The sequence below is a fragment of the Streptomyces sp. G45 genome, from assembly GCF_049542095.1.
In the GTDB taxonomy this organism is placed as follows: Bacteria; Actinomycetota; Actinomycetes; order Streptomycetales; family Streptomycetaceae; genus Streptomyces.
This window is the reverse complement of record NZ_JBMUZU010000001.1, coordinates 1660267-1774748: the sequence shown is the minus strand read 5'-3', so window position 1 is coordinate 1774748 and position 114482 is coordinate 1660267. Positions and strand designations below refer to the sequence as shown.

Sequence of the window (114482 nt, the reverse complement as noted above, 5' to 3'; positions counted from 1 at the left end):
GGGCAGGTCGGTGAGGGTGAGCCTGCGCAGCAGCGGCAGCCGGGCCAGCGGCGCGGTGTCGCTGACGGCCCGGCAGCCGTGCAGGCCGAGCACTTCGAGCCCGGCGAACGCGGCGAGGAAGCCGAGGCCGGTCAGCCGCATGTTGCCGCGGAGGCGCAGCTCCCGCAGGCCCTCGGGGTTCAGCGCCCCGAGGACGTCCATCTCCGTGAAGTCGCCCTGGAGCACGACGCGTTCGTACCCCGACATGCCGCTCAGCGCCTTCAGCTCGGCCGGGGAGCGGACCGTGACGGCCTCGCTCGCGCCGGACGCGAGCAGCGGCTTGATGATCTCCTCGGCGTACTCCTCGGTGTCGAACCGGTCCCAGTGGGCGAGCAGCTGGGCCCGCACCGCGGACTGCCGGGTGGTGCGGAAGTCCCGCAGCCGGGCGAGGGCCGCGTCGCCGCCGATGCGGCAGATGGCGTGCACCGTCGTCACCTCGCCGTCGCCGGTGAGGCTGTCCGCGTCGGGCAGCAGGCCGAGCAGCAGCGTCCCGGCCTCCGCGAGGGTGCGGGCCTCGCGCATGGTGCGCGGCGGCAGGAGTTGCGCGGCGCGCTCCTCGACGGTGGCGCGCACGTCCGGGTCGAGGCGGGTGGCCTGGTCGAGCGAGGCGAGGGCGAGCAGCCTGAGGCGGGTGCGCACGGATTCGTCCCCCTCGCGGTCGGCCCGGACGGTCAGCCGGGTCAGCAGGTCGGCGCGCTCGTCGGGGCGCGCCTGGGCGACGGCCATCTGGACGACGTCCTCCCACCCGTCGAGGTGGGCGTGCGCGACGAGCGCCCCGATGTCGTGGTCCTCCAGGGCGGCCTTCGCGCCGAGGAAGTCCTGGAAGGTGCGGTGGATGAAATCGACGGCGCCCTCGGCGGGCTCGCGCAGGATGCCCGAGCGGTCCAGGAGCAGCCGCAGCACGTCCTCCGCGGACCCGGCCCGCGCCAGCTGCGGCACGGACGGGCGCAGCCGCTCCACCAGGTCGACGGCGTGGCGCCGTTCAAGGCGGGTGCGCTCGTTGCGGATCAGCCAGTACGCGAGCCGCTTCAGGGGCTCCGTCGCGGACTTCTGGTCGAGCTTCGGCGGGCGCCTGCCGTACAGGTCGCGCTCCCGGTCGCGGCGCTCCAGGAGCATGGACAGGGCCGCCTCGTACAGCGCCACCCGGCCCTGCGGCAGGAAGCCGCGGCGCTCGCGGTGCAGCGCGCAGATCAGCGAGCACAGCAGCGGGTTGGTGGCGAGGCGGCTCAGCTCGGGGCTGGCCCGCAGCGACCGCAGCAGCGTGTCGGCGAGGTCGCCGCCCGCGCCCGCCGCCTGGTGCCAGCGCTGGATGAAGCGGCGCACGTCGACGGGGCGCAGCGGGGTGAGCGTGAACTCGCGGAAGCCCTCACGGGCCAGCCAGCCCCGCGGCAGCGCGGACGGGCGGGTGGTCACCAGCCACAGGTTGCCGGGGAAGGCGGCCCGCAGCTTGGCGAGCCAGGCCCGGGTCCGGGGGCGCTCGGCCTCCGGGATCTCGTCGACGCCGTCGATCAGGAGCACCCCGCGCCCGGCCTGGAGCAGCCGCACCGCCCACCCCTTGGGCTCGGAGCCCGCGAGGGGGCAGCCGATCCACTCCAGGAAGCCGTCGGGCAGCGGCAGTTCGGTGTCGTCGCGGGCGAGGGTGCGCAGCGGCAGCACGAACGGGACCCGGCCGAGGAGCTGCGGCAGGTGGCCCGGCACCCTCTCCTGCCGGGCGCAGGTGAGCGCGAGCCACTGCACCAGCGTGGTCTTGCCGGTCCCGGCGACGCCGCGCAGCAGCACCCGGTCGTGCCCGGCGAGGGCGGCCTCGACGGGGCCCGCGGCGCGCTCCGACTCGGGGTCCGGGTCGACGCCGCGCCCGTCGGGGTCCGCGTCGCCGTTGCCGGGCACGGGCAGCGGCTCGGCGGGGTCGCGCGCGGGCACCGCCTCCAGGCTCAGATAGGCGGTCTCCAGGGGCCAGGCCTGGCTCTGCGCGTCATGCAGGTCGACGCCGTAGATGGTCAGGGTGCTGTGCTGGCCCACGACGTAGTCGGCGTACCGCCGCTCGAACTCGGTGTCCTCGGCGAGCGTCGTCGGCAGCCGCTCAAGGAGCAGCCGCAGCTGTTCCTTCTGTGCGCTCAGGCCCCGGCGCAGCTCGACCTGGCTGCGCGCCTCGAAGCCGGGGCGCTTGCTGAACTGGTGGACCAGGTGCAGGCAGGCGGTGACGAGGAGGCGGTCGTGCAGCCGGGCGGCCTCGGCGCTGAGCAGGTCACGGGTCTCGGGGGCGCTGGCCCGCACCAGGGCCTCGGCGAGCTTCTCCGGGCCCAGGTCGTAGGCCTGTACGTCGTCCATGTCGAGGTCGCCGAGGGCGCGCAGGGTGTGGCCGAGGGCGTACCCGACGGCGTTCTGCTCGTCCCGCGCGACGGGCGGGTCGTGCGGGCCCGCGGCGCGCACCGCGCGGCGCACCAGCTCCCGGGCGAGCTGGTAGAGGTCGGCCTCGCTGAGGGTGCGCTGGTCGCCGGTGAACGACAGCAACCGCCGCAGCCGCACCGGCCGTTCGCCGAACTCCGCGCCCGGCCCGCTCGGCGGTGGCAGCAGCAGCTTCTTGACGAGCGGCACCATCACCGACGACGCGATCCGCAGCCCCACCGTTCCGGCGTCCACCCAAGCCCCCATCCGCGAACGGAACGCACTGTGGAACCTTAGACGCTGGGACGGCGGGACGCAGGGGGTCGCGGACGGCGGGGCGCGGTGCGTCCGGGGGCGGGGGAGCGTGCGCCGGGCGGGCGGGGGCGCGGCCCCGGGGTGATCAACTCCCTACCGCGATCCCGCCGGAGGCACTACGGGGATCCAGGCCCCTCGGGTTAGCCTCGCAGGGTGACGACATCTGCTGCACAGCGCCGGGCGCCGAGGCTGTACGCCATCAGTGACCTGCATGTGGCGTACGCCGAGAACAGGAAGTTCGTCGACGAGCTATGGCCGGAACACGAGGGCGACTGGCTGATAGTCGCCGGTGACGCGGCCGAGATGATGGCCGACATCGAGTGGTCCCTGCGCACGCTCGCCGAGCGGTTCCACACGGTGGTCTGGGTGCCCGGCAACCACGAGCTGTGGACGCCCCGCGACGACCCGAACCAGTCGCGCGGCGAGGCCCGCTACCGCCAGCTCGTCGACCTCTGCCGCGAGTTGGGCGTGCACACGCCCGAGGACCCGTTCCCCGTGTGGCGGGGCGAGGGCGGCCCCGTGACCCTCGCGCCGCTGTTCCTGCTGTACGACTACACCTTCCGGCCCCCGGGCACCCACGGCAAGCGCGACGCCCTCGAAGTCGCCTACGAGACCGGCGTGGTCTGCACCGACGAGGTGCTGCTCCACCCCGACCCGTACACTACGCGCGACGACTGGTGCCGCGCCCGCGTCGCGCTCACCAAGGAGCGGCTCGACGCGCTCGACCCCGATACGCGCACCGTCCTCATCAACCACTGGCCGATCGTCCGCGAGCCCACCCGCATCCTGCGCTACCCCGAGTTCGCCCTGTGGTGCGGCACGGAGGCCACCGCCGACTGGCCGGTGCGCTACCGCGCGGAGGCCGTCGTCTACGGCCATCTGCACATCCCCCGCACCACGTGGCACGACGGCGTCCGGCACGAGGAGGTCTCCGTCGGCTACCCGCGCGAGTGGAAGCGCGAGCGGCACCCCAACCCGCGCCTGCGGCAGATCCTGCCCGCGCCGGGGACGGCGGACTGACCCCGCGCGGCGTACGGCGGGCTGAGCCCCGCGCCGTGTACAGCGGGCCGCCCGCGCCCTCCGCCGTGGGCTGACGCGTGTCGTCAGCGGCGTGTCAGCCACCCCCGTGAAGCTGGGTCGCACGAAGCGCACAGACGTCACGGGAGCCACAGGAGGGCACCATGCGGCTGACGGTACGGGGGCACGCGCGCGGACTCGGCGCGTCGACCGAGGCGACTGAGGTGGCCGAGGGGACTGAGGCGACTGACGTGGCCGACGTGACCGCGGCGATCGCGGTGACTGAGGTGACTGAGACGACCGAGGGGCTGGTCCGGCGATGACCAGCCAGCAGATCCAGCTTCTGTTCGTGGACCTGGCCCTGATCCTCGCGCTGGCCCGGGGCCTCGGCGCGCTGGCCGCCCGCCTCGGCCAGCCGCCCGTCGTCGGCGAGATCCTCGGCGGCATCCTGCTCGGCCCGACGCTGTTCGGCACGCTCCTGTCCGACCACCTGTTCCCCGGCGACGTACGCCCCCTGCTCACGGCGCTCGCGGACATCGGCGTCGGGCTCTTCATGTTCATGGTGGGCCTGGAGCTGGAGCACCGGGTGCTGCGCGGCCGCACCCGGGTCAGCGCGGGGGCCGCGCTCGGCTCGACCCTGGTGCCGTTCGTGCTCGGCGTCGGCCTCGGCTGCTACCTGCTGCGCGACCACGCCACCGAGCAGCGCACCGCGTTCGTCGTCTTCATGGGCCTCGCGGTGTCCGTGACCGCCTTCCCCGTGCTCGCCCGCATCCTCGCCGACCGGGGCCTGTCCCGCACGGAGATCGGCGGGATCGCGCTCGCCACGGCCGCGCTCGTCGACATCGTCGCCTGGTCGGCGCTCGCCGGGGTGCAGGCCGTCGTCGGCGGCGCCGACGACTACTGGCGCGTGGCCCTGCTGCTGCCGTTCGCCGCGCTCCTGGTGGCGCTGCGCCCGCTGCTGCGCCGGATCGTCACCGCCCCGGCGGGGCCCGACGGCGGGGTCGCGCCGCTCAGCGCGAACCGGCTGGGCGTGATCCACGTCGGCGCGCTCCTGTCGGCCGCCGCCACCGAGGCCATGGGCATGCACTACATCTTCGGCGCGTTCCTGTTCGGCGCGGTGCTGCCGCGCGACGCCGCCGGGGCGCTGCGCGACGACGTGTGCGAGCGCACCGGGCAGGTCACCTCGCTGCTGCTGCCGGTGTACTTCGTGGTGGCGGGCCTGAAGGTGGATCTGCGCGGCCTCGGCCCGAGCGGCGCAGTGGACCTCGCGGTCATCCTCCTGGTGGCCGTGGTGGGCAAGTTCTGCGGCACCTACGCGGGCGCCCGCTCGCAGGGCCTCGCGCCCTACGGGGCGAGCCGACTGGCCGCGATGATGAACACCCGGGGCCTGACCGAGCTGGTGATCCTGGGCGTCGGCCTGCACCTCGGCCTGCTCGACCGGCCGCTGTACTCGCTGCTGGTCGTCATGGCCCTGGTCACCACGGCCATGACCGGCCCGGTCCTCACCCTGATCGAACGGCGCGCGGCCCGCGCGGACCGGGCGCCCGGGGCGCGGGACGCCGCGGCTGAGGGCACGGCCCGGGACCGGGCCCGGACGGGCTCCCTGTCGTAGCCGGGGCGGGCGGGGGCAGCCGGGCTCACGCGCAATCACCCCGTGCGCGGGCCCGCGTTCCCTGAAACCATGGCACGGTCCGCCACGGGGAGAGCCGCGGAAGGGGCCGCCACATGACCGACGCCGACCGCACGCCGGACGCGGGACGCCCGCCCGGCCCCGACCGTCCGCCGGGCGCGAGCGCGCGCTTCACCGGCCGGGTGGCCGTCGTCACCGGCGGCGCCTCCGGCATCGGCGCCGCCACCGCCCGGCGCCTCGCCGCCGAGGGCGCGGCCGTCGTCGTCGCCGACGTGGCCGCCGAGCGGGGAGCGGCCGTCGCCGACGGCATCCGGGACGGCGGCGGGCGCGCGGCGTTCGTGGCGGCGGACGTGGCCGACACCGACGACTGGGGGCGCGTGGTCGAGACCGCGCGCCGCTTCGGCCCCGTGGGAGTGCTCGTCAGCAACGCGTACGCCGCCGAGATCGCCCCCGCGCACGAGATGACCGGCGCCTCCTGGGAGCGGCAGCTCGCGGTGAACGTCACCGGCGCGTTCCTCGGCTTCAAGGCCGCCCTGCCCGACCTGCGCGCGCACCGCGGCGCCGTCGTCCTCACCTCGTCGGTCCACGCCCACAAGGGCCTGCCCGGACGTCCCGCGTACGCCGCCAGCAAGGGCGCGCTGCTCTCGCTGTGCTCCCAGCTCGCCGTCGAGTACGGGCCCGAGGTGCGGGTCAACGCGGTGCTGCCGGGGCCGATCCTCACGCCCGCCTGGGACCGCGTCCCCGCCGAGGCGCGGCGGCTGACCGTCGAGGGCACGGCGGCGCGGCGGCTCGGGACGCCGGAGGAGGTCGCCGCGGCCATCGCGTTCCTCGCCGCGGACGAGGCGGCGTACGTCACCGGGGCGAGCCTGGTGGTGGACGGGGGCTGGAGCGTGGTGAAGGCGTCCGCGTGAGACCCACGAGCGCCCCCGGCGGCACGCCACCGGCCATACGGACCGGCCGTAGGCACCAGTGGCTCGCACCGGCCGTACGGACCGGCCGTAGGCACCAGCGGCTCGCACCGGCCGTACGCACCGGTCAGGAGGACCCCTAGCACCGCCCAGGAGGCACCGTGAAGATCACCCGCGTGGAGACCTTCCTCGTTCCGCCGCGCTGGCTGTTCTGCCGCGTGGAGACCGACGACGGTGTCGTCGGCTGGGGCGAGCCCGTCGTCGAGGGCCGCGCCGAGGTGGTGCGGGCCGCCGTGCGGGTGCTCGCCGAACACCTCGTCGGGCAGGACCCGCTGCGCGTCCAGGACCACTGGCAGGTGCTCACCAAGGGCGGCTTCTACCGGGGCGGCCCCGTCCTGTCGAGCGCCGTCGCGGGCCTCGACCAGGCACTGTGGGACATCGCGGGCAAGACGTACGGGGCTCCGGTGCACGCGCTGCTCGGCGGGCCGGTGCGGGAGCGGGCCCGGGTGTACGCCTGGGTGGGCGGCGACGAGCCCGCGGACCTGGCCGAGCAGATCGCCGCCCAGGTCGACGCGGGCTTCACGGCGGTCAAGATGAACGCCGCCGGGGTGACGTCGCCGATCGCCACGCCCGCCGAGACGGCGGCCGTCGTCGACCGGGTCGCCGTGGCCCGCGACGTGCTCGGCCCGCACCGCGACGTCGCCGTCGACTTCCACGGCCGCCTCACGCCCGCCAGCGCCCGCCGCGTCCTGGCCGAACTCGCCCCGCTGCACCCGCTGTTCGCCGAGGAGCCGCTGCTGCCCGAGCAGGGGCACCTCCTCGCGGGCCTGGTCGCGGCGAGCCCCGTGCCGATCGCCACCGGCGAACGCCTCTACGGGCGCGCCGAGTTCCTGCCCGCGCTCACCGCAGGGATCGCCGTCGCCCAGCCCGACCTGTCGCACGCGGGCGGCATCACGGAGGTCGTGCGGATCGCCGCGCTCGCCGAGACGTACGGGGCGCTGCTCGCCCCGCACTGCCCGCTCGGCCCGATCGCGCTCGCCGCCAGCCTCCAAATGGCCTGGCTGACGCCGAACTTCCTCATCCAGGAGCAGAGCCGGGGCATCCACTACCACAAGGCCGCCGACCTGCTGTCGTACGTCGTGGACACCGAGCCGTTCCGCTTCACCGGCGGCCACGCCCACCGGTGCGACCGGCCGGGCCTCGGCGTCGATGTCGACGAGGCGGCCGTGCGGGCCGCGGACCGGCGCGGCCACGCCTGGCGCAACCCGGTGTGGCGGCGGTCGGACGGCTCGTTCGCGGAGTGGTAGCCGCACTAACGCGGCGAGGGCAGCGCCAACTCCCGCAGCCAGGAGGGCCGCACCACCCCCATGCCGAGGCCCGTCGGCACGGGCACCGTCCCGCGGCGCAGGTCCTCCTCGCGGTAGCGGCGGCAGTCCCGGTGCCAGATGTGGATGCCCGCCATCCAGTGCTTGAGCCGCTCGACGTGCCCGTCCAGGGCCGCGCGGGCCGCGTCGCCCAGCGCGAAGTCGTCGTACAGGACGGGCAGTTCGTGCGCGATGACGTGCTGGAACTGGCGCATCCGGGAGCGCATCAGGTCGTCGACGATGCCGACGGCCGTCGGGTAGTCGCAGTCGAAGAAGTGCTGCACGACCAGGACGCCGTTGTGGATCTCGCCCTCGTACTCGATCTCCTTCTGGTACGAGAAGAGGTCGTTCATCAGGCAGGCGTAGTCGGCGGCGGAGTTCTCCAGGCTGCGCATCGGGCCGCTCTCGTAGACCTCGCGCGGCACCGCGTCGCCGCGGCCGAGGCGGCTGAGGAGCATGGTGAGGTCGGAGCCGAAGGTGACGCGGCGCATCTCCAGGTAGTCGACGGGCTCGGGGACGCGGTGCTGCGCCTGGTTGGCCAGCTCCCACAGCCAGCTGTCCGTCATGGTGACGACGGAGCGGCGCAGCGCGGCCCGCTCCTCGTCGTCGAGGGAGGCGGCGGTGCGCCGCCACAGGTCGTCCAGGCCGCGCTCCAGGGCGTTGAGGGGCGGCGGCGCCGGGGTGTCGCCGAGCGGCATGAACAGCGCGAGCCGGTCGGTGCACGCCTTCGCGCCGGGCAGGTCCCGGGTCCTGCCGAACACCGCGGGATAGTAGTCGTCGGCGTACGTCCCCCAGGTCAGCCAGCCCGTGGACAGGTCGAGCCGCGCGGGCGTCGCGTCCGGGTGGATCCCGGCCGCGCACAGCGCCAGGTCGTACCCGGCGAGCTTGTGCGCGTCCCAGATCCCGGAGCCCGGCACGCCGGGCTGCGGTTCGAGCAGGCCCATGCGGGCGGCCCAGTCGATCACCTCGCGGCGGGCCCGCTGGAGGTACGGGCTCAGGGTCGTCCCGTACGGCAGGTCGAAGTCCGGCAGCAGGGACGGGCCGACGTGCTGGTACGGGACGTGCGTGAACCGCCGTGCCCGCTGGGCGCCGGTCGGCGACAGCAGCGCCTTGACGCCGCTCGCGGACGTGCCGAACCCGGTCGGGCCCGCGAGCGGTGAGGCGCCGGTGCCCTCGACGGCGCCCTCGTTCATGTAGCGGCTGGAGCGCAGGTGCCACTCGTGGCCGCCCGACTGCCAGTCCTGGAGCCCCTTCACGTACGCGAGGACGTCCGCGCACTCCCGGGGCGGCAGCGCCCGCTCGGCGAACAGCGGCGGCAGCTCCGTGACGACCGTGTCCTCGAACTGCTGCATGCGCGAGGTGAGCAGGTCGTTGACGGAGTCGGCGGCCTCCTGCGTGGTGCAGCCGAGGAAGGTCTCCAGGACGAGCACGCCGTTGCTCAGCTCGCCCTCCTCCTCGATCTCGCGCTGGTACGAGAACAGGTCGTTGCGCAGGTGCACGGCGTCCGCGAACGTGTCCCTGAGCACCCGCAGCGGCCGCGAGTCCGCCACGCCGGGCGGCACTTCGGCCGCCGCCGCGTACTCGATGAGGCCCGCGGACCACGGGGCGCCGCCGACCTTGCGGCGCATCTCGATGTACTCGACGGGGTTGGCGATCCGGCCCGCGTTGATGTTGGACAGCTCCCACAGCGACTCGTTGAGGAGGCCCCGGGTGCTCTCCGCGAAGCGGGCGCGCCAGTCGTAGGACATGCCGGGCACCGTGCGCCGCCACAGGTCGGCGAGGCCCGCCTCGACGGGGTTCGTCGGCTCCGGCATGGGCGTGGCGAGGTCCATCGGCATGAACGCGGGCAGCCGGTCCAGATAGGCCTTGCCGCCCTCGCGGTCCTGGGTGCGCTTGAACAGTTCGAGGAAGTGGTCGTCGAAGAAGAACACCCACACGTACCAGTCGGTGACCAGGGACAGGGCCTGCTCGCCGCAGTCCGGGTGGGTGTAGGCGCACAGCAGCGCGTAGTCGTGCGCGTCCAGGTCGGCCTGCTCCCACACGCCCGAGCCCTCCAGCATGCCCATCTCCCGCGCCCACGCGCGCGCGTGGGAACGCGCCGCCTCCACATGGGGGTTGAGGCGCGCGGGGTGCGCCATGTAGAAGTCCGGCAGTTCGAAGGGCTGGGACGGCTGGGACATCGCGGCTGTCTCCTCACGCGGGGCGTACGACCAGCCGAGCACTACCCCCGACGCGCCGTCCGATGCGGCGGACCGGCGCCGGTCACACCATCGCGTGATACGCCGAACGGGAGGAAGGGGGTTGTTCAGGATGGTTCAAACGGGTGTACGGGGTGAGGGGTTGGGGGCGGACGGGGAGGGGGCGCCTGGGGGCGCGGGGGTGGCGGTGCCTGGGGCCGCGCCCTCGGCGGAGCCGAGGTCCGCCGCCGTCAGCCCCGTGGTTTCGAGGTCCGCCGTCGTGATCCCCGCGGCTTCGAGGTCCGCCACCGTCAGCCCGGCCGCCGCCAGGTCCGCCGCGGTCAGCTCGCCCGCGATCGACGCGCGGATCGCCGCCACCCGGCCCGCGAGCCGCTGCCGTTGGGCGGTGAGGCGGGCGATCTCCGCGTCGATCTGCTCGATGCGCTGCTCCGCGACCCCCGGTTCCAGCCCGCAGCGCATGCGGGCCGCCTCGCCGGGCCGCGGCAGCCCGTCCGCGCCGAGGCGGTCGATGCCGTCCGCGCACCCCCGGATGTCCTCCACGGTCAGGCCGAGCGCCAGCAGCTGCCGGATGACGCGCACCCGCGCCACGTCCTCCGGCCCGTACACCCGCTGCCCGGTCGCCGTGCGGCGCGGCGGGCGCAGCACCCCGCGCTGCTCGTAGAACCGTAGCGCCCTCGGCGTCGTCCCCGCGGCCGCCGCCGCGTCGCCGATCCGCATCCGTCCCCCTCGCGGGCCGCACCTGCCGGGCCGCCACGCCCCGCCGGGCGCGCGGTCACAGCTCGACGACCACCGTCCCCTTGTGCCGACCCTCGAACACCTCGCCCAACGCGCCCGGAGCGGCGGCCATTCCCGCGACCCGCACCACCGGGAAGGTGAGCGCGCCCGCGCGCAGCCACGCCCCGAACCGCTCAAGCCACTCGGCGGCCTCCTCGGGGTCGGCGGGCGTGCCCGTGCCGCGCAGCGTGACCTGCTTGAGGATCAGCTGGAACGAGTCGAGCGTGACGGGCGCGCTCGCCCCGTCGCGCTCCGGCGCCAACTGCCCGGACAGCGCGCCGACGAGGGCGAACCGCGCGCCCTTGCGGGCCGCGCCGAGCGCCGCGCGCAGCTCGTCGCCGCCCACGTTGTCGAAGACCACGTCGACGCCGTCGGGCGCCGCCTGCGCCAACTGCTCGGCCAGTGGCCCCGCTCCGCGCCGCACCACGGCGTCGTAGCCGAGCGTCCCGGTCATCCACTCCGCCTTGTGCGCGGACCCGGTGGAGCCGATGACGCGGCCCGCGCCGAGCAGCCGCGCGATCTGCCCCGCCAGGGAGCCGACGGAGCCCGCGCCGCCGGTCACGAACACCGTGTCCCCCTCGCGCACGTCCGCGGTGCGGGTCAGCGCGTGGTACGCCGTCAGGCCCTGGGAGAGGTGGGCGACCGGGTCGGGCAGCTCGTCGCCGAGCGGGCGGCACGCGGCGACGGGCACGGCGGCGTACTCGCGCCACCCCTGGAAGTGGTACACGCTCGTGCCGACGCGCGGGCCGCCGTCGCGCGGGCCGCCGTCGCCGGGCGCCGCGACGACCTCGCCGACGGTGGCCCCGATGAGCGGGTCACCGACGCCGATCGGCGGGAACGGCGCGTCGGGCACGCTCCCGGCGATCAGGGTCCGCAGGGCCGCCGAGACGTGGAAGTACCGGTTGCGGACCAGGACCTCGCCGTCCTTGGGGGAGGGGAGCGGGACCTCGACGACCTCGAAGTGCCGCGCCTGCGGCAGGCCCTCGGGGACGGCGGCGAGCCGCACCTCGCGGGAGACGGCGGGGAGAGCGGACGAAGCGGACATGCTGGCTCCTCGATCGAGACGGCCGGACGGGCAGACGGCCCGGCGGGCAGGCGTTCCGGCGGCCGGACGGCCAGGCGGTCCGGGCCGTCAGGCGGGCCGCGAAGCTAACCCCTGACGTGCGGGTCAAGGGCAAGCCCCGGCGTGCCGGGCACCGCGCCGGAGGCGCCTACTGATGCATCAGTCAGAATCGCAATCACCAGTAAAAAAGCGCTTCTGTGCCCTTCATGTTGTGCTGATCTCAACGCATGGGTACCGTGGCGGCCATGGAGCAAGACCCCGATGTGCCCGCCCGGGTCCGCGAGGTGATCGCCGCCGCGGGCGTGACGCAGCGCGAGTTCGCCCGCCGCGTCGTCATGGACCCGTCGAAGCTGTCCCGCTCGCTCGGCGGCACCCGCCGCTTCACGGCGGCGGAGCTGGCCCGCATCGCCGACGAGGGCGGCGTCGACGCGGGCTGGCTGCTCGGCGCGCGCGGCCGGGCGCCCGCGCCCGGCCCGTCGGCCCGGCCCGCGTCCGGCGCCCCGCCCGAGGGCCGCCCCCTCCAGATCGTCCGCGAGACCGTCCGCCTCATCGCCGAGCACGGCTTCCACGCGGTCCGCGTCCAGGACATCGCCCAGGCCTGCGCCACCAGCACCGCCGCCATCCACTACCACTTCCCGGGCCGCGCCGACCTCCTGGAGGCCGCCGTCCGCTGGTGCATGGACGAGGACACCGCCCGCCGCGCCGCCCGCGTGGCCGACGCCGCCGACGCCGCCGAGGAACTGCGGCAGCTCATCGACCTCCAGATCCCGCGCACCCCGCGCCAGCGCGACCAGTGGTCCGTCTGGCTCGACCTGTGGGCGGAGGCCGCCCGCTCCACCGACATCGGCCGCCTGCACGCCGACTACTACCGGCAGTGGCGCGCCACCGTCGCCGACGTCATCCGGCGCGGCGTCGCCCAGGGCGCCTTCCGCCCGGTCGCCCCGGACGCCGCCGCGCTGCACCTGACGGCGCTCATCGACGGCCTCGCCACCCAGGTGCTGGCCTCCACCGGTGCCCCCGAAGCCGAGGGCACCAGCGCCGACGCCATGCACGCCGCCCTGCTCGCCCACGTGGCGGCCACACTGACACCCCCCTCGCCCTGACCGGCGTACCCCCGCACCGCCCCACGCACCCACCCAGGCACCGCGCACCGCCGCGCCCAGCCACCGCCGCACCGACCCACCCAGGCACCCACGCACCTCCGTACCGCCGCCGCACCGACGGCACGCACCCGCCCCCGAGGGAGAGCCCGCCATGCCCGTGAACGAGAACGTCATCATCACCTGCGCCCTCACCGGCGCCGGTGACACCGTCCGCAAGAGCCCCCACGTGCCGGTCACCCCCGAGCAGATAGCCAAGGACGCCGTCGCCGCCGCCGAAGCCGGAGCCGCCGCCGTCCACATCCACGTACGCGACCCGGAGACCGGCGCCCCCTCCCGCGACCCGCGCCTGTACCGCGAGGTCGTCGAACGCGTGAAGGAGACCGGCACCGACGTCGTCATCAACCTCACCGCGGGCATGGGCGGCGACCTCGTCATCGACCCCGACGAGCCGCTCACGCACCTGCCGGGCACCGACCTCGTCAGCGGCCTCGACCGCCTGCCGCACGTCGAGGAGCTGCTCCCCGACATCTGCACCCTGGACTGCGGCTCCCTCAACTTCGGCGACGGCTCCAACCTCTACGTCTCCACCCCCGACATGCTGCGCGCCGGAGCCCGGCGCATCCAGGAGCTGGGAGTGCGGCCGGAGCTGGAGATCTTCGACACCGGGCAGCTGTGGTTCGCCAAGCAGCTGCTCGCCGAGGGGCTGCTCGACCAGCCGACCGTCTTCCAGCTCTGCATGGGCGTCCCGTGGGGCGCGCCCGCCGACCCGGGCGTCCTCCAGTCCATGGTCAACGCGCTCCCCGAAGGCGCCCAGTGGGCGAGCTTCGCGCTCGGCCGCATGCAGATGCCGTGGGTCGCCCAGTCGCTGCTCCTCGGCGGCCACGTGCGGGTCGGCCTGGAGGACAACCTGTACCTCGGCAAGGGCACCAAGGCCACCAACGCCCAACTCGTCGAGCGCGCCGTCCAGATCGTGGAGGCCCTCGGCTCCCGCGTCGCCACCCCCGACGAGGCCCGTGCCCAGCTCGGCCTCAAGCCCCGCGCCTGACCCCGGAGGACCCCTCATGACCACGACCACCCCCGAGGACGTACGCCGCGTCGCCTGCGTCGGCGCCGGTGTCATCGGCGGCGGCTGGGCCGCCCACTTCCTCGCCCGCGGCTACGACGTCACCGCCTGGGACCCCGCCCCCGACGCCGAGGCACGGCTGCGCCGCCTCGTGGACGCCGCCTGGCCCGCGCTCACCCGGCTCGGCCTCGCCGACGGCGCCTCGCGCGACCGCCTCACCGTCACCGCCACCCTCGAAGAGGCCGTCGCCGACGCCCAGTTCGTCCAGGAGAGCGCGCCCGAGAAGCTGGAGCTCAAGCGGGACCTGCTGGCCCGCCTCGACGCGGCCGCGCCCCCGGGCGTCGTCATCGCCTCCTCCACCTCCGGCTTCCCCATGACCGACATGCAGACCCAGGCCGCCGACCCCGGCCGCCTCGTCGTCGGCCACCCCTTCAACCCGCCCTATCTGATCCCGCTCGTGGAGGTCGTCGGCGGCGAGCACACCACCGCCGACGCGGTCGGCTGGGCGGCGCGCTTCTACGAAGCCGCGGGCAAATCCGTCATCACCATGGACCGCGAGGTCCCCGGCTTCATCGCCAACCGCCTCCAGGAGGCCCTGTGGCGCGAGGCGCTGCACATGGTCGCCAACGGCGAGGCCACCGTGCGCGAGATCGACGCCTCCATCACCGAAGGGCCCGGCCTGCGCTGGGCGTTCATGGGCCCCATGCTCACCTTCGCGCTCGCGGGCGGCGAGGGCGGCATGGCGCATATGCTCGACCACTTCGGCCCCTCCCTGAAGTCCCCCTGGACCCGCCTCGAAGCCCCCGAACTCGACAAGGAGCTGTACGACGCCGTCGTCGCCGGATGCGACGAGGCCGCCGCCGGGCGCACCATCGCCGACCTCGTCGCCGAGCGCGACCAGGGCGTCATCGACGTGCTGCGCGCCACCGGACGGCTGCCCGGACAGCGGGAGGGGCGCGCGTGAGCCTGCCCGCGCCGGGCCCCGGCCTGCCCCTGTTCCGGGAGACCGTCCGCCCCGAGTGGATCGACTACAACGGCCACATGAGCGAGGCCTTCTACGTCCTGGTCTTCGGGTACGCCACCGACGCCCTGATGGACGCCACGGGCCTGGACGCCGCCTACCGGACCGCGACCGGCTGCTCCCTGTACACGGTCGAGGCCCACGTCCGCTATCTGAACGACGTGGCCGAGGGCACCGAACTCGCCGTGCGCACCCGCGTCCTCGGCGTCGACGCGAAGAAGGCCCGCTTCACGCACGAGATGTACGCGCTCCCCGCGGCGGACAGCGGCGCGAGCGGCCCGCCGGTGGCCACCACCGAACTGCTCGCGCTCCACGTCGACCAGGGCGCGGGCCGCTCCACGCCCTTCCCCGACGCGGTCCGCGCCCGCCTCGCGGCCCTCACGGAGGCGGCCCCGCGGTGGGCGGGCCGTTCGATCACGGAGGTCAGGTCCACGTAACGTGGGCCGCGCAGAGCGGTTCTCGTAGCGGTCTACAGCGACAAGGTGGTGCACCCGTGCGGCTCGTCATCCTCGGTGGCGGCGGTTTCCGCGTCCCTCTCGTCTACCGGGCGCTGCTCGGCGACCGCGCCGAGGGGCGGGTCACCGAAGTGGTCCTGCACGACGTGGACGCCGGGCGCCTGGACGCGATCGCGCGGGTCCTCGCCGACCAGGCCGCCGGGGTGCCCGACGCCCCGGCGGTGCGGGTCACCACGGACCTCGACGAGGCGCTGCGCGGCGCCGACTTCGTGTTCTCCGCGATCCGCGTCGGCGGGCTCGCCGGGCGCGCCGCGGACGAGCGCGTCGCGCTCGCCGAGGGCGTCCTCGGCCAGGAGACCGTCGGCGCGGGCGGCATCGCGTACGGACTGCGGACCGTGCCCGTGGCCGTCGACATCGCCCGGCGCGTCAAGCGGCTCGCGCCCGACGCGTGGGTCATCAACTTCACCAACCCCGCGGGCCTGGTCACCGAGGCGATGTCCCGGCACATCGGCGACCGCGCCATCGGCATCTGCGACTCCCCGGTCGGCCTCGGCCGCCGCGTCGCGGGGCTGCTCGGCGTGGCGCCCGGCCGGGCCTGGCTCGACTACGTGGGCCTGAACCACCTGGGCTGGCTGCGCGGCCTCGAGGTCGACGGGCGCGACCTGCTGCCCGCGCTGCTCGCCGACCGCGACCTGCTCGGCTCCTTCGAGGAGGGCAAGCTGTTCGGCGCCGACTGGCTCCAGTCGCTCGGCGCCATCCCCAACGAGTACCTGCACTACTACTACTTCAACCGCGAGACCGTCGCCGCCTACCAGCGGGCCGAGCGCACCCGCGGCGCGTTCCTGCACGACCAGCAGGCCCGCTTCTACGACACGCTGCGCGACCACCCCGACGCGCCCGCCTTCCCCGCCTGGGACGCGACCCGCGCGGAGCGCGAGGCCACGTACATGGCGGCGAGCCGCGAGGCCGCGGGCGCCGGGGAGCGCGCCCCGGAGGACCTGGAGTCCGGCGGCTACGAAGGGGTCGCGCTGGCCCTGATGCGGGCCATCGCCCACGACGAGCGGACCACGCTGATCCTCAACGTCCGCAACCGCACCACCCTGTCGGTCCTCGACGCGGACGCGGTCATCGAGGTGCCCTGCCTGGTCGACGCGGGCGGCGCGCGCCCGGTGTCCGTCGCCCCGCTGCCCGCACACGCCACCGGCCTGGTCTGCGCGGTCAAGGCGGTCGAGCGCGAGGTGCTGGCCGCGGCGGAGAGCGGGTCGCGCGCGACGGCCGTGAAGGCGTTCGCGCTGCACCCGCTGGTCGACTCGGTGTCGGTGGCCCGCCGCCTGGTGGACGGCTACCGGGCCGCGCACCCGGGGCTGGCGTACCTGAACTGAGGCCCCCGCCCCGGGCGGCCGGGTGAGCCGGGTGCCGTGGCCCGGGCCCGCGCCCCTCGAAGTGACGCGGGACACCCTGTCGCGACACGGCGGCCGCCTGACATGATCACGGAATGCGTGCCGTGCCGTCCCCGTCGTCTCCGCCGCCGCCCCCGTCGCCCCCGTCGTCGGCTGCCCGCCCCTGCACCCTGGTCGTCTGCCGGGGCTGCTGCTGCGGCGACGCGGTCAAGCACCCCGGCACCGACCACGCCGGGCAGCTGGCGCGGCTGCGGGCCGCGGCGGAGCGGTCCGGCGGGCGGTTCGCGGTCCGCACCAGCGACTGCCTCGGGCCCTGCGGCCAGGCCAACGTCGTGGTCGTGCAGCCGTCCCGGCAGGGCAGGCTGAACGGCGGCCGCCCGGCGTGGGTGGGCTTCACCCTCGACGACGCCTCGGTGGACGAGATCCTCGCGTGGGCCGACGCGGGCGGCCCCGGCCTCGCGGAGCCGCCCGCCGCGCTGACGCTGCAACTCGTCGAACCGCGCCAGGGCTAGCGGCCGGGTACGCCCGGCGACGGCGTCACGCCGCCCCGAGCACCTGGTCCACGAAGCCGTGCAGATTGCGCAGCGTGCGCGCGTGCTGCTCCTCCAGGGTGAGGCTCTCCTCCAGGCGGCGCGTCAGCGTGGGCGTCCTCTTCCCCGCACGTACAGGGAGCAGGCGAGGTCCGCGCACACGTACACCCCCACCGAGTTGCCCTGCCGCCCCGCCTCGCCCGCGCGGGGCGCGACGAGCAGCGCGATGCCGCTGCCCGTCTGGGGCGTCACGCACACCGAGCAGATGCTGGACTTCAGCGCGGCGCGCTTCACGCCCGTGGAGGCGCGCAGCGCGACGCCGACAAGGCCGCCGTCGCGCTCCGCCACGATGTACCCCCGCTCCGGGGCCTTCGGGTCGCGCCAGCCCAGGAAGTCCAGGTCGGCCCAGGGGGTCTTGGCGAACCCGGTGGGCAGCGTGAGCCGACGGGCCTCGCCCTTGGAACAGTTCACGAACGCGTTGCGGATGTCTTTCTCGCCCAAGGGATTCATGGTCCGGAAGCTATCAACGCCCCCTGACCTGCGTCGTCCCATTTACTGGCGGGCCCCGCCCCCTGAGCGCCCGCCGCCCGCGCGGCCCGGAACGGGATTGGGCGGCGCAGCCGGAAGCCGAGCGACTCGTACAGCCGGATCGCGCCGGTGTTGTGCGCCCCCGTGTGCAGGAACGGCGTCTCGCCGCGCTCCCTGATGCCGTACGCGACGGCCAGGACGAGCCGCCGGGCGAGCCCCCGGCCGCGGTGCGCCGGGTCGGTGCAGACCGCGCTGATCTCCGTCCAGCCCGGCGGGTGCAGCCGCTCCCCGGCCATCGCGACGAGGGCGCCCTCGTGCCGCAGGCCCAGATAGGTGCCCAGCTCCACGGTGCGGGCCCGGAACGGGCCGGGCCGGGTGCGCGCGACCAGGTCCAGCATCTCGGGCACGTCGTCCGGGCCGAGCCGCACGGCCTCGGCGTCCGGCGCCGCCGGTATCCCGTCGTCGACGAGCTGCACGCCCGCCACGTCGGCCGTGTACTCCCAGCCGTCGGGCACCGCCGCCGTGACGCCGGGCAGCGGTATCTCCTCGCCGGGCGCGAACAGCGCGCGCAGGTCCGCCCAGTCCCCGGCGTCCGGACGGTCGGGCAGGCCGAGCCACGGCGAGACGTCGGCGGGGTAGCGCACGATCCGCCCGCGCCGCTCGGCGAGGTGGGCGTGCGGGCCGGTCAGGGAGGCGTATCCGGGGTTGTCCAGCGGGTGGGCCGCCGTGGTGACGGCGTCCGGGCCGCCCGCGGGGGCGAACCGTTCGCCCGGCCCGGCGCGCCCGGAGCGCGCTTCCTGAGCGGCCAGCCCATCCTGTGCGAGGTGCCGGTCCCGCGTGGTCCGCCCGTCCTGTGCGACCTGCCCGTCCCGCGTGATCGGCGCGGTCTGCTCGATCACGCCCCGACCTCGATCACGATCTTGCCGAGGGCGTGCCCCTCCTCGACGGCGCGCAGCGCCTCACCGGCCCGCTCCAGCGGGTACGTGGCCGTGATGTGCGGCCGCAGCACGTCGGCGGCGGCGAGCGCGCCCACCGCGTCGAGCACCGCCGCCGTCCGCGCCCGCGCCACGGCGGAGCCGCCGAGCTCGTCCACGATCTGCTTGCCGCCCGCCGTGATGAGCCTGGCGCGGTCGGCGACCAGCTCCGCGACGGTCCGCAGGTGGTCGCCGCCGACGAGGTCGAACACGGCGTCCACGCCGTCCGGCGCCGCCGCGCGCACCCGCTCCACCAGGCCGGGGCCCGACTCCACGTGCGTGACGCCGAGCGAGGTGACGTAGTCCTTCTTGGCGGCGCTCGCCGTGCCGACGACCCGGACGCCCTCGTGCAGGGCGAGCCGGGCCGCGTAGCCGCCCACGCCACCGCCGACACCCGTGATCAGCAGGGTCGATCCGGCGGGCAGCGCGAGCTGGCGGATGCCGTCGTACGCGGTCGCGGCGGCGACGGGCAGCGCGGCGGCCTCCGCGAAGGACAGGCCGTCCGGCTTGTGCGCGGCGATCGCCGCGGGCAGCAGCGTGTGCGTGGCGTACCCGCCGGTGAGCGTCGACCCGAACACCGCGTCGCCGACCGCGAACCCCTCCACGTCGGGGCCGACCCGCTCGACCACGCCCGCGGCCTCGCTGCCGAGGACCTCCGGCAGCTCGGCGGGGGCCTGCCCGGGCCTGCGGTAGCCGCTGCGCAGCTTGTGGTCCACGGGGTTGACGCCCGCCGCCCGCACGGCGATCAGCAGCTGGCCCGGGCCCGGCTCCGGGACGTCCCGGTCAATCAGGGCCTCCACCTCGGGGCCGCCGTGCCGGGTGTAGACGTACGCCTTGGCCATGTGCTCCTCGCTCTCCTCCTGAAGATCCCTCTTCACGGGATCTCAAGGCGTCGCTCCCCGCCCGCATTCCGTCCCGGGCGAAGAGTTCACGAGGCGGCAACGTTCCCTCGCGAGGTGGCGGGCGGGCGCCCCGCGGAACCGCCCGAAAAACGGGTGAACGCCCAGCTCCGTCCCCGCTAGCATGCGGCATGACCCGCACCCACCGCCCCAGCGGCGGCCCTCCGGACAAGCCCACCCTCACCGGGCTGGAAGCCACCTGGTCCCGGCGGTGGGAAGAGAACGGCGTATACGCCTTCGACGAGCCCGCCGCCCGCGGGGGCCCGCGGAACACGGTCTTCTCCATCGACACCCCGCCCCCCACGGTCAGCGGCTCCCTGCACGTCGGCCACGTCTTCTCGTACACGCACACCGACGCGATCGCCCGCTACCAGCGCATGCGCGGCAAGAACGTCTTCTACCCGATGGGCTGGGACGACAACGGCCTGCCGACCGAGCGCCGGGTCCAGAACCACTACGGCGTCCGCTGCGACCCGGCGCTGCCCTACGACCCGGACTTCACGCCGCCGCAGGAGCCCGGCAAGCGGCAGCTGCCGATCTCCCGCCGGAACTTCGTCGAGCTGTGCGAGCGCCTCACCGTCGAGGACGAGCGGGCCTTCGAGGAGCTGTGGCGCACGCTCGGCCTGTCGGTCGACTGGAGCCGTACGTACCAGACGATCGACGCGCGGGCCCGCGCCACGTCGCAGCGCGCCTTCCTCGACGACCTCGCGCGCGGCGACGCCTACCTCGCGGAGGCGCCCACGCTGTGGGACGTCACGTTCCGCACGGCGGTCGCGCAGGCGGAGCTGGAGGACCGCGAGCGCCCGGCCGCGTACCACCGCCTCGGCTTCCACGGCCCCGACGGCCGCACGGTCCTGATCGAGACGACCCGCCCGGAGCTGCTGCCCGCGTGCGTGGCGCTGGTCGCGCACCCCGACGACGAGCGCTACCGGGACCTGTTCGGCACGACGGTCCGCACCCCGCTGTTCGGCGTCGAGGTGCCCGTCGTCGCCCACCGCCTGGCGGCGCCCGACAAGGGCACCGGCATCGCCATGGTCTGCACGTTCGGCGACACCACGGACGTGGTCTGGTGGCGCGAACTGCGGCTCGCCACCCGGCCCGTCATCGGCTGGGGCGGCCGCTTCCTCGCCGAGCCGCCGAGCGGCCTCGACACCGAGGAGGCCCGCGCGGCGTACGCCCGCCTCGTGGGCGCGACGGCCCACACCGCGCGCGAGCGCGTCGTCGACGCGCTGCGCGCCAGCGGCGAACTGCACGGCGAGCCGCGGCCCGTCACGCACGCGGTGAAGTTCTACGAGAAGGGCGACAAGCCCCTGGAGATCGTCACCACCCGCCAGTGGTACCTGCGCAACGGCGGCCGCGACGAGCGCCTGCGCGCCGAACTCCTCGCCCGCGGCGAGGAGCTGCGCTGGCATCCGCCGCACATGCGGGTCCGCTACGACACCTGGGTCGGCGGGCTCAACGCCGACTGGCTGATCAGCCGCCAGCGCTTCTTCGGCGTCCCCATCCCGCTGTGGTACCCCCTGGACGCCGACGGCAGCCCCGACCACTCCCGCCCGATCGTGCCCGACGCGTCCGCGCTGCCGGTCGACCCCAGCTCCGAGGCGCCGCCCGGGTACGCGGAGGACCAGCGGGGCGAGCCGCACGGCTTCACCGGCGACCCCGACGTCATGGACACCTGGGCCACGTCGTCGCTCACCCCGCAGATCGCGGGGCGGCAGCTCACCGACCCGGAGCTGTTCGCGAGCGTCTTCCCGATGGACCTGCGCCCCCAGGCCCACGAGATCATCCGCACCTGGCTGTTCTCGACGACCGTGCGCGCCCACGTCGGACACGGGACGCTGCCGTGGCGGCACGCGGCGATCTCCGGCTGGATCCTCGACCCCGACCGCAAGAAGATGTCCAAGTCCCGGGGCAACGCGGTCACGCCCACGGACCTGCTCGCCCAGTACGGCTCCGACGCGGTGCGCTACTGGGCGGCGAGCGGGCGCCCCGGCACCGACACGGCGTTCGACACCGGCCAGATGCGGATCGGCCGCCGCCTCGCGACGAAGCTGCTGAACGTCGGCACGTTCGTGCTCGGCCTCGGCGGCGCCCCGGGGACGGCCGACGCGGCCACCGAGCCGCTCGACCGCGCGCTGCTCGCCGACCTCGCCGCGACGGTCGAGGAGGCCACGGCCGCGTACGAGGACTTCGACTACGCCCGGGCGCTCGCCCGCACCGAGCGGTTCTTCTGGACCTTCTGCGACGACTACGTGGAGCTGGTCAAGGCCCGCGCCTACGGCGACCACGGCGGCGCGGAGGGCCGCGACTCGGCGCGGGCGGCGCTGGCCACCGCCCTCGACACGGTGGTCCGCCTCTTCGCGCCGGTCCTGCCGTTCGTCACCGAGGAGGTCTGGTCCTGGTACGCGACAGGGTCGGTCCACCGGGCGGCGTGGCCGTCGGCCGACGCCCTGCGGGCTCCCGGCGCGGACGCCGCCGTGCTGGGGGCGGCGGCCGAGGTCATCGCGGCCGTCCGCAAGGCGAAGTCGCTGGCGAAGCTGTCGATGCGGGCGGAGGTGGGGGAGGCCGTGGTCCAGGGCTCCCGCGCGGACCTCGACCGCGTCGCCCTCGCCCGGGCCGACGTCCGCGCCGCGGGCCGAGTGACCACCCTCACCCTCCACGAGGCGCCCGGCCCCCTCAGCACGCGAGTCACCCTCGCGGGGGCGCCCCAGACCCGCCCCTTCCCGAACTAGGGGCGGCTGCCCCTGGCACCCCGCTTCGATCGCCGCTCCGCGGCTCGTCCTCAAACGCCGGACGGGCTTGATCTGTCGCGCTGGCGCGCTCGCCCTCAAACGCCGGGCGGGCTCGGTTTTCCCCGCCCACCCGCCGCCCGGAGGGGGCGGGTGGGCGGGAACATCCGCCGCGAAGCGGCGGATCACGGAGAGCCGATGACGGTGAGAAGGCAAGAACCAGCCTGTCCGGCGCTTGAGGACGAGGCGCGCAGCGCCGAAAGCGGAGAGCCGACGACGGCGAGGGCACAGGACGGCAGCCCGCCCGGCGAGTGAGGGCGGGGCGCGCAGCGCCGAGGGGGCAGTCCAGGGCGCCCCCGCCAGGTAAGGTGCGGCGGGTGACAACCCAATCGAACACCCCTGCGGGCTGGTACCCCGACCCCCAGGGCGCAGCGCAGCTCCTCCGCTGGTGGGACGGTTCCCAGTGGACCGAGCACACCAGCCAGGCCCCGCAGGGCGCGCAGGCTCCGGCGGCGGCAGCCGTCCAGGAGCAGGCACCGCCCGCCGTGCCGCCGCAGGCGGCCCCCGTGGCGGACCCGGCGAAGGTCCAGCGCCAGGTGCAGCAGCAGGCCGGAGTCGCGCCGACCGCGCAGGGCGGCGGCACGCTGTTCACCGAGCCGGTCCTGGTGGTGAACCAGAAGGCCAAGCTCATCGAGCTGACCAACGAGTACAGCGTCATGGACCAGTCGGGCAGCGCGATCGGCTCGGTCGTGCAGGTCGGCCAGAGCACCCTGAAGAAGGTCGCCCGCTTCGTGGCGAGCGTCGACCAGTTCATGACGCACCGCCTGGAGATCCGCGACGCCCACGGTCAGCCGCAGCTCGTCCTGACCCGGCCGCGGAAGTTCATGAAGTCGCGGGTCATCGTGGAGCGCCCGGACGGGCAGCCGGTCGGCGAGATCGTCCAGCAGAACGTCATCGGCAAGATCAACTTCGGCATGATGGTGAACGGCCAGCAGGTCGGCGCGATCAAGGCGGAGAACTGGCGCGCCTGGAACTTCTCGATCGTGGACCACACCGACAACGAGGTGGCCCGGATCACGAAGACCTGGGAGGGCCTGGCCAAGACCCTGTTCACCACGGCGGACAACTACGTCCTCCAGATCCACTACCAGCTCCCGGACCCGCTCCTGAGCCTGGTCGTGGCGACGGCCCTCACGGTCGACACGGCCCTGAAGCAGGACTCCCGCGGCCTCGGCTGAGCACCACGACGCCACGGGACCGGCGTCCGCGTACGGCGACGGCCGCGCCCCTGGCCAGGGGCGCGGCCGTCGCCGTACAACCGCGCGGAGGCACGCGTTCAGCACGACCGGGCGGGCACCGTCCGCTCCGCGGGCGCGGCCCCCGGCTGGCCGGGGATCGAGGCCAGGGTGCCGGAGGCGGAGGGCGCCGCGGCAGCGGGCGCGAGCCGGGAGGAGCGGCTGAGCAGCACCACTCCGTAGGAGGCGACCAGCGCGCCCACGACGGCGGCGCACACCCCACCGGCCCCGCCCCGCAGCCGCTCGCCGAGCAGGGCGACGCCGATGGCCGCCGCGGCGACGGGGTTGGCGAGGGTGACGACGGCGAGGGGCGCGCCGAGGCCGCCCCGGTAGGCCGTCTGGGACAGCAGCAGGCCCCCGACGGCGAACGCCGCGACGAGCAGCGCCACCACCACGACCTGCGCGCTGAGCAGCGGCCCCGAGCGGTCGGTCGCCGCGACCGTCACCGTCTGCGTGAGGGCGGAGGCGACGCCCGAGGCGAAGCCGGACGCGGTCGCGTGCCGCAGCCCGGGGCGGGTGCCGGGCCGGGAGAGGAGGCCGATGACCGCGGCCGTGACCGCGGCGACCGTCACGGCCTCCGGCAGCGACAGGACGTCGTCCGGCGCGGGTCCCGTCGCGGTGAGCAGCAGGGCGCCCAGGCCGATGAGGGTGAGCCCCGTGCCGCGCCACTCCAGGCGCGTGACCCGGCGCCCGGCCAGGCGCGCGCCCAGTGGCACGGCGGCCACCAGGGTGAGCGCGCCGAGCGGCTGCACCAGGGTGAGCGGGCCGTACTTGAGCGCCGCCACGTGCAGCAGCGCCGCCGCCGCGTTGAGCCCGACGGACGCCCACCACGCCCCGCTGGCGAGCAGCCGCAGCATCCGGCGTCCGGTGCCCGCCACCCGGGCCGCGAGGCGCTCCTGGGCGACGGCCGCGGCGGCGTACGCGGCGGCCGAGACGAGCGAGAGCGCCACGGCGAGCAGCGGGGCGCTCACCGCTGGGCCCCGGACGCGACCGGTTCGGGCACGGAAGGCACGGAGGGCGCAGATGGCGCAGATGGCGCAGGGGGTGCGGGTGGCGCGGTGGGCGCCGGTGTCGAGCGGCGCACGACCAGGGAGTGCGCCGGGCGCGCCGGGCGGGGCGGGCGGAGGACCGCGAGCGCGATCCCGAGCAGCGCGGCCGCCACGAGCGCGTCGAGCCAGTAGTGGTTGGCGGTGCCGACGATGACCACGAGCGTGACCAGCGGGTGCAGCAGCCACAGCCAGCGCCACCGGGAGCCGGTCGCCGCGATCAGGCCGATCGCCACCATCAGCGCCCAGCCGAAGTGCAGGGACGGCATGGCCGCGAACTGGTTGGCCATCGAGTCGGTCGCGGGCTTCGCGGCGTACACCGAGGGTCCGTACACCTGCGCCGTGTCCACGAGGTGCGCGGCGGCGAGCAGGCGCGGCGGCGCCAGCGGGAAGCCGAGGTGGAGCAGCAGCGCGACCGCCGTCAGGGCGGCCAGGATCCGCCGGGCCCAGACGTAGTGCCGGGGGCGGCGCGCGTACAGCCACACCAGGAACAGCAGCGTCGCCGGGAAGTGCACGGTCGCGTAGTAGGTGTTCGCGACGTGGACGAGGGTGTCGCTGCTCAGCAGCGCGTCCTGGACGCTGCCCTCGCCGGGCAGGCGCAGGGCGCGCTCGGCGTCCCACACGCGGTGCGCGTTGCGGAACGCCTCGCCCGTGTGCCCGTTGGCGAGCTGGCGGCCGAACTTGTACACGAGGAAGAGCCCGGCGACCAGCAGCAGCTCGCGGACCAGCGGCGGCCGACCGGACCGGGCCCGGCCGCGGGAGGTGTCGGCGCCCGTGCCGGGGGGCGCGTCCGGGTGCGCGGAGGGTGCTCCCGGCGGCCCGGAGGCTATCTCCGGCTCCTGTTCGGCAGGCCCGCTCCGGTCTGCGCGGGCTGCTCGGGATACGCGGGTCTTCATGCCCCCGGCCCCTTTACGTGACGACTGGGTTGGTGCGCCGACGCACGCCTCCTGGCACACCACGCCTCCTGGCACACATCGAAACGCCATTGTACCGATACGGTCGCGTACCGATACGTCAGCGTACCGGTACACTGGCGTATCGGTAGGCGTGGCCGGTCGGGCCGCCGCATCGAGGAGACGAGACATGACGGCGCGGGAACGGACGGACGAGCGGGCGTGCGGCCAGGTGGCGGCGCGCCGCTCCAAGATCACGCCCGAGCGGGAGCAGGAGTTCTACGACGCCGTCCTCGACCAGCTCCGCGCCTGCGGGTACGAGGCCGTGACCATGGAGGGCGTGGCCGCCCGCGCCAAGTGCAGCAAGTCCACGCTCTACCGCCAGTGGAAGACCAAGCCCCAGTTCGTGGCCGCCGCGCTGCGCGCCAACCGGTGCGTGCGCTTCGAGGGCATCGACACCGGCTCGCTCGCCGGTGACCTGCGTGCGGCGGCGTGCTCGGCCGCCGCCTGGAGCGAGCGGGACACCCTGCTCGTGCAGGCGCTCGGGCACGCGGTGCAGCAGGACGCGGACCTCCGGCGGGCGCTGCGCGAGGCCCTGGTGGAGCCCGAGCTGCGGGCGATCGAGGCGATGGTGCGGCGCGGGGTCGAGCGCGGCGAGATCCCCGAGGGGCACCCGGCGGCCGAGTTCATCGCGGCCCAGCTCATCGGCGTGCTGCGGGTCCGCCCGTTCCTGGACGGCGAGAACGCGGACGTGGCGTATCTGACGCGGTTCGTCGAGGCGGTGCTGCTGCCGGTGCTCGGCCTGGCCGACGCGCCCGCGCAGGACGCGCCGTCGGGTGCACCGGCGGCGGGCGCCCCCTAGAACGTGGGCCCGGGTCCGCGGGTTGGATGACCGGACCGGGGCCTGCTCGCGCCGCACCGTGGGGACGGGGTCGGCGCGCAACCCCCCGCCGGGCGGGCCGAGTTCGCTCGGCCCGCCCGGCCTTGTCAGGAGGCGGCGCCGGGCCTCGTCAGGGGCGGCGCCCGGGTCTGCCGCGACGGCGGCGCCCAAGTCTGTCCGGCCCCGCGAGGGCCCGGTGGCGTCACAGCGCGGCGGAGACGTCCCGCCCGGTCCGTGCGTACGGGCCCGCGCCCTGGTCGTTGACCTGCTGGCCGTCGCCGCCCGCGCCGCCGCGGGCCGCCTTGATGCCCTTGGCGATCCGGTCCATGGACGACAGGGGCGGCGCGTCGTCGTGGACGTCGATGCCGAAGCGGACCAGCACCAGGGTCGTGTCATCGGTGGGCGAGGTGAAGGCGAGTGACTGGACGTACCCGTCGGGGCCCTTGCGGGTGACGGCCTTCCAGCGGACCAGATAGCCCTTCTGCCCGGCGACGGTGACCGACCGGGACGCCAGTTCCTTGTGCGACTTCAGTGTGCCGCCGTAGATCGGGCCGCCGTACGATTCCTCGGCGTTCTTCTCGATGTCGGCCTTGGCCACGGCCTCGGGGCTGCTCCCGGTGACCTTCATGGCGCGGGCGGGCGCCGAGAACGCGCCGCCGCGGACGCAGGTCTTCGACGTCTCCCCGGGGCACGGGTACTTCCCGGTCGTCACGCTCGCGCCGACGCCGCCGCGGCCCGACTGGCCCTCCCAGCCGTCCGGCACGGGCACGCTGATCCCGCTCGCCCGGTCGGTCGCGTACCCCTCCTCGGACGGCGGGGCGTCGGACGGGCCGGGGGACGGCGAACCCTCCGGGTTCCCCGGGGACTTGTCGCCGCCGTCCCCGCTGTCGCCGTCGCTGTCGCCGTCGCCGTCGTCCGGGCCGGGCTTCACGGGCGCGGACGACGACGGGGACCCCGCGTCGTCGTCGCCGTCGTCGTCGGCGGTCAGCGCGTAGACCCCGCCGCCGATGCCCGCGAGCACCGCCACCGCCACGCCGACGCCTATCGCCGTCCGTATGCGGCGGCGCCGCGGATCGTGCGGCGGTGGCCCGGGGTACGGCGCGGGGAACGGTCCGGGGGGCGCGGGGGCGGCGCCCGGCGCGCGGACGTGGTCCGTCCACTTCGACCCGTCCCACCACCGCTCGGAGGGCGGGGCGCCGGGAGCCTGCCTGGGGTCGGGATACCAGCCGGGGGGAGTCGCGTGCGTCATGCGCGTCAGCGTATGGGCACCTCCTGAAATCCGGATGAGAGGGGCCGTCAACTCCTGCCCGGCCGCCGACTTCTTCCCGCCCGCGGATTCCTTCCCGACCCCCGACTCCCTTCCGGCCGCGGATTCCTTCCCGACCCTCTCCTTCTCGACCGTCGGCTCCTTCCCGGCCGCCCTCGCCGCGCGCCGCGTTCCGGCCGCCGCGCGGCGCTGCGGCCGGACCGTGCCGTCAGCCCCGGACGTGCCCGTCCACCACGAGCCGCGTGGGCGCCACGAAGTCCCCCGGGGCCTGTGGGCCGTGGGGCGCGAGGCCGGGCAGCCGCAGCCCCGCGCGCCCCGGCGTGATCGACCCGAGGACGCTCGCGTGCCGTGCGCCGGTGCTCGCCGGGACGGTGCCGGGCAGCCCGTGCGCCGTCAGGAAGCCGAGCACCGCGAACGCGTACGCCTCCTTCGCCGCCGACGGGAGCCCGAAGTCGTCGGAGCCCCGCACCGGCACCGCCGAGCCCAACTCGGCCCGCAGCATGGCCATGAGCGTCGGGTTCCGGATCCCGCCGCCGGAGGCGATCACCTCGCTGGCCTTCACCGCGCGCACCGCGTCGGCGACCGTCACCGCCGTCAGCCGGGTGAGCGTCGCCACGACGTCCTCCGCCGCCAGGTCCTCGAAACCGGCGAGGGCACGGCGTAGATACGGCAGGTGGAACAGCTCCTTGCCCGTCGTCTTCGGCGCGGGCAGCGCGTAGTACGGCTCGGCGAGCAGCCGCGCGAGCAGCTCGGGGTGCACGGCGCCGCGCGCCGCGAGCGCCCCGTCCCTGTCGTACGCGAGCGCCCCCTCGCGCCCCAGCGGCGTCAACTCCCGCACCGCCGCGTCGATCAGGGCGTTGGCGGGGCCGGTGTCGAACGCCGTGCCGTCCGGGGCGGTGATGTTGGCGATGCCGCCCAGGTTCAGCGCGACCGGGGCGCCCGGCCTGCCGCGCAGCCACATCTGGTCCACCAGGCTCACCAGGGGCGCGCCCTGACCGCCCGCCGCCACGTCCCGCGGCCGGAAGTCGGACACCACCGGCAGGCCCGTCGCCTCCGCGATCCACGCGGGCTGCCCGATCTGGAGCGTGCCGCGCACCGTGCCGTCCTCCACCCAGTGGAAGACGGTCTGCCCGTGCGAGGCGACCAGCTCCGCGGCGCCGTCGCACAGGTCGCGGTCAGCCTCCACGGCCGCACCGGCGAACGCCCGCCCGATCAGCGTGTCCAGGCGGCACACGTCGGCCAGCGTGGTGCTCGCCGGGGGCAGGGCGGCGGCGAGCGCCGCGCGCAGCGCCTCGTCGTACCCGCGGCTGATCAGGCCGAGCGGGGTCAGGACGAGCCGGTCGCCGTCGAGGGCGAGGTCGACGGCACCGGCGTCGATGGCGTCGTAGGAGGTGCCGGACATGAGGCCGATAACGCGCACGGGGGTCTCCTTCTGGCTGGCGGTGTACCCGGCACCGAGTCTCGGGGGCCGACGGGCCCGACCCCCACTATCCCGCCACGCTCCGGCGGGGCCGCACCGGGGCGGCCCCGCCGGAGCGCGGCTTGCCCTCAGGCGCCGGGCGGGCTTGAAACCCCGGCCCGTTGGAGGCACGGTGGCGCGCTCGGCCCTTCCCGCCCGAGAAGGAGCGGCGTGCCGAGCCCGGTGCGGGGACGCGCGTTACGGGATGACCCTGGCGCGCCAGGTGCCAGGGGTGCCCCACGCGCCGCGCAGGGCACGGGCCTTGCGGATCCACAGGGAGACGTCGGCCTCGGCCGCGTACCCCAGCGCCCCGTGCGACTGGAGCGCGGCCCGCGCGGCGCGGTACCCGGCCTCCCCGGCGGCCAGCTTGGCCGAGGCGAGATCCCCCAGGGGCCGTCCGCCTCCAGGGACACCGCGGCGCCGAACACCAGGGGACGGGCGAACTCAAGGCCCACCAGCACGTCCGCGAGGCGGTGCTTGACCGCCTGGAAGGAGCCGACGGGCACGCCGAACTGGGTCCGCTGCTTCACATACGCCACCGTGCGGTCCAAGAGCGCGTACCCGACGCCCAGGCACTGCGCGGCCGTGGCGAGCGCCGCCCACCGCAGGGCGTGCCGCGCCGCGTCGTCCGCCGCGGGGCCGGTGGCCAGGACCTCGCCGCCGGGCAGCGGGCGCGCGAGGCGCCGCGCGGGGTCGAGGGACGCCCGCGGCGGGCCGTGCCCGGGGGCCAGCCGCACGAGGCCGTCCCCGGCGGCGAGGACGTACGTCGCCGCGTCCGCGTCCAGCGCGTACGGACCCGTCTCGGCGAGCGCCACCGTGGCGCGCGCCTCGCCCGACACGAGCGACGGCAGCAGCCGCTTGGCCGCGTCGGGCTCGCCCCGCTCGGCGAGGCGGGAGAGCAGCGCCGCCGCCACCGCCGTCTCCACCAGCGGCCCCGGCACCGCGTGCCGACCCACCTCTACGAAGGCGACGGCCAGCTCTACGGGGAGCGGCCCCACCCCCTCGTACTCGGCGTCGGCGGCGAGCGCGAACACCCCGGTGGCCGCCAGGCGCCGCCACAGCGCCGCTCCCTGGGCTAGGTCCCCGTCGGCCCAGGCGCGCGCGGCGGCGGGGGCTTCAGCGGCCGTCAGCAGGGCGTCCAGGGACCGGGCGAACGCGCGCTGCTCGTCGTCCAGGAGGAACCTCATCCGCGGCGCCCCCTCGGCAGCCCGAGCAGGCGCTCGGCGATGATGTCGCGCTGGATCTCGTTCGTCCCCGCATAGATCGGACCGGCCAGCGAGAAGACGTACCCCTCCATCCAGTCCGCGCCCCCGGGGCCCGGGCCCGTCAACTCGCCGTCCGCGCCGAGCAGGTCGAGGGCCGTCTCGTGCGCCGCGATGTCGTACTCCGACCAGAACACCTTGGTGAGGCTGGAGTCCGCGCCGGGCGGACCGGGGGGCGCCTCGCCCGCCGCGCGGCGCGAGACGGCCGCCCAGGCGTGGAGCTGGTACGCGCGGGCGCCGGTCACCGCGTCGGCCACGCGGTCCCGCAGGGCCGTGTCCCGCGGGTCGCCGTGCGCGCGCCACAGCCGCACCAGCCTGTCGGCCGTCGCCAGGAAGCGGCCGGGGGAGCGCAGCGTCACACCGCGCTCGTCGCCCGTCGTCGCCATCGCGATCCGCCAGCCCTGGCCCGGCTCGCCGACCACGTCCTCGTCCGGCACGAACACCTCGTCCAGGAACAGCTCCGCGAACGCGGGCTTGCCGTCGAGGCGCCCGATGGGCCGCACGGTGACGCCGTCCGCGTCGAGCGGGAACATCACGTACGTCAGGCCCCGGTGCGGCCGGTCCGCCCCCGGGTCGCTGCGGAACAGGCCGAACGCGCGGTCGGCGAACGCCGCCCGCGACGACCACGTCTTCTGCCCGCTCAGCCGCCAACCGCCGGGCACCCGCCGCGCGGTGGACCGCAGCGCCGCCAGGTCGGACCCGGCCTCCGGCTCCGACCACGCCTGCGCCCAGACGACCTCGCCGCGCGCCATGGGCGGCAGGATGCGCGCCCGCTGCTCCGGGGTGCCGTGGGCGAGCAGCGTGGGCGCGAGCAGGCTGATGCCGTTCTGCGAGACGCGGCCCGGTGCCCCCGCCCGGTGGTACTCCTCCTCGAAGAGGAGCCACTGGACGAGGCCGACGCCCCGGCCCCCGTACTCCTCGGGCCAGGTGACGGCCGACCAGCGGTCCGCGGCGAGCTCGCGCTCCCACTCCCGGTGGGCGGCGAAGCCCGCCGCGGTCTCCAGGGACGGCAGCGGGGCGCGCGGCACGTGCGCGGCCAGCCAGGCGCGCGCCTGGCGCCTGAACTCCTCTTCCGCCGCCGTGAAGTCGAGATCCATGCGGGCGTCACCCCTCGAAGCTCTTCCCTAACAAGTGTTTGGTAGATTACCGTGGGTGAGGTGAGCCGTCGAGGGCGCGAGGGAGGCCCCATGAGCACGCCTGAGTACGTGCGCGGGCACGGCCTGCTCGCCGACCGCGCGGCCGTCGTCACTGCGGCCGCCGGGTCGGGCGTAGGCGGCGCCACCGCCCGCCGCCTCCTGGAGGAGGGCGCCCGCGTGGTCATCGGCGACGCCCACCCGCGGCGCACCAAGGAGGCTGTGGCGTGCCTGGCGGCCGAGTTCGGCCCCGACCGCGTCGACGGCACGGTGTGCGACGTCACGGACGAGCAGCAGGTGCGCGCCCTGTTCGACCTGGCGGAGCGCGCCCACGGCCGTCTGGACATCGTCGTGAACAACGCGGGCCTCGGCGGCACCTGCGAGCTGACGGACATGACCGACGACCAGTGGGCCACCGTCATCGACGTCACACTGACGGGCACGTTCCGCTGCACTCGCGCCGCCCTGCGCCGCCTGCGCGCCACGGGCCGCGGCGGAGTCATCGTGAACAACGCCTCGGTGCTCGGCTGGCGCGCCCAGGCGGGCCAGGGGCACTACGCCGCGGCGAAGGCGGGCGTCATGGCCCTCACGCGCTGCGCCGCCCTCGAAGCGGCACCCCACGGGATCCGGGTCAACGCGGTCGCGCCCAGCCTCGCCCTGCACCCCCACCTGGCCAGGGTCACCCCGCCGGGGCTGCTCGACGAACTGGCCGCGCGCGAGGCGTTCGGACGGCCCGCCGAGCCCTGGGAGATGGCCAACGTCATCGTCTTCCTGGCCAGCGACTACTCCTCGTACCTGACGGGCGAGACGGTCTCGGCCAGCAGCCAGCACCCGTAGCCGACAGCCATGGGCGGAGAATGGCCGTGTGCCGACACAGAGACAACAGCGACAGCAGCAGCCGGACACCGACGAGCGAACGCCCCCGGGCGGCGGCCGTGGGACTGCGAGGTCCGGCCGCGCAAAGCCCCCCGGCGGCGCGGCGGGGAACGCCCCGGGCGGCGCGGCGAAGAAGCCCGCCCGAGGGAGGAAGCAGCCCGTGACCCCGTCGGCGGAGCGCCGCGACGAACTGCTCAGGATCGCCGCGGACGTGTTCGCCGAGCAGGGGTACAACGCCACGACGGTCCGCAAGATCGCCGACGCCGCGGGCATGCTCGCCGGGAGCCTCTACTACCACTTCGACTCCAAGGAGTCGATGCTCGAAGAGATCCTGCGGACGTTCCTGACGGAGCTGTGGGACGGGTACGACGCGGTCCTCGCCGCGCCGCTCGGCCCCCGCGAGACCCTGGAGGCCCTTGTCACGGAGTCCTTCCGCGAGATCGACCGGCACCGGTCCGCCGTCGCGATCTACCAGAAGGAGTCCCGGCACCTGGTCGCCCAGACCCGGTTCGAGTACCTGGTGGAGTCCCAGCAGCGCTTCGAGAAGACCTGGCTCGCCACCCTCGAACGCGGCGTCGCCGAAGGCGTCTTCCGCGCCGACCTGGACATCCGGCTCGCCTACCGCTTCGTACGGGACACGGTCTGGGTCGCCGCGTCCTGGTATCGGCCGGGCGGCGGCCACAGCCCCGAGGAGATCGCCCGCCAGTACCTGTCGATGGTCCTGGACGGCCTCAGCGTCCGCGCCTAGGCGCCGTGCCCGCCGCGCCCGCCGTGCCCGCCGCGCCCGCCGTGCCCGCCGTGCGGCACCGTGAGGTCGCCCGGTCGTGGCACGCCGGTCGCGGCACCCCGGTCGCCGGTGCGCCGTCGGTCGCCGCCGGTAGCGCCCACGCGGCGGAGCCGCCACCGACACGGCCCGCGCCCCCGGGCGCCCCGCACCGCGGTCGTCCACCGCGACCGCCGACAGCCGCGACCCGCGCGCAGGCCGCCCGGCGTCGCCCGACACCCGAGGAGCACGCAGCCATGGCCGAGGCCTACATCGTCGAGGCGGTCCGCACCCCGGTGGGCAAGCGCGGCGGCGGCCTCGCCGCTGTCCACCCCGCCGACCTGGGCGCCCATGTGCTCACGGCGCTGATGGAGCGCAGCGGCGTGGACCCGGCCGCCGTCGACGACGTCGTCTTCGGCTGCCTCGACGCGGTCGGACCGCAGGCGGGCGACATCGCCCGCACGAGCTGGCTCGCCGCCGGACTGCCCGAGGAGGTGCCCGGCGTCACGGTCGACCGGCAGTGCGGATCCTCCCAGCAGGCCCTGCACTTCGCCGCCCAGGCCATCCTCTCCGGCACCCAGGACCTCGTGGTCGCGGGCGGCACGCAGAACATGTCGATGATCCCCATCGCCTTCGCCTCCCGCCGGGCCGCCGAGCCCCTCGGCCTCACCGAAGGGCCGTTCGCGGGCAGCACCGGCTGGCGCGCCCGCTACGGGGACCAGCCGGTCAACCAGTTCCACGGCGCCCAGCTCATCGCCGGGCGCTGGGGCATCTCCCGCGCGGACATGGAGGAGTTCGCGCTCCGCTCCCACCGGCGCGCGGTCCGCGCCGCCGACGAGGGCCGCTTCGACCGCGAACTCGTCGCCTGCGCCGACGTCACCGCGGACGAGGGCCCCCGCCGCGACACCACCCGCGCCAAGATGGCCGCCCTCAGGCCCGTCACGGACGGCGGCACCCTCACCGCCGCCTGCTCCTCCCAGGTCTCCGACGGCGCCGCCGCCCTGCTCATCGCCGGTGAACGGGCCGTGCGCGACCACGGGTTGACGCCCCGAGCCCGCGTCCACCACCTCTCCGCCCGCGGCGAGGACCCCATCCGGATGCTCTCCGCGCCCATACCGGCCACGGCCCGCGCTCTGAAGAAGACCGGCCTCACCCTGGACGACATCGACCTCGTCGAGATCAACGAGGCGTTCGCGCCAGTCGTCCTCGCCTGGCTGAAGGAGACCGGCGCCGACCCGGACAAGGTCAACGTGAACGGCGGCGCGATCGCTCTCGGTCACCCCCTCGGGGCCACCGGCGCCCGCCTGATGACGACCCTGCTGCACGAACTGGAGCGCACCGGAGGCCGGTTCGGCCTCCAGACCATGTGCGAAGGAGGCGGCCAGGCCAACGTCACCATCGTCGAACGCCTCTGACCTCCGCGGGACCCCGCCAACCGGAACCACCGGGCCCCGGTGGCCGCCTCTCGCACCGCCCGCCACCCCCCGCCGCACGGCCCTGGCATATGACAGCCTGTCACCCCTGGCGGGAGTGCCTTGCCGGTCCGCCCACCCTGACCGCTCCGACCCGGCTAGTCTCAAGTTCTGTACGTCGATTGAGCGACCCCGGGAGGTAGCGCGATGACGCAGGGACGGCCCGGAGGCGGCGCCTGGGCCCCGCTGTGGGAGCGCGACGACGAGATCGCCGCGGCCGAGCGCGCGGTGGCAGGTCTGTGCTCGGACATGACGACCGAAGGCGGCCTGCTCGTCTTCAGCGGAGAGGCCGGAATCGGCAAGACCGCGCTGCTGTCCGCAGTGCGCCGCATCGCCGACGGCCGGGCCACCGTGTGGTCCGCCCGCGGCGGCGAGACCGTCACGTCCGTTCCGTACAACGTCGTTCGCCAACTGCTCCAGCCCGCGCTCGTCGCCCTCTCCCCCGAAGAGGTCCGCGAGTACCTGGGCGACTGGCACGAGATCGCGGGCCCCGCGCTCGGGATAACGGAACCGGGCAGCGGCCGCCCCGACCCGCAGGCCGTGTGCGACGGCCTCGTCTCCGTCGTCGCCCGCCTCGCCCACGTGCACTGGCCGCTGGTGCTGCTCGTCGACGACGCGCACTGGGTCGACCAGGAGACGCTGCGCTGGCTCGCCGCGTTCGCCGAGCGCCTCGACGAGGTGCCCGTCCTCGTCGTGGTCGCCCACCGGCCCGGCGAGGCGACCGGCGAAAGCGCCCGCTACCTGGAGCGGATCGGCGCCGCGGCCCACCCCTCGCCCCCGCTGCGCGCCCTCACCCCGGACGCCACCGCGGGACTGACCCGCGCCACCCTCGGCGAGCACGCCGACGCCCCGTTCTGCCGCGAGGTATGGGCGGTCACCGGCGGCAACCCCTACGAATCCGTGGAACTCCTCGCCAAGGTCCAGGACAGCGAGCTGGAACCCGTCGAGTCCTCCGCGGCCGAGCTGCGCGACCTGAACCGCTCGGCGCGCGGCCGCGGCCTCGTCGCCCGCCTGGAGGAACTCGGCACGGACGCCACCCGCTTCGCCTGGGCCGCGGCGATCCTCGGCTCCGAGATCTCCGTCGAACTCGCCGCGTCCCTCGCCGGAATGCCCCGCGACGCGGCCGAGCGGTGCGCGGAGCGGCTGTCCCTGGCCCGCATCCTCACCAGCGGCGACGCGGGCCTCGAGTTCGTGCACCCGCTGATCGCCACCGCCGTCTACACCTCCATCCCGGCCGCCACCCGCACCGCCATGCACGGGCGCGCCGCCTGGGCCGTCACCCGCTCCGGCCGCGGCGCCGCCGCGGCCTCCCGGCACCTGCTGGAGGTCCACCCGGACGACGACCCCGAACTCGTCGGGCAGCTGCGCGAAGCGGCCACTGAGCACCTCGCCGTCGGCGCGCCCGACGCGGCCCGCCGCTGCCTGGAGCGGGCCCTGCGCGAGCCGCCCCGGCCCGGCGTGCACGCCCTGGTCCTCTACGAACTGGGCTGCGCCACACTGCTCACCTCGCCCGCCACCACCATCGGGCACCTGCGCGAGGCCCTGTCCCGCGGCGGCCTCAGCCAGGAGCTGCGCGTCGACGCCGTCTGCCGCCTCTCCCAGGCCCTCGTGCACAACGACCAGCTCGGCGAGGGCCTGCGCGTCATCACCGAGGAGGCCGCCCGGCTCGAACCGGGCCCCGCACGGCTGCGGCTCCAGGCCGTGCACTTCATGTGGGAGGGCATCCACGCGGGCGAGGAGGACTCACCCGGCCGCTCCCGGCGCCTGGCCGCGCTCGCCGACCCGCTGACCGGACGTGACAACGCCGAGCGGGCGATGCTCATCCTGCGCGCCTTCGACGCGATGACCCGGGGCGAGAACGCCGAGGTGGTCGTGGAGCTGTGCGACCGCGCCCTCGTCAACGGCCGCCTCGCGCCCGGCCTCGGCTGGACCGACGCCGAGTGGAGCTTCGAGCTGCGCCTGATGCTCGGCAGCGCCTACGCCTTCGCCGACCGGCTCGACCGCGCCGAGAGCCTGTTCACCGAGGCCGTGCGGGCGTACGAGACCGCGGGCTGGACCGGCGGCCACCTGGCGCTCGCCCACGCCTTCCTCGGCTATGTGTACCGCAGGCGCGGACGCCTCAGGGACGCCGAGAACTCGCTGCGCGAGAGCCTGCGGCTCGCCGACCGCGTGGGCCAGGGCCGACTTCCGATGCACTGGGAGGTGGCCAGCATGCTCATCGACACGCTGCTCGCCCGCGGCCACGCCGAACAGGCCAGGTCCGTCGCCGACCGCTACGGCTTCGCCCCGCCGTCCGCCTCCACGATCTACGTCCCCGACGCCATGTCGGTGCGCGGACGCCTGCTGCTCGCGCTCGGCGACCGCGAGGCGGGCCTCAACGAACTGGAGTCCGCCGCCAAGGTGCTGACGGCCCGCGGCCAGTACAACACGGTGCTCGCGCCCTGGGCGTACGACCTCGCGCGGGCCCTCGCCGACGAGGATCCGCGGCGCGCCGCCGACCTCGTCGCCGACGCCCGCGTGCAGGCCGAGCGGTTCGGCACGGACACCGCGATCGGCGAGGCCCTGCGCTGCGAGGCCGCGCTGGCCTCGGGCCAGCGCGCCACCGTCCTGTACGGCAAGGCCGCGGCCTATCTGGAGGAATCGCCGTGCGCGTACGAACACGCCCTCGCGCGGGTCGAGTACGGGGTCGCCTCGGGCAGCGTGGACGAGCTGGAACGGGGGCTGGCGCTGGCGCGCAGCTGCGGAGCGGATGGGCTGGCCGCCCGGGCTGAGCGGTTCCTGGCCGGGGTCTAGTCCTTGGTGACCCGGGGTCCGGGGCGCCGCCTGCGGGGGCCGAGCCCCGGGCCCCCGTCTTTCGGCGCTCCGCGCCTCGTCCTCAAGCGCCGGACGGGCTGGAATTCCCTCGGCGTGCGCTGTCACGGCGCGGTGCCGTGTCACGGTGCGGCGCTGCGTCACGGTGCGGTGCCGTTCTGGATGCCCCGCAATCCGGCCAGGACTTCCTCCGCCTCCCTCACCATCCGCGTGATGAGTTCCGCGCACGACGGGAGATCATCCAGTACCGCCGCCACCTGGCCCGCGGCCATGACCCCGCGGTCCGGGTCGCCGTCGACCATCGCTGACTTGAGCAGCCGGGGCGTGTTCGCCGCCAGGAGGGTCTGGGGCCAGGTCAGGGACTTGGCGGCCCTCAACGCGCGGCCCTCTCGCAGCAGTTGGGGCCAGGTCAGGCCGGACGCGCGGCGGTGGGCGCGGGCGTGGCGGGCGGCCATGAGCAGGGAGGCGAGGGGGCCCGAGCGCTCCAGGGACGCCACCAGGGGCGTGCGGAGCATGCGGTGGGGGAGGCCGTCCACGCGCGTGGTGAGCGTGATGTCCCGGGCCGTCGCCGCCAGGTAGCGGGCCTTCACCGCGTCCGGGACGGGGGAGTCGGACGTGAGCAGGAAGCGGGTGCCCATGGCGACGCCCGCGGCGCCGTAGGCCAGGGCCGCGACCAGGCCGCGGCCGTCGTGGAAGCCGCCCGCCGCGATCACCGGGATGTCCACGGCGTCCACGACCTGGGGGAGCAGCACGGTCGTGGCGACGTCACCGGTGTGGCCGCCGCCCTCGCCGCCCTGGACGAGGACCGCGTCCGCGCCCCACGCGGCGACCTTCTCCGCGTGCCGCCGCGCGCCCACGGAGGGGATCACCACGACCCCGGCGTCCTTCAACGCGGCCATCAGGGACGGGGAGGGGGCGAGCGCGAAGGACGCCACGCGGACGCCCTCGTCGACGACCAGCCGGACCCGGTCGGGCGCGTCCGCCGCGTCGGCGCGCAGGTTCACGCCGAACGGGGCGTCCGTGCGCGCCCGCACCTCTCTGATCGCGGCGCGGAGCTGGGGCAGCGTCATCGTGGCGGACGCCAGGACGCCGAGCCCGCCCGCGTTCGCCGTCGCCGACACCAGGCGGGGGCCCGCGACCCAGCCCATGCCGGTCTGCACGACCGGGTGGCGCACCCCGAGGAGCCGGGTCAACGGGGTGCTGAGGGACGGCTCCGACGACGCGAGCGACCCTGGTGACCCGGGCGGCCCGGGTGACCCGGGAGACGCGGGCGGCAGGGGCGTCATGGCCGCACCTCCCGCTCGCGCAGGCCCGCGGGATCCAGGACCTCGCGGATCAGGCGCAGCTCCTCGGCGGTGGGCGCGCGCGTGGGCCCGAGCGCGGGGGACACCGCCAGGTCGAAGGCCGTCGCCGCGCGGACCTCGGCCACGCTCACCCCGGGGTGCACCGACACCAGGCGCAGCGTGCGGTCGGGGCCCTCGAAGTCGAAGACGCCGAGCTGCGACACCACGCGGCGCAGCTCGTGGAAGCGGGTCGCCGACGGGCCCGCCGCGGCCGCGCTGTCGTACCCGACACCGCTGATCATGTCGACCTTCTCGACGAACACGCGGGGGCCGTGCCTCGGGATCCAGTAGCTGACCGGGTTGTTCGCCGTGTTCACCGGGGCGCCGCGGGAGCCGAGGAGCTGGCGGGTGGGGCGGTGCCAGTCGCCGACGCACGAGATGTTCTGGTTGCCGAAGCGGTCGAGCTGGCTCGCGCCCATCATCACGTGTCTGCGCCCGCCCATCGCCATCGTCAGATGGCGGCGGTACGGCAGCCAGCCCTCCGTCACCGCCGAGGGCGCCCCGACAGCAGGAACGTCGCCCATCAGGAGGGCCTCGCCGTCCGTGAGCAGCAGGTCCGGCGCGAACGTCAGCTTCGCCAGGCGGGCGGCCACCGTCGGCAGCGTGCCCATCGGCGCGGCCAGGATCTCGCCGTCGCCCCGCCACGCCTCGGCGCAGGCCACGACGCAGTACTCGGCGCGGGTCGCGGCACCGGGCCGTGCCGCGGGCGGTGCCGTGGGCCGGGTGGTCATCGCCGCTCCTCGTGCCAGGCCGTGACGGCCGACCGGTAGTCCTTCTCGTCGCCGGAGAGGAAGCGGTCGTGGAACGCCGCCCAGGCCGAGGGGTCGGCGGCCGCGGTGGCGTACTCCCGTTGGAAGGGCTCGTCGCGGCCGTAGTCCGGCGCGCAGGACGTGAAGTGCGCGCCGTGCGGCGTCTCGGTGACGCCCGCCACCGCGTGGCGGGAGACCAGCAGCGTCTGGGGGGCCGCGTTCCGCGTGAGATCGACGGTGTCCACGATCCGCTCGCACGACACGTACGCCGCGTCGGCGGCCTCGCAGAACAGGTCGTCGACGTACGGATCGGGGCCCAGGTACTGGCCGTTGCCCAGGCGGTCCGCGCGGTTCAGGTGCACCAGGGCCGCGTCCAGGCGCAGTGGTGGGACGGCCACCAGCTCCTCCCCGTCGTCATACGGCGATCTGACCGTGCGCAGGCGGGGGTTGACGCGCAGCACGTCCGAGCCGAGGCCCGCGCGGATCGGCAGGAACGGCAGGCGCTGCGCGGCGGCCGTGAGCCCCTGGAGGAACATCGCCTCGTCCAGCTCGACCAGGTCGAGCGCACCCCGCTCGCGCGCCGACCGGAAGTGCGGCTCCAGGGGGATCGAGTCGAGCGTCACGAACGGCGCGACCAGCGTCCGCACGCGCCCGGCGGCGGCGAGCAGGCCGACATCCGGGCCGCCGCACGAGACCACCGTCAGATCGGTCACCGGCGAGCGCAGCAGCGCCCGCACCAGGGCCATCGGCTTGCGGCGCGCGCCCCAGCCGCCGATGCCGAGCGTCATCCCGCTCTCCAGGCACCCCACGACCTCGTCGGGCGTCATGACCTTGTCGCTCACGCCGCGCCCCCTCCGTCGCGCACGCCCGTGCCGTCCGCCGCGGGGCCGCCCGCTCCGAACCCGGCGCGGACGCGGTCCGCCACGCCGCTCAGGCCCGCCTCGAAGGTGAAGCCCTGCTCGAAGCGGTAGCTGCGGCGGACGTCGACCGGGTCGATGCCGTTGAGCGCGGCCTTCGCCAGGCGCAGCAGCGCCCCGTCCTTGCGGGCTATCTCACGGGCCAGCTCCAGGGCCGCCGCACGCAGCTCGGGGCGCGGGACCACGCGCCACACCGAGCCGTGCGCGTGCAGCTCGGCGGCCGTGGCCGTGCGCGACGTGTAGTACAGCGCGCGCATCAGGTGCTGGGGGACCAGGCGGGACAGGTGCGTGGCCGCGCCCAGGGCGCCGCGGTCCAGCTCCGGGAGGCCGAACGTGGCGTCGGCGCTCGCCACGATCGCGTCCGCGTTGCCCACGAGGCCGATGCCGCCGCCCAGGCAGAAGCCCTGCACGGCGGCGACCACCGGGACCTCGCACTCGTACACCGCGGCGAAGGCGCTGGCGCAGCCGTGGTTGGCGTCGAGCAGCGCCCTGCCGTCCCGGGCGCGCTGGAGCTCCTTGAGGTCCACGCCCGCGTTGAACCCCCGGCCCTCGGCGGCCAGGACCACGCACCGCACGCCCGGGTCGCGCCCGGCCGCGCGCACGGCCTCAGCGAGGTCGAACCAGCCTCGCGCGGGCAGCGCGTTCACCGGGGCGTAGTCCACGGTGACCACGGCCACGCCCCCGTCCGGGGAGGAAGTGGAGACAGGCATCAGCTCATCCGCTACCTTTCAACCCAGCGCCTTCAACCAAACATTTGTTAGTCACTCGGAAGGTAGCAGCCATGACTGACAACCGACAGGTGGTCGTCGTCACCGGCGGCACCCGCGGCGTCGGCGCGGGCATCGCCCGGGGCTTCCTCGCGGCCGGGGCCCACGTCGTCGTCTGCGCCCGCAGGCCGCCCGGCGCGCCCGTCGAAGTGCTTGGCGCCACCGCCGAGTTCCGCGCCGTCGACCTGCGCGACGCGGACGCCGCCCGGGACGTGCTCACCGGCGTCGCCGCGGACCACGGGCGGCTGGACGTCCTGGTGAACAACGCGGGCGGCACCCCCTTCGGCCTGCTCGCCGAGTCGTCCGCGCGCCGCCAGGCCAAGATCGTGGAGCTGAACCTGCTCGCCCCGCTGTACGCCTCCCTCGCCGCCCACGAGGTGATGTGCCGTCAGGCGGACGGCGGCGGCATCGTGATGATCGGCAGCGTCAGCGGCACCCGCCCCTCACCCGGCTCCGGGGCGTACGGCGCGGCCAAGGCGGGCCTGGAGAACCTGGCGCGCACCATGGCCGTCGAGTGGGCCCCGCGCGTGCGCGTGAACACGGTCGTCCTCGGCCTCGTCCGCACCGAGAGCGCCCCTCTGCACTACGGGGACGAGGACGGCGTCCGGGCCGTGGCCCGCACCATCCCGCTCGGCCGCCTCGCCGAGCCCGCGGACGCGGCCGACGCCTGCGTCTTCCTCGCCTCCCCGGCCGCGCGCTACATCAGCGGCGCGTCCCTGCACCTGCACGGCGGCGGTGAGCGCCCCGCGTTCCTGGACGCCGCGACCGTGAACCACTGACGCGCACCACCGAGCGAAGGAGCCGGGTATGCGAAGGAGTCGCGCATGACCGCCGTCGAGTCGCGTAAGGCCGCCGCCGAACGGGGCATCTGCGCGGGCCGCGTCGTGATCGTCACCGGCGCGGGCCGGGGCCTCGGCCGCGCCCACGCCCGCGCGTTCGCCGCCGAGGGGGCCAGGGTCGTCGTCAATGACCTCGGGGTGGCCGCCGACGGTTCGGGCGTCTCCGGCGGGCCCGCGCAGGACGTCGTCGAGGAGATCCGCGCCGCGGGCGGCGACGCGGTCGCCCACCGTGGTGACGTCGCCACCGCCGAGGGTGCCGCCTCCCTCGTCCACGCCGCCCTGGAGACGTACGGACGCCTGGACGCGCTCGTCAACAACGCGGGGTTCCTGCGCGACCGCATGCTCGTCAACCTGGACGAGGACGACTGGGACGCGGTCGTGCGCGTCCACCTCAAGGGGCACTTCCTGCCCCTGAAGCACGCGGCCGCGCACTGGCGGGCCGAGGCCAAGGCGGGCCGCCCGCCGCACGCGTGCGTGGTCAACACCAGCTCCGGAGCGGGGCTCCTCGGCAGCGTCGGCCAGGGCAACTACTGCGCCGCCAAGGCGGGCGTCCTCGGGCTCACCCTGGTGGCCGCCGCCGAACTCGCCTCCTACGGAGTGCGGGTGAACGCCATCGCGCCCGCCGCCCGCACCCGGATGACCGAGACGACGTTCGCCGACGCGATGGCCGCCCCCGAAGAGGGCGGTTTCGACGCCATGGCCCCGGAGAACGTGTCCCCGCTGGTCGTGTGGCTCGGCTCCACCGCGTCGGCCTCCGTGACCGGCCGGGTCTTCGCCGTGGAGGGCGGCCGGGTCACCGTCATGGAGGGGTGGCGGCCGGGCCCCAGCGACGACTGCGGAGCCCGGCGCACCCCCGCGTCCGCGGGGGAGGCGGCCCTGAAGCTGCTGGCGCGGGCGGAGGCGCCGCAGGCGGTGTACGGGGCGCGGTGAGCGGCCCCGGAGCCCCGTACGGAGTGGTCATCCGCCGTACGGGTCGCGCAGGTGCTGGCGCAGGGCCGTGCCCACGGGCTCGGGGCGTTCCGCCGGGGCCAGGTGGGAGGCCCCCGGCACCTCGACCACCGTGACCTCCCCCGCCACCCCTTCGGCGATCTCCCGGCCGTGCTCCGGAGGCGTGGCCGGGTCCTCCAGGCCGGTCACCACCAGCGTGGGCGCCGTGATCGCGGACAGCGACTCCCGGAGGTCGAACGCGGCCAGCGCGTCGCAGCACGCGGCGTACGCGGCCGCGTCGGCGCCGCGGTGGTCCGCCACGAGGCGCGGCACGGTGAAGCCGGGCGTGAACCAGCGCTCGGGCGCGGTCCTCGCCAGCTCGGCGAGGCCCTCACGGCGTACGAGAGCCGCCCGTTGCCGCCAGGGCCCGGCCCCGCCGAAGTGGGCCGATGAGCACACGACGGCGAGCCGCGCGATCCGCTCCGGGTGGTGCGCCGCGAGGTGCAGCCCGATCGCCCCGCCCAAGGAGACCCCCGCGTACCCGAAGCGATCGGCGCCGAGCCGGTCCGCGAGCTCCAGGACGAGCGCGGCGAGGTCGGCGACGGTCGCCCCCGCGGCGATGAGCCCGGGCGACGAGCCGCCGTGCCCGGGGAGGTCGTACCGGATGACCCGGTGCCGCCCGGCCACGTGCGGCACCACCCCGTCCCACAGCGCGGCGGAGGTTCCGAGGGACGGCCCGAGGATCAGCGGGCTGCCCGCGCCGGGCCCGTCCTCGCGGTGATGGAGGCGCGCGGGATGGGGCTCGGGACGGTCGGTCCGTGCGGTCACTGTCGCTCCAGGGAGTTCTGTGTCTCTAGAGGGGCGGGGGCGTCTCGGGAGGGACGGAGGTCCCTTCGGAGAGACAGGGGTGCCTTCGGAGGGGCGGGGTGTCTCCGGAGGGGCGGGGGGTGTCTCCGGGGGACGGGGGTGCCTTCGGAGGGGCGGGGAGGTGTCTCCGGAGGAGAGGACGTCACCGGGCGGCGCGGCGGACGGCGTCGGGCGGCCCGGTCGGCGGTGTCACCTCCGCTCCAGCGCCCGGTCCGTGAGGGCCCCGGCGGAGCCCGTCCAGCGCGCGGGGTCGGCCAGCGCCGCCAGTGCCTGCGGGTCGGCCGGGTCCCCCTCCGGCGCGTGCGGCCACTCCACCGTCCCCAGGAGGTCCCCCAGCTCTCCGTCGCCGTCCCGGACCCGCCGCGTCAACTCCCGTACCACCTCCACCGCTCGCGCCCGCCCCACCCGTGGGGTCAACCGTGCGACGACCGCCTCCGAGGCGACCAGCCCCCCGGTCAGGTGCAGGTGTGCGCGCATCACGTGGGCGTGCACCCGCAGGTCCGCGCTCAGTCCGGCGGTGGCGCGGGCCGCTCCGGCGGTGACGCGGAGCAGGTCGCGGAGGGGTTCCCACTCGGCGTGCCAGGTGCCCGGGGGCCGCTCGTCGGGGGCGGGGAGGGCGGCGAGGAGGGTCGCCGCGAGGGCGGGGGCGCGGTGGGCGGCGGCCGCGATGAGCGTGGCGCGCACGGGGTTCCGCTTGTGCGGCATCGCGGAGGAGCCGCCGCCGGTGCCTTCGGAGACCTCCGCGATCTCCGTACGGGACAGCGTCAGGACGTCGGCGGCGGCCTTGCCGAGCGCCCCGGCCGTGAAGGCGAGCGCGGCGGCCAGGTCCGCCACGGGCGTGCGCAGGCTGTGCCAGGGCAGCACGGGCTCGGCGAGGCCCACCTCGCGCGCGTAGGCGCCGACGAGCCGCAGCCCCACCCCGCCGCTCCCGGCGGCCTCGGTGGCCCGGGCTCCGCCGTCCGCCCCCAGGACCCCGTACGCGTCGAACGCCGCCAGCGTCCCCACCGCCCCGCCCAGCTGCGCGGGCAGCGACGCCCGTACCCGGGTCAGCCGGTCCCGCGCGTCCAGGACCAGGGAACGCCACCCGGCGGCCTTGAGGCCGAACGTGGTGGGGGCCGCGTGCTGGGTGAGGGTGCGGCCCGGCATGGGGGTGTCGCGGTGGGCCGCCGCGAGCCGCGCCCAGGCGCGGTCCGCGTGGCCGAGGTCCGCCAGGATCAGGTCCAGGGTGCGGGCGGCGACCAGCATCATCGCCGTGTCGAGGATGTCCTGGCTGGTCGCGCCCCGGTGCACGTACTGCGCCGCGTGCCCGGGCACGGCCGCCGTCAGGTCCGCGACCAGCGGGATCACCGGATTGCCGCCGTCCCGGGCGCGCAGCGCGAGATCCCGTACGTCGAAGGGGTGCGCGGCGGCGACCGAGGTGACCGCCGCGGCGGCCTCGGGCGGCGCCATGCCCACGGCCGCCTGCGCCCGCGTCAGGGCCGCCTCCGCGTCCAGCAGGGCCCGCAGGAACGCCGGGTCGCCCGTGGCCCGTTCCGCCTCCGTCCCGGCCCGGCCCGGGGCGAGCAGGCCGTGGTCGGACCCGGCCTCCTCCGGGGCGCTCACGGGAACTCCAGGAACACCGTCTCGTCCTCGCCCTGGAGCCGGATGTCGAAGCGGTACGCGCCGTGCGGGCCGGGGCGGGCGAGGAGCGTGCCGCGGCGCTCGACGGGCAGCGCCGCGAGCAGCGGGTCGCCGGGCGCGTCCCGGACGTACGCCCGCGTGCGCACATGGCGCAGCAGGCCGCGCGCGAAGACCGCGATCGCCACGTACGGCACGCCGCCCGGCGGCAGCGTCCGCACCGCCCAGTGTCCGTCGTCGTCCGTCGCGACGCGGCCGAAGCCCGTGAACGCGACGCCGTCCCGCCCGGCGGGCAGGCCCGTCGCCGCGTCGCGCCGCAGCGACCCGGGCGCCCCCGCGCGCGAGCCGTCTGGAGCGGGCTGCCAGGTCTCCACGAGCGCGTCCGGCACGGGGCGCCCCGCGCCGTCGTACACGTACCCGTGCAGGGTGATCGCGTCCGGGTGGCCGACGGGGGCCACGTCGCCGCCGCGCGGCACGGGCAGGGCGTAGCCGTAGAAGGGGCCGATGGTCTGCGAGGGGGTCACCGCGGGGGCCGCGTCCGGGGGACCGGACGGCGCGGACGGCGCGGACGGCGCCGGGACGGAGGCGGTCATCGGGCGGCGCCCCTCCCGGAGCCCGCGGGTTCTTCGGATCCCCCGGGTTCTTCGAAGGGCGTGGCGGACGGCCCGTCCAGGACGATGTCCCAGCGGTAGCCCAGCGCCCACTCGGGCACCGTCAGACCGTGGTCGTACGCGGCGACGAGCCGCTGGCGCGCCGTCGCGTCCGGGATGCCCCCGAGCACCGGGTCGTAGGCGAGCAGCGGGTCTCCGGGGAAGTACATCTGCGTCACCAGGCGCTGCGCGAACGCCGTGCCGAAGACGGAGAAGTGCAGGTGCGCGGGGCGCCAGGCGTTGACGTGGTTGCGCCACGGGTAGGCGCCGGGCCGGATGGTCGTGAACGCGTACCCGCCGTCGTCGTCGGTGAGGCAGCGGCCGAAGCCCGTGAAGTTCGGGTCGAGCGGCGCCTGGTGCCGGTCCAGGCGGTGGGCGTACCGGCCCGCCGCGTTGGCCTGCCACAGCTCCACCAGCTGGCCGCGCACGGGGCGGCCGTCGCGGTCGGTGACCCGGCCGGAGACGGTGATGCGCTCCCCGAGGGGCGCACCCGTGTGATGGCTCGTCAGGTCGCTGTCCATGGGGGCGACGTCCGTGACTCCGAAGACGGGGCCGGTCAGCTCCACCGCCTCCGGGTCGAGGACCGGCACGGCCGGGTGCCGGGGGACGCGGTGCTCGCTGCTGCGGTAGGGCGGGTAGGAGTGGGCCGGGTGCCGTGGTGGCGCGGGTGTCCCGGCGGGGGCCGGGGCGTCGGGTCCGCGCGCCTCGGCGGGCGCGGAACGGGGGCTCATGTCCGGCTGCTCCTTCCGGTCGGGCGCGGCGGGCCGGGCACCCGCACCGGCGCCGCCGTCCTGGCGACGATCTCGGCGGGGTCCACGCCCGGCGCGCACTCGGTCAGTTCCAGGCCGTCCTCGGTGACGTCGAGTACGCCGAGGTCGGTGATGACGCGGTGCACACAGCGCCTGCCGGTGAGCGGCAGCGTGCACTCCGGCACGAGCTTGGGCGTGCCGTCCTTCGCGGTGTGCGTCATGGTCACGATCACCGAACGGGCGCCGTGCACCAGGTCCATCGCGCCGCCGATGCCGGTCACGAGGCGCCCGGGGACCGCCCAGTTGGCGAGGTCGCCGCGCGCGGAGACCTGCATGGCGCCGAGCACCGCGACGTCGATGCGGCCGCCGCGGATCATCCCGAAGGACAGCGCGGAGTCCACGTACGCGGCGCCCGGCAGCGCCGTGACGGTCTCCTTCCCGGCGTTGATCAGGTCCGGGTCCACCGCGTCGGCCGCGGGGTAGGGGCCGACCCCCAGGATCCCGTTCTCGGAGGCGATCACCACCTCGACGTCCGGCGGCAGGTGGTTGGGGATCAGCGTGGGCAGGCCGATGCCCAGGTTCACATAGCCGCCGTCGGGCAGCTCGCGGGCCGCCCTGGCGGCCATCTGCTCGCGGGTCCAGGGCATCAGGCGCTCACCGTCCGCTTCTCGACGCGCTTGTCGGCGGCCTCGGCGGGGCTGAGCGGCACGACACGGCGTACGAAGATCCCGGGCAGGTGCACGGCGTCCGGGTCGATGGCGCCCGGCTCGACCAGCTCCTCCACCTCCGCGACCGTGACCCGGCCCGCCATCGCGGCCAGCGGGTTGAAGTTCCGGCTGGCCTTGGCGAACACCAGGTTGCCGTGCCGGTCGCCGCGCGCGGCGCGCACCAGCGCGAAGTCCGTGCGGATGCCGTGCTCCAGGACGTACGGGACGCCGTCGAACTCCCGCACCTCCTTGGGCGGCGAGGCCACCGCGACGCCGCCCCGCCCGTCGTAGCGCCACGGCAGGCCGCCCTCGGCGACCTGGGTGCCCACCCCGGCGGGCGTGTAGAAGGCGGGGATGCCGCAGCCCCCGGCCCGCAGCCGCTCCGCGAGTGTGCCCTGGGGGATCAGCTCGACCTCCAGATCACCGGCGAGGTACTGGCGTTCGAACTCCTTGTTCGCGCCGATGTACGAGGCCGTGACGCGGGCGACGCGGCGGGCCGCGAGCAGCACGGCGAGGCCCGTGCCGAGCGCCCCGCAGTTGTTCGACACCACGCTCAGGCCCGTGGTGCCGCGCTCGTGCAGGGCGGTGATCAGCGCGTTCGGCACGCCGCTGAGTCCGAAGCCGCCGACGGCGAGCGAGGCGCCGTCCGGCACGTCGGCCACCGCTTCCGCGGCCGTGTCGACCACCTTGTCCATCGGATCGGGCCCCGCCTTCCGCCGGGTCAGGCGCCGCGACCGGCGGTCATCCCGCCGGAATCACCGCGATTAATCAGCGCACTGACTATTTCTGCGCGCGGTCGCCCGCGCGCCTCCTGGGCTGATCCTCACGCTGCCACCGGCCGTTGGGGGCGTCAAGGGCACGGCCACCGGGTATTGTTCAGTGCACCAACGAAAATTGGACACTCATCGACCCGTTCGCTGGCTCATCGATGCGATGAGCCGGACAGCGTGAGGAGCCGCCATGGCCGCGGTGGACCTGACCACTCACCCCGGGCACCTGGCCCGGCGCCTCCAGCAGGCGCACTACCTGCTGTGGAACGCGATGGTCTCCGAGGAGACCACGTCGCCGCAGTTCGCCGTCCTCAACGCCCTGGTGGCCGAACCCGGGCTCGACCAGCGCGGCGTGGGGGAGCGGGTGGGCCTCGACCGCTCCACCATCGCCGAGGTGATCAGCCGCCTCAGCCGCCGCGGGCTCATCGACAAGGTGCGCGACCCGCAGGACGGCCGCCGCTCGCTGCTGCGGCTCACCGCCGAAGGCCACCGGGCACACCGCAAGCTGACGGTGCGCACGGCACGCATGAACCAGGTCTTCCTGGCGCCGCTGACCGGCGAGGAGCGGGCCGTCTTCCTCGACCTGCTCCAGCGGGTCGCGGACGCCGCCGAGCACCTGCGCAACCCCGAGTCGGTGCCCGTCACTCCGGGGTGAACACCACCCACACGGGGCCGCGCGCGAACGGCAGCGGCTCCCTGTCCCGGGTGGTGAACTCCGTGCCGTCCCGCGCGGACGGGCGGTGCCACCGCGCTTCGTAGGCGCGGCCGTCGCGCAGCACCCGCGCGCTGCCGGAGCCGACGGCGTCGGTGAGCGGCGAGCTGTTGCCCGAGCGGTCGTGGAAGCGCGAGTCGCGGATGTCGACCCGCTGGATCACGACCGTGGCGGCGGTCAGCGCCGCCCCCGACGCCGTGCGGGCCGGGGCGCCGTCCATCGCCACGTGCCAGCGGCCCTCGTACTCGACCCAGGTGAACGCGAAGCGCGCCGACGGGAACCGGACCGTGCGCCGGGTCTCGGGCGTCCCGCCCTCGGGGCGCGCGCCGAACCGGAAGCCCGTGCTCTCCAGGCCGCTCGCCTGCGGGCGCGCGCCCAGGTCCCTGGGGCGCAGATAGAGGTTGTGCGGGGCGGGCCGCCCGCCGTCCCGGACGTACGCGCGGGACGGGGCCTTCCCCGGGGGCAGCGCGCGCAGCGGAGCCCGGTCGATCAGCGGCAGCAGCTTCGACTGCGCCCCGGAGAACGCGAGCGTCGGCCGGTCGAACTGGCGCAGCAGCTCCAGATCCGTCTCCCGGGCGCTGCGCACCGGTCCGATCAGCGCCGGAAGCCGCCGCGCGTACACGGCGAGGAAGCGGCTGAGCCCGGCCTCCACCCGCTCCACGTAGACGACGTCCGCGGCCTCCAGGCCGGTCTGCGGGCGCGCCTGCCCCACGTTGTCGACCTTCACCGCGAGGACCCGGCCCCCGTCCCCGGCTCCGGGCCGGTCCCCGTCCGGCCGGTCCTTGAGGGTGCAGCCCGGCACCAAGGCGGCGAGCGCGGCCCCCGCGAGGGCCGCCCGCCACGCCCGTGCACCGCGCCCCGCCCGTCCCGCCCGCCCCGTGGGGATCCGCCGTCGCCGCTCCATGCGGGGGATGTACCCCGAGCGGCCCGCCCTCAGCCGAAGTCGAGGGCGTTGGGAAGCCCCAGCCGGTAGCGGGCCCGGTCGTGGCGCTTGAGGGACTCCAGCTCCGGGGCGCGGTACAGGGGCTTCACCGGGCACCGGGGGGCGTTCGAACCCGCCCGGTCCAGCAGGGCGTTGACTGCCTGGCGGGCGGCGGCGTTGGCGCCCTCCATGGTCGCCAGGTCGATGTCCACGGCCACGTAGTCGCCCGCGAGGAACAGGTTGGGGATCTTCGTCGCGGCCGTCGGGCGGTGGTGCAGCGTGCCCACGGGGTGGATGAGGAGTTCGTCGTCGTTCGTCGGGTTCGGGCCGCCGATGCCGTCGACGCCCGGGTCGAGGATCCACGAGTGCAGGTGCGCGTCGCTGAGGACGGCCTTGCCGGTGTCGTTCAGGGAGGCCTTGAGCTGCGCCCACACCTCGCGGGCCACCTCGTCGCGGGTGCACTTCTTGGCCGTCTTGCCGTACAGGATCCCCGGCTTGTCCCACTCGGAGATGTCCACCGACAGGCAGTCCACCGCGGTCCCGTCCCCGTAGTCGGCGGGGAAGTCGCGGCCCTTCCAGTGCGCCGCCTGCGCGATGCCCGTCAGGGACCAGGGCGAGTCGACGCAGTTGAAGTGCCCGTCGACGACGTCCGGGCGGCGGGTCAGATAGAACTGGATGCCCGTCATCCAGTCCGTCTGGAGCCTGTCGCAGCGACCGAGCTGCGGATCGGCCGCCCGGAGCCTCGCGCCCCACGTCCTGCGCGCGTGCTCCACCGGCATGGCCTGCACGTAGTGGTCGGCCGTGACGTCGTGCCGGGCGCCCTTCGGGTCCTCCACCACCGCCTTGGCGACGCGCCCGTCCCCGTACACCACCTCCCGCACCGTCCAGCCCACCCGGAACTCCACCCCGAGCGACGTCAGATGGGTCACCCACGGGTCGATCCACGCCTCGTTCGTCGGCGCGTTCAGGATCCGGTCGGGCGGGCCGTCCGCGCCCCGGCCGAGCGCGTTGAACACGAAGGCCTCACCGAGGGTGCCGACCGTGCGGGTGCTGGCCACCTCGGCCTTCGTCGCCACGATGTTGCGGGTGACGCCGATCGCGAGGATGCGCTGGTAGTCCTTCGACATCCGCGCCGCGCGCACGAACGTCCACCACGGCGTGGCCTCCCACTGGTCGTCGCGGCGCTCGTCGCAGCTGGTGAGGAACACCAGGGCGCGGTTCACGAAGTACGCGACCTCGTGCGCCGGGATGCTGAACGCGGTGTCCAGGAACGCGGTCAGGGCCCGGCCGATCTCCTCCGGGGTGAGGTCGGCCGGTGCGCCGTCCCGGCCCGGAATGGGCAGCCGGACGTCCTCGCGGCCGTCCGCGCGGGCGAAGCTCATCTCCGGCGGGGCGATCAGGTTGTCCCACACGCCGTTGCGGTTTCCGGGGAAGGGGATGCGGCGCATCGTGTCCGGGAGGTTGTGGTAGATGCCCGGGATGAAGCGGAAGCCGTGCTCGGCGGGCAGCGGCCTCCGGCCGCCCTTCGCGCTGTCCGGCACTCCGAAGCTGCGCGCCTTGCCGCCGAGGGCGCGCCGTTCGTAGACGGTGACGGCGAAGCCGCGCTCGGCGAGTTCGTGGGCGGCGGTCAGGCCCGCCACGCCGCCCCCGAGGACGGCGACCGTCTGCCGTGCCCGCGCCCGTCGCCCGGGGGCCGCGTGGGCGGGGCCCGGCAGCGCGCCCAGGCCCAGCGCGGCGGCGCCGCCGGTCGCCGCCGCCGTGGCGACGAAGGTTCTGCGGGTGCTGCCGGATACCTGCGAATGCCCCATGCGCCGTCCCCTTACCGATGGTAACTCGGGTGTCGGGGGCGGAGCGTATAGGGGCCGGTGGGCAGTCGGAAGGCGGTGGCGCACGTTGGCCGGAAATGATCCGGGGGTGCCGGTGGGGCGGCCCTGGGGGGCGGGGCCGCCGGGAGTGGTGCGACCCGTGGGGCGGGGCGGTCAGGAGGTGACCGGGGGCGAGCCGAGGACCGACGCCAGGTCGTAGCGGGAGGGCTCGTCCAGCTGGGCGTACGTGCAGGACTCCGGCGCGCGATCGGGGCGCCAGGTGCGGAACTGCGCCGTGTGCCGGAACCGGGCGCCGTTCTCCATGTGGTCGTACGCCACCTCGCACACCCGTTCCGGCCGCAGCGGCTCCCACGTGAGGTCCTTCTTGCCCGACCAGCGGTTCACCGCGCCCGGCAGGCGCGCGCTCTCGTGCGCCGCCTCGTCGGCCCAGGCCGCCCAGGGGTGCCCGGCCGCGGACTCCATCCGCAGCGGCGCCAGCTCCGCCATCAGCTCCGCGCGCCGCTTCATCGAGAACGCCGCGCACACCCCGACGTGCTGCAGGGTGCCCCCGTCGTCGTACAGGCCGAGCAGCAGCGAGCCGACCACCGGGCCGCTCTTGTGGTAGCGGAAGCCCGCGACCACGCAGTCCGCCGTCCGCTCGTGCTTGACCTTGAACATCAGGCGCTCGTTCTGCCGGTAGCGCAGGTCGCGCGGCTTGGCGACGATCCCGTCGAGCCCGGCGCCCTCGTAGCGCTCGAACCACTGCCGTGCCTCGTCCTGGTCGAGGGTCATCGGCGCCAGGTGGACCGGCGCGGTGACGCCCTCCAGGGCCTTGGCGAGCAGCATCCGGCGGTCGCTCAGGGGCAGGTCGAGCAGCGCCTCGTCGAACAGGGCGAGCAGGTCGAACGCCACGAACGACGCCGGGGTCCGCTCGGCGAGCAGCCGCACCCGGGAGTCGGCCGGGTGGATGCGCTCGGTCAGGGCGTCGAAGTCGAGCCGCCCGTCACGCGCGATGACGATCTCGCCGTCCACCACGCACCGCCGCGGCAGCCGCTCCGTGAGCGCCGCGACCAGCTCGGGGAAGTAGCGGGTGAGCGGCTTCGCCCCCCGGCTGCCGATCTCGATCTCGTCGCCGTCCCGGAAGACCACCGCCCGGAAGCCGTCCCACTTCGCCTCGTACTGCATGCCGGGCGGGATGCGGGCCACGGACTTGGCGAGCATCGGCTTCACGGGCGGCATCACCGGCAGGTCCATGATCCGACTCTAGGAGCGCCCGGCGCGCTCCGCTCCTTGTGCGCCGCCCGCGCCGCCGTCCCTGGGCCAGGCCTCGGCCAGCGTCGTCATGTCGTCCTTCCGCGGGCCGAGCGTCATCACACCGCACGTGTCGCCTTCGGGGTACGCGATGAGGCGGGCCCCGCCGACGCGTGCCTCGCCGACCGGCCGCCGCGGCGCGGACGCCAGCGTGGCCAGCTCCTCGCGTGCGGCACCGCCCAGGGGGATCGCGCCGACCTGTTTCAGGCGCGCGGGCGGCGGCGCGGGGGCGGCGGCGCCCCGGAGCGCGGTGGAGCGGGGCCGGTCGTCGTCGCTCCCGCCGACCGTGCGGGCCGCGGCGGTCAGTCAGGCGCAGAGGCCGAACGCCAGCGGCCGTAGGGTGCGGAAGATCAGCAGGGAAGCCCATCGATCAAGGCCCGGCGGGTCGATCTGCTCCCCATGGGTGAAATGCTCGTTCTGCGCCATTCACGGCTTACGTCTAGCGTGGTCCCATGGGTCCGGGTAGGGCGGTGGAGCTGACGGCCGGGGAGCGCACGGTGCGGCTCTCCAGCCCCGACCGCGTGCTCTTCCCGGAGCGCGGCTTCACCAAGCGGGACCTGGCCGAGTACTTCATCGCCGTCGGCGACGGCGTCGTCCGGGCGCTGCGGGACCGGCCGACGACCCTGGAGCGGTACCCCGAGGGCGTCGGCGGCGAGTCCTTCTACCAGAAGCGCGCGCCGAAGAACCTGCCCGACTGGATCCCCACCGGCACCATCACCTTCCCCAGCGGCCGCACCGCCGACGAGATCTGCCCCACGGAGGTCGCCGCCGTGGTGTGGGCCGCCCAGTACGGCACCCTCACCTTCCACCCCTGGCCCGTGCGCCGCGCCGACCCCGACCACCCCGACGAACTGCGCCTCGACCTCGACCCGCAGCCCGGCACCGACTACGCCGACGCGGTGCGCGCCGCCCGTGAACTCCGCGCGGTCCTCGACGAGTTCGGGCTGCGCGGCTGGCCCAAGACCTCCGGCGGGCGCGGCCTCCACGTCTTCGTGCCGATCGAGCCCCGCTGGACCTTCGTCGAGGTGCGACGGGCGGCGATCGCCTGCGGCCGGGAGCTGGAGCGGCGCATGCCGGACGCGGTGACGACGGCCTGGTGGAAGGAGGAGCGCGGCGAGCGGATCTTCGTCGACTACAACCAGACCGCCCGGGACCGCACCATCGCCTCCGCCTACTCGGTCCGCGCCCGCCCGCACGCCCCCGTGTCGGCGCCGCTGCGCTGGGACGAACTGGACGACGCGGTGCCGCGCGACTTCGACCTGGGGACGATGCCGAAACGCTTCGCCCAACTCGGGGACGTGCACGCGGACATGGACGAGCACGCCTTCTCGCTGTCCGGCCTCCTGGAGCAGGCCGACCGCGACGAGCGCGACCACGGCCTCGGCGACCTGCCGTACCCGCCGGAGTACCCGAAGATGCCGGGCGAGCCCAAGCGCGTACCGCCGAGCCGGGCCCGCCGCGACGCCACCTGACCCAGCCGCCGCACCCGCCCCGTGGGGGTTCCGATGAGCGACGACGTCCTGTCGGTCGTCCCCGCCGACCCGCGCTGGCAGCCCGGCGCGGACGCCGCCGAGCGCGCCACGGCCGTGGTCGGCTCCCTCGTCGAGGACCCGGGCGCGGAGCCCGGCGCGCGGCCCGTCGCCGAGATCGAGGTCACCTGGCACGACGCCATCGCGATCGTGGACTGCGGGGAGAACCTCCAGCGGATCACCTGCCCGCGCTGCGGCGCCTCGATCGCCACCGAGTGGTGGGCGGACCTCGTGGCGGCGGCCGCGGACGGCCTCCCGGACCTGGACGTCCACCTCCCGTGCTGCGGCGCCCGGACCACGCTCGACACCCTCGGCTTCGACCAGCCGTGCGCCTTCGCCCGCTTCCGGATCGCCGTCTGGAACCCCGGCCGCGACCGGTTCACCCCCGACGAACTCGCGGTCGTCGGCGAGGCGTTGGGGCACCCGGTCCGGCAGGTCCTGGCGCACCGGTGACCCGGAACGCGCGTGGGCCCCTCCGTACGAGAGGGGCCCACGGACGCACCTACGGGTGCCTCACAGCTCCTTGATCCTGATGTCCCGGTACGACACCACGTCCGTGACCCCGTGGACCTGGAGGCCCACATGGCCGGTCGCGTAGCGGCGCCCGTCCGTGCCGGGGTCGTCGCCGCGCGGCGGCTCGAAGACCTGGCCGCCCGTGTTGTCGAACTCGTTGATCAGGGTGCCGTTGCGGTACACCGAGTAGTGCTGGTCGACCACGCGGATCTCGTAGTCGTTCCAGGTCCCCTTGGGCGTCACGCCCGCGCCCGCGAGGCCGACGCGGTCGAAGCCGTACACCGACCCGGTCTTGTACATGTCGCCGTCGGGCCGGTCGAGGACCTGCACCTCGTGGCCGTACTTGATGGCCACCCACTCCGGGCGCGGCTCCTCCGGGTGGTCGTGGACCTGCGGGAAGCGCACGAAGACCCCGGAGTTGGCGTTGCCCGAGCCCGGGGCGTCGTCGCGCCACTGGAGCTTCAGCGAGAAGTCGCCGTACGCGCGCTCGGGGAACCACAGCATGCCGAGGCCGCTCTTCGTGGTGCCCGACGTCATGGAGCCGTCGGCGTTCAGGCCGAAGGAGCCGCCGCCCACGTGCTGCCACCTGTCGAAGGACTTCCGCGTGCCGTCGAAGAGGTGCCGGTAGCCCTCGGTCTGGCCGGGCCTGCCGATGCCGGACTCCTTCGCCGCGCGATTGATCTTGCCGTACTCGCGCTGGTCGATCTCGCCCGCCCTCTTCAGGCGGTCCGTGACCGTCTTGACGTGCTTGAGGAACAGCGCGTGCGACGACCAGTCCTTCTCGTCCTCGATCAACTCGCCGACGCGGCAGCGGTTGTTGGTGACGCGGTTCGGGATGCCCGTGTCGACCGTGCCGACGAACACCGTCGACCGCTCGTCGTACTCCGGGCAGTTGGGCCCCGGCACGCCGCCGCCCTCGTCGACGGTGAACGACACGGACTTCGCGGGCGCGGTGTTGCCCGCCTTGTCACTCGCCCGGTACGCCACCGTGTGCCGCCCGACGCGGTCGACGACGACCGGCGCCGCGTACGCCACGTACGGGCCGCCGTCCAGGGAGTACTCGACCCTGTCGACGCCCGAGCCCGCGTCGGTCGCGGTGACCGTGACCTTCGCCCGGCCGATGTAGGCGCCGTCGGAGTTCTTCTCGCCCTCGACCTTCGCGGAGGTCTCGGGCGGGGTCTGGTCCTCGGCGGGCGGGGCGACCACCGTGAACTCCACCGACTTCTCCGGTGCCGCGTTCCCGGCCTTGTCGGACGCCCGGTAGCGGACCTTGTGGGTGCCCACGGCGTGCACCATCACGGGCGCGGTGTACGCCGTCCACGCGCTGTCACCGAGCGCGTACTCGACCTTGTTCAGGCCCGAGCCCGCGTCGGACGCCGTCACCGTGACCGTCGCCATGCCGACGTACTGGCCCTGCCCGTTCTGCTCGCCGCTGACCGTCGCCGAGGTCTCCGGCGGTGTCCTGTCATCGGTCGGCGGCGCGACGACCCTGAAGTCGACGGCCTTCTCGGCGGCCACGTTGCCCGCCCGGTCGCTCGCGCGATAACGGATCTTGTGCGTGCCGACCGTGTTCACGACCACCGGCGCCGTGTACGGCTGCCAGGCGCCGTCGGCCCCGACCGCGTACTCGACCTTGTCGACGCCCGAGCCCTCGTCGGTCGCCGTCACGGTCACGGTGGCCGAACCCACGTACGCGCCCTCGGAGTTGGCCGCCCCGTCGACGCTCGCCCCGGTCTCCGGGGCCGTGGTGTCCGCGCCGCCGCCGTCGGTGACGGTGAGGACGCCCTGCATCGCGCCGTGGCCGGGGATGGTGCAGTAGTAGCGGTAGCGGCCGGGCTTGAGGGTCACCTCGGCCGTCCACTTGCCGCCCTTCTCGTCGTTCGGGTTGGCGAGCAGGTTCAGCGGGACGTCGTTGTTGAACTCCGGGTCGGAGACGTCGAACGTCAGCGTGTGCGGCATGCCGGTGGTGTTGCCCGTCGCCACGCTGTTCTCGAAGACGATCGTGGCCGGGCCCGCGACCGCCGTCGTCGGCGCCGACTTGTACGCGCTGATGTCGTTGTCCGCGGTCCAGGTCAGGGTCTGCCGGGCCGGGCGCGGCCCGTCCGGGCGGGCCGAGGCCGCCGAGGTCAGGCCGAGCACCAGCGCGAACGCGGCGAGCAGCGCCGCCCACACGCGCACGGGAGCGGATCTCATCGTGCCGCCTTCCTGGCCAGGTCGCCCGCGGCCGGGGTCGCCTCGCCGCCGGTGTAGGTGACGCGCCACAGCGCCGACTTGGCGTCCGAGGTGAAGAAGCCGCGCCCGTAGTCCTGGACGTACAGCGAGCCGTCGGGGGCGAACTTCCAGTCCATGAGGTTCTTGATGTGGTCGTTGCCCACCGGGATGATCTTGCGGAGGGACTCGGCGTGCACCGGCAGGCCGCCCTTGCCGACGGTCCTCGGGTCGGTGAGCACCGCGTGGCGCGGCTGGTCGCCGTCGTAGAAGTCGCCGACGAACCACTTGCCGTCCCAGTACTCGGGCCACTTGACCGTGCTCTCGCTGGCCGGGTCGTAGCGGTAGACCGGGCCGTTCATGGTGGCCTGGCCGCCGCCCTTGAGCCACGGCAGGAGCTGCTTCTGCTCCTCGTTCCGGTAGCTGGGGACGCCGTTCGCGTCGCGCGGGTAGTCGACGCCGCCGCCCTGCGGGGAGTACCAGATGGTGTTGGGCTCGGCGGGCGGGATCTTCACCAGGCCGTCGTTGTTCGGCGACTCGTTGCGCGGGTTCTCGCAGTCGTACCAGCCGAGCGGCTTGCTCGGGTCGGGCAGGTTGCGGTCGCGATAGGGCTGGTTGTTGCCCATGCAGTAGGGCCAGCCGCGGTTGGAGGCGTGGGTGATCGCGGCGAACGTGTCGTACTTCGCCGGGCCCCACGTCGTCGACGGCTGCCCGGCGTCGGGGCCGACCCAGCCCGCGTACAGCGTGTCCGTCTTCTTGTCGATGGAGATCCGCGCCGGGTTGCGCACGCCCATCACATAGATCTCGCCGCGCGTCTTGCCGCCGCCCTCGTCCGTCTCCTTGCCGGTGAACAGGTTCCCTTCGGGAAGGGTGTACGTGCCGTCGGGCTCGGGGTGGATGCGCAGGATCTTGCCGTTGAGGTTGTTGGTGTTGCCCGCGGTGCGGCGGGCGTCGGCGAAGGAGACGCCCTTGAAGTTCGGCTGCGGGTTGTTGCCGGAGTAGCCGTCGCTGAAGCCGGACGAGTTGTTGTCACCGGTCGCGATGTACAGGTTGCCCTGGGAGTCCCAGGCCATCCCGCCGCCCGCGTGGCAGCAACTGTGGATCTGCACGGGCCACTTGAGGAGGACCTTCTCGCTGTCCATGGCGAGCTTGCCGGTCGTCTTGTCGTAGGTGAAGCGGGAGACGTAGCGCTCGCCCATGTGCGTGTCGCGGTTGATCCGGGAGTGCGGCGTGTAGTGCAGATACACCCAGCCGTTGTCCTCGAACCCGGGGTCCAGCTCGATGCCGAGCAGGCCCTCCTCGTTCTTGATCAGCTCACCGCCGCCGCCCTTGTTGCCGAAGACGGTGACCGCGCCCGCGAGCGTCACCCGCCGGGTCTTCGGGTCGTAGACGTGGATCTCGCCGCGGCCCTTGCCGACGTCCGGGCTGTTCCAGTCGGTGACCACGGGCTGGGAGGAGTCGGCGCCGCCGCGGCCGATGGAGAAGACCGTGCCGTCGGGCGCCGTGACCAGGCCGTGCGGCTCGCCGATCTGGTCGTTCTGGCCGGGCTTGTTGGGCTGGGTCAGGCGCTCCGCCCGGTAGTTGCCGGTGATGGTGGCCTTGCAGTCGGCCCGCACCAGGCGCGTGGCCCACAGCAGGGCGCCGCGCAGATGCGTGCGGAAGTCCGTCTCGTCGTACGCGGCGGCCGTGCCGCCCATGCCGGTGTAGAAGGACCGCCCGCCGTCGTAGTCCCGGCACCAGGAGACCGGGTGGTCCCAGCCGTTCGCGCCGCCGCCGGGCTGGTACGTCGACTCGCGCACCCGCGCCACGGTGTGCACGCTGCCCGACGGGTTGGTCTCCCAGTTGAGCCACTTGTCGGGGCGCTTCCACTCCAGCGGCAGGTCCTTGGTGGCCGGGCCCACCCGGTCGCCGACCTCGACCACCGCGCGCTGCACGGTCGTTGGGCTCTCGTCCTTGGGGCGGGCACCGATCAGCCCGGTGAACCAGCCGGAGTACGGCTCCGCGCGGGCCGCGTCGTGCAGGCCGAGGAAGCCGCCCCCGGCCTCCATGTACGCCTCGAGGCCCGCCTCCTGCTCGGGGTCGAGCACATCGCCGCCGCCGGTCACGAAGGTGACCGCGTTGAACCGGCCGAGCCGCCGGGCGTCGGTGAACACGGCCGGGTCGTCGGTCGCCGTCACCGTGAACCGCCGCGCGGCCGGGCCCGACTGGCCGATCTTCTCGATCGCGGCGATGGCGGCGTCCACCACCGGGGACTCGTCGCCGGGGGCGGCCGAGCCGTAGAAGACCAGGACGCGCACGTTCGCCGTGCCGGGGGCGAGGGAAGCGCCCGCGACATCGTTGTCTTGAAGGCCTCCGCCGCGGTCGGCGTCGGCTCGGGGAAGGGCCGCGCGCTCGCGGCGGGCCCGGTGAGCAGGCCCGCGGTCACGGCCCCCGCGGCCAGGGCGGCCGCCCAGGCGCGGCGCCCGCCTCTCGGTCTCGAACCGCCCAACCTTCTTATGGGTAACACCCTTTGACGCGGTGTGAACCGCATGGGAACACCAACTCCTCATCGGTCACAGCAACAGCGTCGTCGAAGCTAGACCTCTTTGCGCGGTCCGCCAATAGGTATGGCCGCAGTTCGCCCGAACTTTGTCCTGCGTGTGGAAAAACGAAGATCCCGCCGCTACCGTGTGGCCGGATCCGGTGCCCCGCGTGCCCCGTGCGTGCTCGCAGGTTTCCGCGCTCAGTGTCAGGTTCCGTACGGCAGTGGGGAGTTCGGCATGGACAGACGGAGCTTCAACCGGCGGGTGCTGGCGGGCGGCGCCGTGGCCGTGACCGGTATGACATCGTTGTCGGCCGTGGCGCCGGAGGCCGCCGGAGCGAAGAGCCCGCCCCGGACCGCCGCCGCGGGCGGCGAGGTGCGCCGCGTCACGATGTACGCGGAGAAGCTGCCGGACGGGCAGCTGGGCTACGGCCTGGAGCGCGGCAAGGCCGCGGTCCCGGGCCCGCTCATCGAACTCAACGAGGGGGACACGCTGCACATCGACTTCGAGAACACCACGGACACCGACGTCAGCCTGCACGTCCACGGCATGGACTACGAGATCTCCAACGACGGCACCAGGCACACCAGGTCCCATGTGGCGCCCGGCAAGAAGCGCACCTACACCTGGCGCACGCACGCCCCCGGCCGCCGCAAGGACGGCACCTGGCGCCCCGGCACCGCGGGCTACTGGCACTACCACGACCACGTCGTCGGCACCGACCACGGTACGGGCGGCCTGCGCAAGGGCCTGTACGGCGCGGTCATCGTGCGCCGCGAGGGCGACGTCCTGCCCGACAAGACGTTCGTCGTCGTCTTCAACGACATGACGATCAACAACCGGCCCGCGCACTCGGGTCCGGACTTCGAGGCCACGGTGGGCGACCGGGTCGAGTTCGTCTCGATCACGCACGGCGAGTACTACCACACGTTCCACCTGCACGGTCACCGCTGGGCCGACAACCGCACGGGCCTGCTCACGGGCCCGGACGACCCGAGCCAGATCCTCGATGACAAGATCACGGGCCCCGGTGACTCGTTCGGGTTCCAGGTGATCGCAGGGGAGGGGGTCGGCGCGGGCGCGTGGATGTACCACTGCCATGTGCAGAGCCACTCCGACATGGGCATGGTGGGCCTGTTCCTGGTGAGGAAGCCGGACGGCACGATCCCGGACTACGAGCCGCACCATCCGCACGCGGCGGGGGCGGAGAAGGGCGGGCACCGCGGGCACGGTTAGGCGTGGTGCGGGGTGAGCGGCGCGGGGTGAGCGGCGAGCGGCGGCTCGCGCCCGACGCCCGACGCGCGGCGCACGCCCCTCGCTCCGCGCCGCCCCGTGCCCTGCCGCTCCCCGAAGTCCCCGAGTGCGCTGCCGAGTTGACCTTCCCGCAGCGTGTCCGTCGTGTGCCTCGCGCGCGTCGCTCGTCGCATGCTCCGGTGACGCCCCTGGGACGCGCGCGCGTACGCCCCGGTTCACCGTCGGGGGGTACGGAGTTTCCCGGTCTCCCGGGCGGCGCGCCGTCGCGCCGTATTCTGAGCGCTGAACCCAAGGAAGCCACCGGAGGAGTCCGCAGGTGTGTTCAGCGAGCGCCGTCCCTCGTCCCACGCTGGAGGCGGTGGCCGCGCGGGCGGGGGTGTCGAGGGCGACGGTGTCCCGGGTCGTGAACGGCGAGTCCGGCGTGCGGGAGGCCCTCGCGGCGAAGGTGCGGCGCGCCGTGGACGAACTCGGGTACGTCCCCAACCGCGCCGCCCGCAGCCTGGTCACGCGGCGCCACGACGCCGTCGCGGTGGTGATAGCGGAGCCCGAGACGCGGGTGTTCGCCGACCCGTTCTTCGCGCTCCAACTGCGCGGCATCAGCCGCGAGCTGACGGCCCGTGACGTGCAGCTGGTGCTGATGCTCACCGAGGGCCGGGCGGACCACGAGCGGGTCGGGCGCTATCTGTCCGGCGGGCACGTCGACGGCGCGCTCGTCTTCTCGCTGCACCTGGCCGACCCGCTGCCCGGAATCATCCACGCCGCTGGCGTGCCCACGGTGTTCGGCGGGCGGCCCGGCTGGGCGGGCGGCGTCGACAGCGCCCGCTATGTGGACTGCGACAACCGCGACGGGGCGCGGCAGGCCGTGCGGCACCTGGTGGGCCTCGGCCGCACCCGCGTCGCGCACATCACCGGCGCCCTCGACCAGACGTCCGCGGTGGACCGCCTCGACGGCTTCCGCGACGTGCTGCCGTCCGCGGACCTGCGCCTGGTCGCCGAGGGGGACTTCACGCCCGCGGGCGGCGAGCGCGCGATGCGCCGCCTCCTGGAGCAGTGCCCCGACCTCGACGCGGTGTTCGCCGCGAACGACCTGTCGGCGGCCGGGGCGCTGCGGGTGCTGCGCGCGGCGGGGCGGCGGGTGCCGGACGACGTCGCCGTGGTCGGCTTCGACGACATGCTGCCCGTCGCCGAGCAGGCCGATCCGCCGCTGACCACCGTGCGCCAGGACATCGAGAAGATGGGGCGCCTGATGGCGGAGCTGCTGCTGCGGGGTCAGGGCGAGCACGAGGAGGGCGAGCCGCCGGAGGCGGTGAGCGTGGTGCTGCCGACGCACCTGGTGCGGCGGGCCTCGGCATAGGCGGCGCACGGGCCGCCCTCCGGGTGCCGGTCAGGAGCCCACGGACACCGTGAACCGGCGGGGGTTGCCGTCGTGCGCCGCGCCCGACACGTCCGGCTGGCCGTCCGGTCGTACGTCGTCGTACGGGAAGGCGTAGCCGATGGGCGAGTTGGCGTGCACCACGCGGGCCCAGTGGTTGGTGACGGGGCCCTTGTAGTAGTCGGCGGCGGTGGTGCCGTTCGGCTGGGAGGGGTGGCTGAGCATGAGGCCGCGGTTGAATCCGGCGGCGAGCCTGGCGAGCAGGGCCTTCTTGTCGTCCGCGTCGCCCGGGTTGTTGGCGAACGGCCCGTGGTCGCAGGTGAAGACGTCCCTGGACGACGGTTTGGCGAAGGTGTGCCCGCCCTCGAAGGCCAGCACGTCGCCGCGCACCCGGCCGACGCGCACCCCGCGCCCGCCCTGGAGGTCGATGCGCAGGTCGGTGCCCCGGTACTTGTCCCAGACCTGGTCGACGTACGCGGTCCACAGGTCCCGGAACGGCATCTGGTCGGGCCGGTCGAAGTAGGGGGCCATCACGTTCTGCGGCGACACCACCCGCAGCACGCGGCCGCCGCCGCGGATCACCAGCCGGTCCCACGGCTGCCCGTCCCGGCCCGCCTGCGCCACCAGGTCGGCGGCGATCCTGTCGACGGCCCCGTCGGGCAGCGGCGCGACCGTGTGCCGGGCGTCGCCCTCCAGGGTCAGGCCGATGGGCAGGGCGGTCACCAGGTCGACGTAGCTGATGTTGGCGTACAGCTGGGAGCTGTTGAAGGTGAACTCGCAGAACGACCACGTGCGGCCGTAGTTGGGGTCCTCCGGGGTCGCGAAGGCGGGCTCGACCAGGGCGGGCCCCGGGTTGAGGAAGAAGTCCAGCTTGGCGTCGCGCACGAAGTACACCCGCGCCCCGTACATCTGCGGCAGCGTCAGCACCCGGGGCGCGGACCCCGCCGGGCCCAGCGGGATGGCGCAGTCCACGGGCAGCGGCGTCCTCGGCGCGGAGGGCGACTCGGGCCGGTACACCCCGCCGTCCGGCGTCAGCAGCACCCAGCGCCCGGTGCCGTTCTCGTGCCCGGTGACGTAAGCGTGCACCTGCCCCGGCAGCGAAGCGTTGCGCAGGGCCAGTTCGCAGGTCGCGGGGGCGGCTGGAGCGGCGGTGGCGCGGGGGCTGAGGGCACCGCCCCAAGCGGACCATCCGAGGGCCCCGGCGGCGACGGCGGACGACGTCAGAAACGCTCTACGCGATATCACGGAATCTCTCCTGGCGTGACAGTGGGGGGAGCCGAGCGAAGGAGCGGCACCACTGTCCCGACGCCCGCCCCCACCGTCAAGAGATAACACTGAGAGCGCTCTCATTCCCTCGGAGACTTCACTAACTGACGACAGGACGGAGAAGGCCACCCCGATCCCGCCCCACACCTGAGGCCGAACACCCAACCCAACAATCCAGCCCCGCCCGGCGTTGAGGAGGAACGCGAGGCGCGCGGCAGGCGAAGCCGGTCCGATGCGTGCGGGGCGAGGCGCGCGGCGCGGCCTTCGAACCTGGGCCGGTGCGTGAGGATGAACGCGCTGGGCAACAAATCGAGCCGCTCCGGCGCCCGAGGACGAGCGCGCACCGCGATCGATGAGGCCGGTCTGACGTGTGAGGACAAGCGTGCGGTGCGACAGGTCAAGCCGGTCCGGCGTTTGCGGGCGAGGCGCGGGGTGCGCTGGATGAAGCCGGTCTGGTGCTTGAGGGCGAGTGTGGACTGTGACGGATCAGGCCGATCCGGCGTTTGTGGAGGAGCACGGAGTGCGCGGCAGGCGAAGCCAGTCCGGTGCCTGTGGGCGAGGCGGGGAGCGCGAGAGGCGAAGTCTGCCCTGCGCGTGAGGGCGAGGCGCGCGGCGCGACGGATCAAGCCCGTCCGGCGTTTGAGGACGAGCGCGTAGCGCGATGGATGGAGCCGTCCGGTGCTTGAGGATGGGCGTGTTGCGTGGGTGGTCAAGCCTGTCCGGCGTTTGAGGACGAGCGCGCAGCGCGATAGACGAAGCCCGTCCGGCGTTTGAGGACGAGGCGCGGAGCGCCGATGAACGGTACAGGGCGCCCCCGCCAGACACGGCGTGCCGCGTTGATCGAACGTTGATCCGTTGTTTCGCCCCATCCCGCACGATCTCCTCATGCACTTTGACACCACCATGACCGAGCCCGAACTCGCCTGGCAGGAGCAGGCGCTGTGCGCGCAGACCGGCCCCGACTTCTTCTTTCCCGAGCCGGGCAGTTCGGTCCGCGAGGCCAAGCGCATCTGCCGCCTGTGCGAGATGCGCTCGGCCTGCCTGACGTACGCGCTGGACAACGACGAGCGCTTCGGCGTCTGGGGCGGGCTCTCCGAGAAGGAACGGCAGAACCTGCGGCGCGAGCAGGCCACGCGCCGCGCCTGAGCCCGGGGCCTAGGCGTAGGCGACGGTGAACCGCCGCGTGCCCGCCGGGATCCGCACGTCGTCCCCGGCGACGGGCACCGCGCGGCCGTCCGCCGTCGCCGCGCGCACCGCGCCGAAGCGGCACGGGTAGACGTAGCGCACCCCGTCCGGGGCCCGCGTGATGTCCACGGTCACCGTGCGCGCGCCCGCGTCGTGCGCGAGCCGGTAGCCGAAGGGCGCGCCGAACAGCGTCGGCGCGTCCTCGACGGCCACCCGCTCGCCGTCCGGCACCCAGTGCGGGCGCACGCCCGGCGCCACGTACAGATGCGGGTCGCGGTCCTCGTCGGCCTCGAAGAACAGGATGTCGCGGAGCAGCAGCAGATACTCCGCGGCGGCCCAGCCGTGCGGAATGTCCCCCATGTACCAGTGGCGGTGGGGGACTTCGCGGTAGTCGGACGCGATGGGGAAGGCGTGCTGCTCGTTCCAGGCGCCGAGCGCCACCGCCCGGTCCTCGACGCGCGGCAGCGACGCCGCCACCGTCCAGCCCAGCAGCGCGTCCATCCGCCCCGGGTCCCCGGCGAGCAGGTACGCGTGCGCCAGCTGCATGGTGAGGTACGGCCCGTACGCGTTCCAGGCCGCCTCGTGCCGGAAGCCGCCGGTGACGAAGTGGGCGTACAGGGTGTCGAGCGTGAACCGGGCCGCCCGGTCGATGTCGTCGCCGAGCTTGGCGCCCATGTGCAGGCGCAGCGGGTGGAAGTACGCCGCCGCGCCGATCATCGTCGAGTCGCGCCGCCCCACGTCCCCGGGGCCCGTGGGGATGTACGTCTCCCAGTCGCCGCGCGCCCGCTGCTCGGCCAGCACCCAGCGGATCGAGTCGGCGGTGGCCCGCTTCAGGTCGTCGAAGGCCGCCCACAGCTCGCCGATGTCCGGGGTGCCGAGCCGCTCGGCGAGGCGGGCCGCCTCGTACAGTCCGGCGAGGCCCCACAGGTCGTCCCAGTAGTGCGGTTTGTCGCGCTCGCCGAGGTGCTCCGCGCTCCAGCCGCTGTGCAGCAGGCCGTTGCCGTCGCGGTTGTCCCGCAGCCAGCGGGCGCCGTCGACGACGTACGGCGTGTACAGCTTCGCGCCGAGCGCCGCGCCGGGGCCGCGGGTGCGGTCGAGGCGGCCGATCGCCCACAGCGCCTGGCCGTTGCTGTCCCACTCCCAGTCGTCCCGCTCGTGCGGGCCGCCGAAGAAGCCGTACTCGGCGCACGGCCCGATCCGGCCCGTGCCGTGGTGGAACCGGTCCGGGTAGTGCGTGCCCACCTGGCGCTCCGCGAGCGCGGCGTCACCGACCAGGGAGCACGCGGTGGCCTCCACCGACGAGTCCCGGATCCAGAACGAGTCGTACACCGTCGGGCCCGGATGGATCTCGCCGTGGTCCGACAGGATCAGGAGTTGCGCCCTGGCCTGCCGGAACAGGCCCGTCAAGTGCGCCACCGGCTCGGGGAGCCGCGGCTGCACGCCCTCGCCGAGGAGCTTGCCCGTCCAGAAGTCCCGGGTCGCCGCGGCGAGGTCGGTGGCGTGCCCGGCCCGCACCTCCGCGAGGTCGTCGGCGCCACCGTACTGGTCCACCGGGAGGCGCACGTCGACCTCGAACACGGCGTCGTCCTCGACGCGGAACGGCCACGCGAACGCGGCGCTGCACAGCCCCGCCACCTGGTCCCGCGCCTCCAAGGCGCCGTTGAACTTGCCGCTGGTGACCAGGTCGTGGAACGGGTTGCGCGCCAGGTAGGCGTCCGGGTCGGTGACGAAGTCCGGGTTGCCGTACGCCCCGTAGTGCTCGGGAGGCGTGGTGAACACCGGGCCCCAGCCGGAGTTGGTCTCCACGCGGGCCTCGTCCGGCAGGTGGCGCAGGAACGTCAGGCGCCGGTCGGGGGCGCCGCCGCGCCGGTCGTGCCGCTGGAAGCCGCTGGGGCCCGCGGGCAGCACGGCCGCGCACAGCCAGCCCTCGCGCGGGCGCCCGTCCGGGGAGCTGACCGCGAGGCGGTGCACGGCGATGTCCCGCTGGCGCGCTCCCGTGGTCGTCGCGAACGTCCGCTGGAGGAGTTCCAGGCCGTCCGGCGTGAGCAGCGTCGTGTGCACGATCGGCACGTGCGGCGCCTCGACGTGCTGGACGACCCGGCCGCCGGACGCGAGCTGCGGCAGGCTGAGCGTGCCCGACGCCGGGTCGTACACGAAGCCCGCCAGGCAGTACCGGTCGTAGACGGGCTCGACCTCGCCGCCCTGACCGATCAGCGACTCCTGCCGGTGGTCCTTGACGCCCACCATGTGCCAGTACCGGTACAGCGCGTTCGAGGCGAACGCCGCCTCCTTCGAGTCGTACGTGCCCGTGTCGAAGTGGTCGCTCCAGCGGCGGAAGGCGGCCTGGGCCCACCAGGGCACCGGATACGGGACGCGCGCCCGGTCGGCCCAGGCGCGCCACATGACCTCGTAGAACATCCACTCGTGGGTCTGCACCACGGCACCACACCCCCAGCGGTCGGCTTCGGCCCCCCGCCCTGCCCAACATGGCACCGCGCCCCGCCCTCGTAAACGCACCGGGCGGGGAGCGCGGCGGGAAGCCGTCGCGCGGCGGCAGGAGGGGGCGGGCTACTGCCGGGGCCCCGTGGTGATGGGGGTCACCCCGCGGCCCGAGCCGCGAGGCGGGCGCGCCGCGCGGCCAGGCGCTCGTCGAAGCGCCGGGCCTCCGAGTCGAGGCCGTCCAGGTACAGGGCCAGCTCCTCCTGGGCCCTGGCGCCCTCCGGGCCGAGCCCGGGGACCTCCATGACCTTCAGGAACCGCAGCACGGGCTGGAGCACATCGTCGTGGTGGATGCGCAGGTTGTACACGCCGCCGATGGCCATCTGCGCGGCGGCCCGCTCGAAGCCGGGGATGCCGTGGCCGGGCATGCGGAAGCGGGTCACGACGTCGCGCACGGCCAGCATCGTCGGGTCGGGGGCCAGCTCGAACGCGGCGCGCAGCAGGTTGCGGTAGAACACCATGTGCAGGTTCTCGTCGGTCGCGATGCGGGCCAGCATCCGGTCGCAGACCGGGTCGCCGGACTGGTGCCCGGTGTTGCGGTGGGAAATGCGCGTGGCCAGCTCCTGGAAGGCGACGTACGCGACCGAGTGCAGCATCGAGTGCCGGTTGTCGGACTCGAACCCCTCGCTCATGTGTGCCATGCGGAAACGTTCCAGCGCGTCCGGGTCCACGGCCCGGGACGCCAGCAGGTAGTCCCGCATCACGATGCCGTGCCGTCCCTCCTCGGCGGTCCAGCGGTGCACCCAGGTGCCCCAGGCGCCGTCGCGGCCGAAGAGCGTGGCGATCTCGTGGTGGTAGCTCGGCAGGTTGTCCTCGGTGAGCAGGTTCACCACCAGCGCCGTGCGGCCGATGTCCGTGACCGGGGACTGGCTCTTCTCCCAGGCCTCGCCGTCCTCGAAGAGGCCGGGGAAGTTCCGCGCGTCGGAGAACGGCACGTACTCGTGCGGCATCCAGTCCTTGGCGACCTTCAGATGGCGGTTGAGCTCGGTCTCGACCACTTCCTCCAGGGCGTACAGCAGCTTGGCGTCGGTCCAGGTGCGCGGGCTGCCGAGGTGGGGAGAGGTGATCGTCACGGGGGCTCCTGGGGAGGGAGGGGAACGGGGGACGGACCGGCCCGCACGCCCGCCGGGGAGGGCGGCGCGCGCGAACCGCGAGCGGATTACCTACGGCATCGTAGGTTACGTACCCGTAGGTTAAACCCGTCGTAAAGGCCCCCGGCACCGGGGTCGCCCGCCGGGTCCGGGCGGGCTCCCGCGCCTGTGCCTCGACGGTGGGAGCCCGGCCGATGCCGCGGGGGCGGCACCTGCCGTAGCCTGGCTCCCCGCGCCGAGGCGGCTTACGCGGCACCTGTTGCGTAGCGCTGCCCTGGGGGTCCGAGGGGAGAAATGTCCGTTTCTCTGAAAGTAAGCAAAATCCAGCACCTGCCGCGCTAACGTGCCTGGTCAGCTTGTGTGGTCCCCGCGTGTGCGGGGGTGGTCCCCCGCTCCAGCTGTCGAAGACGATGCGGGCCCGGTGGTCCCCGCGTGTGCGGGGGTGGTCCCCGCGCGCGACATCTACGGCACGCTCGAAGACGGTGGTCCCCGCGTGTGCGGGGGTGGTCCCTGGTGGCGCAGCGTCTCAGCGACCAGAGGCAGGTGCTCCCCGCGCGTGCGGGGGTGGTCCCGCCGGGCCCAACCGCGAACCGAAGGAACCCGGGTGCTCCCCGCGCGTGCGGGGGTGGCCCCGCGACGGCCGCGGCCAGGGCCAGCAGGACGGTGAGGGTGATGTGGTCCCCGCGCGTGCGGGGGTGGTCCCCCGGAGGAGCCTCACCCAGTAGGGACCGTTGGGTGGTCCCCGCGAGTGCGGGGATACCCCCGTACCCCGCCAGAACGGCAAATGGGCGGCTGTCTGCGGATCGCCGAGCGCAGGGCCCCCGCCCGCCCGCGTCACCTGCGGCGACCGCCAAGGTGCGCTGCCGACCAGGCAGAAGCGCGTCGTCCGCTGTCGTCGGGCCCCGCCCGAAGGGCCCGGGCGCCGGGGTCAGCCCAGTCCCGCCGAGCGCCGCAGGTGTTCCGCCGTGTGCGACCCCCGGGCGTCGAGCAGTGCCCGCGGTGGGCCCTCGAAGACGATCTCGCCGCCGTCCTTGCCCCCGTCGGGTCCCAGGTCGATCACGTGGTCCGCGTGCTTGACGACCTCCAGGTTGTGCTCGACGACCAGGACGGTGTTCCCGGCGTCGACGAGCCGGTCGAGCAGCGCGAGCAGTCCGTCGACGTCGGCCATGTGCAGGCCGGTCGTCGGCTCGTCCAGGACGTACGTGGTGCCGCTGCGGTGCAGCTGCGTGGCCAGCTTGATGCGCTGGCGCTCGCCGCCGGAGAGGGTGCTCAGCGGCTGCCCGAGTGCCAGGTAGGTCAGGCCGACGTCCCGCAGGGCGGTCAGGCGGCGCCGCACCGCCGCGTCGGGGAAGTCGGCGAAGAAGGCCAGCGCCCGCTCGGCCGTCATCTCCAGTACGTCGGCGATGGAGTGCCCGCCCACGGTCAGCCGCAGCACCTCGTCCTTGAACCGCCGCCCCGCGCACGCCTCGCACGTGGTGGTGACCGGGTCCATGAAGGCGAGGTCGCTGTAGATGACCCCGCGCCCCTGGCAACTCTCGCACGCGCCCGCCGAGTTGAAGCTGAACAGGCCCGGCTTGGTGCCGGTGTGCCGGGCGAAGAGCGCCCGCAGCCGGTCCATGACACCGAGGTACGTCGCCGGGGTCGAGCGGCCCGAGATGCCGATGGACGACTGGTCGACGACCACGGCCTCGGGGTGCTGGGCGGTGAAGACGCGGGAGACCAGGGTGCTCTTGCCCGAGCCCGCGACGCCGGTGACCACGGTCAGGACGCCGGTCGGGATCCGTACGCTGACGTCCCTCAGGTTGTGCAGGGCGGCGTCCTTGATCCAGACGCCGCCCACCGGCTCCCGCGGGTGCTCCTTGACCCCGGTGGTCCGCCGCAGGTGGCGGCCGGTGAGGGTGTCGGCGGCGCGCAGCTCCTCGGGCGTGCCCTCGAAGACGACGAGGCCGCCGTCCGCGCCCGCGGCCGGGCCCATGTCCACGACGTGGTCGGCGACGGCGATCACGTCCGGGTCGTGCTCGACGACGAGCACCGTGTTGCCCTTGTCGCGCAGGCGCAGCAGCAGGTCGTTGAGGCGGCCCACGTCCCGCGGGTGCAGCCCCACGCTCGGCTCGTCGAAGATGTACGTCATGCCGGTGAGGCTGGAGCCGAGGTGGCGCACCATCTTCAGGCGCTGCCCCTCGCCGCCGGACAGCGTGGAGGTCTCCCGGTCCAGGCTCGGATAGCCGAGCCCGATGGCCGCCACGCGCTCCAGGGCCGCGACGGCCGCCCCGGCGACGGGGCCCGCCACCGGGTCGTCGATCCGGGAGAGTTCCGCGATCAGGTCGGTGACCTGCATGCGCGTGCAGTCGGCGATGCTCAGGCCGTTGATGCGGCTGGCGAGCGCGGCCTCGTTCAGCCGCGCCCCCGGCAGGCCTCGCAGCGCCCCTCCGCCAGGAACGACTGCACCAGGTCGCGGGTCTTCTGCGACAGCGCCGACAGGTCGCGGTTGAGGTAGAGCCGCTCGAAGCGGTCGGCGAGCCCCTCGTAGTCGATGCCGCGGGCGCCGCCGGTGTTGTTGACGCTGACCTTCCGGCTGCCGACGCGCCCGCGCAGCAGGAACCGCCGCTCCTCGGCGGTGAAGCGGCCCACCGGCTTGTGCGGGTCCAGGTCGGGGCTGTTGGTGTACGTCTGGCCGTGCCAGGTCCCGGCGGCGAACGGCGGGAACAGGATCGCGCCGTCCGCCAGGGACCTGGCCGGGTCCAGGATGCGGTCGTAGTCGGGCCGCACGGTCTTGCCCAGGCCGTCGCAGCGCGGGCACATGCCGCTCGGGTCGTTGAACGAGTACGCCGTCGCCGGGCCCGCGCTCGGCTCCCCGTGCCGCGAGAACAGCACCCGGATCACCGAGTAGATGTCCGTCATGGTGCCGACGGTGGACCGGGAGTGGCCGCCGATCGGCTTCTGGTCGACGACGACCGCGGGCGCCAGGTCCTCGATGGCGTCCGCCTGCGGCCGCTCGTACTTCGGCAGCCGGTTGCGGATGAACCAGGTGAACGTCTCGTTGAGCTGGCGCTGCGACTCGACGGCGACGGTGTCGAAGACGACCGACGACTTCCCCGACCCGGACACGCCGGTGAACACGGTGAGGCGGCCCTTGGGGATGCGCAGGCTCACCTCCCTCAGGTTGTTCTCGCGGGCTTTGGTGATGGTGATGTGCTGGTGGTCCGATGCGTGCATGCACGCGAAGCTAACCGGGATACCAGACAGCTTCTGTCGTGATTTACGGTGTTCCGACGGTGTCCCGTTCGTGGAGCCCCTACGGGGTTCCGCTCGCGGAGTCCGCGAGGTCGCGCGGGGCCCTGGGTGCCGGAAGCCCGTCGTCCGGGATCTCGTCCACGTCCCGCAGCTCGCCGTCGAGCAGCAGCCAGCGCGTGATGCCGACCGACTTCAGGAACGGCACGTCGTGACTGGCCACGATCAGCGTGCCCTGGTACGACTCCAGGGCCGAGGACAGCTGCCGCACGCTCGCCATGTCCAGGTTGTTCGTCGGCTCGTCGAGCAGCAGCAGCTGCGGCGCGGGCTCGGCCAGCATGAGCGCCGCGAGCGCCGCCCGGAACCGCTCGCCGCCCGACAGGGTGCCCGCCCGCTGGTCGGCCTTGGCGCCCCGGAACAGGAAGCGGGCCAGGCGGGCCCGGACGCGGTTGTTGGTGGCGTCCGGGGCCTGCCGCGCCACGTTCTCGGCGACGGACAGCTCGTCGTCGAGCACGTCCAGGCGCTGCGGCAGGAAGCGCAGCGGCACATGGGCCAGCACCTCGCCCGACACCGGTGCCAGGTCGCCGCTGATGGTGCGCAGCAGCGTGGTCTTGCCCGCGCCGTTGCGGCCGACGAGCGCGATCCGCTCCGGGCCGCGCAGCTCGAACTCACCCTTGACGCGCGCTCCGTAACGCAGCGTCAGATTGCTCAGGGTGAGGACGGAGCGACCGGGCGGGACCGCGGTGTACGGCAGGTCGACGCGGATCTCGTCGTCGTCCCGCACCGCCTCGACCGCGTCGTCGAGCCGCTCCCTGGCCTCGGCGAGCTTCTCCTCGTGCAGGACGCGATGCTTGCCCGCGGACTCCTGCGCGGCCCGCTTGCGGTTGCCCATGACGACCTTCGGCTCGCGCTTCTGGTCCCACATCTTCTGCCCGTACCGTTTGCGGCGGGCCAGTTTGACCTGGGCGTCGAGGAGTTCGCGCTTCTGCCTGCGCAGGTCGGCCTCGGCGACGCGCACCATGCGCTCCGCGGCCTCCTGCTCGACGGCGATGATCTCCTCGTACGCGGTGAAGTTCCCCCCGTACCAGGTCACTTCGCCGTCGCGCAGGTCGGCGATCTGGTCGACGCGGTCCAGCAGCTCCCGGTCGTGGCTGACCACGACGAGGACGCCGGACCACGCCTCGACGGCCGCGTACAGGCGCCGACGGGCGTACAGGTCCAGGTTGTTGGTGGGCTCGTCGAGCAGCAGCACGCCGGGCCCGCGCAGCAGCAGGGCCGCGAGCCGCAGCAGCACCGACTCGCCGCCGGAGACCTCGCCCGTGGTGCGGTCGAGGCCGATGTGGCCGAGGCCGAGCTGGTCGAGGGTGGCGGTGGCGCGCTCCTCGACGTCCCAGTCGTCGCCGACGGCCGCGAAGTGCTCCTCGCGCGCGTCGCCCGCCTCGATGGCGTGCAGCGCGGCGCGGGCGTCCGCGATGCCGAGCACCTCGTCGACGCGCAGGCCGGTGTCGAGGGTGACGTTCTGCGGCAGGTAGCCGATGTCGTCGGCGGTGCGCACGATGCCCTCGCCGGGCGTGAGCACACCGGCGATCAGCTTCAACAGGGTGGACTTCCCCGATCCGTTGCGGCCGATCAGGCCGGTCCTGCCGGGGCCGAACGCGACCTGGAGACCGTCGAACACGGGCGTGCCGTCGGGCCAGGCGAAGGACACGGACGTGAGGGAGACGGCGGGGGCGGAAGAAGTGGACATAGGGCGCCTCGCGGTTGCTCGGTGGTCGTGGAAGGGGGCAACGCGAGTGAGACACCACGACCTCGCCGCGCGACGGCGGCCGTCCCCACGAGGGGGGACGAGGCGGGGGAGAGGGGCCTGCGCCGGGGCAGGACGGCTCGTACGCCGAGGTCGCACACGACGTGCACACAACGGCAGCCGCCGACGAGCGGCGACGCGTACGCCGACGAGGGTCGGCGAGCGGTGTGTGACGCGGTGTCTCACGACCTCAGAGGAGCAACGTCCTTCTCCAATCGGCGGCGACAGATGCGTGGTACACCGTAGGGAGGGCCGTCGGGGGCGTCAAAGGGTTTATCCGCCGAGGGGTTTCCTCACAGCCGCAGCCGCAGCGGCAGCCGCAGCCGCAGCGCCGCCGGTGCTGCCGGTGGTGTCGGATTTCCGCCAGACCCGGCCCCGGGGCCCTGGTTGGCTGCCGGGCATGACGAACCAGTACGACACCGCGGCCGCCTTCCGCGCCCTGCACGTCCCCGGCACCCCGCTGGTCCTGCCCAACGCGTGGGACCTCGCCAGCGCCCGGCTCGTCGAGGACGCCGGGGCCGCGGCCGTCGCCACCACCAGCGCGGGCCTCGCCTGGGCGCTGGGCGCGGCCGACGGCGACCGCCTGACCCGGGAGCGGGCCCTGGACGCCGTCGCGCGGATCGCGGACGCGGTGGCGGTACCGGTGACCGCCGACGTGGAGAGCGGCTACGCCGAGGACGCCGAGGGCGTCGGCGACACCGTGCGGGCGGTGCTCGCCGCGGGCGCGGTCGGCGTGAACATCGAGGACGCCCTGTACGGCGGGGCGAGGCCACTGCGGCCCGTCGCCGAGCAGGCGGAGCGGATCGCGGCCGCGCGCGCGGCGGCCGACGCGGCGGGCGTGCCGCTGTTCGTGAACGCGCGGATCGACACCTGTCTGCGGGGCGTCGGGGAGCGGCCGGACGCCCGCCTCGCGCTCACCCTGGAGCGGGCCGACGCGTACCTCGCGGCCGGGGCCGACGGGATCTTCGTGCCGGGCGCGGTGGCGCCGGAGACGGTCGCCGCCCTGGTCAAGGGGATCGACGGGCCGCTCAACGTGATGGCGGGCCCCGGCGCGCCCCCGGTCGCGGAGCTGGCCGGGCTCGGGGTGGCGCGGATCAGCGTCGGCGCGGGCATCGCCCAGGCCGCGCACGCGCTGGTGCGCCGGGCGGCGCGCGAACTCCTGGCCGAGGGCACCTACGGGACGCTGGCGGACGGGCTCGACTACGGAGAGCTCAACGCGCTCCTCGGGAGCTGACGCTCCCGTGCGGGCTCAGCAGGCGTCCCGCATCAGCTCGGCCAGATCGCGGTCCAGGTCCACGTGCGCGTGCTCCTGGCCCGCCGGGACCAGGGCCGTCGTGCGGTGCAGGAACCGGCGCAGATCTCCGGTGCGCACGTGCACGATGGCAGTGCCCTCGGGGGCGTGGAACTCCAGGACCGTCCGCTCGTACCCGTACGGCCGGACGCGGACGTCGCCGTCGCCCGCCGCGGTCTCCACGCCGCGCGCCAGCAGTTCGCGGCCGAACGTCCAGTGCACCTCGACGCCCTCCAGGGTGGCCGGGGCGGGGAAGCTCATGCGGACCGCGAAGGGGTCCCGCTGGTCGTAGCGCAGGGTCGCCGGGATCGTGGGCATGCGGGGCGCCGCGGCGACCAGGCGGGCCTCGACGGCTTGCTCGATGACAGTGGACAAGGCCTCTCCCTCACTGCTGGCGGTACTGCTGACGGGCTGACGACTGGACGACCGGGATGTGCACGACCGGGGTCGGACACTTGAATAGACGTGGGAAACGGGGAATCCGTGCACGCGCGGAGGGGGCGGGCCGAGTGACCTCTGTCACCGCGACACCGCCCGCCGCGCCGCCGTTCCCGGACGCCGCCGCCCGGGGGACTCCCGGGCCCGCACGCTCCGCCATCTGGACGGCGCCCCCACCGTGGGCTAGCTTCGCCCGCCATGAGTGGCATGGGCACGACGGAGTTCGGGGGACGTGTGATGCGTACGGGGCCTGCGCGGCGTAGGAGGACGGATCTCACGCGGCGGCCGAGTCTCACACGTCTCACATGGCGGCCGAGTCTCGCGCGGCGTACGAGGCGAGGGTGGCGTTCGGTGCTGGGAGTGGCGGCGCTGGCCGTCACCTGCCTCGCGGCACCCGGGGCGGCGCAGGCGGCGGGCGGCTCCCCCGGGGGCGACGGGTCCGGGGCCCGGGGCGCGGCGCTGACCTGGGACCTCAAGCCGACCGGGACGGACGCCCGGTTCCGGGGGCTCGCGGCGGTCAGCCGCAGCACGGCCTGGGTGGCCGGTTCCCCGGGTACGGTGCTGCGGACCACGGACGGGGGCGCGCACTGGCGGGACGTGTCGCCGCCCGGCGCCGCCGGTCTCGAACTGCGCGACGTCGAGGCGTTCGACGGCCGCCGGGCCGTGGTCCTCGCCATCGGCGAGGGCGAGGCGTCGCGGGTCTACCGCACCAGTGACGGCGGCCGCACCTGGACGGAGACCTTCCGCAACCCGGACCCCAAGGCGTTCTACGACTGCATGACGTTCTTCGACCGCCGCCACGGCCTGGCGGTGAGCGACCCGGTGAACGGCAAGTACCGCCTGCTGTCCACCGCCGACGGCGGCCGCTCCTGGAAGGTGCTGCCGGACCGGGGCATGCCCGCCGCGCAGGCGGGCGAGTCGTCGTTCGCGGCGAGCGGGCAGTGCCTGGTCAGCTCCGGGCCGCGCGACGTGTGGCTGGCCACCGGGGGCGCGGCCCGCGCCCGGGTGCTGCACTCCGCCGACCGGGGCCTGACCTGGACGGCGACGGACGCGCCGATCCCCGCGGGCGAGAGCGCGCGGGGCGTCTTCGGCGTCGCCTTCCGCGACCGCGCCCACGGGATCGCCGTCGGCGGGGACTACCGGGCGGGCCAGCCCTCGCCCCGGGCGTCCGCGGTGACCCGCGACGGCGGCCGCACCTGGGCCCCGGCCGCGCGCCCGTCGCCCGCCTACCGCTCCGGCGTGACCTGGCTCCCGTACAGCCGCGCCGCCGCCCTCGCCGTCGGCCCCACCGGCACCGACCTCACCACCGACGGCGGCCGCACCTGGCGGACGCTCGACACCGGCTCGTACGACACCGTGGACTGCGCCCGGGACCTGGCCTGCTGGGCGTCCGGCGAACAGGGCCGGGTGGCCCGCCTGGGAGTGTCCTGACGGACCGCTAGGAGGGCAACTGCTGCCGGTGGGCGGCCAGTTCGGGGGCGGTCTTGGTGGCGAGGAACTCCGTGATCCGGTACTCGCACACCCCGCCGGTGACGAACGGGTCGCTCGCCGCCAGCGCCTCGATCCGCTCGCGGCTCTCCCCGACGGCGATGATCACCCCGCCGTCCCGCGGGTTCTTCCGCCCCGAAGCGAGGAACACGCCCCTGGCGTACTGCTCGTCAAGCCACCGCACGTGCTCCGCGAGCAGCGCGTCGACTCGGTCGGTGGGGGCGGTGTAGGTCAACTCCATCACGTACATGGTCGCGAGGCTATCGCGTGGGGGTGGGGCGACGGCCGGGGGACCGGGGGGATCGCCGCCGCGGGGCGCGCCGGTCGGGCGCGCGGGGCCCGGAGGGTGTCGGCGGCGAATCCGCGCGGCGTACGCGTGCGCGTGGGCCCGGGGCTTGGCGGGGGCGCGAGGGGTGACGCCGTGGCGCACGTGAGGCGTCGCATAGAGGCACGTGACCACCATCGATCCCATGGTGCTGTGACGGGGGCGTTTTTGTTGGCTGGATCTGGCGTGGGTGTTCGCTTTGCCCAGGTATTCGAACGGGTGTGAACGGGTAAGACGGTGGAGCGGCACCGGCACGGCCACGTGGCCAACGAGAAGCGGGGAGAGGGCGGCGGGATGGAGCAGGTGACGGCCGTCGCGCTGATGGCCGCCCTGTCGCGGGCCGCCGCCCTGCACGCTTCCCGCGATGCCTTGTACGCCTCCCGTGGCGCCTTGTACGAAGCCGTCCGGGCCGCCGCGGCCCCTGAGCTGGCCGACCGGGTCCACGCCTGGTGCGCCGCCCCTGACCGCCGCGACCCGGCCGCGACGCGCGCCATGGCCCGCTCCCTCGCCCAACAGGCCGCCGAGTGACCGTTGTTGGCGCGGAACACCCTCGGCGGCGCCGCCACCGTGCACGGACCGCCGTCCAGGCCCCCGGCATCCACGGCGGCGTCCACCTCCGCGCGGCCCCGCAGCCCCGAAGACCCGCCCACCCCGCGGCAACTCCCGCCCGTGCCAGCCCACTTCACCAACCGCTCCGCCGAACTCGCCGCCCTCGACCGGCTCGCGCGCACCGGCGGCGGCCCCCCGCGGACCGTCGTCATCAGCGGCCCCGCGGGCGTCGGCAAGACCACGCTCGCGCGCCGCTGGCTGCCGGACCACGCCGCCGCGTTCCCCGACGGGCAGCTCTACGCCGATCTGCGCGGGCGTTCCGACGACGGCCCGACGACGGCCCGGCGCGGCCCGGCGAACTGCTCGGCGAGTTCCGCGCGCGCTCGGCCATGAGCGGCCGTCCGCCGAACTGCACAAGCGCGCCGCCCTGTGGCGCACCGCCACCGCCGACCCCCGCATCGCCGTCCTCCACGACAACGCAGAACGCCCGGGGGAGGGCCACGGGATGCCAGGTCGCCCCACGTCCTAGGCTGACCCCACCATGAGCACCCCGAACCCCCTGCCTGGGCCCGTTCCCGTGACCGTGCCGTCCGGCTGGCCCGCTGACGAAGCCGCCGCCCGGAGCGTGCAGGACGCCCTGCGGGCCCGCGTGATCCTCGACGAGCCCGGTCCGGAACCCGGCGTCGGCCATGTCACGGGCGTCGACGTCGCGTACGACGACGAGCGCGACGTGGTCGCCGCCGCCGTCGTCGTCCTGGACGCGGACGGACTCGGCGTCGTCCAGGAGGCCACCGCCGTCGGCCGGGTCACCTTCCCCTACGTGCCGGGCCTGCTGGCGTTCCGCGAACTCCCGGCGGTGCTCGCCGCCCTCGACGCCCTCACCGTCGACCCCGGGCTCGTCGTCTGCGACGGCTACGGCATCGCCCACCCCCGCCGCTTCGGGCTCGCCAGCCACCTCGGGGTCCTCACCGGCCGCCCCACCATCGGCGTCGCCAAGAACCCCTTCACCTTCGCGTACGAGGCCCCCGCCGCAGAGCGCGGCGCGGTCGCCCCGCTCAGGGACGGGACGGAGGAGGTGGGCAGCGCGGTACGGACCCGGACGGGGGTGAAGCCGGTGTTCGTCTCCGTCGGGCACCGGGTGGGGCTCGCGGTGGCGCGAGCCCATGTGCTGCACCTGACGCCCCGGTACCGGCTGCCGGAGACCACCCGGCGGGCGGACGCGCTGTGCCGCGAGGCGCTACGCGCGACGTGAGCCGTCCGGGGGCGGCCGCGCCTCGTCGCGCCCATCCACCCCCGCGCCGCCAACGGCGGGTGACCCCCACAAGGAGCGTTCACCCCGTAGCCAGGCAGTAACGGGTGGGCGGGTGGGAGAACAGGCTCAGCGGAGCGCGGCGACGCGGAAGCCGATTCCCGCCGCCGCCAGCCGCGCGGTCAAGGGCTCCGCCATGGCCACCGCGGGCGTCACCTGCCCCGCCACCTCCGGCACGGCGTCCCGCGTCAGGCACAGCGCCGCCTCCGCGAGGATCTTCGCGGTCTCCCCGTACCCGGGGTCCCCGCCCGTGACCTCGGTGTAGACCCGCCGTCCGCCGCCCTCCCCGACGAAGCGGAGCGAGAACCAGCTCGCGGCCCGCCGCGCCGCGTCGGGCCCTTCGCCGGGCTTGACGAGGCCGGAGAGCCAGCGCCGCGCGGGCGGCACCTGCGCGGCGGCGAGGACCGCGCCGACGGCCGCGACGCCGCCCACGGCGACCGGCAGGGACCGCACGGCGGCGTAGTGCCGGTAGCGGAAGTCCGGCCCGTACCGGGCGAGCGCCCGCGCGGAGCGCTCGACGACCTGCGCGTCGATGGTCGGCAGCGGCAGCGCCCACGCGCCCACCTCACCGGCGTACCGGGGCGCGCTCGGCGACGCGTCGGCGGTGCGGCCGACGGGCCCCGGCTCGTGCCGCCGCCGCTCCCGCGCGGCGGCCAGCATCTGCCGCCCGCGCGCCATCTGCTGGAGCGCCGAGGCGAACGTACCGCCGGAGAAGCGCGCGTTGCTGCGCACGAAGCCGTCGACGCGCAGCGGCACGTCCTCGGGGAGCTGCTGGACGGTGAAGTACACGCCGAGGTCGTGCGGCACGGAGTCGAATCCGCAGGCGTGCACGAGGCGCGCCCCGGTCTCCCGGGCGCGGGCGTCGTGCCGTACGTACATGAGGTCGACGAACTCGGGCTCTCCGCAGAGATCGAGGTAGTCCGTGCCCGCGTCGGCGCAGGCGCCCACGAGGTCCTGCCCGTACGCGAGGTAGGGGCCGACGGTCGACGCGACCAGGCGCGCGCGGGCGGCCAGGTCGCGCAGGGACGTGAGGTCACCGGCGTCGGCGCGCACCAGGGGGAGCGCGGCGCACTCCGGGTGGTCCACGGCGAGCCGCTCCCGCAGCCGCTCCAGCTTGGCCACATCGCGCCCGGCGAGCGCCCAGCGCAGCCCGTCGGGCGCGTGCGCGGCGAGGTACTCGGCGGTCAGCGTGCCGACAAAACTGGACGCTCCGTAGAGCACGATGTCGTACGGGCGGTCCTGCGGGCGCTCTTCTGGACGGTTCACGTCGTGGCTGGTCATGGCACCTCTCTGCCGTGGGTCCCGCGCCAGGGCCGCGCGCCGCCGCGCGACCACCGGCGCCCCGTGCCGTTGCCGGAGGCCCCGAGGCTAGCGCGCCCGCCGCGCCCGACAGGCCCCGGTCACACCCCGGGAGCCCGGCGCACCGCCACCCCGTTGCGTTCGAGGAGCGCCGCCGTCACGCCGTCCCCCGGCACCAGCTCCCCGCTGAACGAGCCGTCGTACACCGCCCCGCACCCGCACGACGGACTGCGCGGCATCAGGACGGCCTCGGCGCAGCCGGTGGCGCGGGCCTTCGCCAGGGCGCGGTGGGCGCCGTCGACGAACGCGGCCGTCACGTCGCGGCCGGTGTCGTCGACGACGCGGGCCGTGCCGTCGAGCACGTCGTGCCCGTCGCCGCCGACCAGTTCGGCGGGGCGGCGCGGCGTGGGCAGCCCGCCCGCCGCCTCCGGGCAGAAGGGCACCACGGCGCGGCCCGCGAGGACCGCGTCCACCTCGGCCGCCGCCTTGGCACGGCCGTCGAACCGGCAGGGCACCCCCCGCAGACACGCGCTGACCAGTACGGACTCCATGGCACGAGGGTAGCCGCCCCACTAGAGGGGCAACTGCGCGGCACCCGCGCGACATCCGCGCGGCCGATTCGGCTAAGCGCTTGCTCGCCAAGGGCTTGTGCCCGGTGGAACACGTTCTTAGCATCACTGGTGTTACATCAGTTGTGTCACAGTGCTGGGGGCTCCATGGCAGTGCCGGACAACGGCGTTCACGGCCCGCTCGCCGGGGTCCGCGTCGTCGAGCTCGCGGGCCTCGGCCCGGGCCCGTTCGCCGCCATGCTCCTGGCCGACCTGGGCGCCGACGTCGTCCGCGTGGACCGCCCCGGCGGCGCCGAGGTCGGCATCGACGCGGCGTACGACGTGACGAACCGCAACAAGCGCAGCGTCGTCGTCGACCTCAAGGCCGACGGCGGAGCCGAGCGCGTCCTCGCGCTCGTCGAGCGGGCCGACGTGCTGATCGAGGGGTTCCGCCCCGGGGTCGCCGAGCGCCTCGGCGTCGGCCCCGACGCCTGCCGCGCCCGCAACCCCCGGCTCGTCTACGGCCGGATGACCGGCTGGGGCCAGCGGGGCCCGCTCGCGCACAGCGCCGGGCACGACATCGCGTACATCGCCGTCACCGGCACCCTCGGCATGATCGGCCGCGCCGACGAGCCGCCCGCGGTCCCGGCGAACCTCCTCGGGGACTACGCGGGCGGCGCGCTGTACCTGGTCGTCGGCGTCCTCGCCGCGCTGCACCGCGCCCGCGCGCACGGCCAGGGGCAGGTCGTGGACGCCGCGATCGTGGACGGCGCCGCGCACCTGGCCACGATGGTGTACGGCGCGCTCGCCTCCGGCGGCTGGCAGGACGCGCGCGGCGCCAACCTCCTCGACGGCGGCTGCCCGTTCTACGGCACCTACGAGACGGCCGACGGCGGCCATATGGCCGTCGGCGCCCTCGAGCAGCAGTTCTACGAGGAGTTCATGGCCCTGCTGGGCCTGCGGGAGCTGGTCCCGGCGCGTGCGGACCTCGCCCGCTGGGGCGAGCTGCGCGAGGCCGTCGCCGCCCGCTTCAGGACCCGTACGCGCGACGTGTGGACGGCCGTCTTCGAGGGCTCCGACGCCTGCGTCGCCCCGGTCCTGTCGCTGCGCGAGGCCCCGCACCACCCGCACCTGGCCGCCCGCGCCACCTTCGTCGAGCACGGCGGCATCACCCAGCCCGCACCCGCCCCGCGCTTCTCCGCGACCCCGACGGCGGTGCGCACCGGCCCGGCGCGGCCCGGCGCCGACGCCGCGTCCGTGGCCCGCGACTGGGGCGTACCCGCGTTCGGCGCCGCGCCGGACGGCCCGAGCACCGCGACCCCAGCCCAGGAGACGTGATCCATGCCCATGGAACGGCAGCTGTTCACCGCCGAGCACGACGCGTTCCGCGACACCGTGCGCACCTTCCTCAGCAAGGAGGTGGCCCCGCACCACGCCCAGTGGGAGCGGGACGGCGTCGTCTCCCGCGAGGCGTGGCGCGCGGCGGGCCAGCAGGGCCTGCTCGGCATCGCCGTGCCCGAGGAGTACGGGGGCGGCGGCACCGCCGACTTCCGCTACGCCGCCGTGCTCGCCGAGGAGTTCACCCGCGCGGGCGCCTCCGGCCTCGCCATCGGCCTGCACAACGACATCGTCGGGCCCTACCTCACCTCCCTCGCCACCGAGGAGCAGAAGCGGCGCTGGCTGCCCGGCTTCTGCGACGGCTCGCTGATCACCGCCATCGCCATGACCGAGCCGGGCGCGGGCTCCGACCTCCAGGGCATCCGCACCGCCGCCGAGGACCGCGGCGACCACTGGCTGCTGAACGGCTCCAAGACGTTCATCTCCAACGGCATCCTCGCCGACCTCGTCATCGTCGTCGCCAAGACCACCCCCGAGGGCGGCGCGCACGGCCTGTCCCTGCTCGTCGTCGAGCGCGGCATGGCGGGCTTCGAGCGCGGCCGCAACCTCGACAAGATCGGCCAGAAGGCGCAGGACACCGCCGAGCTGTTCTTCCACGACGTCCGTGTGCCGAAGGAGAACCTGCTCGGCGAGCTGAACGGCGCCTTCGTCCACCTGATGACCAACCTCGCGCAGGAGCGCATGGCCATCGCCGTCGCGGGGATCGCCGCCGCCGAGCACCTCCTGGAGATCACCACGGCGTACGTCAAGGAGCGGGAGGCCTTCAACCGCCCGCTCGCCAAGCTCCAGCACATCCGGTTCGAGATCGCCGAGATGGCCACCGAGTGCGCCGTCACACGGACGTTCCTGGACCGCTGCATCGTGGATCACTCGAACGGGGAACTCGACGCGGTGCACGCGTCGATGGCCAAGTGGTGGGCCACGGAGCTGCAGAAGCGGGTCGCCGACCGCTGTCTGCAACTGCACGGCGGCTACGGCTATATGACGGAGTACGCCGTCGCGAAGGCGTTCACCGACGGCCGCATCCAGACCATCTACGGCGGCACCACCGAGATCATGAAGGAGATCATCGGACGTGCCCTGCTCGACTGACCCCTCCCGGGCCACCCCACCGACCTTCCCCGAAAGGCTCCCCGCGTGACCACCGAAGCGTACGTGTACGACGCGATCCGCACCCCGCGCGGCCGCGGCAAGGCGAACGGCGCCCTGCACGGCACCAAGCCCATCGACCTCGTCACCGGCCTGCTGCACGAGATCCAGCGGCGCTCCCCGGGCCTGGACCCGGCGGCCATCGACGACATCGTGCTCGGTGTCGTCGGACCCGTCGGCGACCAGGGCTCCGACATCGCGCGCATCGCCGCCGTCGCCGCCGGGCTGCCCGACACCGTCGCGGGCGTCCAGGAGAACCGCTTCTGTGCCTCGGGCCTGGAAGCGGTCAACATGGCGGCGATGAAGGTCCGCTCCGGCTGGGAGGACCTGGTGCTCGCCGGGGGCGTGGAGTCCATGTCGCGGGTGCCGATGGCCTCCGACGGCGGCGCCTGGTTCAACGACCCGATGACCAACCTCGCCACCGGCTTCGTCCCGCAGGGCATCGGCGCCGACCTGATCGCCACCCTGGAGGGCTACTCCCGGCGCGACGTCGACGAGTACGCCGCCCTGTCGCAGGAGCGGGCCGCCACCGCCTGGAAGGAGGGCCGCTTCGACAAGTCCGTGATCCCCGTGAAGGACCGCAGCGGCCTGACCGTCCTCGACCACGACGAGCACATGCGGCCCGGCACCACCGCCGACTCGCTCGCCAAGCTGAAGCCGTCCTTCAAGGACATCGGCGACCTGGGCGGATTCGACGCCGTCGCCCTCCAGAAGTACCACTGGGTGGAGAAGATCGACCACGTCCACCACGCGGGCAACTCCTCCGGCATCGTCGACGGCGCCGCCCTCGTCGCCATCGGCAACCAGGAGACCGGCGAGCGCTACGGCCTCACCCCGCGCGCCCGGATCGTCTCCGTCGCCGTCTCCGGCTCCGAGCCCACCATCATGCTCACCGGGCCCGCGCCCGCCACCCGCAAGGCCCTCGCCAAGGCCGGTCTGACCATCGACGACATCGACCTCGTCGAGATCAACGAGGCCTTCGCCGCGGTCGTCCTGCGCTTCGTCAAGGACATGGGGCTCAGCCTGGACAAGGTCAACGTCAACGGCGGCGCGATCGCCCTCGGCCACCCGCTCGGCGCCACCGGCGCGATGATCCTCGGCACGCTCGTCGACGAACTGGAGCGCCAGGACAAGCGGTTCGGCCTGGCCACGCTGTGCGTCGGCGGCGGCATGGGCATCGCCACGATCGTGGAACGGGTCTTCGGCTGAGCGCCGGTGGGGCTGGTGTTCGTCGCCGACTGCGGGTGCGTTGTGGCTGGTCGCGCAGTTCCCCGCGCCCCTGAAGGCATGCGGCTTCGCCGCGGCCTTCCCCGATGTGCGCCGGTCAGACGGCCACGACTCCCCAGCCGCCCTCCCCAGATTCCGCCTGCCACAGACTTCACGGAGACACCGACATGACCGAGAGCACCACCATCCGCTGGGAGCAGGACGACACCGGCGTCGTCACCCTCGTCCTGGACGACCCCCACCAGTCCGCGAACACCATGAACCAGGCGTTCAAGGACTCCATCGCCGCGATCGCCGACCGCGCCGAGGCCGCCCTCGCCGAGAACCCCGACGCGATCCGCGGGTTCGTCTACACCTCCGCGAAGAAGACCTTCTTCGCGGGCGGCGACCTCAAGGAGATGATCCAGCTCGGCCCCGAGGACGCGCGCCTGGCGTTCGAGGCGGGCACCGCCATCAAGCACTCCCTGCGCCGCATCGAGACCCTCGGCAAGCCCGTCGTCGCCGCCATCAACGGCGCGGCCCTCGGCGGCGGCTACGAGATCTGCCTGGCCAGCCACCACCGGATCGCCCTCGACGCGCCCGGCTCCAAGATCGGCCTGCCCGAGGTCACCCTCGGCCTGCTCCCCGCGGGCGGCGGCGTCACCCGCACCGTACGCCTCATGGGCATCGCCGACGCCCTGCTGAAGGTGCTGCTCCAGGGCACTCAGTACTCCCCGCGGCGCGCCCTGGAGAACGGCCTGGTGCACGAAGTGGCCGCCACCGAGGAGGAGATGCTGGCCAAGGCCCGCGCCTTCATCGACGCCCACCCCGAATCGCATCAGCCCTGGGACGTGCCGGGCTACCGCATCCCGGGCGGCACCCCGGCGAACCCGAAGTTCGCCGCCAACCTGCCCGCGTTCCCCGCCAACCTGAGGAAGCAGCTGAACGGCGCCCCCTACCCGGCCCCGCGCAACATCCTCGCCGCGGCCGTCGAGGGCGCCCAGGTCGACTTCGAGACCGCCCTGACCATCGAGGCCCGGTACTTCACCGAGCTGGTCACCGGACAGACCGCCAAGAACATGATCCAGGCGTTCTTCTTCGACCTCCAGGCCGTGAACTCCGGTGCCAACCGCCCCAAGGGCATCGAGCCCCGCCAGGTCACCAAGGTCGCCGTGCTCGGCGCCGGGATGATGGGCGCGGGCATCGCCTACTCCTGCGCCCGCGCCGGGATCGACGTCGTCCTCAAGGACGTCTCCGCGGAGGCCGCCGCCCGGGGCAAGGGCTACTCGGAGAAGCTGTGCGAGAAGGCCGTCTCCCGGGGCCGCACCACCCGGGAGAAGGCCGACGCGCTGCTGGCCCGCATCACGCCCACCGCCGACGCCGCCGACCTCGCGGGCTGCGACGCCGTCATCGAGGCGGTCTTCGAGAACCCGGAGCTGAAGCACAAGGTGTTCCAGGAGGTCCAGGACGTCGTCGCCCCGGACGCGCTGCTGTGCTCCAACACCTCCACGCTGCCCATCACCCTGCTCGCCGAGGGCGTCGCCCGGCCCGCCGACTTCATCGGCCTGCACTTCTTCTCGCCCGTCGACAAGATGCCGCTCGTGGAGATCATCCGGGGCGAGCGCACCGGTGACGAGGCCCTGGCGCGCGCCTTCGACCTGGTACGCCAGATCAACAAGACGCCGATCGTGGTGAACGACTCGCGGGGCTTCTTCACCTCCCGCGTCATCGGCCAGTTCATCAACGAGGGCGTCGCGATGGTCGGCGAGGGCATCGAGCCCGCGTCCGTCGAGCAGGCCGCCGCCCAGGCGGGCTACCCGGCGAAGGTCCTGTCCCTGATGGACGAGCTGACCCTCACCCTGCCCCGCAAGATCCGCAACGAGTCCAAGCGGGCCGTCGAGGAGGCGGGCGGCACCTGGGCCACCCACCCCGCCGAGGCCGTCATCGACCGCATGGTCGACGAGTTCGACCGCCCCGGACGCAGCGGCGGCAGGGGCTTCTACGACTACGGCGAGGACGGCAGGCGCACCGGCCTGTGGCCGGGCCTGCGCGAGCACTTCACCAAGCCCGGCCACGGCATCCCGTTCGAGGACATGCAGGAGCGGATGCTGTTCTCCGAGGCGCTCGACACCGTGCGCCTCCTGGAGGAGGGCGTCCTCACATCGGTCGCCGACGCCAACATCGGCTCGATCTTCGGCATCGGCTTCCCCGGCTGGACCGGCGGCGTGCTCCAGTACATCAACGGCTACGACGGCGGCCTTCCCGGATTCGTGGCGCGCGCCCGGCAGCTCGCCGAGCGCTACGGCGAGCGGTTCGCGCCGCCCGCGCTGCTCGTCGAGAAGGCGGAGAACGGCGAGACGTTCAGCGACGCCTGACCGGCCCCGGCGGGGGAGTGGCTCAGGCCTCCTTGAGCCACTTCCTCAGCTCCTCCTTCAGCGACCGCTGGAACGCGGTCACCAGCGCCTGCACCACCAGCGGCTGCATGTGCGCCGACAGCGACTTCATCGCCGCCATGTGCGCGGGCCCCGCGTCGCGCTCCCGGCTCGGCCCCCACACCTCGTCGTGGAAGAGCCGCGACAGGTCGTGCGCGGCGGCCCGCGCGTGTTCGAGCAGCGCCGTGCGCGCCGCCAGGATCGTCTCGTGCGGAATCGGCACGTCGAGCAGCCGCACCCCGAGCCGCAGCAGCCCCGGATCGACCCGGCAGCGGTCCGCCCCGGCGTCGTACGCGACCACGCCCATCGCCGCGAGCCGGTCCAGGTCCTCGTCCGTCAGGGCGCGGCCCGCCCGGCGCTCCAGCTCCGCGCGCGCGACCTCCTCGGCCGGGTCCGGCGCCCACGACGCCACCACCGCGCGGTGGATGGCCAGGTCGTCCGCGCTCAGATCCGGCGGCAGCCGCTCCAGATACCGCTCGATCGCGGCGAGCGTCATGCCCTGGTGCTGCAACTCCTCGATGAGCGCGAGCCGCGAGAGGTGCTCGGGGCCGTAGCGCCCCACCCGGCGCGGCCCGATCACCGGCGGCGGCAGCAGCCCCTTGGTGCTGTAGAAGCGGATGGTGCGGACGGTGACACCCGCGCGGGCGGCCAGCTCGTCGACGGTGAGCGTCGACTCCTGAGTGTCCGTCGTCATGCGGTGCGTCGCCTCCCCGCGTCGTGCATCAATGCGGTGCAACAGTATTGCTGTACCACCGCCACTGTGAAAGTCTCCGGAGCCGTCACACCCCGTAGCCGACGACGAGCCGACGGTGTCAGCCGACGGCGCTCAGCCGGATGCACCGCGACGGGCGGCCACTGATCCGCGGCGCCCTCGCGGCTGGACGCGCAGTTCCCCGCGCCCCTCGGGGCGCCCCCCGCACCACGGCGGACTTCGTCAAGCCCGTTCAGGAGGCGTTCGATGACCACGAACCTGCGTCTACCGGGAGACCTGACCGAGGTCACCTTCCCCGCCCTGCTGCTGCGCAACGCCGAGGACCACCCCGACCTGCCCGCCCTGTCCTGGCGCGCGGGCGACGCGACCCGGTGGACGACGCTCACCTGGGCCGAGGCGCGGCGCGAGGTCGCCGTGCTCGCCGCCGGGTACCAGGCGCTCGGCGTCCGCCGCGGCGAGCACGTCCTGCTGATGCTGGGCAACCGCCCCGAGCACTGGCTGAGCGACCTCGCCCTCATGCACATCGGCGCGGTCCCCGTCACCGTCTACGGCACGTCGGCGCCCGAGCAGGTCGCGCACATCGCCCGGCACAGCCGCGCCCGGTTGGCCGTCGTCGAGGGCGATGCCGAGCGCGCCCGCTTCGAGCCGCTGCTCGGCGACGCCACCGCGCCCCTGGAGCGCCTGGTGGTGGTCGAGCCCGCCGCCGCGGGCGGCCACGGCACCTACGGCGCGGTGTGGGCGACGGGCGCGCACCTGTACCAGCCGGAGGCGTTCGAGAAGGGCTGGCGGGAGACCCGGGCCACGGACCCGCTGACCGTCGTCTACACCTCCGGCACCACCGGCGACCCCAAGGGCGTGTGCCTGACCCACCGCGGGGTGCTCCTGAACGCGAAGGGCCTGGACGACGTCACCGACCTGCCGCCGTTCGTGGGGCACGTCTGCTACCTGCCGTTCGCGCACATCGCCGAGCGCATCCTCGGCATCTACCTGCCGCTGTTCCGGGCCTCGCCCGTGCACCTGTGCGCGGACCCCGCGCTGGTCGCCGCCACCGTCCGGGAGCTGCGGCCCCAGCAGTTCTTCGGCGTGCCCCGGGTGTGGGAGAAGCTCGCCGCGTCCTTCCGCACGGCCCTCGCCGCGCTGCCCGAGGAGCGGCGGCGCGCGGTGGCGGCCGCCAACGACACGGCCCGCGCGCACGTCGCCTGCCGGGAGCGCGGCGAGGCGCCGCCCCCGGACCTCGACGCCGCCTACCGCGAGGCCAAGGAGCAGGTCCTCGACCCGCTGCTCGGGCTCGCCGGGCTCGACCGGCTGCGGTGGACGGCGAGCGCGGCGGCGCCGATGCCGGTGGACGTGACGCGGTTCTGGGCGGGCTTCGGCGTGGTGGTCCTGGACGCCTGGGGCATGACGGAGACCTCGGGCGTCGTCACGGCCAACGGCCCGGACGCCTTCCGGATCGGCTCGGTGGGCAAGCCCATCCGGGACATGGAGGTGCGGCTCGCTCAGGACGGCGAAATCCTGGTGCGCGGCCCCGTCGTCTGCGCGGGCTACCTGCGGGCCGACGGCGGCCTCGACGACCCGCGCGACCCGGACGGCTGGCTGGCGACCGGCGACGTGGGGCGGCTCGACGAGGACGGCTACCTGTGGATCACGGACCGCAAGAAGGAGCTGATCGTGACGTCCTCGGGCAAGAACGTCGCGCCCGCGCTCGTCGAGAACGCCCTCAAGGAGCACCCCCTCATCGGCCAGGCCCTGGTCCACGGCGACGGCCGCTCGTACCTGGTGGCGCTGCTCGTCCTGGACCCGGAGACCGCCGCGGCCTGGGCGGCGGAGCACGGCGTCGAGGGCGACCCGGTCGCGAGCCCCGAGGTGCGGGCGGAGGTGGACCGCGCCGTCGCGGCCGCCAACGCGCGCCTGAACCGCACCGAGCAGATCAAGCGCCACCACCTGCTCGGCGGCGAGTGGGGCCCGGCCACCGGGGAACTGACCCCGACCCTGAAACTGCGCCGAGGGGTCATCACGGCCAAGTACCGGGACCTCATCGACGGCATGTACGGCGCATGAGGCGGACAAGAGCGCGTACGGCACATGAGGCGGACAAGAGCGCGTACGGCACATGAGGCGGACAAGAGCGTGTACGGCACATGAGGCAGAGCGGAACAGAAGCCTCCCAGCATGTGAGAAGTAACGCTATGTGACGTACGCCACCGCGTTACGGGCGTTGCGTAAGGGAAGGTGTCGGGTCGGTCCGCGGTGCGTCAGGGGCAGCGCGGGCCGGAGCACATCCGGACCCCGGGAGCTCTTTCCGGGCACCACAGAGTGGACCTTCCACGTGAGCAACGACGCCGTAGACACGGCCGTGGACGCAGCGCGCGCCGCTGAGTCGCAGGCCCCCGCGGACGCGGGCGACGCCGGTTACAGCAAGGACCTCAAGGCCCGCCACGTCAACATGATCGCCATCGGTGGCGCGATCGGCACCGGCCTCTTCCTGGGGGCGGGCGGCCGCCTCCACTCGGCGGGCCCCGCCCTCGCCGTCGCGTACCTCGTGTGCGGCATCATCGCGTTCTTCGTCGTGCGCGCACTCGGCGAGATGGTCCTGTACCGCCCCTCGTCCGGCTCCTTCGTCTCCTACGCGCGTGAGTTCCTCGGCGAGAAGGGCGCCTACGTCGCCGGGTGGATGTACTTCCTCAACTGGTCGACGACCTGCATCGCCGACATCACGGCGATCGCGCTCTACACCCACTACTGGAGCTTCTTCACCGACATCCCGCAGTGGGTGCTCGCCCTGATCGCCCTCGCGGTGGTCCTCGCGGTGAACCTGGTCTCGGTGAAGTACTTCGGCGAGATGGAGTTCTGGTTCGCGATCATCAAGGTCGCGGCGCTCGTCGCGTTCATGTTCATCGGCATCTTCCTCGTCTCCACCCAGCACGACGTGGGCGGCGAGACGCCGGGCCTCAACATGATCACCGACCACGGCGGCTTCCTGCCGAACGGCCTGATGCCGGTCGTGATCGTGCTCCAGGGCGTCGTCTTCGCGTACGCGTCCCTGGAACTGGTCGGCGTCGCGGCGGGCGAGACCAAGGACCCGCACAAGATCGTGCCGCGCGCGGTGAACTCGATCATGTGGCGCGTCGGCCTGTTCTACGTCGGCTCGGTCGTCCTGCTCGCGCTGCTGCTGCCCGGCTCGGTGTACTCCGCCGACGAGAGCCCGTTCGTGACGGTCCTGTCCAAGATCGGCGTCTCGGGCGCGGGCGACGTGATGAACTTCGTCGTCCTCACGGCGGCCATGTCCTCGCTGAACTCCGGCCTGTACTCCACCGGCCGCATCCTGCGCTCCATGGCCATGGCGGGCTCGGCCCCGAAGTTCACCGCCAGGATGAACCGCAACCAGGTGCCCTACGGCGGCATCCTGCTCACCGCGTCGATCGGTGTCCTCGGCGTCGGCCTGAACCGCGTGGTGCCGGACAAGGCGTTCGAGATCGTCCTGAACGTCGCCTCGCTCGGGATCATCGGCACCTGGATCACGATCATGATCTGCCACCTGGCGTTCGTGAAGCGCGCCAAGGAGGGCCTGATCAAGCGCCCCGACTTCCGGCTGCCGTTCAGCGGGGTCACGGAGTACGTCACCATCGCGTTCCTCATCGCCGTGCTCGGCCTGATGTGGAAGGACGCCGAGGTCGGCCGCAAGACGCTGTTCCTCATCCCGGTGGTCGTCGCCGCGCTCGTCGCGGGCTGGTACGGCATCCGCCGCACCCGGGCCCGCGAGGCCGACCGCGAGACGGCGGGGCTCACGAAGTAGCAGGTGGCGGTACCGCACGGGGTATCGCGGGTAGAGATCACAGCGGGCGGCGCCGGACACCGGCGCCGCCCGCTGCCGCGTCCGCGCGCCCACTGGACACCACCGCCCTGGAGCACCGCCCATGAACCATCCGGCCCCGCCGCCGCCCGGCGGCATCCTCTGGGACATCGCGGGCGACCTGCGCATCCTGCTCGCGCTGCCGTCCGCGATGGTGATGCAGGTCGCCCACCCCGCCGTCGGGGCGGGCGTCGACGAGCACTCCGTGTTCCGCACCGACCCCTGGGGGCGCGGCGAGCGCTCCCTCCGCTCGCTCGCGCTGTGGGTGTACGGGGGCGACGCCGCCGCCGAGGAGGGGCGCCGCCTGCGGGCGCTGCACCGGAACATCCGGGGCACGGACACCCGGGGGCGCCCCTACCACGCGCTCGACCCCGCGTGCTACGGGTGGGTCCACGCCACCGGATTCCCCGTCTACCGGCACGCCCAGCGCTGCCTGGGCCGCCCCTTCACGCCCGCCGAGGAGCGGACGCTGTACGCGGAGTGGCTCCAGGTGGGCCGCGTCCTCGGCCTGCGCGACCGCGACATGCCGGGGACCCTCGACGAGTTCTGGCCCTACTACCACCGCGTCCTCGCCGAGGAACTGGAGCAGACGCGGGTGGTACGGGACCTCGTCGCCGTCGATCCGACGCTGCCGCCCCCGGACCGCGGCCCGCGGGCGGTCCGCGTGCCCCTCCGGATCCTGTGGCCCCTCCTGCGGCACCCCCTGGCCCGCCTGCGCAGCCTGCTCACCGTCGGCCTGATCCCCCCGGAGGCGCGGGCGGCCATCGGCCTGACCTGGACCCCCCGCCAGGACCGCGCCTTCCGCCGCGTCACCCGGGTCCTCCGCCTGACGATCCCCCACCTGCCGCCACGCCTCCGCTACCTGCCCCTGGCCCACCGGGCCCGCGCTTCCCTAGCCGGGAAGGGACATCTCTGACCCCCGACGGGCAGCCGCCGACGACGGCCAACCCCCACAAGGAGCCCCCACCTCGAACGGGCCCGCACGGGCGGGCGGGTGGAGAGAACTCCCCCACCCACCCGCAGCCGCCGACGGCGATCAGCCCCCACGGGGAGCGGTCACCTCGTGACGGGCCCGCACGGGTGGGCGGGAGGGAAAGGAAACCGCCCAGAGCCGAGCGGCTAGTTACCGGTGATCGTGCAGCGAGTTCGTCGCCGCGATCTTCTTCCAGGACTTGGGCTGCACCGGCGCCCCCTTGCTCGCGGAGCGCCCAGCGGTCGCGGAGCGCCCCAGCGCGGGCGCGCTCGGCTTGCCCGCCTGGAACAGCCACGTGTCGAAGAGCGCCCCCAGCGGCTTGCCGCTGACCTTCTCCGCGTACGACACGAAGTCCCGCACGCTGGCGTTGCCGTACACCCGCTCCGTCGGCCAGCCCTTGAGGATCTTGAAGAAGGTCTTGTCGCCGACCTTGTTCCGCAGCGCCTGGAGGGCGAGCGCGCCCCGGTCGTACACGGCGCCGTGGAACTGGTTGTCCGGACCCGGGTCACCCGGCTTGACCTGCCAGAACGGGTCGTCGGCGGGACGGGAGGCGTACACGTAGTCGGCCAGCTCCTGGGCCGTGCCCTCGCCCTCCTTCTCCGACCACAGCCACTGGCTGTAGCGGGCGAAGCCCTCGTTGACCCAGATGTCCTTCCAGTTCTCCACGGACACGCTGTCGCCGTACCACTGGTGGGCGATCTCGTGCACCACGATCGAGACGTTGGAGCCGTTGGCGAAGGCCTTCGGGCTGTAGAAGGGCCGGGTCTGGGTCTCCAGGGCGAAGCTGGTCGGGACGTTGGGCACGTACCCGCCGAGCGCGTTGAAGGGGTACTTGCCGAAGACCGTCTCCAGCCACTCGGCGACCTCGGTGGTGCGCTCGATGCTGGCGCGGGCGGCGCCCGCGTTGTCGCCGAGGTCCTTGCTGTAGGCGTTCAGGACGGGCAGGCCGTTCTCGGTCGTGTCCGTGGTGATGTCGAACTTGCCGACGGCGAGCGTCGCCAGGTACGGCGCCTGCGGCTTGTTGGAGCGCCAGTTGAAGCGGGTCCAGCCCAGGCGGGTGGACTGCGACTGGAGCACGCCGTTGGAGATGGCCTGCGAACCCTCCGGCACCGACACCGACACGTCGAAGGTGGCCTTGTCCCGCGGGTGGTCGTTGGACGGGAACCACCAGGCCGCCGACTCCGGCTCCTGGGCGGCGATGCCGCCGTCGGGCGTGCGCTGCCAGGCGGTGTAGCCGTTGATCTTCACCTCGGACGGCTTGCCCGCGTACCGCACCACGATCGTCACGGCGCTGCCCTTGCGCAGCCCCGACCTCGGCGTGATCTCCAGCTCCTGGTCGCCGGAGCGCTGGAAGGCGGCCTTCTTGCCGTTGACGCGGACCTCGCTGACGTTCAGGCCGAGGTCCAGGTTGAAGCGCGACAGGTCCTGCGTGGCGGTGGCGTTGATGGTCGCCGTGCCTTCGAGGAGGTCCGTCTGCGGCTGGTACTTCAGACGCAGGTCGTAGTGCGAGACGTCATAGCCGCCGTTGCCGGCGCCCGGGTAGTAGGAGTCGCCCGCGCCGGGGGCCCCGGGGGTGAAGTCGGCCGCCGATGCCGGGATCGCGAGCAGGGCGAGGGAGGCCGCGAGCGCGCCCGGGGCGATGAGTCTGCGGTGCACGAAAGTCTCCAAGGAGTAGAGGCGGGTGCGGTGGGCCGCGCCGACGGGCCGGGAGCGGCGGCCCCCGGGTGCGGGGACCGCCGTACGGCCCGCGGTGCGGAACAACTCACGATGCGTCGACCCTATTGAGCCCCGCGCGCCCCGGGCATGTCCATGGCCGCATATGTCACACGATCGCCATTCTGCCGACATGTGCCACCAGGCACGACGGACCTTTCAGCGGGCCTCCCACCACCTCGTACGGCCCCCTTTCGGCCGGGAGTTGACGCGTGTACCTTCCGGCCATGCCGATACGCGCGCGCCGCCGCACACCGATGCGCAAGCCCCGCACCCCGCTGTGGACCACGTTTCTGACGGCGGCTCTGGCCGCCCTGCTCGCCACCCTCCTGTCCCCGGGCGCCGCGCAGTCCGCGCCCCGCACCCCGGCCCCGTACGCCGAGGACGGCCGGGGCGCCAAGCCCCGGGAGAGCAGACCCGTCTACTCCTACACGGGCGCGATACGCGAGTCCGTGTGGGTCGACACCGGCCTCGACGGCGACGCGGACGGCACGGCCGACCGCGTCGCCGTCGACATAGTCCGCCCCCGCGAACCGGCCGCCCAGGGGCGGAAGATACCGGTGATCATGGACGCCAGCCCGTACTACTCCTGCTGCGGACGCGGCAACGAGGGCCAGAAGAAGACCTACGACGAGCACGGCAACCCCGTGCGGTTCCCGCTCTACTACGACAACTACTTCGTGCCCCGCGGCTACGGCTACGTGGCCGTCGACCTCGCCGGGACGAACCGCTCCTACGGCTGCGTCGACATCGGCGGCCGCTCCGACATCGCCTCCGCCAAGGCCGTCGTCGACTGGCTGAACGGCCGCGCCCGCGGCTACACCTCCCGCACCGGCGACCAGCGCGCCGACGCCCGCTGGAGCAACGGCCGCACCGGCATGATCGGCAAGAGCTACGACGGCACCATCGCCAACGGCGTCGCCGCGACCGGCGTCAAGGGCCTGAGGACCATCGTGCCGATCGGCGCCATCTCCTCCTGGTACGACTACTACTTCGCCAAGGGCGCCCCCCTGTTCGGCAGCGGCCCCGACGGCCTCGCGAACGGCGTGATGAGCCCCGAGGCCCGCACCCGCTGCGGCCACATGCAGAAGAAACTGGTCGAGGGCGCGCCCCGCACCGGCGACTGGACCCCGCTGTGGACCGAACGGGACTACGTGCCCGACGCCCGCAAGGTGCGCGCCAGCGTGTTCGCCGTGCACGGCATGCAGGACCTGAACGTGCGGATGAAGCACTTCGGGCAGTGGTGGGACGCGCTCGGCGAGGCGGGCGTGCAGCGCAAGGTGTGGCTCGGCCAGTCCGGGCACGTCGACCCGTTCGACTTCCGGCGCGGCGACTGGGTGCGCACCCTGCACCGCTGGTTCGACCACGAACTCCTCGGCTACCGCAACGGCGTGGACCGCGAGCCCATGGCCGACATCGAGCGGGCCCCCGACGTGTGGACCACCGACCGCGTCTGGCCGCCGCGCGCCACCCGGGCCACCGAGCTGCGCCCCGCCAAGGGCACCGCGCCCGGCGTCGGCACGCTCGGCCCGCGCCCCGGCAAGGGCACCGAGACCTTCACCGACGACCCGCGTATCGGCGAGACCCAGTGGGCCTCCGCCATCGACCTGCCGACGTCCGCCAAGGCGGGCTTCACCACCCGGCCCCTCGCCCGCGACCTGCGCCTGTCCGGCTCCTCCACGGTCAAGGTCAGCGTGACGCCCACGACCCGCACCGCGCACCTGAGCGCCGTCCTCGTCGACGTCGGCCCCGCCACCATCCGCGACTACGCCCACGACGACGAGGGCATCACCACGCTGCCCGAGCGCTCCTGCTGGGGCGCCAGCACCAGCGGCGACAGCGCCTGCTTCAAGAACACCGAGGCGCGCACCGCCGACGTCGGCTACACCATCTTCAGCCGCGGCTGGGCCGACCTCGGCAACCACGCCTCCGACCACACCGGCCGCCCCCTCACGCCCGGCAAGCGCTACACCATCACCCTCGACCTCGCCGCGAGCGACCACGTCGTACCGAAGGGCCACCGCCTCGCCCTGATCATCGGCGGCACCGACCGCAACCTCATCCAGCGGCCCGCCGACACGCCGACGCTCACCGTCGACCTGGCCCGCACCTCTGCCAGGCTCCCTCTGGTCGGCGGCCCCAAGGCCCTGGTCACCGCACCCGGCGCCGCCGCACCGCGTGCCGCACGCCTGCACGGCGTGGCACCGGCACGTCCGCTCGTCCCCGTACCGGGAGGCCCTACCTCATGACACCCCGCATCCGCGCGCTCGCCCTGGCCTGCGCCTGCGCCGCGCTCGCCGCGCCGCTCGTGACCGCGCCCGCCCAGGCGGCCCCTACGTCACCGAAGCCGCCGCGCACCGGCTTCGAGGAGAGCGGCGGCGCCCGCTGGACCAGCCAGCCGGAGGAACAGCGGCTGCTCGCCGCCGCCGACAAGGCCAGCGACCGGGTCTCCGTCTCGCGCATCGGCACCACCAAGCAGGACCGCCCGCTCCAGCTCGTGCGCATCGGCGAGCGGCGCACCACGAGCACCGTGCTGCTCGTGTGCAGCCAGCACGGTGACGAACCGTCGGGCCGCGAGGCCTGCCTGACCACGATCCGTGACCTGGCGTACGCCAAGGACAGCCGGACGAGGAAGTTCCTGTCCCGCACCACGCTCCTCGTCGTGCCCACCGCCAACCCCGACGGGCGCGCCGCCGACACCCGCGGCAACTCCGACGGCGTCGACATCAACCGCGACCACATCGCCCTGAAGACCGCCGAGGCCCGCGCGCTCGCCGCCGTCATCCGCGACCGCAAGCCCGACGCCCTCTACGACCTGCACGAATACGGCGCCACCCCCCAGTACTACGACAAGGACCTGTTCGACCTGTGGCCGCGCAATCTCAACACGCACGGCGCGGTGCACCGGGAGGCCAAGGCGCTGTCGGAGGACTACGTCAGGCCCGCCGCCGAGGCCGACGGGTACACGACCGGCACGTACGGCATCTGGACCGACCCGGTCACCGGCGAGCCGGTCAAGCAGGTCGCGGGCGACGGCCAGGAGCGCATCCTGCGCAACGTCTCCGGCATCAAGCACGCCGCGGGCCTGCTCATCGAAAGCCGCGTCGACCCCCGCACGGACGCCGAGAAGAAGGACCCGGCGCTCAACAACCGGCGCCGCGTCGACTCCCAACTCTCCGCCCTGAAGGGCCTGTTCCGCTACGCCGGCGAGCACCGGTGGCGCCTGGCGGCCGCCACCGCGGCCTCCCGCCTCACCGGCCTGCGCGACCGCGGCCCGGTCTACCTGGGCGGCGCCGACAACGACCCGGCCGAGCCCGCCGAGGTCATCCAGGACCCGCCGTGCGGCTACCGCCTGGACGCCGAACAATACGCGCACGTCAAGGACGAACTCCGCCTTCACGGCGTTACGGTGAGACGCGATGGCGCGGGCGCACTCGTGCCGCTGAGGCAGCCCGCCCGTGCCCTCGTCCCGCTGCTCCTCGACGAACGCGCGGCCTATCACCTCGTCACAGGGCGGCCCGACACCGACTGTTGAGCCGTTGTGCGGCGCGTCACATGTGGTAGGGGGTTAGCGGAGAAGAACCATCGAAGACCAGCCACTCCGCGAAAGGTGCACTTGTGACGCAGGAATCCCAGAAAGCGGACCCCGGAGGAGGCCCGCCGCTGTCGGTGGGCCCCTCCGGGGGCCGGTCCCCGCAGACCGACCGGGTGGTGTTCGGTGTCACCGCCGTCCTCACCCTCGCCTTCGTGGTGTGGGGCGCGGTCGCCACGGGCACCCTCGAAGACATCTCGTCGGACGCGCTCGAAGGCCTGATCCACAACGGTGGTTGGGCCTTCATGCTGGCCGCGAGCGGCTTCGTGGTCTTCGCGCTGTGGCTCGCCGTCAGCCGGTACGGGAAGATCACGCTCGGTCAGGAGGGTGAGGAACCCGAGTTCCGCACCGTGTCCTGGGTCGCGATGATGTTCAGCGCGGGCATGGGCATCGGCCTGATGTTCTACGGCGTGAGCGAGCCGCTGGCCCACTTCTCCTCGCCGCCGCCCGGCACCCACCCCGACGACCAGGCCGCCGCCATGGAGACCTCCATGGCGACGACCCTGTTCCACTGGACGCTGCACCCCTGGGCGATCTACGCGGTCGTCGGCCTCGCCATCGCGTACAACACCTTCCGGCGCCGCCGTCGGCAGACGATCAGCTCCGTGTTCGTGCCGCTCATCGGCGAGAAGCACGCGCACGGCACCTGGGGCCGGGTCATCGACATCCTCGCCATCCTCGCCACCCTCTTCGGCTCCGCCGCGTCCCTGGGACTCGGCGCGCTCCAGATCGGCAGCGGCATAGAGGAACTGGACTGGCGCGACAACGCGACCACGGGCCTGCTCATCGTCATCATCGCCGTGCTGACCGTGGCGTTCGTGGCCTCGGCGGTGTCCGGTGTGGAGAAGGGCATCCAGTGGCTGTCCAACACCAACATGGTGCTCGCGCTGCTGCTGGTCGTGTTCGTGTTCGTCGCGGGCCCCACCGTCCTCATGCTCGACCTGCTGCCCACCTCCGTCGGCGCCTACCTCGGCGACCTGCCGCAGCTCATCGGCCGCACGGAGGCGTCCAGCGGCAAGGGCGTCTCGGACTGGCTGGGCAGTTGGACGGTGTTCTACTGGGCCTGGTGGATCTCCTGGACGCCGTTCGTCGGCATGTTCATCGCGCGCATCAGCCGGGGGCGCACCATCCGGCAGTTCGTGGGCGGTGTCATCCTCGTGCCGAGCACGGTCAGCCTGCTGTGGTTCGCTGTCTTCGGCGGCAGCGCCATGAAGGTCAAGGAGGACGGCGGCTTCAAGGGCGACACCACGGCCGAGGCGCAGCTGTTCGGGCTGCTGAACGAGTATCCGATCGCCACCGCGACCAGCCTGCTGGTGATGATCCTCGTCGGCATCTTCTTCGTGTCCGGCGCCGACGCCGCGTCCATCGTCATGGGCACGCTCTCCCAGAAGGGCTCTCTCGAACCCGGCCGCCTCGTGGTCATCTTCTGGGGCGTCGTCACCGGAGCCGTCGCCGCCATCATGCTGCTCATCGGGGACGGCAAGGACAACGCCCTCACCGGCCTGCAGAACCTGACGATCCTGGTCGCCGCCCCGTTCACCCTGGTGATGATCGGCATGTGCGTGGCCCTGATGAAGGACTTGCGCCACGACCCGCTGATCGTGCGCGGCGAGCACGGCACGGAGGCCGTGGAGCGGGCCGTCATCGCCGGTCACGAGCAGTACGCCGGGGAGTTCGAGCTCCAGATCGGCCCGGCGGACCCGGAGTCCGAGGCGGAGCCGGGCCCGGGCCCGGACACGGGTTCGGGTCCTGGAGCAGGCCCTGGTGCGGGTCCGGGGGCGAGCCCCGGGCCGGGGAAGGAGCCGCAGCCGGACTCCGCGCGCTGAGGCGTCCCAGAGGCGGGGCCCGTCGGGGCCCCGCGGGGTGGGGCTTCGCGCGGTGGTGCTCCGCGGGGTGGTGCTCCGCGGGGTGGGGCCCCGCTGTTCCAGCCCCTGAGGCGTTGGAGGAGCGGGGTCTGGGGCGCGGCCCCAGTTTCGGCCGGGCCCCCACCGAGGTGGGGGCCCTACCCGTCCGGGTCCATGACGAGCCGCGCGGCGTCCCGCGCGCAGCCCCACGCCACGGTGACGCCCGCGCCGCCGTGGCCGTAGTTGTGCACCACGAGGCGCCCCGCGCCCAGGTGTTCGCGTTCGAGCCGCACCGCGGGCCGCGCGGGCCGCAGCCCCACCCGGTGCTCCAGGATCCGCGCCCCGGCGACCTCCGGCCGCACCCGCGCGCACCGCCGCACGATCGCCTCCGCCGTCGCCGGGTCCGGTTCGAGCGACCAGTCGCCGTCCTCAGCCGTCCCGCCGAGGATCAGCCCGCCGGGCTGCGGCAGCAGGTACGTGGTGTCCGCCGACTCGGAGTCCACGGCCGTGAACCACGTGTCGACCCCCGGGTTCTCCACCACGACCAGCTGCCCCCGCACCGGGCGCACACTGTCGTCCGGTACGAGGTCCCGGGCGCCGAGCCCCGAGCAGTTGACGACGCACGGCGCCTCCGCCAGCGGCTCGTCCAGACCCTTCGCCGTACGGACCTCGACGGCGCCGCCCGCGGCCAGCAGCCGCTCCCGCAGCCACGCCAGGTGCACCGGCATGTCGATCAGCGGCAGCCGCGCCCGCACACCGACGCCGTCGTGCTCCGCCCGCGTCACCTCCCGCAGCCCCGGCACCCGCCCGGCCCACGGCCCGAGTTCGGCAAGGCGGACCCCGGCGTGTACGCCCTCGACCATGCGTACGCCCGCGGCCCCGCCGCCCCCGTCGCCCCGCCCGTCCCGGCGCGCCAACTCCTCGTACACCCCGAGGCTGGTGAGCGACCAGGCGTCCACCAGGGAGCGCGGCTCCACGCGGTAGGGCCACCACAGGCCGCCCGCGACGGCCGAGGTCGTGCGCTCGGCGGGCGCACGCGTCCACACCCGCACCCGGCGGCCCCGTTCGGCGAGCTCCACGGCGGTGGTGAGCCCGGCCACGCCACCGCCCACCACGATCACGTCTGCGCTGTCCCTAGCGGTCATCCGGGAAACGTAGCCGACCTCCCACGACGCGCGCACAACCCCCGGCAGGTGGGGATACTCACAGCATGTCTGCCGAGTACGCGACCTTCGGCCTGGCACCGGCGACGCGCACCGGTGGGGTCCTCGCCAGCGGTGACTACCAAGCGCACCGCGAGTACGTCGACTTCATCGTGGACGGGCGCCCGCTGCTGTTCCAGCTCGCCGACCTCGACGCGGTGTCCCCGCTCGCGGCCGACGTCCCCCCGGCCATCTTCACCGCGCACGTGCGGCGCCTCCTCCTCGAAGCGGAGGCGCCCCTCCTCGACGGGCGGTACGTCATCTACGGCTGTCCCGAGTGCGAGGGCCTGGAGTGCGGGGCCGTCACCGCGGTCATCGAGGACGCCGACGGCGACTACGTGTGGCGGGACTTCGCCTGGCAGACTTCCGACCGCGCCGACCTGGAGCTGAACGGCTACCACGGCATAGGGCCGTTCCGCTTCCACGGCGCCGAGTACCGCGAGCAGCTCGGGCGGCTGCTCGCCGCCGACGAGCCCCTGGCCGGGCGGCGCCGGGTGCTGCTCATCGGCGCCCGGGTCGCCCTGCTCGCCAGGCTGGCGGCGGCGCTGCGGCAGATCGGCATCGGCGCGGAGATCGCCGCGGACGCGGCAGGGGTGCCGCCGGAGGAGCTGCGCACATACGGGGCGGTGGCGTTCGGGCGGGCCGTGCCCGCCGCCGTGCGGGGCTCCGTGCGGGAGGCCTTCGCGCGGGCCCGGGTCGACGTCGCGTACGTCGACGGGCTCGCGCCCATCGTGCCGCTGCTGGTCGCCCAGATCGAGGACGCGCTGGACCGGGGGCCGGTGGAGCGGCGGCGCCTGGTCCGCCTCACCGTGTGCGACGGCACCGCCGTCACCGAGGTCACCTCGCCCTGCCGGGTGCGGCTCACGGCCTACCGCCTCGACCGGCTGCGGCGGGCGCGGGCCCAGGAGGTCTTCGACGAGGTCCTCGAAGCGGGGGTGCACCGGGCTCCGCTGCCGGGGCGGGCCCGGTTCGTGGTGGCGCGGTCGGCTGGGGGCGTACGGGTGGCTGCCGCCGGGTGAGACCGGGACGCGCCGCCGCTACCGCGGCGGGTGTTTTCCCACCCGCCCACCCGTTGCCGCCATGCGTGGGGTGACCGCTCCTGGTGGGGGTGCGCCGCCGTCGGCGTGTGCGGGTGTCCGTCGCTGTCGTGTTCCCACCCGCCCACCCGTTGCCGCCACGTATGGGGTGACCGCTCCTGGTGGGGGTGTGTCGCCGTTGGCGTGTGCGGGTGTCCGTCGCTGTCGTGTTCCCGCCCGCCTGCCTGTTGCCGCCGTGTGTGGGGTGATCGCTTCTGGGGGGGTGTGTCGCCGTTGGCGTGTGCGGGTGTGCGTCGCTGTCGTGTTCCCAGCCGTCTGCCCGTTGCCGCTGTGTGTGGGGTGATGGCTCCTGGTGGGGGTGTGTCGCCGTTGGCGTGTGCGGGTGTGTGCCGCTGTCGCGGCGTGTGGTTTCCCGCCCGCCCACCCGTTCCCGCCACGCGCGGGGTGGCCGCTCCCGGCGGGGGTGCGTCGCCGTCGGCGGTTGCCGGTGCTTGGGCGGGGCCCTTCTCGTCGCCGTTCGCCCGCGCGGTGGCGCATGGGGTGGGTGGGCGGGGAGTTGCCGCCGCGAAGCGGCGGGGCGGCGGCGTAGGCGCCCTTGGCGGGGCGGTCCTCCCGCAGGGCGGCTGTCGCGGGAGGCGTGGGCGCCCCCGGGGTAGGGCATGGCCGGGGGCGCGGGGCCCCCGGCGGTAGGTGACCGGCAGGGCGTGGCGGGGGGCGGATACGCTCGGGGCCTCATGAACGGAACACTCGTCGCGAAGCGACTGGCCGCGGGGCACGGCGACCGCCCCCTCTTCGAGGGCCTGGACCTCGTCATCGCCCCCGGCGACGTCATCGGCCTCGTCGGCGCGAACGGCGCCGGAAAGTCCACCCTGCTCAGACTCCTCGCGGGCCTGGACGCCCCGGAGTCCGGCCACGTCACCCTGTCCCCGCCGACCGCGTCGGTGGGGCACCTGCCGCAGGAGCCGGACCGCCGCCCCGGCGAGACCATCCGCGCGTTCCTGTCCCGCCGCACCGGCGTCACCGCCGCCCAGCGGGCCATGGACGAGGCCACCGAGCGCCTCGTCGAGGGCGCGCCCGGCGCCGACGAGGCGTACGCGACGAGCCTGGAGCGCTGGCTGGCCCTCGGCGGCGCCGACCTGGACGAGCGGGCCGAGGAAGTCGCGGACTCACTGGGCCTCGCCGTCGGCCTCGACCAGCCGATGACGTCGCTGTCCGGCGGCCAGGCCGCCCGCGCGGGCCTGGCGTCGCTGCTGCTGTCCCGCTACGACGTGTTCCTGCTGGACGAGCCCACCAACGACCTGGACCTGGCGGGCCTGGAACGCCTCGAAGCGTTCGTACGCGGCCTGCGCGCGGGCACCGTCGTCGTGAGCCACGACCGCGAGTTCCTCGCCCGCACCGTCACCAAGGTCCTCGAACTCGACCTGGCCCAGCAGCAGATCAACCTCTACGGCGGCGGCTACGACGCCTACCTGGAGGAGCGCGACGTCGCCCGCCGCCACGCGCGCGAGGAGTACGAGGAGTACGCCGACAAGAAGGCCGCCCTCCAGGACCGCGCCCAGATGCAGCGGGCGTGGATGGACAAGGGCGTGAAGAACGCCCGCCGCAAGGCCACCGACAACGACAAGATCGGCCGGAAGTTCCGCAGCGAGGCCAGCGAGAAGCAGGCCGCGAAGGCCCGCCAGACGCAGCGCATGCTGGAGCGCCTCGAGGTGGTGGAGGAACCGCGCAAGGAGTGGCAGCTGCGGATGGAGATCGCCGCCGCCCCGCGCTCCGGCGCGGTCGTCGCCACGCTGCGCGACGCCGTGGTGCGCCGCGGCGGCTTCACACTGGGCCCGGTCCACCTCCAGGTGGACTGGGCGGACCGCGTCGCGATCACCGGCGCGAACGGCTCCGGCAAGACGACCCTGCTCGGCGCCCTCCTCGGCCGCACCCCCGTGGACGAGGGGCACGCGGCCCTCGGCTCCGGTGTGGTCGTCGGCGAGGTCGACCAGGCGCGGGCCCTGTTCCACGGCGAGGAGACGCTGCTCGACGCGTTCCGCTCGGCCGTGCCCGACACCGAGCCCGCCGAGGTGCGCACGCTGCTCGCCAAGTTCGGCCTCAAGGCCGACCACGTGCTGCGCCCGGCCGCGACCCTGTCGCCGGGGGAGCGCACCCGTGCCGCGCTCGCCCTGCTCCAGGGCAGGGGAGTGAACCTGCTGGTCCTGGACGAGCCGACGAACCACCTCGACCTGCCCGCCATCGAGCAGTTGGAGTCCGCGCTCGACTCCTACACGGGCACGCTGCTGCTCGTCACGCACGACCGCCGCATGCTCGACGCCGTCCGCGTCACCCGCCGCCTGGAGGTGGCGGAGGGCAGGGTGACGGAGTCGTCACCCTGACCCTCCGCGCACGCTCAGCGCCCCGAAGGGGCGCGGCGCTCAGCGCCGCTCGGGGTCGACGAGGCCCGCCCGCCGCAGCGCCTCCGCCATCGCGTCGTTCGCGGGCGGCGGGGCCTGCCGCTGGCCGCCGCCCCTGGGGCGGTTGCCCCGGCCCTGCTGGCCCCCACGGGGCTGGCGCTGCTGCGGCGGCCGCCCACCGCGCTCCTTGCGCCCGCCGCCCCCGCCACCCCCGGAGGCACCGGTGGCGTCGTCGTCCAGACGGAGCGTCAGCGAGATCCGCTTGCGCGGCACGTCCACGTCCAGGACCTTCACCTTGACGACGTCACCCGGCTTCACCACGTCCCGCGGGTCCTTGACGAACGTCTTCGACATCGCGGACACGTGCACCAGACCGTCCTGGTGCACCCCGACGTCCACGAACGCCCCGAACGCGGCGACGTTCGTGACCACGCCCTCGAGCACCATCCCGGGCGTCAGATCGCCGATCTTCTCGACGCCCTCCTTGAACGTGGCCGTCTTGAAGGCGGGACGCGGGTCACGGCCCGGCTTCTCCAGCTCCTTGAGGATGTCCGTCACCGTCGGCAGGCCGAACGTGTCGTCCACGAACTCGGCGGGCCTCAGGGAGCGCAGCGCCGACGTGTTCCCGATGAGGGACGGCACGTCGACGCCCGCGGCCTTGACCATGCGGCGCACCACCGGATACGCCTCGGGGTGCACGCTGGAGGCGTCCAGCGGGTCGTCGCCGCCGCGGATGCGCAGGAAGCCCGCGCACTGCTCGTACGCCTTCGGGCCGAGGCGGGGCACGTCCTTGAGGGCCTTGCGGCTGGTGAAGGGGCCGTTGGCGTCGCGGTGCGCCACGATGTTCTCGGCGAGGCCGGAGCCGATGCCGGAGACGCGGGCGAGCAGCGGGGCGGATGCCGTGTTCACGTCCACGCCGACGCCGTTCACACAGTCCTCGACGACCGCGTCGAGCGAGCGGGAGAGCTTCACCTCGGACAGGTCGTGCTGGTACTGGCCGACGCCGATGGACTTGGGGTCGATCTTCACCAGCTCCGCCAGGGGGTCCTGGAGGCGGCGCGCGATGGAGACGGCACCGCGCAGCGACACGTCCAGGTCGGGCAGCTCCTGGGAGGCGAACGCCGACGCAGAGTACACCGAGGCGCCCGCCTCGGAGACCATCACCTTGGTGAGCTTCAGCTCCGGGTGCTTGGCGATCAGGTCGGCGGCGAGCTTGTCGGTCTCGCGGGAGGCCGTGCCGTTGCCGATCGCGATCAGGTCGACCGCGTGCTCCTTCGCGAGCCGGGCGAGCGTGGCGAGGGACTCGTCCCACCGGTTCGCCGGGACGTGCGGGTGGATGGTGTCCGTCGCGACGACCTTGCCGGTGGCGTCGACCACGGCGACCTTCACGCCCGTACGGAAACCCGGGTCCAGGCCGAGCGTCGCGCGCGTGCCCGCGGGGGCGGCGAGCAGCAGGTCGCGCAGGTTCGACGCGAAGACGCGCACCGCCTCGTCCTCGGCGGCCGTCCGCAGGCGCAGGCGCAGGTCGATGCCCAGATGCACCAGGATGCGCGTGCGCCAGGCCCAGCGGACCGTGTCCGCCAGCCACTTGTCGGCGGGGCGGCCGCGGTCGGCGATGCCGAAGCGGCGCGCGACCAGGCCCTCGTACGACGAAGGGCCGTCCGTGGGCTCCTCCGGCTCCAGGACCAGGTCGAGCACGTCCTCCTTCTCGCCGCGCAGCAGCGCGAGGATCCGGTGCGAGGGCAGCTCCGTGAACGGCTCGGCGAAGTCGAAGTAGTCGGCGAACTTGGCGCCCGCCTCCTCCTTGCCCTCCCGGACCTTCGCGGCGAGCCGCCCGCGCACCCACATGCGCTCGCGCAGCTCGCCGATCAGGTCGGCGTCCTCGGAGAACCGCTCCGTGAGGATCGCCCGGGCGCCGTCCAGCGCCGCCTGCGGGTCCGCCACGCCCTTGTCGGCGTCGACGAACGCGGCGGCGGCCGCGAGCGGCTCCACCGTGGGGTCGCCGAGCAGCCCGTCGGCCAGCGGCTCCAGGCCCGCCTCGCGGGCGATCTGCGCCTTGGTGCGCCGCTTGGGCTTGAACGGCAGGTAGATGTCCTCGAGCCGGGCCTTGGTGTCGGCCGCCCGGATGCGGGCCTCCAGCTCGTCGGTCAGCTTGCCCTGCTCGCGCACCGACTCCAGGATGGCGCCGCGGCGCTCCTCCAGCTCCCGCAGATAGCGCAGCCGCTCCTCGAGCGTGCGCAGCTGCGCGTCGTCGAGCATCTCGGTGGCCTCTTTGCGGTAGCGCGCGATGAAGGGCACCGTCGACCCGCCGTCGAGCAGGTCGACGGCGGCCTTCACCTGCCGCTCCCGTACGCCGAGCTCCTCGGCGATCCTGCTCTCGATGGACGCTGGAGTGGACGTCGTCTCAGGTGCCACGTTCCGGTACCGCCTTCTCACTGAGGTTGCCCGGCAATTGTGGCAGGTGGCACCGACAATGGCCGTCAGACCCTGCGGGCCCGCCCCCGCCCCCGTCCGGAACGAGAGGCTCCGCCGAAGAGGCGGGCCAGCGCCCGGAACGGCAGCGTGACCACGGTGGCGAGCGCCCCACCGATCTGCCGCAGGACATCCGCGATGGCACGGAACACGTGGCTCTCCCTTCGTCGCCCGGCCCTCCCAGAGGGGGAGGGAGGGCCGGGGACGACCGGGTACCGCGCAGCGGCCGGATCATGCCCCGCGGGGCGGGGCTAGCCCTTGCCGAGCAGATCCGCCGGGAACGCGCCCGCCGTCACCGCCGCCGTGGCGAACGCCGTGCCCAGCTCCGTCAGACGCGCCACGCCCGCCGCGCCCAGGTGTTCGTACGGGGCCCGGTCGAGCCGGTCGGTCTGCTCCTCGATCCGTCGGCGCAGCGCCACGCCCGCCTCGGTCAACTCGCCGTCGCCGTCCAGGATCCCGCGCGCCCGCAGCCGCTCCACGGCCGCGTCCCAGTCGCCCTGGCCCCAGCCGCGGGTGCTGAGGTTCCGCTTCGGCGTCATCCCCTTGCCGGTCGCGGTGTGGCTCACCAGGGCCTCCACGGCGTCGAGTTCGGCGTCCAGGAGGGCGGCGAGGTGGCCGTCGCCGCGGTGCTCGCGCAGCAGCGTCGCCGCGTGCCAGTACGCCAGGTGCGGGGCGTCGGGCACGGGCAGGTCGGCGTGCGCGGCGTACAGCGGGCGGGCGCCGCGCGAGCAGGCCTCCGTGGCCCGCAGCGCGAGCCGCGCCGCCTCGGCCATCTCTTCGGAGGCGACGGCCTCGTCGCCGAGGAGCCGCCGCAGGGTGGCGTCGGCGGCCCGCAGGCGCGCCGCGAGCACGTCCTCGGGGGCGGCGGTGCGCCACACCGCGGGCACGTGCTCGGCGACGGTCTCCGGCTTGTAGTTGAAGAACGTCCCGGTGACGGTCCCGGCGCCGACCGGACCCAGCGCCGCGGCCCGGACGGCGAGGTTGACGGCCCTGGGGTGCGTGATGCCGAGCGCGCCCAGCTCCCGGCCCAGGTCGGGGAGAAGTAGTGGGTGGAGTGCAGGGTGTTGAGCACGTTGTGACAGCGTCGGCCCGCGCGCGGGGGCAGCCCCGTGTCGGCGGCGTGGGAGGTCGTGGCAGAGGTCATGACCGTACGCTACCGACTGGTTGGTATGCCGTGAAGAGGGGTCCTCCGGAGACGCGGCCGCGAGCGGCCCCCCCTCCGTGGCGGTGCCGCTCCCGGGGAGACGGCCGCAAAGGGCGCCTCTCCGTAGTGACGGCCCGCGTGAGTGACGGCCCGCGTGTCCGGATGGCAGAAACCGTGGGGTGCCCGTCATTGCGGCCCCGTCCCGCCCCGCCAAGAATCGACGCATGGCGCAGCGAACCGTCCTCGTCGTCCTCTTCGACGGCGTACAGAGCCTCGACGTCACCGGACCCGCGGAGGTGTTCGGCGGCGCCACCGATCCGCACGGCGACCCCGCCTACCGGGTGCGCACCGCCTCCCTGGACGGCGCCCCCGTACGCACCTCCAGCGGCCTGACCGTGGTCCCGGACGGCACCCTGGACGGCAGCCCCGCGCCCCACACCCTGCTCGTCCCCGGCGGCCAGGGCACCCGCCCGGACAGCCCCGCGCTCGTCGACTGGCTGCGCGCCCACGGCCCGCGCGCCAAGCGCCTGGTCTCGGTGTGCACCGGCGCGATCCTGCTCGCCCGGGCGGGCCTGCTCGACGGCCGCCGCGCCACGACCCACTGGGCGTACTGCGACACGCTCGCCCGCGACCACCCGGCCGTCGAGGTCGACCCGGACCCCATCTACGTACGCGACGGAAACCTGGCCACGTCGGCGGGCGTCACGGCGGGCATCGACCTGGCGCTCGCGCTCGTCGAGGAGGACCTGGGCCGCGACATGGCGCTCACCATCGCCCGCTACCTGGTGGTGTTCCTGCGCAGGCCCGGCAACCAGGCGCAGTTCAGCGCCCAGCTGGCCGCGCAGACCGCGCAGCGCGAGCCGCTGCGCGAGGTCCAGCAGTGGATCACCGAGCACCCCGGCGACGACCTGAGCGTCGAGCGGCTCGCCGCCCGCGCCCGGCTCTCGCCGCGCCACTTCGCCCGCGCCTTCCAGGCGGAGACCGGCATGACGCCCGGCCGGTACGTCGACCGGGTCCGCGTCGAGCACGCCCGCCGCCTCCTGGAGGACACCTCGCGCGGCGTCGAGGAGGTCTCCCGCGCCTGCGGCTACGGCACCCCGGAGACCATGCGCCGCGCCTTCCTGAAGGCGCTCGGCACCAGCCCGGCCGAGTACCGCCGCCGCTTCCACGCGCCCCCGCCCGAGTTCCGGCCCACCACCAAGGAGCCCGCATGCAGATAGCCATCGCCCTCTACGAGCGCTTCACCGCCCTCGACGCCATCGGCCCGTACCAGACGCTCGGCGGCATCGAGGGCGCGGAGGTCGTCTTCGTCGCCGAGCGCACCGGCCCCGTGCGCGACGACAGCGGGCGCCTCGCCCTGGTCGCCGACAAGTCCTTCGCCGACGTGCCCCGCCCCGACGTCCTGGTCGTGCCGGGCGGCCCCGGCCAGAGCGACCAGATGGAGAACGAGGCGCTGCTCGACTGGCTGCGCACCGCCGACGCCACCAGCACCTGGACGACGTCCGTGTGCACCGGCTCCCTGGCGCTGGCCGCCGCGGGCCTGCTCACCGGCCGCACCGCGACCTCCCACTGGCTGGCCCTCGGCGAGCTGGACAAGCTCGGCGTGCGCCCGTCCAAGGAGCGGGTGGTCTTCGACGGCAAGTACGTGACGGCCGCCGGGGTGTCGTCCGGCATCGACATGGGCCTGGCGCTCGTGGGCCGCATCGCGGGCGACGAGCGCGCCCAGGCGATCCAGCTCATCACCGAGTACGACCCGCGGCCGCCGTACGACGCGGGCTCGCCGGACAAGGCGCCCGCCCACCTGGTGGAGATGTTCCGCGAGCAGAGCCGCTTCGGTACCGCCCGGCGGGCGTAGCCGGGCGCCGGGGCGACGGCCGCGGTCAGCCCCGCGCGCCGGGCGCCACGGTCCAGGTGAAGTGCGGCTGCCTGCGCTCCAGGAAGGCGGCGACCCCCTCCGCGGTGTCGCCGCTGCCGCGCACCTGCCGCGCCCAGTGCGCGTCCCGGTCGGTGCGGCCCGCGGTGAACTCCTTCGCCGCCGCCTGCGTGAGCAGGGAGCGGGCGGCCAGGACGCGGGTGAACTCCTTGACGCGCCCGTCCAGCTCACCGGCCGGGAGCACCTCGTCCACCAGGCCGGTGCGCAGCGCCCGCGCCGCGTCGACGGGCTAGCCGGAGAACAGCAGGTACTTGGCCGTCGACGGTCCGACGAGCTGGGTGAGGCGGCGCGTCGACGACGCCGCGTAGACGATGCCCAGCTTCGCCGGGGTGATCGCGAACGAGGCGCCCTCGTCGGCGAAGCGCAGGTCGCAGGCCGCCGCGAGCTGGCAGCCGCCGCCCACGCAGAACCCGCGCACGGCCGCGAGCGTCGGCTTGGGGAACGCCGCGAGCGCCTCCTCGGCCCGCACCGCCAGCTCCTGCGCCCGCCCCGGCTCGGTCCGCAGGCCGGAGATGTCCGCGCCCGCGCAGAACGTGTCGCCCGCGCCCGTCAGGACCAGCGCCCGCACCGCCGGGTCCGCGGCGAGCGCGTCGAGCAGCGGCGGCAGCGCCCGCCACATGTCCGTCGTCATGGCGTTGCGCTTGGCCGGGTGGTCGATGACGACGGTGGCGACGCCGTCCGCGACGGCCTGCCTCAGGTGCGGCTCCATGCGCCGGATGCTATCCGCACCCCGTGACCGTACGATCAGGAAGGGGCGGCTTCGCACGGGCCCGGTACGGGCCGCGTACGGCGGACGGAGGCGCTCATGTTCGGACGCAGTCACTCCGGGTCCCCGGACCCGCGGCCCGGGGCGGACCCGGGTGCCCTGCGCCGCAGCTTCGGCCTGCTGGCGGTGCTCGGCGTGATCCTGGCGGTCGCGGGCCTCGTCGGCCTGGTCTACGTGGGCGTGGCCACGCTCACCTCGATGCTCCTGTTCGGCTGGCTGCTGCTGGTGGGCGGGTTCGTGGCGCTGCTGCACGCGGTGCAGTCGCGGGGCACGAGCTTCTTCTGGCTCGGCGTGGTGGTGGCCGCCCTGAACCTGGCGGCGGGCGTCGTCGTCATCCGCAGGCCGGACGTGGCGGCGGAGGCGCTGACGATGTTCGCGGCGCTGCTGTTCCTCACCGGCGGTGTGTTCCGGCTCGTCGGCAGCCTGGTGGTGCGCGGCCCGCAGATGGCGGTGACGCTCCTTCAGGGCGCCTTCGACCTGCTCCTCGGCGTCCTGGTGCTCGCCGAGTGGCCGAGCAGCAGCCAGTACGTCATCGGCTGCTTCTTCTCGCTGGCGTTGCTCTTCGACGGCCTCGGGCTGCTGGCGACGGGCATCGGCGCCCGGCGCATCATCAGCCTGGTCTCCGACCGCGCGGGCGGCGACGGCGCCGGGGACACCGGGACGGAGGGTGCCGCCGGGGCCCGTGAGGGGCGGGAAGCCGTACAACCTGAAGAACCCGGGAAGGCGGCACAACCGGGCCAGGAGCAGTCGCACAACTGACGCCGCCATGCGGCGTCGATCAAATCCCGTCGATAGTCGCTGACTTCTGGTCAGTAGGACGGGACGGACCTGGGCGTTCCCAACACTCGACGTGTGGTGACAATCGAGCGCGAGGGCGGGGACCGGGCGATGGAGAACGGCGGGAGCGGGCCTGGCCCACTTCCTCGGGGCGGCGGGCAGGTGCCGTACGAGGGGGTGTGGCGGTTCACCGCCCCCGCTGTGGACGCCTCGGTGCCGCAGGCGCGGCACGCGGTGCGCGACCTGCTCGCACGCCAGGGTGTCCCGGCCCCCGACGACCTCGTACAGGGCCTGCTGCTGATCGTCTCCGAGCTGGTCACCAACGCCGTGCGGCACGCGGCGCTGCTGTCGCCGATGCTCGCGGTGGAGGTGGCGGTGGGCGCGGAGTGGGTGCGGGTGTCCGTGGAGGACAACCACCCCTACCGCCCGACGGCCCTGGTGGCCGACCACGGCCAGACCGGCGGGCGGGGCCTGCTGCTCGTCCGGGAGATCACCCGCGAGGCGGGCGGGGCCTGCGACGTCGAGCACACGGCGAGCGGGGGCAAGGTCATCTGGGCGGCCCTGCCCCTGAAGCCCGTCTGACGGTCCTCGGCCGACCGCCTGGCGGCGCGGGCTACCAGCCCGTGCCCGGGCCCGTCAGCTCCTTGATGGCGGGGCGCGCCGCGTCCAGGACGGTCATGAACCACGCCGAGAACGGGTCCTTGGCGTGCCGCTCGGCCAGCTCCGCCGCCGTGACGAACGCGATGGCGCCGACCTCGGCCGGGTCCGGGCGCGGCTCGGCCTGCACCATGCCGACGAACAGGTGGTTGTACTCCTGCTCCACCAGGCCCGACGCCGGGTCCGGGTGGTTGTAGCGCACCGTGCCCGCCTCGGCGAGCAGCGACGGGGAGACGCCCAGCTCCTCGAACGTGCGCCGGGCGGCGGCCGCGAACGGCGCCTCGCCCGGATAGGGGTGCCCGCAGCAGGTGTTGGACCACACACCGGGGGAGTGGTACTTGCCGAGCGCCCGCTGCTGGAGCAGCAGCCGCCCCTGCTCGTCGAAGAGGAAGACGGAGAACGCCCGGTGCAGCTGACCGGGCGCCTGATGAGCGGCGAGCTTCTCCGCCGTGCCGATGGTCCTGCCGTCCTCGTCGACGAGCTCAAGCAGGATTGTCTCTGAGGTGCCGTTCGACGAGCTGTGCGCCGCGGTGGCAGGTGTGATCGGCATACTCATCCTTCGCTTCGGTCTCGGATTGCCCAGTCTGCCGTACGACACCGACGCTCCCGGCACTCCGGGGGCCCCGCATGTCCCGTCCGCGCCGGGCGCGGACGGGACACGCGGGGCGCGGCGGGTCAGACGCCGAACGCCGCCGGGTAGGTGATCGTGCCCCGGGGCACGGGCGCGGAACCGTTAGTTCCGTCGGATCCGTCGAGGACGAGCGCCATCATCGCCTCGTCCGGCACCTCGAAACTTGGCCGAATCCCGTACCGCGAGGCCGGGACGAAGCCGAACCGCGGATAGTAGCCGGGGTGGCCGAGCACCAGGACCAGACGCTCACCACTGGCGCGCGCGGCGCCCAGGACGGCGCGCACGACCGCCGAACCCGCTCCCGAGCGCTGGTACGCCGGTAGCGCGGCCACGGGCGCCAGGCACAGCGCCGGTGCGCCGTCCACGTGGCAGCGGGTGATGAGGGCGTGCGCCACGACCTCCCCCTCGGGGGTCTCGGCGACGTACGACATGCCCTCCAGCCACGCCTCGGGGTCCGCGCGCAGCGCGTCCACCAGGTCGGCCTCCGCCTCGGTGGGGAAGGCCGCGGCGTTCACGGCGTGCACGGCCGCGCGGTCGGCGCCGGACGGCTCCTCGGGCCGGGTGCGCCAGCCGTCGCCCGCGGGGCGGAGCACATAGCCGGTGTAGCCGTACTCCGCCGCGTGGTCGCGCCGCATCGCGAGTTCCTCGCGGGTGGCGGCCAGCGCCGCGGCCATGCCGGGCGCCTTGGGGTCGGCCGCGTCGGCGCGGGCCCGCAGCGGGGCGTAGTACTCCTCCCAGTCGGACTCCGGCTGGGGCACCGCGCCCACCACGGAGTACCCGGCCGCGAGCGCGGCCCGCGCGTTGTCGTGCGCGGTCCGCAGCCGGTAGTGCCGGTCCCAGAAGGCGCGGGCCGCGTCGGACGGGGCGTCGGTGGTCCACTCGCACTCGGTGACCACGAGCGTGCCGCCCGGGGCGAGCAGCCTGCGCCAGGACCGCAGCGCGGTGTCGAAGCCAATGTTGTAGACCGAGCTCTCGGCCCAGACCAGGTCGAACGACCCGTCGGGGAAGGGCAGGTCGCCCATGTCGGCGGCGAGCGTACGGATGGAGTCGGCGAGACCGCGGGCCTCCGCGGCCTCGCGCAGCTCCGCGAGGAACGGCTCGTGCAGGTCGACGGCCGTCACCTCGGCGCCCGCCTCGGCGGCGAGCAGCAGCGCCGCGCGGCCGGGGCCGCAGCCTAGGTCGAGCACGCGCGGCCGGGCGGGCAGCTCACCGGCGAGGGCGAGCAGGCGCGGCCGGGCGGGCAGCTCACCGGCGAGGGCGAGCAGGCGCCGGGTGGTGGCGTCGGAGCCGGGGCCCTGCCGGGGAAGGCCGTGGTGCAGGGCGAAGAAGGCGTTCTCGACCGCGGTGTCGTACGCGGTCTCGTGGGCGTTCTGGATGTCGTGCTGAGTCAACGGTGGAAACCCTTGAGTGAAAGGGCCCGGCCGTCACGTACGGGCGTACCGCGCGTGTGGTGCGCGTACGGAAAGGCGTACGGAGGATCAGCCGTGGGCCCGGGAAGTGGGGATGCTCGCGTCGCTGCGCAGCGCAGCGCGGACCGCGACAGTCATCAACCCACCTCCTTCTTCCTGGCCGGGTACCCGGCGCTCAAGGTCGTTGGCCACCATACCACCGTCAGTGACAGAGTTCAGCGGCAGGGATCAGTGACAGGGCTCAGTGGCAGAGCTTCGGCTCGT

At 74.4% G+C, this 114482-nt stretch carries 87 protein-coding genes and 7 pseudogenes (2 of these 94 only partly in view); 47 read left to right on the top strand and 47 right to left on the bottom strand.

What is annotated here, in order from left to right; genetic code table 11:
* Positions 1-2679, bottom strand: the 5' portion of a protein-coding gene (locus ACOBQU_RS07035) for an NACHT domain-containing protein (protein WP_423625028.1). Its footprint begins 552 nt before the window's first position; only the first 2679 of its 3231 coding nucleotides appear in the window; it begins with the start codon at positions 2677-2679; its stop codon lies off the left edge, out of view.
* 213 nt (positions 2680-2892) lie between these two features.
* Between ACOBQU_RS07035 and ACOBQU_RS07030 the strand changes: the two genes are divergently transcribed.
* The 5 genes from ACOBQU_RS07030 (at position 2893) to dgoD (ending at position 7601) form a co-directional block, all read left to right on the top strand.
* Positions 2893-3759, top strand: coding sequence for a metallophosphoesterase family protein (locus ACOBQU_RS07030; protein ID WP_423625027.1), 867 nt, complete (start codon positions 2893-2895; stop codon positions 3757-3759).
* Positions 3760-3920: 161 nt separating this feature from the next.
* A complete protein-coding gene (locus tag ACOBQU_RS07025; protein WP_423625026.1) occupies positions 3921-4079 on the top strand; it encodes a hypothetical protein in 159 nt (52 codons plus the stop codon).
* On the top strand, positions 4076-5368 hold the full coding sequence (locus ACOBQU_RS07020) for a cation:proton antiporter (RefSeq protein WP_423625025.1): 1293 nt from the start codon (positions 4076-4078) through the stop codon (positions 5366-5368). The genes ACOBQU_RS07025 and ACOBQU_RS07020 overlap by 4 nt, the downstream gene beginning before the upstream one ends.
* A gap of 113 nt (positions 5369-5481) precedes the next feature.
* Complete coding sequence (locus ACOBQU_RS07015) at positions 5482-6297, top strand: SDR family NAD(P)-dependent oxidoreductase (protein ID WP_423625024.1); 816 nt, start codon at positions 5482-5484, stop codon at positions 6295-6297.
* 158 nt (positions 6298-6455) lie between these two features.
* Positions 6456-7601 carry a galactonate dehydratase gene (gene dgoD / locus ACOBQU_RS07010; protein WP_423625023.1) on the top strand — a complete coding sequence of 382 codons (1146 nt, stop codon included), beginning with the start codon at positions 6456-6458 and terminating at the stop codon, positions 7599-7601.
* Positions 7602-7606: 5 nt separating this feature from the next.
* Here the strand turns inward: dgoD and ACOBQU_RS07005 are convergent, their stop codons facing one another.
* The 3 genes from ACOBQU_RS07005 to ACOBQU_RS06995 all read right to left on the bottom strand — a co-directional run bounded on the left by ACOBQU_RS07005 (position 7607) and on the right by ACOBQU_RS06995 (position 11675).
* Positions 7607-9838: a terpene synthase family protein gene (locus ACOBQU_RS07005; protein WP_423625022.1), complete on the bottom strand. Its 2232-nt coding sequence runs from the start codon at positions 9836-9838 to the stop codon at positions 7607-7609.
* Positions 9839-9973: 135 nt separating this feature from the next.
* Positions 9974-10573, bottom strand: a complete 600-nt coding sequence (locus ACOBQU_RS07000; RefSeq protein ID WP_423625021.1) for a MerR family transcriptional regulator — start codon at positions 10571-10573, stop codon at positions 9974-9976.
* Positions 10574-10628: 55 nt separating this feature from the next.
* Complete coding sequence (locus ACOBQU_RS06995; protein ID WP_423625020.1) at positions 10629-11675, bottom strand: MDR family NADP-dependent oxidoreductase; 1047 nt, start codon at positions 11673-11675, stop codon at positions 10629-10631.
* 263 nt (positions 11676-11938) lie between these two features.
* Here ACOBQU_RS06995 and ACOBQU_RS06990 point away from each other — a divergent pair, with 263 nt between their 5' ends.
* From ACOBQU_RS06990 to ACOBQU_RS06965, 6 genes are all read left to right on the top strand, one after another.
* A complete protein-coding gene (locus ACOBQU_RS06990) occupies positions 11939-12796 on the top strand; it encodes a TetR family transcriptional regulator C-terminal domain-containing protein (protein ID WP_423625019.1) in 858 nt (285 codons plus the stop codon).
* Between the two features lie 151 nt (positions 12797-12947).
* Entirely contained in the window at positions 12948-13841 is an 894-nt protein-coding gene (locus tag ACOBQU_RS06985; RefSeq protein WP_423625018.1) for a 3-keto-5-aminohexanoate cleavage protein, read from the top strand.
* 16 nt (positions 13842-13857) lie between these two features.
* The gene (locus ACOBQU_RS06980) at positions 13858-14823 is read left to right on the top strand and encodes a 3-hydroxyacyl-CoA dehydrogenase NAD-binding domain-containing protein (protein WP_423625017.1); all 966 of its coding nucleotides are present in this window, start codon (positions 13858-13860) and stop codon (positions 14821-14823) included.
* Positions 14820-15317 carry a thioesterase family protein gene (locus ACOBQU_RS06975; RefSeq protein ID WP_423625016.1) on the top strand — a complete coding sequence of 166 codons (498 nt, stop codon included), beginning with the start codon at positions 14820-14822 and terminating at the stop codon, positions 15315-15317. The genes ACOBQU_RS06980 and ACOBQU_RS06975 overlap by 4 nt, the downstream gene beginning before the upstream one ends.
* 56 nt (positions 15318-15373) lie before the next feature.
* Entirely contained in the window at positions 15374-16717 is a 1344-nt protein-coding gene (locus ACOBQU_RS06970) for a 6-phospho-beta-glucosidase (protein ID WP_423625015.1), read from the top strand.
* Between the two features lie 113 nt (positions 16718-16830).
* Positions 16831-17247, top strand: a complete 417-nt coding sequence (locus ACOBQU_RS06965; protein WP_423625014.1) for a (2Fe-2S) ferredoxin domain-containing protein — start codon at positions 16831-16833, stop codon at positions 17245-17247.
* Between the two features lie 25 nt (positions 17248-17272).
* Here ACOBQU_RS06965 and ACOBQU_RS06960 read toward each other — a convergent pair.
* The 3 genes and pseudogenes from ACOBQU_RS06960 to ACOBQU_RS06950 form a co-directional block, all read right to left on the bottom strand.
* Positions 17273-17775: pseudogene (locus ACOBQU_RS06960) on the bottom strand (FBP domain-containing protein).
* Entirely contained in the window at positions 17772-18506 is a 735-nt protein-coding gene (locus ACOBQU_RS06955; RefSeq protein ID WP_423634306.1) for a GNAT family N-acetyltransferase, read from the bottom strand. The pseudogene ACOBQU_RS06960 and the gene ACOBQU_RS06955 overlap by 4 nt, the downstream one beginning before the upstream one ends.
* Positions 18507-18688: 182 nt before the next feature.
* Positions 18689-19609 carry an NADP-dependent oxidoreductase gene (locus ACOBQU_RS06950; RefSeq protein ID WP_423634304.1) on the bottom strand — a complete coding sequence of 307 codons (921 nt, stop codon included), beginning with the start codon at positions 19607-19609 and terminating at the stop codon, positions 18689-18691.
* A 188-nt stretch (positions 19610-19797) separates the two neighbouring features.
* On the opposite strand from ACOBQU_RS06950, the gene valS reads away from it, so the two are divergent.
* Positions 19798-22398, top strand: a complete 2601-nt coding sequence (gene valS, locus ACOBQU_RS06945) for a valine--tRNA ligase (protein ID WP_423625013.1) — start codon at positions 19798-19800, stop codon at positions 22396-22398.
* A 374-nt stretch (positions 22399-22772) separates the two neighbouring features.
* Positions 22773-23633 (top strand): phospholipid scramblase-related protein, encoded by an 861-nt coding sequence (locus tag ACOBQU_RS06940; RefSeq protein ID WP_423625012.1) that lies wholly within the window; start codon positions 22773-22775, stop codon positions 23631-23633.
* Between the two features lie 98 nt (positions 23634-23731).
* On the opposite strand, the gene ACOBQU_RS06935 is transcribed toward ACOBQU_RS06940, so the two are convergent.
* Together ACOBQU_RS06935 and ACOBQU_RS06930 are read right to left on the bottom strand one after the other, a co-directional pair.
* On the bottom strand, positions 23732-24661 hold the full coding sequence (locus ACOBQU_RS06935; RefSeq protein ID WP_423625011.1) for a DMT family transporter: 930 nt from the start codon (positions 24659-24661) through the stop codon (positions 23732-23734).
* On the bottom strand, positions 24658-25632 hold the full coding sequence (locus ACOBQU_RS06930; RefSeq protein WP_423625010.1) for a phosphatase PAP2 family protein: 975 nt from the start codon (positions 25630-25632) through the stop codon (positions 24658-24660). The genes ACOBQU_RS06935 and ACOBQU_RS06930 overlap by 4 nt, the downstream gene beginning before the upstream one ends.
* Positions 25633-25819: 187 nt before the next feature.
* Between ACOBQU_RS06930 and ACOBQU_RS06925 the strand changes: the two genes are divergently transcribed.
* Complete coding sequence (locus ACOBQU_RS06925; RefSeq protein ID WP_423625009.1) at positions 25820-26491, top strand: TetR/AcrR family transcriptional regulator; 672 nt, start codon at positions 25820-25822, stop codon at positions 26489-26491.
* A gap of 220 nt (positions 26492-26711) precedes the next feature.
* Here ACOBQU_RS06925 and ACOBQU_RS06920 read toward each other — a convergent pair whose 3' ends face one another.
* The 4 genes and pseudogenes from ACOBQU_RS06920 to ACOBQU_RS06905 all read right to left on the bottom strand — a co-directional run bounded on the left by ACOBQU_RS06920 (position 26712) and on the right by ACOBQU_RS06905 (position 31594).
* On the bottom strand, positions 26712-27758 hold the full coding sequence (locus ACOBQU_RS06920; RefSeq protein ID WP_423625008.1) for a DUF2510 domain-containing protein: 1047 nt from the start codon (positions 27756-27758) through the stop codon (positions 26712-26714).
* A gap of 226 nt (positions 27759-27984) precedes the next feature.
* Positions 27985-29196 (bottom strand): anhydro-N-acetylmuramic acid kinase, encoded by a 1212-nt coding sequence (locus ACOBQU_RS06915; protein ID WP_423625007.1) that lies wholly within the window; start codon positions 29194-29196, stop codon positions 27985-27987.
* A 237-nt stretch (positions 29197-29433) separates the two neighbouring features.
* A pseudogene (locus ACOBQU_RS06910) lies at positions 29434-30422 on the bottom strand (acyl-CoA dehydrogenase family protein).
* Positions 30419-31594 (bottom strand): acyl-CoA dehydrogenase family protein, encoded by a 1176-nt coding sequence (locus ACOBQU_RS06905; protein ID WP_423625006.1) that lies wholly within the window; start codon positions 31592-31594, stop codon positions 30419-30421. Before ACOBQU_RS06905 ends, ACOBQU_RS06910 begins: the two are co-directional and overlap by 4 nt.
* Before the next feature lie 90 nt (positions 31595-31684).
* Here ACOBQU_RS06905 and ACOBQU_RS06900 point away from each other — a divergent pair, with 90 nt between their 5' ends.
* The 4 genes from ACOBQU_RS06900 to ACOBQU_RS06885 all read left to right on the top strand — a co-directional run bounded on the left by ACOBQU_RS06900 (position 31685) and on the right by ACOBQU_RS06885 (position 37534).
* Positions 31685-32467, top strand: coding sequence for an SDR family oxidoreductase (locus ACOBQU_RS06900; RefSeq protein ID WP_423625005.1), 783 nt, complete (start codon positions 31685-31687; stop codon positions 32465-32467).
* Between the two features lie 199 nt (positions 32468-32666).
* Positions 32667-33254 carry a TetR/AcrR family transcriptional regulator gene (locus tag ACOBQU_RS06895; protein ID WP_423625004.1) on the top strand — a complete coding sequence of 196 codons (588 nt, stop codon included), beginning with the start codon at positions 32667-32669 and terminating at the stop codon, positions 33252-33254.
* A gap of 272 nt (positions 33255-33526) precedes the next feature.
* Positions 33527-34684: an acetyl-CoA C-acetyltransferase gene (locus ACOBQU_RS06890; protein WP_423625003.1), complete on the top strand. Its 1158-nt coding sequence runs from the start codon at positions 33527-33529 to the stop codon at positions 34682-34684.
* Between the two features lie 204 nt (positions 34685-34888).
* Entirely contained in the window at positions 34889-37534 is a 2646-nt protein-coding gene (locus tag ACOBQU_RS06885; protein ID WP_423625002.1) for an ATP-binding protein, read from the top strand.
* Between the two features lie 158 nt (positions 37535-37692).
* On the opposite strand, the gene ACOBQU_RS06880 is transcribed toward ACOBQU_RS06885, so the two are convergent.
* Genes ACOBQU_RS06880 through ACOBQU_RS06865 form a run of 4 tightly spaced genes read right to left on the bottom strand, consistent with a single transcriptional unit; the run spans position 37693 to position 41271 of the window.
* A complete protein-coding gene (locus ACOBQU_RS06880; protein WP_423625001.1) occupies positions 37693-38838 on the bottom strand; it encodes an NAD(P)H-dependent flavin oxidoreductase in 1146 nt (381 codons plus the stop codon).
* Positions 38835-39626, bottom strand: coding sequence for a CoA-transferase subunit beta (locus ACOBQU_RS06875; RefSeq protein ID WP_423625000.1), 792 nt, complete (start codon positions 39624-39626; stop codon positions 38835-38837). The genes ACOBQU_RS06880 and ACOBQU_RS06875 overlap by 4 nt, the downstream gene beginning before the upstream one ends.
* The gene (locus ACOBQU_RS06870) at positions 39623-40471 is read right to left on the bottom strand and encodes a CoA transferase subunit A (RefSeq protein ID WP_423634302.1); all 849 of its coding nucleotides are present in this window, start codon (positions 40469-40471) and stop codon (positions 39623-39625) included. The genes ACOBQU_RS06875 and ACOBQU_RS06870 overlap by 4 nt, the downstream gene beginning before the upstream one ends.
* Positions 40472-40482: 11 nt before the next feature.
* Complete coding sequence (locus ACOBQU_RS06865) at positions 40483-41271, bottom strand: enoyl-CoA hydratase family protein (RefSeq protein ID WP_423624999.1); 789 nt, start codon at positions 41269-41271, stop codon at positions 40483-40485.
* A 71-nt stretch (positions 41272-41342) separates the two neighbouring features.
* Between ACOBQU_RS06865 and ACOBQU_RS06860 the strand changes: the two genes are divergently transcribed.
* Both ACOBQU_RS06860 and ACOBQU_RS06855 read left to right on the top strand, forming a co-directional pair.
* On the top strand, positions 41343-42107 hold the full coding sequence (locus tag ACOBQU_RS06860) for an SDR family oxidoreductase (protein WP_423624998.1): 765 nt from the start codon (positions 41343-41345) through the stop codon (positions 42105-42107).
* 45 nt (positions 42108-42152) lie between these two features.
* Positions 42153-43097: an SDR family oxidoreductase gene (locus ACOBQU_RS06855; RefSeq protein ID WP_423624997.1), complete on the top strand. Its 945-nt coding sequence runs from the start codon at positions 42153-42155 to the stop codon at positions 43095-43097.
* 51 nt (positions 43098-43148) lie between these two features.
* Here ACOBQU_RS06855 and ACOBQU_RS06850 read toward each other — a convergent pair.
* The 6 genes and pseudogenes from ACOBQU_RS06850 to ACOBQU_RS06825 form a co-directional block, all read right to left on the bottom strand.
* Positions 43149-43922: pseudogene (locus ACOBQU_RS06850) on the bottom strand (alpha/beta fold hydrolase); the annotation flags it as partial.
* Positions 43923-44150: 228 nt separating this feature from the next.
* A complete protein-coding gene (gene pcaB / locus ACOBQU_RS06845) occupies positions 44151-45563 on the bottom strand; it encodes a 3-carboxy-cis,cis-muconate cycloisomerase (protein WP_423624996.1) in 1413 nt (470 codons plus the stop codon).
* Positions 45560-46171, bottom strand: coding sequence for a protocatechuate 3,4-dioxygenase subunit alpha (pcaG, locus tag ACOBQU_RS06840; protein WP_423624995.1), 612 nt, complete (start codon positions 46169-46171; stop codon positions 45560-45562). Before pcaG ends, pcaB begins: the two co-directional genes overlap by 4 nt.
* Positions 46168-46959, bottom strand: a complete 792-nt coding sequence (pcaH, locus tag ACOBQU_RS06835) for a protocatechuate 3,4-dioxygenase subunit beta (RefSeq protein WP_423624994.1) — start codon at positions 46957-46959, stop codon at positions 46168-46170. The genes pcaG and pcaH overlap by 4 nt, the downstream gene beginning before the upstream one ends.
* The gene (locus ACOBQU_RS06830; RefSeq protein ID WP_423624993.1) at positions 46956-47624 is read right to left on the bottom strand and encodes a 3-oxoacid CoA-transferase subunit B; all 669 of its coding nucleotides are present in this window, start codon (positions 47622-47624) and stop codon (positions 46956-46958) included. The genes pcaH and ACOBQU_RS06830 overlap by 4 nt, the downstream gene beginning before the upstream one ends.
* Positions 47624-48379: a CoA transferase subunit A gene (locus ACOBQU_RS06825; protein ID WP_423624992.1), complete on the bottom strand. Its 756-nt coding sequence runs from the start codon at positions 48377-48379 to the stop codon at positions 47624-47626. Before ACOBQU_RS06825 ends, ACOBQU_RS06830 begins: the two co-directional genes overlap by 1 nt.
* A gap of 265 nt (positions 48380-48644) precedes the next feature.
* On the opposite strand from ACOBQU_RS06825, the gene ACOBQU_RS06820 reads away from it, so the two are divergent.
* Entirely contained in the window at positions 48645-49109 is a 465-nt protein-coding gene (locus ACOBQU_RS06820) for a MarR family winged helix-turn-helix transcriptional regulator (protein WP_423624991.1), read from the top strand.
* Here the strand turns inward: ACOBQU_RS06820 and ACOBQU_RS06815 are convergent.
* From ACOBQU_RS06815 to ACOBQU_RS06805, 3 genes are all read right to left on the bottom strand, one after another.
* The gene (locus ACOBQU_RS06815; protein ID WP_423624990.1) at positions 49096-50070 is read right to left on the bottom strand and encodes a DUF3048 domain-containing protein; all 975 of its coding nucleotides are present in this window, start codon (positions 50068-50070) and stop codon (positions 49096-49098) included. The two genes, ACOBQU_RS06820 and ACOBQU_RS06815, sit on opposite strands and share 14 nt — an antisense overlap.
* Before the next feature lie 29 nt (positions 50071-50099).
* The gene (locus ACOBQU_RS06810) at positions 50100-51896 is read right to left on the bottom strand and encodes a hydroxysqualene dehydroxylase (RefSeq protein WP_423624989.1); all 1797 of its coding nucleotides are present in this window, start codon (positions 51894-51896) and stop codon (positions 50100-50102) included.
* A 171-nt stretch (positions 51897-52067) separates the two neighbouring features.
* The gene (locus ACOBQU_RS06805; RefSeq protein ID WP_423624988.1) at positions 52068-53147 is read right to left on the bottom strand and encodes an ATP-dependent DNA ligase; all 1080 of its coding nucleotides are present in this window, start codon (positions 53145-53147) and stop codon (positions 52068-52070) included.
* Positions 53148-53656: 509 nt separating this feature from the next.
* On the opposite strand from ACOBQU_RS06805, the gene ligD reads away from it, so the two are divergent.
* Complete coding sequence (gene ligD, locus ACOBQU_RS06800; RefSeq protein ID WP_423624987.1) at positions 53657-54676, top strand: non-homologous end-joining DNA ligase; 1020 nt, start codon at positions 53657-53659, stop codon at positions 54674-54676.
* A gap of 33 nt (positions 54677-54709) precedes the next feature.
* Positions 54710-55186 (top strand): hypothetical protein, encoded by a 477-nt coding sequence (locus tag ACOBQU_RS06795; protein ID WP_423624986.1) that lies wholly within the window; start codon positions 54710-54712, stop codon positions 55184-55186.
* A gap of 60 nt (positions 55187-55246) precedes the next feature.
* Here the strand turns inward: ACOBQU_RS06795 and ACOBQU_RS06790 are convergent, their stop codons facing one another.
* Positions 55247-57439: an OmpL47-type beta-barrel domain-containing protein gene (locus tag ACOBQU_RS06790; protein WP_423624985.1), complete on the bottom strand. Its 2193-nt coding sequence runs from the start codon at positions 57437-57439 to the stop codon at positions 55247-55249.
* Positions 57436-59984: pseudogene (locus ACOBQU_RS06785) on the bottom strand (ThuA domain-containing protein). Before ACOBQU_RS06785 ends, ACOBQU_RS06790 begins: the two are co-directional and overlap by 4 nt.
* Before the next feature lie 229 nt (positions 59985-60213).
* On the opposite strand from ACOBQU_RS06785, the gene ACOBQU_RS06780 reads away from it, so the two are divergent.
* A complete protein-coding gene (locus ACOBQU_RS06780) occupies positions 60214-61212 on the top strand; it encodes a multicopper oxidase domain-containing protein (RefSeq protein WP_423624984.1) in 999 nt (332 codons plus the stop codon).
* Positions 61213-61546: 334 nt separating this feature from the next.
* Entirely contained in the window at positions 61547-62584 is a 1038-nt protein-coding gene (locus ACOBQU_RS06775) for a LacI family DNA-binding transcriptional regulator (protein WP_423624983.1), read from the top strand.
* A 30-nt stretch (positions 62585-62614) separates the two neighbouring features.
* On the opposite strand, the gene ACOBQU_RS06770 is transcribed toward ACOBQU_RS06775, so the two are convergent.
* Positions 62615-63847: a glycoside hydrolase family 64 protein gene (locus tag ACOBQU_RS06770; RefSeq protein ID WP_423624982.1), complete on the bottom strand. Its 1233-nt coding sequence runs from the start codon at positions 63845-63847 to the stop codon at positions 62615-62617.
* Positions 63848-64753: 906 nt separating this feature from the next.
* On the opposite strand from ACOBQU_RS06770, the gene ACOBQU_RS06765 reads away from it, so the two are divergent.
* On the top strand, positions 64754-65014 hold the full coding sequence (locus tag ACOBQU_RS06765; protein WP_423624981.1) for a WhiB family transcriptional regulator: 261 nt from the start codon (positions 64754-64756) through the stop codon (positions 65012-65014).
* A gap of 9 nt (positions 65015-65023) precedes the next feature.
* Here ACOBQU_RS06765 and ACOBQU_RS06760 read toward each other — a convergent pair whose 3' ends face one another.
* The 4 genes and pseudogenes from ACOBQU_RS06760 to ACOBQU_RS06745 form a co-directional block, all read right to left on the bottom strand.
* Positions 65024-67492, bottom strand: a complete 2469-nt coding sequence (locus ACOBQU_RS06760) for a hypothetical protein (protein ID WP_423624980.1) — start codon at positions 67490-67492, stop codon at positions 65024-65026.
* A gap of 158 nt (positions 67493-67650) precedes the next feature.
* Complete coding sequence (locus tag ACOBQU_RS06755) at positions 67651-68625, bottom strand: acyl-ACP desaturase (protein WP_423624979.1); 975 nt, start codon at positions 68623-68625, stop codon at positions 67651-67653.
* A 946-nt stretch (positions 68626-69571) separates the two neighbouring features.
* A pseudogene (locus tag ACOBQU_RS06750) lies at positions 69572-71859 on the bottom strand (ATP-binding cassette domain-containing protein).
* Positions 71860-71938: 79 nt separating this feature from the next.
* Positions 71939-73621, bottom strand: a complete 1683-nt coding sequence (locus ACOBQU_RS06745) for an ABC-F family ATP-binding cassette domain-containing protein (RefSeq protein WP_423624978.1) — start codon at positions 73619-73621, stop codon at positions 71939-71941.
* A gap of 457 nt (positions 73622-74078) precedes the next feature.
* On the opposite strand from ACOBQU_RS06745, the gene ACOBQU_RS06740 reads away from it, so the two are divergent.
* Positions 74079-74912: an isocitrate lyase/PEP mutase family protein gene (locus ACOBQU_RS06740; RefSeq protein WP_423624977.1), complete on the top strand. Its 834-nt coding sequence runs from the start codon at positions 74079-74081 to the stop codon at positions 74910-74912.
* A 15-nt stretch (positions 74913-74927) separates the two neighbouring features.
* Here the strand turns inward: ACOBQU_RS06740 and ACOBQU_RS06735 are convergent, their stop codons facing one another.
* Positions 74928-75344: an SsgA family sporulation/cell division regulator gene (locus tag ACOBQU_RS06735; protein WP_423624976.1), complete on the bottom strand. Its 417-nt coding sequence runs from the start codon at positions 75342-75344 to the stop codon at positions 74928-74930.
* A gap of 414 nt (positions 75345-75758) precedes the next feature.
* On the opposite strand from ACOBQU_RS06735, the gene ACOBQU_RS06730 reads away from it, so the two are divergent.
* Positions 75759-76838 carry a WD40/YVTN/BNR-like repeat-containing protein gene (locus ACOBQU_RS06730; RefSeq protein WP_423624975.1) on the top strand — a complete coding sequence of 360 codons (1080 nt, stop codon included), beginning with the start codon at positions 75759-75761 and terminating at the stop codon, positions 76836-76838.
* Between the two features lie 7 nt (positions 76839-76845).
* Here the strand turns inward: ACOBQU_RS06730 and ACOBQU_RS06725 are convergent, their stop codons facing one another.
* On the bottom strand, positions 76846-77145 hold the full coding sequence (locus ACOBQU_RS06725; RefSeq protein WP_423624974.1) for a YciI family protein: 300 nt from the start codon (positions 77143-77145) through the stop codon (positions 76846-76848).
* 369 nt (positions 77146-77514) lie between these two features.
* On the opposite strand from ACOBQU_RS06725, the gene ACOBQU_RS06720 reads away from it, so the two are divergent.
* The 3 genes from ACOBQU_RS06720 to ACOBQU_RS06710 all read left to right on the top strand — a co-directional run bounded on the left by ACOBQU_RS06720 (position 77515) and on the right by ACOBQU_RS06710 (position 79021).
* Positions 77515-77748 (top strand): hypothetical protein, encoded by a 234-nt coding sequence (locus ACOBQU_RS06720; protein WP_423624973.1) that lies wholly within the window; start codon positions 77515-77517, stop codon positions 77746-77748.
* Between the two features lie 141 nt (positions 77749-77889).
* Entirely contained in the window at positions 77890-78162 is a 273-nt protein-coding gene (locus tag ACOBQU_RS06715) for an AAA family ATPase (RefSeq protein ID WP_423624972.1), read from the top strand.
* 148 nt (positions 78163-78310) lie between these two features.
* Positions 78311-79021 (top strand): endonuclease V, encoded by a 711-nt coding sequence (locus tag ACOBQU_RS06710; protein WP_423624971.1) that lies wholly within the window; start codon positions 78311-78313, stop codon positions 79019-79021.
* A 126-nt stretch (positions 79022-79147) separates the two neighbouring features.
* On the opposite strand, the gene ACOBQU_RS06705 is transcribed toward ACOBQU_RS06710, so the two are convergent.
* Positions 79148-80359 carry a saccharopine dehydrogenase family protein gene (locus tag ACOBQU_RS06705; RefSeq protein ID WP_423624970.1) on the bottom strand — a complete coding sequence of 404 codons (1212 nt, stop codon included), beginning with the start codon at positions 80357-80359 and terminating at the stop codon, positions 79148-79150.
* Positions 80360-80478: 119 nt separating this feature from the next.
* Positions 80479-80928, bottom strand: coding sequence for a DUF523 domain-containing protein (locus tag ACOBQU_RS06700; protein WP_423624969.1), 450 nt, complete (start codon positions 80926-80928; stop codon positions 80479-80481).
* A gap of 165 nt (positions 80929-81093) precedes the next feature.
* Here ACOBQU_RS06700 and ACOBQU_RS06695 point away from each other — a divergent pair, with 165 nt between their 5' ends.
* The 4 genes from ACOBQU_RS06695 to ACOBQU_RS06680 all read left to right on the top strand — a co-directional run bounded on the left by ACOBQU_RS06695 (position 81094) and on the right by ACOBQU_RS06680 (position 87053).
* Positions 81094-82263: a CaiB/BaiF CoA transferase family protein gene (locus ACOBQU_RS06695; RefSeq protein ID WP_423624968.1), complete on the top strand. Its 1170-nt coding sequence runs from the start codon at positions 81094-81096 to the stop codon at positions 82261-82263.
* A gap of 9 nt (positions 82264-82272) precedes the next feature.
* On the top strand, positions 82273-83415 hold the full coding sequence (locus tag ACOBQU_RS06690; RefSeq protein WP_423634300.1) for an acyl-CoA dehydrogenase family protein: 1143 nt from the start codon (positions 82273-82275) through the stop codon (positions 83413-83415).
* Between the two features lie 45 nt (positions 83416-83460).
* Complete coding sequence (locus ACOBQU_RS06685) at positions 83461-84681, top strand: acetyl-CoA C-acetyltransferase (protein WP_423624967.1); 1221 nt, start codon at positions 83461-83463, stop codon at positions 84679-84681.
* 185 nt (positions 84682-84866) lie between these two features.
* Entirely contained in the window at positions 84867-87053 is a 2187-nt protein-coding gene (locus tag ACOBQU_RS06680; RefSeq protein WP_423624966.1) for a 3-hydroxyacyl-CoA dehydrogenase NAD-binding domain-containing protein, read from the top strand.
* A gap of 22 nt (positions 87054-87075) precedes the next feature.
* Here the strand turns inward: ACOBQU_RS06680 and ACOBQU_RS06675 are convergent, their stop codons facing one another.
* Complete coding sequence (locus ACOBQU_RS06675) at positions 87076-87804, bottom strand: MerR family transcriptional regulator (RefSeq protein WP_423624965.1); 729 nt, start codon at positions 87802-87804, stop codon at positions 87076-87078.
* 264 nt (positions 87805-88068) lie between these two features.
* Here ACOBQU_RS06675 and ACOBQU_RS06670 point away from each other — a divergent pair, with 264 nt between their 5' ends.
* From ACOBQU_RS06670 to ACOBQU_RS06660, 3 genes are all read left to right on the top strand, one after another.
* Entirely contained in the window at positions 88069-89880 is a 1812-nt protein-coding gene (locus ACOBQU_RS06670) for an AMP-dependent synthetase/ligase (protein WP_423624964.1), read from the top strand.
* A 268-nt stretch (positions 89881-90148) separates the two neighbouring features.
* Complete coding sequence (locus tag ACOBQU_RS06665) at positions 90149-91615, top strand: amino acid permease (protein WP_423624963.1); 1467 nt, start codon at positions 90149-90151, stop codon at positions 91613-91615.
* A gap of 121 nt (positions 91616-91736) precedes the next feature.
* Positions 91737-92588: an oxygenase MpaB family protein gene (locus ACOBQU_RS06660; RefSeq protein WP_423624962.1), complete on the top strand. Its 852-nt coding sequence runs from the start codon at positions 91737-91739 to the stop codon at positions 92586-92588.
* Between the two features lie 207 nt (positions 92589-92795).
* On the opposite strand, the gene ACOBQU_RS06655 is transcribed toward ACOBQU_RS06660, so the two are convergent.
* Positions 92796-94301, bottom strand: coding sequence for a M1 family metallopeptidase (locus tag ACOBQU_RS06655; protein ID WP_423624961.1), 1506 nt, complete (start codon positions 94299-94301; stop codon positions 92796-92798).
* Between the two features lie 284 nt (positions 94302-94585).
* On the opposite strand from ACOBQU_RS06655, the gene ACOBQU_RS06650 reads away from it, so the two are divergent.
* The 3 genes from ACOBQU_RS06650 to ACOBQU_RS06640 all read left to right on the top strand — a co-directional run bounded on the left by ACOBQU_RS06650 (position 94586) and on the right by ACOBQU_RS06640 (position 99776).
* Positions 94586-96607, top strand: coding sequence for a Xaa-Pro dipeptidyl-peptidase (locus ACOBQU_RS06650; protein ID WP_423624960.1), 2022 nt, complete (start codon positions 94586-94588; stop codon positions 96605-96607).
* Positions 96604-97893: a M14 family metallopeptidase gene (locus tag ACOBQU_RS06645; RefSeq protein ID WP_423624959.1), complete on the top strand. Its 1290-nt coding sequence runs from the start codon at positions 96604-96606 to the stop codon at positions 97891-97893. Before ACOBQU_RS06650 ends, ACOBQU_RS06645 begins: the two co-directional genes overlap by 4 nt.
* Before the next feature lie 83 nt (positions 97894-97976).
* Positions 97977-99776, top strand: coding sequence for a BCCT family transporter (locus ACOBQU_RS06640; RefSeq protein ID WP_423624958.1), 1800 nt, complete (start codon positions 97977-97979; stop codon positions 99774-99776).
* Between the two features lie 176 nt (positions 99777-99952).
* On the opposite strand, the gene ACOBQU_RS06635 is transcribed toward ACOBQU_RS06640, so the two are convergent.
* Positions 99953-100939, bottom strand: coding sequence for an FAD-dependent oxidoreductase (locus ACOBQU_RS06635; RefSeq protein ID WP_423624957.1), 987 nt, complete (start codon positions 100937-100939; stop codon positions 99953-99955).
* A 65-nt stretch (positions 100940-101004) separates the two neighbouring features.
* Between ACOBQU_RS06635 and ACOBQU_RS06630 the strand changes: the two genes are divergently transcribed.
* Complete coding sequence (locus tag ACOBQU_RS06630; RefSeq protein WP_423624956.1) at positions 101005-102015, top strand: oxidoreductase; 1011 nt, start codon at positions 101005-101007, stop codon at positions 102013-102015.
* 752 nt (positions 102016-102767) lie between these two features.
* A complete protein-coding gene (abc-f, locus tag ACOBQU_RS06625) occupies positions 102768-104411 on the top strand; it encodes a ribosomal protection-like ABC-F family protein (RefSeq protein WP_423624955.1) in 1644 nt (547 codons plus the stop codon).
* Positions 104412-104450: 39 nt separating this feature from the next.
* Here the strand turns inward: abc-f and ACOBQU_RS06620 are convergent, their stop codons facing one another.
* The 3 genes and pseudogenes from ACOBQU_RS06620 to ACOBQU_RS06610 all read right to left on the bottom strand — a co-directional run bounded on the left by ACOBQU_RS06620 (position 104451) and on the right by ACOBQU_RS06610 (position 108045).
* The gene (locus tag ACOBQU_RS06620; RefSeq protein WP_423624954.1) at positions 104451-106844 is read right to left on the bottom strand and encodes a Tex family protein; all 2394 of its coding nucleotides are present in this window, start codon (positions 106842-106844) and stop codon (positions 104451-104453) included.
* Positions 106845-106909: 65 nt separating this feature from the next.
* Positions 106910-107053 (bottom strand): LPFR motif small protein, encoded by a 144-nt coding sequence (locus ACOBQU_RS06615; protein ID WP_423624953.1) that lies wholly within the window; start codon positions 107051-107053, stop codon positions 106910-106912.
* Between the two features lie 99 nt (positions 107054-107152).
* Positions 107153-108045 (bottom strand): annotated as a pseudogene (locus tag ACOBQU_RS06610) (SCO6745 family protein).
* 224 nt (positions 108046-108269) lie between these two features.
* Here ACOBQU_RS06610 and ACOBQU_RS06605 point away from each other — a divergent pair.
* Positions 108270-109265, top strand: a complete 996-nt coding sequence (locus ACOBQU_RS06605; protein WP_423624952.1) for a GlxA family transcriptional regulator — start codon at positions 108270-108272, stop codon at positions 109263-109265.
* Entirely contained in the window at positions 109256-109900 is a 645-nt protein-coding gene (locus tag ACOBQU_RS06600; RefSeq protein WP_423624951.1) for a DJ-1/PfpI family protein, read from the top strand. Before ACOBQU_RS06605 ends, ACOBQU_RS06600 begins: the two co-directional genes overlap by 10 nt.
* 25 nt (positions 109901-109925) lie before the next feature.
* On the opposite strand, the pseudogene ACOBQU_RS06595 reads toward ACOBQU_RS06600, so the two are convergent.
* A pseudogene (locus ACOBQU_RS06595) lies at positions 109926-110687 on the bottom strand (enoyl-CoA hydratase/isomerase family protein).
* Between the two features lie 96 nt (positions 110688-110783).
* On the opposite strand from ACOBQU_RS06595, the gene ACOBQU_RS06590 reads away from it, so the two are divergent.
* Positions 110784-111503, top strand: a complete 720-nt coding sequence (locus ACOBQU_RS06590) for an HdeD family acid-resistance protein (protein WP_423624950.1) — start codon at positions 110784-110786, stop codon at positions 111501-111503.
* Positions 111504-111632: 129 nt separating this feature from the next.
* Positions 111633-112103: an ATP-binding protein gene (locus ACOBQU_RS06585; RefSeq protein WP_423634298.1), complete on the top strand. Its 471-nt coding sequence runs from the start codon at positions 111633-111635 to the stop codon at positions 112101-112103.
* 31 nt (positions 112104-112134) lie between these two features.
* Here ACOBQU_RS06585 and idi read toward each other — a convergent pair whose 3' ends face one another.
* The 3 genes from idi to ACOBQU_RS06570 all read right to left on the bottom strand — a co-directional run.
* Positions 112135-112728, bottom strand: a complete 594-nt coding sequence (gene idi, locus ACOBQU_RS06580) for an isopentenyl-diphosphate Delta-isomerase (protein WP_423624949.1) — start codon at positions 112726-112728, stop codon at positions 112135-112137.
* 125 nt (positions 112729-112853) lie between these two features.
* Positions 112854-114200, bottom strand: a complete 1347-nt coding sequence (locus tag ACOBQU_RS06575; protein WP_423624948.1) for a GNAT family N-acetyltransferase — start codon at positions 114198-114200, stop codon at positions 112854-112856.
* Between the two features lie 259 nt (positions 114201-114459).
* Positions 114460-114482: the final stretch of a cation diffusion facilitator family transporter gene (locus ACOBQU_RS06570; RefSeq protein ID WP_423624947.1), read on the bottom strand. It continues 910 nt past the right edge of the window; the window shows 23 of its 933 coding nt (coding positions 911-933); its start codon lies off the right edge, out of view; it ends in the stop codon at positions 114460-114462.

What these genes read in the sequence shown, in the direction of transcription:
- abc-f (WP_423624955.1), top strand. Translation starts at nt 102,768, where the DNA reads ATGAACGGAACACTCGTCGCGAAGCGACTGGCCGCGGGGCACGGCGAC.
- ACOBQU_RS07005 (WP_423625022.1), bottom strand. Translation starts at nt 9,838, where the DNA reads ATGTCCCAGCCGTCCCAGCCCTTCGAACTGCCGGACTTCTACATGGCG.
- ACOBQU_RS06740 (WP_423624977.1), top strand. Translation starts at nt 74,079, where the DNA reads ATGACGAACCAGTACGACACCGCGGCCGCCTTCCGCGCCCTGCACGTC.
- ACOBQU_RS07015 (WP_423625024.1), top strand. Translation starts at nt 5,482, where the DNA reads ATGACCGACGCCGACCGCACGCCGGACGCGGGACGCCCGCCCGGCCCC.
- ACOBQU_RS06690 (WP_423634300.1), top strand. Translation starts at nt 82,273, where the DNA reads ATGGAACGGCAGCTGTTCACCGCCGAGCACGACGCGTTCCGCGACACC.
- ACOBQU_RS06985 (WP_423625018.1), top strand. Translation starts at nt 12,948, where the DNA reads ATGCCCGTGAACGAGAACGTCATCATCACCTGCGCCCTCACCGGCGCC.
- ACOBQU_RS06710 (WP_423624971.1), top strand. Translation starts at nt 78,311, where the DNA reads ATGAGCACCCCGAACCCCCTGCCTGGGCCCGTTCCCGTGACCGTGCCG.
- ACOBQU_RS06860 (WP_423624998.1), top strand. Translation starts at nt 41,343, where the DNA reads ATGACTGACAACCGACAGGTGGTCGTCGTCACCGGCGGCACCCGCGGC.
- ACOBQU_RS07020 (WP_423625025.1), top strand. Translation starts at nt 4,076, where the DNA reads ATGACCAGCCAGCAGATCCAGCTTCTGTTCGTGGACCTGGCCCTGATC.
- ACOBQU_RS06675 (WP_423624965.1), bottom strand. Translation starts at nt 87,804, where the DNA reads ATGACGACGGACACTCAGGAGTCGACGCTCACCGTCGACGAGCTGGCC.
- idi (WP_423624949.1), bottom strand. Translation starts at nt 112,728, where the DNA reads ATGCCGATCACACCTGCCACCGCGGCGCACAGCTCGTCGAACGGCACC.
- ACOBQU_RS06650 (WP_423624960.1), top strand. Translation starts at nt 94,586, where the DNA reads ATGCCGATACGCGCGCGCCGCCGCACACCGATGCGCAAGCCCCGCACC.
- ACOBQU_RS06660 (WP_423624962.1), top strand. Translation starts at nt 91,737, where the DNA reads ATGAACCATCCGGCCCCGCCGCCGCCCGGCGGCATCCTCTGGGACATC.
- ACOBQU_RS06920 (WP_423625008.1), bottom strand. Translation starts at nt 27,758, where the DNA reads ATGACGCACGCGACTCCCCCCGGCTGGTATCCCGACCCCAGGCAGGCT.
- ACOBQU_RS06790 (WP_423624985.1), bottom strand. Translation starts at nt 57,439, where the DNA reads ATGAGATCCGCTCCCGTGCGCGTGTGGGCGGCGCTGCTCGCCGCGTTC.
- ACOBQU_RS06830 (WP_423624993.1), bottom strand. Translation starts at nt 47,624, where the DNA reads ATGCCCTGGACCCGCGAGCAGATGGCCGCCAGGGCGGCCCGCGAGCTG.
- ACOBQU_RS06950 (WP_423634304.1), bottom strand. Translation starts at nt 19,609, where the DNA reads ATGGCCAAGGCGTACGTCTACACCCGGCACGGCGGCCCCGAGGTGGAG.
- ACOBQU_RS06815 (WP_423624990.1), bottom strand. Translation starts at nt 50,070, where the DNA reads ATGGAGCGGCGACGGCGGATCCCCACGGGGCGGGCGGGACGGGCGGGG.
- ACOBQU_RS06820 (WP_423624991.1), top strand. Translation starts at nt 48,645, where the DNA reads ATGGCCGCGGTGGACCTGACCACTCACCCCGGGCACCTGGCCCGGCGC.
- ACOBQU_RS06780 (WP_423624984.1), top strand. Translation starts at nt 60,214, where the DNA reads ATGGACAGACGGAGCTTCAACCGGCGGGTGCTGGCGGGCGGCGCCGTG.
- ACOBQU_RS06900 (WP_423625005.1), top strand. Translation starts at nt 31,685, where the DNA reads ATGAGCACGCCTGAGTACGTGCGCGGGCACGGCCTGCTCGCCGACCGC.
- ACOBQU_RS06720 (WP_423624973.1), top strand. Translation starts at nt 77,515, where the DNA reads ATGGAGCAGGTGACGGCCGTCGCGCTGATGGCCGCCCTGTCGCGGGCC.
- ACOBQU_RS06855 (WP_423624997.1), top strand. Translation starts at nt 42,153, where the DNA reads ATGACCGCCGTCGAGTCGCGTAAGGCCGCCGCCGAACGGGGCATCTGC.
- ACOBQU_RS06865 (WP_423624999.1), bottom strand. Translation starts at nt 41,271, where the DNA reads ATGCCTGTCTCCACTTCCTCCCCGGACGGGGGCGTGGCCGTGGTCACC.
- ACOBQU_RS06635 (WP_423624957.1), bottom strand. Translation starts at nt 100,939, where the DNA reads ATGACCGCTAGGGACAGCGCAGACGTGATCGTGGTGGGCGGTGGCGTG.
- ACOBQU_RS06875 (WP_423625000.1), bottom strand. Translation starts at nt 39,626, where the DNA reads ATGACCACCCGGCCCACGGCACCGCCCGCGGCACGGCCCGGTGCCGCG.
- ACOBQU_RS06965 (WP_423625014.1), top strand. Translation starts at nt 16,831, where the DNA reads ATGCGTGCCGTGCCGTCCCCGTCGTCTCCGCCGCCGCCCCCGTCGCCC.
- ACOBQU_RS06905 (WP_423625006.1), bottom strand. Translation starts at nt 31,594, where the DNA reads ATGGATCTCGACTTCACGGCGGCGGAAGAGGAGTTCAGGCGCCAGGCG.
- pcaH (WP_423624994.1), bottom strand. Translation starts at nt 46,959, where the DNA reads ATGAGCCCCCGTTCCGCGCCCGCCGAGGCGCGCGGACCCGACGCCCCG.
- ACOBQU_RS06590 (WP_423624950.1), top strand. Translation starts at nt 110,784, where the DNA reads ATGTTCGGACGCAGTCACTCCGGGTCCCCGGACCCGCGGCCCGGGGCG.
- ACOBQU_RS06695 (WP_423624968.1), top strand. Translation starts at nt 81,094, where the DNA reads ATGGCAGTGCCGGACAACGGCGTTCACGGCCCGCTCGCCGGGGTCCGC.
- ACOBQU_RS07000 (WP_423625021.1), bottom strand. Translation starts at nt 10,573, where the DNA reads ATGCGGATCGGCGACGCGGCGGCGGCCGCGGGGACGACGCCGAGGGCG.
- ACOBQU_RS06600 (WP_423624951.1), top strand. Translation starts at nt 109,256, where the DNA reads ATGCAGATAGCCATCGCCCTCTACGAGCGCTTCACCGCCCTCGACGCC.
- ACOBQU_RS06890 (WP_423625003.1), top strand. Translation starts at nt 33,527, where the DNA reads ATGGCCGAGGCCTACATCGTCGAGGCGGTCCGCACCCCGGTGGGCAAG.
- ACOBQU_RS06630 (WP_423624956.1), top strand. Translation starts at nt 101,005, where the DNA reads ATGTCTGCCGAGTACGCGACCTTCGGCCTGGCACCGGCGACGCGCACC.
- ACOBQU_RS07025 (WP_423625026.1), top strand. Translation starts at nt 3,921, where the DNA reads ATGCGGCTGACGGTACGGGGGCACGCGCGCGGACTCGGCGCGTCGACC.
- ACOBQU_RS06745 (WP_423624978.1), bottom strand. Translation starts at nt 73,621, where the DNA reads ATGTCCACTTCTTCCGCCCCCGCCGTCTCCCTCACGTCCGTGTCCTTC.
- ACOBQU_RS06990 (WP_423625019.1), top strand. Translation starts at nt 11,939, where the DNA reads ATGGAGCAAGACCCCGATGTGCCCGCCCGGGTCCGCGAGGTGATCGCC.
- ACOBQU_RS06670 (WP_423624964.1), top strand. Translation starts at nt 88,069, where the DNA reads ATGACCACGAACCTGCGTCTACCGGGAGACCTGACCGAGGTCACCTTC.
- ACOBQU_RS06980 (WP_423625017.1), top strand. Translation starts at nt 13,858, where the DNA reads ATGACCACGACCACCCCCGAGGACGTACGCCGCGTCGCCTGCGTCGGC.
- ACOBQU_RS06925 (WP_423625009.1), top strand. Translation starts at nt 25,820, where the DNA reads ATGACGGCGCGGGAACGGACGGACGAGCGGGCGTGCGGCCAGGTGGCG.
- ACOBQU_RS06810 (WP_423624989.1), bottom strand. Translation starts at nt 51,896, where the DNA reads ATGGGGCATTCGCAGGTATCCGGCAGCACCCGCAGAACCTTCGTCGCC.
- ACOBQU_RS06725 (WP_423624974.1), bottom strand. Translation starts at nt 77,145, where the DNA reads ATGTACGTGATGGAGTTGACCTACACCGCCCCCACCGACCGAGTCGAC.
- ACOBQU_RS06700 (WP_423624969.1), bottom strand. Translation starts at nt 80,928, where the DNA reads ATGGAGTCCGTACTGGTCAGCGCGTGTCTGCGGGGGGTGCCCTGCCGG.
- valS (WP_423625013.1), top strand. Translation starts at nt 19,798, where the DNA reads ATGACCCGCACCCACCGCCCCAGCGGCGGCCCTCCGGACAAGCCCACC.
- ACOBQU_RS06995 (WP_423625020.1), bottom strand. Translation starts at nt 11,675, where the DNA reads ATGTCCGCTTCGTCCGCTCTCCCCGCCGTCTCCCGCGAGGTGCGGCTC.
- ACOBQU_RS06825 (WP_423624992.1), bottom strand. Translation starts at nt 48,379, where the DNA reads ATGGACAAGGTGGTCGACACGGCCGCGGAAGCGGTGGCCGACGTGCCG.
- ACOBQU_RS06645 (WP_423624959.1), top strand. Translation starts at nt 96,604, where the DNA reads ATGACACCCCGCATCCGCGCGCTCGCCCTGGCCTGCGCCTGCGCCGCG.
- ACOBQU_RS06585 (WP_423634298.1), top strand. Translation starts at nt 111,633, where the DNA reads ATGGAGAACGGCGGGAGCGGGCCTGGCCCACTTCCTCGGGGCGGCGGG.
- ACOBQU_RS06605 (WP_423624952.1), top strand. Translation starts at nt 108,270, where the DNA reads ATGGCGCAGCGAACCGTCCTCGTCGTCCTCTTCGACGGCGTACAGAGC.
- ACOBQU_RS06880 (WP_423625001.1), bottom strand. Translation starts at nt 38,838, where the DNA reads ATGACGCCCCTGCCGCCCGCGTCTCCCGGGTCACCCGGGCCGCCCGGG.
- ACOBQU_RS06930 (WP_423625010.1), bottom strand. Translation starts at nt 25,632, where the DNA reads ATGAAGACCCGCGTATCCCGAGCAGCCCGCGCAGACCGGAGCGGGCCT.
- ACOBQU_RS06870 (WP_423634302.1), bottom strand. Translation starts at nt 40,471, where the DNA reads ATGACGCCCGACGAGGTCGTGGGGTGCCTGGAGAGCGGGATGACGCTC.
- ACOBQU_RS06765 (WP_423624981.1), top strand. Translation starts at nt 64,754, where the DNA reads ATGCACTTTGACACCACCATGACCGAGCCCGAACTCGCCTGGCAGGAG.
- pcaG (WP_423624995.1), bottom strand. Translation starts at nt 46,171, where the DNA reads ATGACCGCCTCCGTCCCGGCGCCGTCCGCGCCGTCCGCGCCGTCCGGT.
- ligD (WP_423624987.1), top strand. Translation starts at nt 53,657, where the DNA reads ATGGGTCCGGGTAGGGCGGTGGAGCTGACGGCCGGGGAGCGCACGGTG.
- ACOBQU_RS06805 (WP_423624988.1), bottom strand. Translation starts at nt 53,147, where the DNA reads ATGGACCTGCCGGTGATGCCGCCCGTGAAGCCGATGCTCGCCAAGTCC.
- ACOBQU_RS06885 (WP_423625002.1), top strand. Translation starts at nt 34,889, where the DNA reads ATGACGCAGGGACGGCCCGGAGGCGGCGCCTGGGCCCCGCTGTGGGAG.
- ACOBQU_RS06795 (WP_423624986.1), top strand. Translation starts at nt 54,710, where the DNA reads ATGAGCGACGACGTCCTGTCGGTCGTCCCCGCCGACCCGCGCTGGCAG.
- ACOBQU_RS06705 (WP_423624970.1), bottom strand. Translation starts at nt 80,359, where the DNA reads ATGACCAGCCACGACGTGAACCGTCCAGAAGAGCGCCCGCAGGACCGC.
- ACOBQU_RS06680 (WP_423624966.1), top strand. Translation starts at nt 84,867, where the DNA reads ATGACCGAGAGCACCACCATCCGCTGGGAGCAGGACGACACCGGCGTC.